At 72.8% G+C, this 112,447-nt stretch carries 103 protein-coding genes and 2 tRNA genes (1 of these 105 cut by a window edge); 44 read left to right on the top strand and 61 right to left on the bottom strand.

Annotated features, from left to right (window positions below):
- From tatC to ACZ51S_RS23650, 10 genes are all read right to left on the bottom strand, one after another.
- On the bottom strand, positions 1–773 hold the 5' portion of the coding sequence (gene tatC / locus ACZ51S_RS23695) for a twin-arginine translocase subunit TatC (protein WP_468479642.1). Its footprint begins 193 nt before the window's first position; only the first 773 of its 966 coding nucleotides appear in the window; it begins with the start codon at positions 771–773; its stop codon lies beyond the left edge, outside the window.
- A gap of 53 nt (positions 774–826) precedes the next feature.
- Positions 827–1,123: a Sec-independent protein translocase subunit TatA gene (gene tatA / locus ACZ51S_RS23690; RefSeq protein WP_388945284.1), complete on the bottom strand. Its 297-nt coding sequence runs from the start codon at positions 1,121–1,123 to the stop codon at positions 827–829.
- 209 nt (positions 1,124–1,332) lie between these two features.
- Positions 1,333–1,533, bottom strand: coding sequence for a hypothetical protein (locus ACZ51S_RS23685; protein WP_388945282.1), 201 nt, complete (start codon positions 1,531–1,533; stop codon positions 1,333–1,335).
- 23 nt (positions 1,534–1,556) lie between these two features.
- Positions 1,557–1,790: a CpXC domain-containing protein gene (locus tag ACZ51S_RS23680; protein WP_388945279.1), complete on the bottom strand. Its 234-nt coding sequence runs from the start codon at positions 1,788–1,790 to the stop codon at positions 1,557–1,559.
- A 15-nt stretch (positions 1,791–1,805) separates the two neighbouring features.
- On the bottom strand, positions 1,806–2,774 hold the full coding sequence (locus ACZ51S_RS23675; protein WP_468479644.1) for a helix-turn-helix transcriptional regulator: 969 nt from the start codon (positions 2,772–2,774) through the stop codon (positions 1,806–1,808).
- 47 nt (positions 2,775–2,821) lie between these two features.
- On the bottom strand, positions 2,822–3,778 hold the full coding sequence (locus ACZ51S_RS23670) for a helix-turn-helix transcriptional regulator (RefSeq protein ID WP_388945274.1): 957 nt from the start codon (positions 3,776–3,778) through the stop codon (positions 2,822–2,824).
- Positions 3,779–3,903: 125 nt separating this feature from the next.
- Positions 3,904–4,296 carry an FKBP-type peptidyl-prolyl cis-trans isomerase gene (locus tag ACZ51S_RS23665; RefSeq protein ID WP_388945271.1) on the bottom strand — a complete coding sequence of 131 codons (393 nt, stop codon included), beginning with the start codon at positions 4,294–4,296 and terminating at the stop codon, positions 3,904–3,906.
- 31 nt (positions 4,297–4,327) lie between these two features.
- Entirely contained in the window at positions 4,328–5,335 is a 1,008-nt protein-coding gene (locus ACZ51S_RS23660; protein ID WP_468479645.1) for an FKBP-type peptidyl-prolyl cis-trans isomerase, read from the bottom strand.
- A 128-nt stretch (positions 5,336–5,463) separates the two neighbouring features.
- Complete coding sequence (gene pafA / locus ACZ51S_RS23655; protein WP_388945265.1) at positions 5,464–6,825, bottom strand: Pup--protein ligase; 1,362 nt, start codon at positions 6,823–6,825, stop codon at positions 5,464–5,466.
- Between the two features lie 58 nt (positions 6,826–6,883).
- Entirely contained in the window at positions 6,884–8,134 is a 1,251-nt protein-coding gene (locus ACZ51S_RS23650; RefSeq protein ID WP_468961913.1) for an MFS transporter, read from the bottom strand.
- A 136-nt stretch (positions 8,135–8,270) separates the two neighbouring features.
- Here ACZ51S_RS23650 and ACZ51S_RS23645 point away from each other — a divergent pair, with 136 nt between their 5' ends.
- On the top strand, positions 8,271–9,272 hold the full coding sequence (locus ACZ51S_RS23645) for a LacI family DNA-binding transcriptional regulator (protein ID WP_468961911.1): 1,002 nt from the start codon (positions 8,271–8,273) through the stop codon (positions 9,270–9,272).
- 71 nt (positions 9,273–9,343) lie between these two features.
- Here ACZ51S_RS23645 and prcA read toward each other — a convergent pair whose 3' ends face one another.
- The 6 genes from prcA to arc form a co-directional block, all read right to left on the bottom strand.
- Complete coding sequence (gene prcA, locus ACZ51S_RS23640) at positions 9,344–10,108, bottom strand: proteasome subunit alpha (RefSeq protein WP_388945255.1); 765 nt, start codon at positions 10,106–10,108, stop codon at positions 9,344–9,346.
- Between the two features lie 43 nt (positions 10,109–10,151).
- Entirely contained in the window at positions 10,152–10,991 is an 840-nt protein-coding gene (prcB, locus tag ACZ51S_RS23635) for a proteasome subunit beta (RefSeq protein WP_388945252.1), read from the bottom strand.
- Complete coding sequence (locus ACZ51S_RS23630; RefSeq protein ID WP_468961972.1) at positions 10,943–11,224, bottom strand: endonuclease domain-containing protein; 282 nt, start codon at positions 11,222–11,224, stop codon at positions 10,943–10,945. Before ACZ51S_RS23630 ends, prcB begins: the two co-directional genes overlap by 49 nt.
- Positions 11,225–11,313: 89 nt before the next feature.
- On the bottom strand, positions 11,314–11,526 hold the full coding sequence (locus ACZ51S_RS23625) for a ubiquitin-like protein Pup (RefSeq protein WP_030016348.1): 213 nt from the start codon (positions 11,524–11,526) through the stop codon (positions 11,314–11,316).
- Positions 11,527–11,700: 174 nt separating this feature from the next.
- Positions 11,701–13,212 (bottom strand): depupylase/deamidase Dop, encoded by a 1,512-nt coding sequence (gene dop, locus ACZ51S_RS23620; RefSeq protein ID WP_388945246.1) that lies wholly within the window; start codon positions 13,210–13,212, stop codon positions 11,701–11,703.
- A 271-nt stretch (positions 13,213–13,483) separates the two neighbouring features.
- Complete coding sequence (arc, locus tag ACZ51S_RS23615; protein ID WP_388945243.1) at positions 13,484–15,250, bottom strand: proteasome ATPase; 1,767 nt, start codon at positions 15,248–15,250, stop codon at positions 13,484–13,486.
- A gap of 264 nt (positions 15,251–15,514) precedes the next feature.
- Here arc and ACZ51S_RS23610 point away from each other — a divergent pair, with 264 nt between their 5' ends.
- The gene (locus ACZ51S_RS23610) at positions 15,515–15,835 is read left to right on the top strand and encodes a ferredoxin (protein ID WP_388945240.1); all 321 of its coding nucleotides are present in this window, start codon (positions 15,515–15,517) and stop codon (positions 15,833–15,835) included.
- A gap of 4 nt (positions 15,836–15,839) precedes the next feature.
- Here the strand turns inward: ACZ51S_RS23610 and ACZ51S_RS23605 are convergent, their stop codons facing one another.
- The 3 genes from ACZ51S_RS23605 to ACZ51S_RS23595 form a co-directional block, all read right to left on the bottom strand.
- Positions 15,840–16,415, bottom strand: coding sequence for a hypothetical protein (locus ACZ51S_RS23605; protein ID WP_468479651.1), 576 nt, complete (start codon positions 16,413–16,415; stop codon positions 15,840–15,842).
- 216 nt (positions 16,416–16,631) lie between these two features.
- Positions 16,632–17,528, bottom strand: a complete 897-nt coding sequence (locus tag ACZ51S_RS23600) for a tRNA (adenine-N1)-methyltransferase (RefSeq protein ID WP_007263187.1) — start codon at positions 17,526–17,528, stop codon at positions 16,632–16,634.
- Positions 17,529–17,546: 18 nt separating this feature from the next.
- Positions 17,547–18,680 carry a site-2 protease family protein gene (locus tag ACZ51S_RS23595; RefSeq protein ID WP_468803364.1) on the bottom strand — a complete coding sequence of 378 codons (1,134 nt, stop codon included), beginning with the start codon at positions 18,678–18,680 and terminating at the stop codon, positions 17,547–17,549.
- Between the two features lie 221 nt (positions 18,681–18,901).
- Between ACZ51S_RS23595 and ACZ51S_RS23590 the strand changes: the two genes are divergently transcribed.
- Both ACZ51S_RS23590 and ACZ51S_RS23585 read left to right on the top strand, forming a co-directional pair.
- The gene (locus ACZ51S_RS23590) at positions 18,902–19,786 is read left to right on the top strand and encodes a RecB family exonuclease (RefSeq protein ID WP_388945236.1); all 885 of its coding nucleotides are present in this window, start codon (positions 18,902–18,904) and stop codon (positions 19,784–19,786) included.
- 59 nt (positions 19,787–19,845) lie between these two features.
- On the top strand, positions 19,846–20,517 hold the full coding sequence (locus tag ACZ51S_RS23585) for a response regulator (protein ID WP_388945234.1): 672 nt from the start codon (positions 19,846–19,848) through the stop codon (positions 20,515–20,517).
- A gap of 67 nt (positions 20,518–20,584) precedes the next feature.
- Here the strand turns inward: ACZ51S_RS23585 and ACZ51S_RS23580 are convergent, their stop codons facing one another.
- The 4 genes from ACZ51S_RS23580 to metH all read right to left on the bottom strand — a co-directional run bounded on the left by ACZ51S_RS23580 (position 20,585) and on the right by metH (position 28,650).
- Positions 20,585–22,168: an ABC transporter substrate-binding protein gene (locus tag ACZ51S_RS23580; RefSeq protein WP_468479652.1), complete on the bottom strand. Its 1,584-nt coding sequence runs from the start codon at positions 22,166–22,168 to the stop codon at positions 20,585–20,587.
- Between the two features lie 70 nt (positions 22,169–22,238).
- Complete coding sequence (locus ACZ51S_RS23575) at positions 22,239–23,843, bottom strand: ABC transporter substrate-binding protein (protein WP_468886693.1); 1,605 nt, start codon at positions 23,841–23,843, stop codon at positions 22,239–22,241.
- A gap of 481 nt (positions 23,844–24,324) precedes the next feature.
- A complete protein-coding gene (locus tag ACZ51S_RS23570) occupies positions 24,325–25,026 on the bottom strand; it encodes an HAD family hydrolase (protein WP_468479654.1) in 702 nt (233 codons plus the stop codon).
- Between the two features lie 111 nt (positions 25,027–25,137).
- Positions 25,138–28,650 carry a methionine synthase gene (gene metH, locus ACZ51S_RS23565; RefSeq protein ID WP_468961908.1) on the bottom strand — a complete coding sequence of 1,171 codons (3,513 nt, stop codon included), beginning with the start codon at positions 28,648–28,650 and terminating at the stop codon, positions 25,138–25,140.
- A 294-nt stretch (positions 28,651–28,944) separates the two neighbouring features.
- Here metH and ACZ51S_RS23560 point away from each other — a divergent pair, with 294 nt between their 5' ends.
- From ACZ51S_RS23560 to ACZ51S_RS23540, 5 genes are all read left to right on the top strand, one after another.
- Positions 28,945–29,712: an IclR family transcriptional regulator gene (locus ACZ51S_RS23560; RefSeq protein WP_388943588.1), complete on the top strand. Its 768-nt coding sequence runs from the start codon at positions 28,945–28,947 to the stop codon at positions 29,710–29,712.
- 323 nt (positions 29,713–30,035) lie between these two features.
- Entirely contained in the window at positions 30,036–30,818 is a 783-nt protein-coding gene (locus ACZ51S_RS23555; RefSeq protein WP_468476416.1) for an MIP/aquaporin family protein, read from the top strand.
- Positions 30,819–30,897: 79 nt separating this feature from the next.
- Entirely contained in the window at positions 30,898–32,424 is a 1,527-nt protein-coding gene (glpK, locus tag ACZ51S_RS23550; RefSeq protein ID WP_388943584.1) for a glycerol kinase GlpK, read from the top strand.
- 39 nt (positions 32,425–32,463) lie between these two features.
- Entirely contained in the window at positions 32,464–34,071 is a 1,608-nt protein-coding gene (locus ACZ51S_RS23545; RefSeq protein WP_388943581.1) for a glycerol-3-phosphate dehydrogenase/oxidase, read from the top strand.
- A gap of 126 nt (positions 34,072–34,197) precedes the next feature.
- The gene (locus ACZ51S_RS23540) at positions 34,198–35,193 is read left to right on the top strand and encodes a PAC2 family protein (RefSeq protein WP_468476417.1); all 996 of its coding nucleotides are present in this window, start codon (positions 34,198–34,200) and stop codon (positions 35,191–35,193) included.
- Between the two features lie 245 nt (positions 35,194–35,438).
- On the opposite strand, the gene mshC is transcribed toward ACZ51S_RS23540, so the two are convergent.
- The 4 genes from mshC to ACZ51S_RS23520 all read right to left on the bottom strand — a co-directional run bounded on the left by mshC (position 35,439) and on the right by ACZ51S_RS23520 (position 38,963).
- A complete protein-coding gene (mshC, locus tag ACZ51S_RS23535; protein WP_468476418.1) occupies positions 35,439–36,668 on the bottom strand; it encodes a cysteine--1-D-myo-inosityl 2-amino-2-deoxy-alpha-D-glucopyranoside ligase in 1,230 nt (409 codons plus the stop codon).
- 120 nt (positions 36,669–36,788) lie between these two features.
- Positions 36,789–37,625: an SCO1664 family protein gene (locus ACZ51S_RS23530; RefSeq protein ID WP_468476419.1), complete on the bottom strand. Its 837-nt coding sequence runs from the start codon at positions 37,623–37,625 to the stop codon at positions 36,789–36,791.
- A complete protein-coding gene (locus tag ACZ51S_RS23525; protein ID WP_388943568.1) occupies positions 37,589–38,179 on the bottom strand; it encodes a DUF3090 domain-containing protein in 591 nt (196 codons plus the stop codon). Before ACZ51S_RS23525 ends, ACZ51S_RS23530 begins: the two co-directional genes overlap by 37 nt.
- A 76-nt stretch (positions 38,180–38,255) precedes the next feature.
- Positions 38,256–38,963 carry a histidine phosphatase family protein gene (locus tag ACZ51S_RS23520; protein WP_468961905.1) on the bottom strand — a complete coding sequence of 236 codons (708 nt, stop codon included), beginning with the start codon at positions 38,961–38,963 and terminating at the stop codon, positions 38,256–38,258.
- A 54-nt stretch (positions 38,964–39,017) separates the two neighbouring features.
- Here ACZ51S_RS23520 and corA point away from each other — a divergent pair, with 54 nt between their 5' ends.
- Entirely contained in the window at positions 39,018–40,010 is a 993-nt protein-coding gene (gene corA, locus ACZ51S_RS23515; RefSeq protein WP_468476421.1) for a magnesium/cobalt transporter CorA, read from the top strand.
- A 14-nt stretch (positions 40,011–40,024) separates the two neighbouring features.
- Here corA and ACZ51S_RS23510 read toward each other — a convergent pair whose 3' ends face one another.
- A complete protein-coding gene (locus ACZ51S_RS23510; RefSeq protein WP_468476422.1) occupies positions 40,025–40,822 on the bottom strand; it encodes a ferritin-like domain-containing protein in 798 nt (265 codons plus the stop codon).
- 239 nt (positions 40,823–41,061) lie between these two features.
- Positions 41,062–42,111, bottom strand: a complete 1,050-nt coding sequence (locus ACZ51S_RS23505; protein ID WP_468803025.1) for an LLM class F420-dependent oxidoreductase — start codon at positions 42,109–42,111, stop codon at positions 41,062–41,064.
- Positions 42,112–42,220: 109 nt separating this feature from the next.
- On the opposite strand from ACZ51S_RS23505, the gene ACZ51S_RS23500 reads away from it, so the two are divergent.
- Together ACZ51S_RS23500 and ACZ51S_RS23495 are read left to right on the top strand one after the other, a co-directional pair.
- Positions 42,221–43,204, top strand: a complete 984-nt coding sequence (locus ACZ51S_RS23500; RefSeq protein ID WP_468476424.1) for an aldo/keto reductase — start codon at positions 42,221–42,223, stop codon at positions 43,202–43,204.
- A complete protein-coding gene (locus ACZ51S_RS23495) occupies positions 43,201–45,450 on the top strand; it encodes a helix-hairpin-helix domain-containing protein (protein WP_468961903.1) in 2,250 nt (749 codons plus the stop codon). The genes ACZ51S_RS23500 and ACZ51S_RS23495 overlap by 4 nt, the downstream gene beginning before the upstream one ends.
- A gap of 57 nt (positions 45,451–45,507) precedes the next feature.
- On the opposite strand, the gene ACZ51S_RS23490 is transcribed toward ACZ51S_RS23495, so the two are convergent.
- Positions 45,508–46,182 (bottom strand): hypothetical protein, encoded by a 675-nt coding sequence (locus ACZ51S_RS23490; RefSeq protein ID WP_468961901.1) that lies wholly within the window; start codon positions 46,180–46,182, stop codon positions 45,508–45,510.
- A gap of 47 nt (positions 46,183–46,229) precedes the next feature.
- On the opposite strand from ACZ51S_RS23490, the gene ACZ51S_RS23485 reads away from it, so the two are divergent.
- Positions 46,230–46,418 (top strand): DUF5703 family protein, encoded by a 189-nt coding sequence (locus tag ACZ51S_RS23485; protein WP_388943548.1) that lies wholly within the window; start codon positions 46,230–46,232, stop codon positions 46,416–46,418.
- 39 nt (positions 46,419–46,457) lie between these two features.
- On the opposite strand, the gene ACZ51S_RS23480 is transcribed toward ACZ51S_RS23485, so the two are convergent.
- The 3 genes from ACZ51S_RS23480 to ACZ51S_RS23470 all read right to left on the bottom strand — a co-directional run bounded on the left by ACZ51S_RS23480 (position 46,458) and on the right by ACZ51S_RS23470 (position 49,146).
- Positions 46,458–47,237, bottom strand: coding sequence for a chaplin (locus ACZ51S_RS23480; RefSeq protein ID WP_468961970.1), 780 nt, complete (start codon positions 47,235–47,237; stop codon positions 46,458–46,460).
- A gap of 193 nt (positions 47,238–47,430) precedes the next feature.
- Positions 47,431–47,664, bottom strand: a complete 234-nt coding sequence (gene chpH / locus ACZ51S_RS23475) for a chaplin ChpH (RefSeq protein WP_468173157.1) — start codon at positions 47,662–47,664, stop codon at positions 47,431–47,433.
- Positions 47,665–47,820: 156 nt separating this feature from the next.
- Positions 47,821–49,146 (bottom strand): M20/M25/M40 family metallo-hydrolase, encoded by a 1,326-nt coding sequence (locus ACZ51S_RS23470; protein ID WP_468476427.1) that lies wholly within the window; start codon positions 49,144–49,146, stop codon positions 47,821–47,823.
- Between the two features lie 168 nt (positions 49,147–49,314).
- Between ACZ51S_RS23470 and ACZ51S_RS23465 the strand changes: the two genes are divergently transcribed.
- Positions 49,315–49,399 (top strand) — tRNA-Leu (locus ACZ51S_RS23465).
- A gap of 171 nt (positions 49,400–49,570) precedes the next feature.
- Positions 49,571–49,655: transfer RNA gene (locus ACZ51S_RS23460), tRNA-Leu, on the top strand.
- Between the two features lie 132 nt (positions 49,656–49,787).
- Here the strand turns inward: ACZ51S_RS23460 and ACZ51S_RS23455 are convergent.
- The 3 genes from ACZ51S_RS23455 to ACZ51S_RS23445 form a co-directional block, all read right to left on the bottom strand.
- Positions 49,788–51,227, bottom strand: a complete 1,440-nt coding sequence (locus ACZ51S_RS23455) for an amino acid permease (RefSeq protein WP_468476428.1) — start codon at positions 51,225–51,227, stop codon at positions 49,788–49,790.
- Positions 51,228–51,445: 218 nt separating this feature from the next.
- Positions 51,446–52,996, bottom strand: a complete 1,551-nt coding sequence (locus tag ACZ51S_RS23450) for an APC family permease (protein ID WP_468961899.1) — start codon at positions 52,994–52,996, stop codon at positions 51,446–51,448.
- Between the two features lie 31 nt (positions 52,997–53,027).
- A complete protein-coding gene (locus tag ACZ51S_RS23445) occupies positions 53,028–53,978 on the bottom strand; it encodes a hypothetical protein (RefSeq protein ID WP_388943536.1) in 951 nt (316 codons plus the stop codon).
- 279 nt (positions 53,979–54,257) lie between these two features.
- Between ACZ51S_RS23445 and ACZ51S_RS23440 the strand changes: the two genes are divergently transcribed.
- A complete protein-coding gene (locus ACZ51S_RS23440; RefSeq protein WP_468961897.1) occupies positions 54,258–54,671 on the top strand; it encodes an ASCH domain-containing protein in 414 nt (137 codons plus the stop codon).
- A gap of 31 nt (positions 54,672–54,702) precedes the next feature.
- Here the strand turns inward: ACZ51S_RS23440 and ACZ51S_RS23435 are convergent, their stop codons facing one another.
- Positions 54,703–56,358: an FAD-binding dehydrogenase gene (locus ACZ51S_RS23435; RefSeq protein WP_468476432.1), complete on the bottom strand. Its 1,656-nt coding sequence runs from the start codon at positions 56,356–56,358 to the stop codon at positions 54,703–54,705.
- 87 nt (positions 56,359–56,445) lie between these two features.
- Between ACZ51S_RS23435 and ACZ51S_RS23430 the strand changes: the two genes are divergently transcribed.
- From ACZ51S_RS23430 to ACZ51S_RS23400, 7 genes are all read left to right on the top strand, one after another.
- On the top strand, positions 56,446–56,988 hold the full coding sequence (locus ACZ51S_RS23430) for an NUDIX domain-containing protein (RefSeq protein WP_468961895.1): 543 nt from the start codon (positions 56,446–56,448) through the stop codon (positions 56,986–56,988).
- A 20-nt stretch (positions 56,989–57,008) separates the two neighbouring features.
- Positions 57,009–57,407: a YidH family protein gene (locus ACZ51S_RS23425; protein WP_468476434.1), complete on the top strand. Its 399-nt coding sequence runs from the start codon at positions 57,009–57,011 to the stop codon at positions 57,405–57,407.
- Positions 57,404–57,724, top strand: a complete 321-nt coding sequence (locus ACZ51S_RS23420; RefSeq protein WP_468476435.1) for a DUF202 domain-containing protein — start codon at positions 57,404–57,406, stop codon at positions 57,722–57,724. Before ACZ51S_RS23425 ends, ACZ51S_RS23420 begins: the two co-directional genes overlap by 4 nt.
- A 273-nt stretch (positions 57,725–57,997) precedes the next feature.
- The gene (locus ACZ51S_RS23415) at positions 57,998–58,294 is read left to right on the top strand and encodes a hypothetical protein (RefSeq protein ID WP_468476436.1); all 297 of its coding nucleotides are present in this window, start codon (positions 57,998–58,000) and stop codon (positions 58,292–58,294) included.
- 109 nt (positions 58,295–58,403) lie between these two features.
- Complete coding sequence (locus ACZ51S_RS23410; protein ID WP_468476437.1) at positions 58,404–59,315, top strand: MBL fold metallo-hydrolase; 912 nt, start codon at positions 58,404–58,406, stop codon at positions 59,313–59,315.
- A 132-nt stretch (positions 59,316–59,447) separates the two neighbouring features.
- Complete coding sequence (locus ACZ51S_RS23405) at positions 59,448–60,473, top strand: phosphotransferase family protein (RefSeq protein WP_468476438.1); 1,026 nt, start codon at positions 59,448–59,450, stop codon at positions 60,471–60,473.
- A gap of 13 nt (positions 60,474–60,486) precedes the next feature.
- The gene (locus tag ACZ51S_RS23400) at positions 60,487–61,722 is read left to right on the top strand and encodes an acyl-CoA dehydrogenase family protein (RefSeq protein WP_468476439.1); all 1,236 of its coding nucleotides are present in this window, start codon (positions 60,487–60,489) and stop codon (positions 61,720–61,722) included.
- Here ACZ51S_RS23400 and ACZ51S_RS23395 read toward each other — a convergent pair.
- Complete coding sequence (locus ACZ51S_RS23395) at positions 61,710–62,090, bottom strand: MerR family transcriptional regulator (protein ID WP_388943510.1); 381 nt, start codon at positions 62,088–62,090, stop codon at positions 61,710–61,712. The genes ACZ51S_RS23400 and ACZ51S_RS23395 overlap by 13 nt on opposite strands.
- A gap of 74 nt (positions 62,091–62,164) precedes the next feature.
- Between ACZ51S_RS23395 and ACZ51S_RS23390 the strand changes: the two genes are divergently transcribed.
- A complete protein-coding gene (locus tag ACZ51S_RS23390; protein WP_468476441.1) occupies positions 62,165–63,304 on the top strand; it encodes an alkene reductase in 1,140 nt (379 codons plus the stop codon).
- On the opposite strand, the gene ACZ51S_RS23385 is transcribed toward ACZ51S_RS23390, so the two are convergent.
- The 3 genes from ACZ51S_RS23385 to ACZ51S_RS23375 all read right to left on the bottom strand — a co-directional run bounded on the left by ACZ51S_RS23385 (position 63,301) and on the right by ACZ51S_RS23375 (position 66,453).
- Entirely contained in the window at positions 63,301–63,912 is a 612-nt protein-coding gene (locus tag ACZ51S_RS23385) for a TetR/AcrR family transcriptional regulator (RefSeq protein WP_388943506.1), read from the bottom strand. The two genes, ACZ51S_RS23390 and ACZ51S_RS23385, sit on opposite strands and share 4 nt — an antisense overlap.
- 61 nt (positions 63,913–63,973) lie before the next feature.
- Positions 63,974–65,683, bottom strand: a complete 1,710-nt coding sequence (locus ACZ51S_RS23380; RefSeq protein WP_468961892.1) for a class I adenylate-forming enzyme family protein — start codon at positions 65,681–65,683, stop codon at positions 63,974–63,976.
- Positions 65,680–66,453 (bottom strand): SDR family oxidoreductase, encoded by a 774-nt coding sequence (locus tag ACZ51S_RS23375; protein ID WP_468476443.1) that lies wholly within the window; start codon positions 66,451–66,453, stop codon positions 65,680–65,682. Before ACZ51S_RS23375 ends, ACZ51S_RS23380 begins: the two co-directional genes overlap by 4 nt.
- 93 nt (positions 66,454–66,546) lie before the next feature.
- Here ACZ51S_RS23375 and ACZ51S_RS23370 point away from each other — a divergent pair, with 93 nt between their 5' ends.
- The 4 genes from ACZ51S_RS23370 to ACZ51S_RS23355 all read left to right on the top strand — a co-directional run bounded on the left by ACZ51S_RS23370 (position 66,547) and on the right by ACZ51S_RS23355 (position 70,715).
- Positions 66,547–67,794, top strand: coding sequence for an exo-beta-N-acetylmuramidase NamZ family protein (locus tag ACZ51S_RS23370; protein ID WP_468803035.1), 1,248 nt, complete (start codon positions 66,547–66,549; stop codon positions 67,792–67,794).
- Between the two features lie 108 nt (positions 67,795–67,902).
- The gene (locus ACZ51S_RS23365; protein WP_468961891.1) at positions 67,903–69,207 is read left to right on the top strand and encodes a serine-threonine protein kinase; all 1,305 of its coding nucleotides are present in this window, start codon (positions 67,903–67,905) and stop codon (positions 69,205–69,207) included.
- A 150-nt stretch (positions 69,208–69,357) separates the two neighbouring features.
- The gene (locus ACZ51S_RS23360; protein ID WP_388943492.1) at positions 69,358–69,954 is read left to right on the top strand and encodes a hypothetical protein; all 597 of its coding nucleotides are present in this window, start codon (positions 69,358–69,360) and stop codon (positions 69,952–69,954) included.
- On the top strand, positions 69,951–70,715 hold the full coding sequence (locus ACZ51S_RS23355; RefSeq protein WP_468476446.1) for a 3-keto-5-aminohexanoate cleavage protein: 765 nt from the start codon (positions 69,951–69,953) through the stop codon (positions 70,713–70,715). Before ACZ51S_RS23360 ends, ACZ51S_RS23355 begins: the two co-directional genes overlap by 4 nt.
- Here ACZ51S_RS23355 and soxR read toward each other — a convergent pair.
- Positions 70,690–71,139, bottom strand: a complete 450-nt coding sequence (gene soxR / locus ACZ51S_RS23350) for a redox-sensitive transcriptional activator SoxR (RefSeq protein WP_388943488.1) — start codon at positions 71,137–71,139, stop codon at positions 70,690–70,692. The two genes, ACZ51S_RS23355 and soxR, sit on opposite strands and share 26 nt — an antisense overlap.
- A 182-nt stretch (positions 71,140–71,321) precedes the next feature.
- Here soxR and ACZ51S_RS23345 point away from each other — a divergent pair, with 182 nt between their 5' ends.
- Complete coding sequence (locus tag ACZ51S_RS23345; protein WP_468961889.1) at positions 71,322–71,783, top strand: MaoC family dehydratase; 462 nt, start codon at positions 71,322–71,324, stop codon at positions 71,781–71,783.
- Here ACZ51S_RS23345 and ACZ51S_RS23340 read toward each other — a convergent pair.
- The 3 genes from ACZ51S_RS23340 to ACZ51S_RS23330 form a co-directional block, all read right to left on the bottom strand.
- Positions 71,774–72,418, bottom strand: a complete 645-nt coding sequence (locus ACZ51S_RS23340) for a TetR/AcrR family transcriptional regulator (RefSeq protein WP_468476448.1) — start codon at positions 72,416–72,418, stop codon at positions 71,774–71,776. The two genes, ACZ51S_RS23345 and ACZ51S_RS23340, sit on opposite strands and share 10 nt — an antisense overlap.
- Positions 72,419–72,548: 130 nt before the next feature.
- Entirely contained in the window at positions 72,549–72,836 is a 288-nt protein-coding gene (locus tag ACZ51S_RS23335; RefSeq protein ID WP_388943481.1) for a YiaA/YiaB family inner membrane protein, read from the bottom strand.
- A gap of 106 nt (positions 72,837–72,942) precedes the next feature.
- Positions 72,943–74,097, bottom strand: coding sequence for an acyl-CoA dehydrogenase family protein (locus tag ACZ51S_RS23330; protein ID WP_468476449.1), 1,155 nt, complete (start codon positions 74,095–74,097; stop codon positions 72,943–72,945).
- Between the two features lie 85 nt (positions 74,098–74,182).
- Between ACZ51S_RS23330 and ACZ51S_RS23325 the strand changes: the two genes are divergently transcribed.
- Positions 74,183–74,833 (top strand): TetR/AcrR family transcriptional regulator, encoded by a 651-nt coding sequence (locus ACZ51S_RS23325; RefSeq protein WP_468961887.1) that lies wholly within the window; start codon positions 74,183–74,185, stop codon positions 74,831–74,833.
- A gap of 81 nt (positions 74,834–74,914) precedes the next feature.
- Here ACZ51S_RS23325 and ACZ51S_RS23320 read toward each other — a convergent pair whose 3' ends face one another.
- The 8 genes from ACZ51S_RS23320 to ACZ51S_RS23285 all read right to left on the bottom strand — a co-directional run bounded on the left by ACZ51S_RS23320 (position 74,915) and on the right by ACZ51S_RS23285 (position 86,899).
- Entirely contained in the window at positions 74,915–75,994 is a 1,080-nt protein-coding gene (locus ACZ51S_RS23320; protein ID WP_468887588.1) for a Zn-dependent alcohol dehydrogenase, read from the bottom strand.
- Positions 75,995–76,062: 68 nt separating this feature from the next.
- Complete coding sequence (locus ACZ51S_RS23315) at positions 76,063–77,475, bottom strand: aldehyde dehydrogenase family protein (RefSeq protein WP_468961884.1); 1,413 nt, start codon at positions 77,473–77,475, stop codon at positions 76,063–76,065.
- A gap of 98 nt (positions 77,476–77,573) precedes the next feature.
- Positions 77,574–79,040: a CitMHS family transporter gene (locus ACZ51S_RS23310; RefSeq protein ID WP_468476453.1), complete on the bottom strand. Its 1,467-nt coding sequence runs from the start codon at positions 79,038–79,040 to the stop codon at positions 77,574–77,576.
- Positions 79,041–79,113: 73 nt separating this feature from the next.
- Complete coding sequence (locus tag ACZ51S_RS23305) at positions 79,114–81,405, bottom strand: molybdopterin oxidoreductase family protein (protein WP_468961882.1); 2,292 nt, start codon at positions 81,403–81,405, stop codon at positions 79,114–79,116.
- 224 nt (positions 81,406–81,629) lie between these two features.
- Entirely contained in the window at positions 81,630–82,250 is a 621-nt protein-coding gene (locus ACZ51S_RS23300) for a TetR/AcrR family transcriptional regulator (protein WP_468476455.1), read from the bottom strand.
- A gap of 44 nt (positions 82,251–82,294) precedes the next feature.
- Positions 82,295–83,599, bottom strand: coding sequence for a hypothetical protein (locus tag ACZ51S_RS23295; protein ID WP_468803122.1), 1,305 nt, complete (start codon positions 83,597–83,599; stop codon positions 82,295–82,297).
- Positions 83,600–83,781: 182 nt separating this feature from the next.
- Positions 83,782–84,600 (bottom strand): cupredoxin domain-containing protein, encoded by an 819-nt coding sequence (locus tag ACZ51S_RS23290; protein WP_468803124.1) that lies wholly within the window; start codon positions 84,598–84,600, stop codon positions 83,782–83,784.
- A gap of 145 nt (positions 84,601–84,745) precedes the next feature.
- Entirely contained in the window at positions 84,746–86,899 is a 2,154-nt protein-coding gene (locus tag ACZ51S_RS23285; protein ID WP_468961880.1) for a right-handed parallel beta-helix repeat-containing protein, read from the bottom strand.
- 182 nt (positions 86,900–87,081) lie between these two features.
- On the opposite strand from ACZ51S_RS23285, the gene hmgA reads away from it, so the two are divergent.
- The gene (gene hmgA / locus ACZ51S_RS23280; RefSeq protein ID WP_468961878.1) at positions 87,082–88,395 is read left to right on the top strand and encodes a homogentisate 1,2-dioxygenase; all 1,314 of its coding nucleotides are present in this window, start codon (positions 87,082–87,084) and stop codon (positions 88,393–88,395) included.
- 69 nt (positions 88,396–88,464) lie between these two features.
- Positions 88,465–89,214 carry a GntR family transcriptional regulator gene (locus ACZ51S_RS23275; protein ID WP_468173225.1) on the top strand — a complete coding sequence of 250 codons (750 nt, stop codon included), beginning with the start codon at positions 88,465–88,467 and terminating at the stop codon, positions 89,212–89,214.
- Between the two features lie 75 nt (positions 89,215–89,289).
- Here ACZ51S_RS23275 and ACZ51S_RS23270 read toward each other — a convergent pair whose 3' ends face one another.
- On the bottom strand, positions 89,290–89,454 hold the full coding sequence (locus ACZ51S_RS23270; RefSeq protein ID WP_468476459.1) for a hypothetical protein: 165 nt from the start codon (positions 89,452–89,454) through the stop codon (positions 89,290–89,292).
- Positions 89,455–89,647: 193 nt separating this feature from the next.
- On the opposite strand from ACZ51S_RS23270, the gene ACZ51S_RS23265 reads away from it, so the two are divergent.
- Positions 89,648–90,769, top strand: coding sequence for a type ISP restriction/modification enzyme (locus ACZ51S_RS23265; protein WP_468961967.1), 1,122 nt, complete (start codon positions 89,648–89,650; stop codon positions 90,767–90,769).
- Positions 90,770–91,020: 251 nt separating this feature from the next.
- The gene (locus ACZ51S_RS23260) at positions 91,021–91,260 is read left to right on the top strand and encodes a hypothetical protein (protein ID WP_468803042.1); all 240 of its coding nucleotides are present in this window, start codon (positions 91,021–91,023) and stop codon (positions 91,258–91,260) included.
- Positions 91,261–91,392: 132 nt separating this feature from the next.
- Here ACZ51S_RS23260 and ACZ51S_RS23255 read toward each other — a convergent pair whose 3' ends face one another.
- Complete coding sequence (locus ACZ51S_RS23255; RefSeq protein ID WP_468476461.1) at positions 91,393–92,121, bottom strand: TetR/AcrR family transcriptional regulator; 729 nt, start codon at positions 92,119–92,121, stop codon at positions 91,393–91,395.
- A 77-nt stretch (positions 92,122–92,198) separates the two neighbouring features.
- Between ACZ51S_RS23255 and ACZ51S_RS23250 the strand changes: the two genes are divergently transcribed.
- From ACZ51S_RS23250 to ACZ51S_RS23240, 3 genes are all read left to right on the top strand, one after another.
- A complete protein-coding gene (locus ACZ51S_RS23250; RefSeq protein WP_468803043.1) occupies positions 92,199–93,170 on the top strand; it encodes an ATP-binding cassette domain-containing protein in 972 nt (323 codons plus the stop codon).
- Positions 93,167–93,958, top strand: a complete 792-nt coding sequence (locus tag ACZ51S_RS23245) for an ABC transporter permease (RefSeq protein ID WP_468961875.1) — start codon at positions 93,167–93,169, stop codon at positions 93,956–93,958. The genes ACZ51S_RS23250 and ACZ51S_RS23245 overlap by 4 nt, the downstream gene beginning before the upstream one ends.
- A 148-nt stretch (positions 93,959–94,106) precedes the next feature.
- Positions 94,107–95,303 (top strand): CaiB/BaiF CoA transferase family protein, encoded by a 1,197-nt coding sequence (locus tag ACZ51S_RS23240; RefSeq protein ID WP_468476463.1) that lies wholly within the window; start codon positions 94,107–94,109, stop codon positions 95,301–95,303.
- A 105-nt stretch (positions 95,304–95,408) separates the two neighbouring features.
- On the opposite strand, the gene ACZ51S_RS23235 is transcribed toward ACZ51S_RS23240, so the two are convergent.
- Positions 95,409–95,678: a hypothetical protein gene (locus ACZ51S_RS23235; RefSeq protein ID WP_351885882.1), complete on the bottom strand. Its 270-nt coding sequence runs from the start codon at positions 95,676–95,678 to the stop codon at positions 95,409–95,411.
- A gap of 272 nt (positions 95,679–95,950) precedes the next feature.
- Here ACZ51S_RS23235 and ACZ51S_RS23230 point away from each other — a divergent pair, with 272 nt between their 5' ends.
- Positions 95,951–97,621: a serine/threonine-protein kinase gene (locus tag ACZ51S_RS23230; RefSeq protein WP_468803126.1), complete on the top strand. Its 1,671-nt coding sequence runs from the start codon at positions 95,951–95,953 to the stop codon at positions 97,619–97,621.
- Between the two features lie 74 nt (positions 97,622–97,695).
- Here ACZ51S_RS23230 and ACZ51S_RS23225 read toward each other — a convergent pair whose 3' ends face one another.
- The gene (locus tag ACZ51S_RS23225) at positions 97,696–98,505 is read right to left on the bottom strand and encodes an SGNH/GDSL hydrolase family protein (protein ID WP_468476464.1); all 810 of its coding nucleotides are present in this window, start codon (positions 98,503–98,505) and stop codon (positions 97,696–97,698) included.
- Positions 98,506–98,711: 206 nt separating this feature from the next.
- Between ACZ51S_RS23225 and ACZ51S_RS23220 the strand changes: the two genes are divergently transcribed.
- The gene (locus ACZ51S_RS23220) at positions 98,712–99,815 is read left to right on the top strand and encodes a DUF5925 domain-containing protein (RefSeq protein WP_388943430.1); all 1,104 of its coding nucleotides are present in this window, start codon (positions 98,712–98,714) and stop codon (positions 99,813–99,815) included.
- Between the two features lie 24 nt (positions 99,816–99,839).
- Here ACZ51S_RS23220 and ACZ51S_RS23215 read toward each other — a convergent pair whose 3' ends face one another.
- Positions 99,840–100,226, bottom strand: coding sequence for a GntR family transcriptional regulator (locus ACZ51S_RS23215; RefSeq protein WP_388943427.1), 387 nt, complete (start codon positions 100,224–100,226; stop codon positions 99,840–99,842).
- An 80-nt stretch (positions 100,227–100,306) separates the two neighbouring features.
- Between ACZ51S_RS23215 and ACZ51S_RS23210 the strand changes: the two genes are divergently transcribed.
- The 3 genes from ACZ51S_RS23210 to ACZ51S_RS23200 all read left to right on the top strand — a co-directional run bounded on the left by ACZ51S_RS23210 (position 100,307) and on the right by ACZ51S_RS23200 (position 103,063).
- Positions 100,307–101,251 (top strand): GNAT family N-acetyltransferase, encoded by a 945-nt coding sequence (locus ACZ51S_RS23210; protein ID WP_468961872.1) that lies wholly within the window; start codon positions 100,307–100,309, stop codon positions 101,249–101,251.
- Complete coding sequence (locus tag ACZ51S_RS23205; protein WP_468887567.1) at positions 101,248–101,730, top strand: ribonuclease FAU-1 family protein; 483 nt, start codon at positions 101,248–101,250, stop codon at positions 101,728–101,730. The genes ACZ51S_RS23210 and ACZ51S_RS23205 overlap by 4 nt, the downstream gene beginning before the upstream one ends.
- A gap of 232 nt (positions 101,731–101,962) precedes the next feature.
- Positions 101,963–103,063, top strand: a complete 1,101-nt coding sequence (locus ACZ51S_RS23200; RefSeq protein ID WP_468476469.1) for a lytic polysaccharide monooxygenase — start codon at positions 101,963–101,965, stop codon at positions 103,061–103,063.
- Positions 103,064–103,122: 59 nt separating this feature from the next.
- On the opposite strand, the gene ACZ51S_RS23195 is transcribed toward ACZ51S_RS23200, so the two are convergent.
- The 3 genes from ACZ51S_RS23195 to ACZ51S_RS23185 all read right to left on the bottom strand — a co-directional run bounded on the left by ACZ51S_RS23195 (position 103,123) and on the right by ACZ51S_RS23185 (position 109,961).
- Entirely contained in the window at positions 103,123–103,983 is an 861-nt protein-coding gene (locus tag ACZ51S_RS23195; protein WP_468803046.1) for an esterase/lipase family protein, read from the bottom strand.
- A 1,026-nt stretch (positions 103,984–105,009) separates the two neighbouring features.
- Entirely contained in the window at positions 105,010–106,314 is a 1,305-nt protein-coding gene (locus ACZ51S_RS23190; RefSeq protein WP_468476471.1) for a DNA polymerase Y family protein, read from the bottom strand.
- Positions 106,311–109,961, bottom strand: coding sequence for a DNA polymerase III subunit alpha (locus tag ACZ51S_RS23185; RefSeq protein ID WP_468961870.1), 3,651 nt, complete (start codon positions 109,959–109,961; stop codon positions 106,311–106,313). Before ACZ51S_RS23185 ends, ACZ51S_RS23190 begins: the two co-directional genes overlap by 4 nt.
- A gap of 144 nt (positions 109,962–110,105) precedes the next feature.
- On the opposite strand from ACZ51S_RS23185, the gene ACZ51S_RS23180 reads away from it, so the two are divergent.
- Complete coding sequence (locus ACZ51S_RS23180; protein ID WP_468961868.1) at positions 110,106–111,239, top strand: DUF3533 domain-containing protein; 1,134 nt, start codon at positions 110,106–110,108, stop codon at positions 111,237–111,239.
- A 192-nt stretch (positions 111,240–111,431) separates the two neighbouring features.
- Positions 111,432–112,283 (top strand): alpha/beta fold hydrolase, encoded by an 852-nt coding sequence (locus ACZ51S_RS23175; RefSeq protein WP_468476516.1) that lies wholly within the window; start codon positions 111,432–111,434, stop codon positions 112,281–112,283.
- The last annotated feature ends 164 nt before the right edge of the window (positions 112,284–112,447 follow it).

Below are 112,447 nucleotides of genomic sequence, written 5' to 3'. Positions count from 1 at the left end.
CCGAGGGCGATGAAGTACAGGGCGACGATCGGGGAGGCCAGCGTCAGCATGGTGATCGGGTCACCGGTGGGCGTGGCGAACGCCGCGAAGAGCGTGATGCCGAGGACCATGGCGCGCCACCAGCTGCCCAGCCGCTTCCCGCTGAGCACTCCGGTGAAGTTCAGCAGCACCAGCATCAGCGGCAGCTCGAAGGCGATGCCGAAGACCACGACCATGCGCGTGACCAGGTCGAGGTAGTCGTCGACCGGCAGCAGGTTCTTGACGTGGTCGGGGGTGAAGCCGAGGAGGATCTCCGCCGTCTGCGGCAGGATCTTGTACGCGAGCACCGCGCCGGCGAGGAAGAGGGGCGCGCCGACCGCGACGAAGCTCAGCGCGTACTTCTTCTCGTTCCGGTGCAGGCCGGGGGCGGCGAACGCCCACAGCTGGTACAGCCAGACCGGGGCGGAGAGCACGATGCCGGCGGACAGGCCGACCTTCAGCGCGATGGAGAAGGGCGCGGTCAGGCCGTTGGTGGTCATCTCGGCGCAGGGGGCGCCGTTGCGCTGGTGCGTCGCGCCGTTGGTGCAGCCCACGGACGACAGCATCGGCTCCAGCAGGAAGTCGATGATCGGCCGGTAGAAGTAGGCCGCGACGACCGTGACCACGATGATCGCCAGAACCGACTTCAGCAGCCGGTTCCTCAGCTCACGCAGGTGCTCGACCAGCGGCATCCGCCCTTCGGCGTCCTTCGCCTGCCGGTCCTGTTTCCCCTGCTTGCGGGCAGACTTGAGCAACCCACGTCCCTTGTCTCGTTGCAGATGACTGGCGTGACGGCGACCGCCGCGCGTCAGCCCTGGGTGGTGCGGTTCGGCTCGTTGACGGGCCGGGCGCTGGTGACGTCACCGGGCGCGGCCTGGATGGTACGGGGGGCGGCGGGCTGCTGTGCGGCCTGATCGGCGGCCGGGGCGGCGGTGGCGGCGTCCTCGGCCTCGCCGTCCTTCTTCATCGCCTTGGCCTCGCTCTTGAGGATGCGGGCCGACTTGCCGAGCGAGCGGGCCATCTCGGGGAGCTTCTTGGCGCCGAACAGCAGCACGATGACAGCGATGATCAGAAGGATCTCAAGGGGCTTCAGATTGCCGATCATGTGTGTCTTCCTTCTCACCGAAACGGCTGGTTGTGGTGGCCAGGCGATTCCGGACAAAGATCCGGTACCGCTCTGACATGGATCGTAACCCCCGACGGTTAACGCCCGGCAATCCCCGGGGGGCTGCGCGATTGCCTGCCGCACCCGACGGTACGGGTCCGGCTCCGCGGTTTCCATATCCAGAAGGCCGCGTGCTGGTCGCGCGACCGCTACGGAGCCGCCGCGCGCCCCGCCCGCGCGAGGTCGGAAGCGGCCCGTTCCAGGTCGCCCGAGGCCTCGGTGATCCGGCGGCTGGCCAGCGCGACCTGCCCGGACAGCCGCCGCACCTCCAGGAAGACCCGCAGGGCGAGGACGGACAGGACGGCGAGCCCGAGGAATCCCAGGGCGATCGCGAGCATCGGCCACAGCATGCCAAGAGCCTAGCGCCCCGCCCTCACACACTGCGCAGGGTGCTCACTCCCCCGCCCGTCAGCAGCTCCACGATGCGCTCACCTGCTGGTTTGCGGACCGCCGCCGCGCACTCGGGACAGGTGAAGGAGTAGAAGGTGGTGCGCCGGCTGCCCCCGATCGCCAGGCGCAGCGCGTCCGCCGCGAGCTCGAAACGCGCCCGGCACTCGGGACAGGCCGCCTTGAACGTGACCGGTACGAGACCTGCTGATCGCGACATCGCTCCCCGCTCCCCCTAGACCTGTTCCCCGTACCCCGCGAGTGCTTCTCCAGCGGCCTTCCGCGCGCTGTCCGCCAGCTCCGGCGGCGACACGATCCGCCCGTCACGCCCCAGACGCAGCGCGAGCCGGCGCAGCGAGGCCGGGTCGGGGCTGCGCAGCGTGATCCTCAGGCCCCCGCCGGGCAGCTCCTCGGCGCTGTCGTGGGGGTAGTACTCGGCGACCCAGCGCCCGCCGGGACCCACCTCGACGACCACCTCCGGGTCCTCGGCGGCCGGCTGCACGAGGCCGACGGACAGGTCGCGCGGCTCGATCGCGGGCGGCTCGGCCCGCTCGTCGAGCAGCCGGATCTCGGCGACCCGGTCGAGCCGGAAGGTGCGCCGGGCCTCCGAGAGGTGGCACCAGCCCTCCAGGTAGGTGTGGCCGACGGCGAAGAGCCGGATCGGGTCGACGGTGCGCTCGGTCAGCTCGTCGCGGGCCGGCGAGTAGTAGCGCAGCCACAGCCGGCGCCGCTCGGAGATGGCCCGGTCGACGTCCGCGAAGACCCCGCCCTCCGACTCGAAGGTCACCGACAGCCGGGCGCTGGCCCCGGCGGCCTCGCCCGCGGCGGCCTCCAGCTTGGCGGTGGCCCGCAGCAGCGCGTCCCGGTCGCTCTCGCGCAGCCCGGGCAGGGTCGCGACGGCGCGGGCGGCGACCAGCAGGGAGGTGGCCTCGTCGGCGGCGAGCCGCAGCGGCTCGGCGGTGGACTCCCCCGAGGCGTCGGCGTTGTGCCACCAGATGCGGTCGCCGTCGGTGTCGATGTCGAGCAGGTCACCGCCGCGGAAGCTGGTGCCGCACATGGGCAGCACGTCGAGGTCCGAGATCAGCTCGTCCTCGGTGATCCCGAAGGCGCGGGCGACGTCCGCGACGTGCGCGCCGGGGCGCTCGCGCAGGTAGGTCACCAGGGACAGCATCCGGCGGGTCTGGTCGATGGCGTTGGCGGCCATGCTGCTACGTCTCCCCCTCAGGGCGTTGCTGCTGTTGTTGTTCGGGTTCAGCCCTGGGCGACGGCGCGCAGCCGGTCCACCACGTCGGCCCGCAGGTCCGCCGGGCCCACCACGACGACGTCGGGGCCGAACTCCACGAGCCAGGCGTCCAGCCCGTGCCCGTACGGGATCTCCAGCTCGTCCCAGCCGTCACCGCCCTCGCGCACGGCGGTGGCCTTCGCCCGCAGCGGGTAGCCGGCCCCGGCGCGCAGCCGGATCAGGGCGGTGCGCTGGGCGCCCTCGCCGGCCCAGGCCGCCACGGTCTCGCGTACGGTCACCACGTCCGGCACCTCCGCGGTGTACTTCCCGGCCCGCGAGCGGACCTTGCCCGTGATCCGGGAGAGCCGGAAGACCCGCTCCGCCCCGCGGTCGCGGTCGTAGCCGGCCAGGTACCAGTGGCCCCGCCAGCACTCCAGGGCCCACGGCTCCACCTGGCGGGGCTCGGGCCGCGCCGCGTTGGACTTGCGGTACTCGAAGACCACCGGACGCCGGTCGCGGCAGGCCAGCATCAGCGGCTCGAAGGCCGCCTCGTGGACGGGGATCCGCGGCTCGATGGCGCTGTGCTGGCCCTCGTACGGATCACCGGCCTCCGGCATCCCGCCCGCGCGCAGCTTCTGCAGCGCGCCGCTGGCCGCGCCGGCGAGGCGGGCCTGCTGCCACACCTTGGCCGCCAGCCCGAGGGCGGCGGCCTCCTCCGCGTCGAGGGAGACGGGCGGCAGCCGGTTGCTGTCCCGGCGGGCCAGGTAGCCGGTCTCGCCTTCCAGGTTCTCCACCGTCTCGATCACCAGACCGAGCTCGCGCAGATCGTCCTTGTCCCGCTCGAACATCCGGTTGAACGACTCGTCGTTCCCGGCTTCGAGATAGGCCTCGATCGAACCGCGCAGCTCACGCTTGCTGAGGGGACGGCGCGTCCCCAGCAGACACAGCGCCAGGTTCATCAGCCGCTCGGCCTTGGCAATCGCCATCGACGCCCATCCCCCACTCCTCGGCACACACTCGTGACCGTTGACCGTACCGCCCCCGCGGTCCCCGGCAAAAGCGAGGGCCCCCGCCTCACGGCGGGGGCCCTCCATGATCACAACGCGTGAGATCAGACGCCCATCAGGTCACAGACGAAGATCAGCGTCTCGCCCGGCTTGATGGCGCCGCCGGCACCCCGGTCACCGTAGGCGAGGTGGGCGGGGATCGTCAGCTTGCGACGGCCGCCGACCTTCATGCCCTCGATGCCCTGGTCCCAGCCCGGGATGACCTGGCCGATGCCCAGGATGAACTGCAGCGGACCGCCGCGGTTCCAGGACGCGTCGAACTCCTCACCGGAGGAGAAGGCCACACCCACGTAGTGGACGGAGACCTTGTTGCCGGCCGTGGCCACGGCGCCGTCGCCCTCCCAGATGTCCTCGATGACCAGGTCGGTGGGGACCGGGCCCTCGGGGAAGTCGATCTCGGGCTTCTCGAGCTTGTCGCTCACGGAACTGCTCCTCATACCTACGAAACGGTGTCCAACCGGAACAGTCTTACACTGCTCCGACGATGTCCACGACGAAGACCAGCGTGGAGTTGGCCGGCAGGTCCTCACCCTTGGCCTGGTCCTTGTACGCCTGCTCCGGCGGGATCACCAGCAGCACGCGGCTGCCGACCTTCTTGCCCACCAGGCCCTTGTCCCAGCCCTCGATGACCTGACCCTGGCCGATCTTGGTCGAGAACGGGGCACCCGTCTTCCACGACGTGTCGAAGAGCTTCGCCGAGTCCTTGCCCTGGTTCGGCGCCCACGCCGCACCGCTGTACTGCATGTAGACGGTCTGGCCGTTCTTGACCTCGGCGCCCTTGCCCTCGATCAGGACCTTGTCGACCAGCTCCTTCGGAGGGTCGTTCTTCGGGACCGTGATCGTCGCGGCCTTCTCCTCGTCGGCCTTGACCTGCGGCAGCTCCGACGGGATCGGCGCCTGCGTACCCTCGGCCTTCTTCGGCAGCACCGAATCGACGTCGAGGACGAACACCAGGTTGTCCTTCGGGCCGACACCCAGCTGCGACTGGCCCTGCTCACCGAAGGCCGCCGCCGGCGGGGCGACGACCAGCACCCGGCTGCCGACCTTCTTGCCCAGCACCGACTCGCTGAACAGCGGAAGGATCTGCTGCGAACCGGCCGGGACGACCAGCGGCTGGCCGTCCGGGTCGTAGGAGCCGCTCAGCTCCTTGCCGCTCTTCCAGACCTTGCCCGTGTACTTCGTGACCACGAGATCGTCCTTCTTGATCTCCGGCCCGGAACCCTCCTTGAGGGTGTTCACCACGAACTTGCCGCTCGGCTCGCCCTTGGGAACCGTGATCTCCGCCTTCTTGCCGGCCTCGCCGGCCACCGTCGGCATCGGATCGGCCGACGCCACCGGCTTCGGCACCTCCGTCTTCGCGGCATCGGCCGACGGCGACGCGGAGGGCTCCTTCTTCCCGGAGTCCTCGCCCCCTCCGCAGGCCGCGGTGAGCATCAGAGCCGGCACGATGAGCGCGGCAGCAAGTCGGCGTCGCACAATGGTCCTCAGGGTCGCTGGAATGGTCCGTCGTAGCGGCCCACTCTACGGGCTGACCCCTCCGCGACAAGGCCGTGGCGTGCGAAGACCCCGTACGCCACAGCGCACGGGGCCCCGGCCGCACCACGTCACATGCCGGCGATCAGCTTCTCCACCCGGTCGTCCACCGACCGGAACGGGTCCTTGCACAGCACCGTGCGCTGCGCCTGGTCATTGAGCTTCAGGTGCACCCAGTCGACCGTGAAGTCCCGCCGCTGCTCCTGCGCCCGGCGGATGAAGTCGCCGCGCAGCCTGGCCCGGGTGGTCTGCGGGGGCACCGACTTGCCCTCGAAGATCTTCAGGTCGTTGCACACCCGCGCCGCCTGCCCCTTGCGCTCCAGCAGGTAGTAGAGACCCCGCCGGCGGTGGATGTCGTGGTACGCGAGGTCTATCTGGGCGACCCGCGGATTGGACATCGTCATGTTGTGCTTGGCCCGGTACCGCTCGATCAGCTGGTACTTCATGACCCAGTCGATCTCCGTACCGATCCGGTCCAGATCCTGCGCCTCGACGGCCTCCAGCGTGCGGCCCCACAGCTCCAGGACCTGCGCCACCACCCCCGTACGGATGCCCCGCCGGTCGGCGAAGTCCAGGGCCTTGTCGAAGTACTCCCGCTGGATCTCCAGCGCCGAGGCCTCCCGGCCACTGGCCAGTCGCACCTTGCGCTGGCCCGTGATGTCGTGGCTGACCTCCCGGATCGCCCGGATCGGGTTCTCCAGGGTCAGGTCCCGCATCACCGTCCCCGCCTCGATCATCCGCAGCACGAGGTCCGTGGCGCCCACCTTGAGCAGCATCGTCGTCTCGGACATGTTCGAGTCGCCCACGATGACGTGCAGCCTGCGGTAGCGCTCCGCGTCGGCGTGCGGCTCGTCGCGCGTGTTGATGATCGGCCGGGAGCGGGTCGTGGCGGAGCTGACGCCCTCCCAGATGTGCTCGGCCCGCTGGCTGACGCAGTAGACCGCGCCCCTGGGCGTCTGCAGCACCTTGCCCGCGCCACAGATCAGCTGACGCGTGACGAGGAACGGAATCAGGATGTCCGCGAGGCGGGAGAATTCTCCGTGCCGGGCCACGAGGTAGTTCTCATGACAGCCGTACGAATTGCCCGCCGAGTCGGTGTTGTTCTTGAACAGGTAGACGTCGCCCGCGATTCCCTCCTCGTGCAGGCGGCGTTCGGCGTCGACGAGCAGGCCCTCGAGAATGCGCTCGCCGGCCTTGTCGTGCGTGACCAGTTCGGTCAGGTTGTCGCATTCGGGAGTTGCATATTCCGGATGCGAACCCACATCGAGGTAGAGGCGGGCGCCGTTCCGCAGGAAGACATTGCTGCTGCGGCCCCATGACACAACACGGCGGAAGAGGTAGCGCGCCACTTCGTCAGGAGACAGTCGGCGCTGTCCCCTGAACGTGCACGTGACGCCGTACTCGTTCTCCAGCCCGAAAATGCGGCGGTCCATGACTGAACATTACGCCTTCCGCACTCTTCTGAAACCGGGTTGGAGAACGGCGTTCAGGTCAGTTTTTGATCAACGGCTCCGAAACCGCCCCGGCCGGCCCCTCCGCCGACCCCGCCACGGCCCTGCTGCGACCCGCACCCGCGAGCGCCCGTTGAGTCAGCATCAGCACCAGCAGCGCCGCCGCGCCACCACCACAGGCCACCGCGAAACCGGCCGCCGTACCCCCCAGTTCCAGCGCCGGGCCGGCCGCCGCCGTACCGATCGCCGCACCCACCCCGAAGAACGTCACCAGCCACGAGAACGCCTCCGTCACCGTCCCCGCCGGCGCGTGCCGGTCCACCACGATGAACGCACACGCCAGCGAAGGCGCCAGGAACACGCCCGCCAGCGCCGACAGCGCCGTCATCGCCACCGGACCCACCTCCAGCACCAGCGGCAGATAACACACCGCCAGCAGCGCCACCAGCACCCGCAGCCGCCGCTCCGGCGCCCCCGCCCACTGCCGCGCCCCGTAGAACACACCGCCCACCAGCGCACCCAGACCCAGCGCCGCCATCAGCCAGCCGTACACCGCCTGACCACCGTGCCCGTCCGCGTACGCCACCGCCGCCACCGCGATCGACCCCAGCGCCATGCCGACGAAGAAGAACGCGCCCAGCAGCGCCAGCAGGCCCCGCGAACGCAGCGCCCCCAGCCAGTGCGCCTCGCGCGGCGCGGAACGCCAGGTCCGCGACGGCTCCGACACCACCACCGACAGCACGCCCAGCACACCGACGCCGTTCAGCACCAGCAGCGCCACCGCCGGCGACCACAGCGACACGCACAGCGTCACCAGCAGCGGCCCCACCGTGTACATGACCTCCTGGGCCACGGCGTCCATCGCGTACGCCGCGTGCACCCGCTCCTCACGGCCGCCCAGCACCCCCGGCCACAGCGCCCGCAGACCGCCCTCCAGCGGCGGCGTGAACAGACCGGCCAGCACCATCGCCGCGTACGCGGCCGCCACCGACCCCGTACCGGCCACCGCCAGCCAGACCATGCCCAGCGCCGACACCAGCGCCGCGGGCAGCTGCACCCGCGGCTGCCCGTACAGGTCCACCGCCCGGCCCAGCAGCGGCTGCCCCACGGCGTTCGCCAGCCCGTACGCGGCCGCCAGCGCGCCCGCCAGGCTGTAGCTGCCCCCCTCGTCCCGGATGAAGAGGACGATCGCGATCGCCGCGGTGCCGTTCGGCAGCCGGCCTATCAGGGTGCCCACCAGCAGCCTCGCGGCGTACCTGGTCCTGAGCAGCTCCGCGTAACCCGCGGCCATGACCGCCCCCTTCTGCCCGGATCCACCCCGGGGTAATACGTATAACGAGACACGTCATACGTACCATGGCCACAGACCCCCGGTCCAGCCGCACACCGCCCGCACCCCGCCCCACCTCGCACTTCAGGAGCAACCTGTGACGAGACCCACCAGCCGCGACGTCGCCACCGCCGCCGGAGTCTCCCAGGCCACCGTCTCCCTCGTCCTCGGCGACAAATGGCGCGGCCGCGTCTCCGAACGCACCGCCACCCTCGTCCGTGAAACCGCCACCACCCTCGGCTACCGCCCCAACCTCGCCGCCCGCAACCTCCGCCTCGGCACCACCCGCACCGCCCTCCTCGTCGTCCCCGCCCTCACCAACGAATTCTTCGCCCGCGTCTACACCGGCGCCGCCCGCGTAGCCGCCGAACACGGCTTCGGCGTCGTCCTCTACCCCTCCCCCGAAGGCACCGGCCCCGCCCGCGACCCCTTCGCCTCCGCCCGCGCCGCCCTCGACGGCATCATCGCCTCCTCCATGGCCACCGGCGCCCTCGACGCCCTCGGCGGCGACGGCCTCCCCCTCGTCATGCTCGACAGCGACCCCACCTCCGGCCAAGCCGCCGCCCACGTCAACCTCGCCATCACCGACGGCATCCGCCAGGCCGCCGAACACCTCCTCGGCCTCGGCCACCACCGCTTCCTCCACTTCGCCGCCGACGTGGACTCCTGGACCTTCCACATCCGCGCCCAGGCCCTCGCCACCCTCCTCGCGGCACCCCACGACGAGCTGCGCACCGCACGGGCCGCCCTCACCGTCGACGCCGCCCGCGCCGCCGCCGAAACCGCCCTCGCCGACCCCCGCCACCGGCCCACCGCCGTCGTCTGCGACGACGACATCCTCGCCGCCGGCGTCTGCAAGGCCGCCCGACGCCTCGGCCTGCGCATCCCCGAGGACCTCTCCGTCACCGGCTTCGACGACCTCGCCCTCGCCACCGCCGTCGAACCGGAGCTCACCACCGTCCGCCTCCCCGCCGAACGCGTCGGCGAACAGGGCATGACCGCCCTCCTCGCCGTCCTCGACGGCACCCCCTGGACCGCCCCCGACATCCCCGTCGAGCTCACCGTCCGCGACTCCACCGGCCCCGCCCCCACGCCCTGAGACACCCCGGGACGCACGAAAGCCCCGGCCCGCCCCCACAGGGACGGACCGGGGCCCACGCCACCACAGCCCTACTCGGCGTCGTCCTCCGGCACCTCGTCGTTCGACACCGCATCCGCCTGAGCAGCCGCCGGAACATCCGCCTCCAGCAACCGCGCCAGCTGCCGGCCCCGGATCCGCTTGAACTTGCGCTGCTGCGCGCGCGTCCGGTCCAGCACCGCCACCTCCAGCCGCTCGGCCGGAATCGTCTTCTCCGCGCCGTTCGCCTGACTCGACAACGCCTGCACCGCCAGCTTCAACGCGTCGGGCAGGGTCATCCCGTCCCGGTGCCGCTGATCGAGGAACGTACTGATCTGCTCGGCGTTCCCGCCGACCGCGACCGAACCGTGCTCGTCCACGATCGACCCGTCGTGCGGCAGCCGGTAGATCTGGTCCCCCGCCGCCGTCGCACCCACCTCGGCCACCACCAGCTCCACCTCGTACGGCTTCTCACCGGCCGAGGAGAAAATGGTGCCGAGCGTCTGCGCGTACACGTTCGCCAGCCCGCGCGCCGTCACGTCGTCACGGTCATAGGTGTACCCGCGCAGATCGGCGTAGCGCACACCACCGATCCGCAGGTTCTCGTACTCGTTGTACTTCCCGGCGGCCGCGAAGCCGATCCGGTCATAGATCTCACTGAACTTGTGCAGCGCCCGGGACGGGTTCTCACCGACGAACACGATGCCGTCGGCGTACTGCAACACGACGAGGCTGCGGCCGCGGGCGATGCCCTTCCGGGCGTATTCCGCCCGGTCGGCCATGGCCTGCTGGGGTGACACATAGAACGGAGTCGACACCGGTTATCCGTCCCTTTCTTCTGGGCGACGAGACGAGGACTGGTCAGAGCAGAGCGGCACGCGGCCCGTCGGGCTCCTGGAGCCGACGGTCCGTCACCTTGCGGGCGAGTTCCTGCGACTCGTCGTCGTCCAGCCTGCGGAAGCCCTCGTCGGTGATGACGGTGACGATGGGGTAGATGTGGCGGTACAGGTCCGGCCCGCCGGTCGCCGAGTCGTCGTCGGCGGCGTCGTACAGCGCCTGAACGACCAGCGTGGTCGCCTGCTCCTCCGTCAGGTCGGGGCGGTACAGCTTCTTCATCGAACCCCGGGCGAAGATCGAACCAGAGCCCGTGGCGGCGTACCCGTGCTCCTCCGAGCGGCCACCGGTCACGTCGTACGAGAAGATCCGGCCCTTCTCCTTGGCCTCGTCGTACCCCGCGAAGAGCGGAACCACGGCCAGACCCTGCATGGCCATCCCCAGATTGCTCCGGATCATGGTCGAGAGCCGGTTCGCCTTGCCCTCCAGGGAGAGGGTCGCCCCCTCCACCTTCTCGAAGTGCTCCAGCTCCAGCTGGAACAGCTTGACCATCTCCACGGCCAGGCCGGCCGTACCGGCGATGCCGACCGCGGAGTACTCGTCGGCCGGGAACACCTTCTCGATGTCCCGCTGCGCGATCATGTTCCCCATGGTCGCCCGCCGGTCACCGGCGAGCACAACGCCGCCGGGGAAGGTCGCGGCGACGATGGTCGTCCCGTGCGGCGCCTCCACGATCCCCTCGGGCAGCTTCCGGTTCCCCGGCAGCATCTCGGGCGCGTGCGCGCCCAGGAAGTCCATGAAGGACGACGACCCCGGCGTCAGGAAGGCTGCCGGTAGACGCCCTGTGCCACGATTGTTGGCTTCCACGCGTGTCCCTCCAGGTATGAAACGACCCGACGAGCGGCGTCGGGATCGTCTCCCAACTTGCCGATGGCCGTGTTGCGGTTGAAGCAAGGTATGCCACGGACCCTACCCGCCGTGCGGCAATGATCCACATGTACGGCCGGGGCCCTCGAGCAGATGTGGGCGGCGGCCCGCCGACGCCCGTTCGGGGGCCCGGCCCCTTCGCAGCGCGGACACCGCTCGCGGCCGGACGGCACGTCCACTTTCACCGCACCATCCGGCCTCGGGCTCTGCCGTGCCTTGCAGGCAACGTCCCCCACACCTTCGATTCGAAGGTCAAAAGGCTCTACTGACCACCCTTTTGCACGAAGGAGCGCACGAAGTCCTCGGCATTCTCCTCGAGGACATCGTCAATCTCGTCAAGTACCGAGTCGACGTCGTCGGAGAGCTTCTCCTGCCGCTCCTTGAGGTCGGTCGATTCCTCGACCGCCGCCTCCTCGACCTCCTCGGTCGAGCGCGTCGCCTTCTGCTGTCCGCCGCCGGTGTCCTTGGTCGCCATGTCTACCTCACCCCGCTCGGTTCGCACGCTCACACGGAGAGACCCCGGGATTCGGGACCTCTCAAGATCAGACCCTACGTCGGACCCTACAAGGAGGGCCCGGCATTCGTCCCCGTACTTTCACAACGTCCGGGTGCCTTCATGATTCCCTCGGCGGAGGCCTTTCAGCCCCCTTCACTGCCCCGAAAGCACCCGGACCAGGTCCTCCGCCGTACGGCAGCGGTCCAGGAGCTCCTTGACGTGGTTCCGGGTCCCCCGCAGGGGTTCCAGGGTCGGGACCCGCTGGAGGGAGTCCCGGCCCGGGAGGTCGAAGATCACCGAGTCCCAGGAGGCCGCCGCGACGTCGTCCGCGTACTGCTCCAGGCACCGGCCCCGGAAGTAGGCCCGGGTGTCCTCGGGGGGCTTGCTCTCGGCCCGCTCGACGGCCGGCTCCTCCAGCAGCCGCTTCATCTTGCCGCGGGCCGCCAGGCGGTTGTACAGGCCCTTCTCGGGCCGTACGTCCGCGTACTGGAGGTCCACCAGGTGCAGCCGCGCCGCGTCCCAGCCGAGTCCGTCGCGCCTGCGGTAGCCCTCGAGGATCTCCCGTTTGGCGACCCAGTCCAGCTCCCCCGCCAGGCTCATCGGGTCGGTCTCCAGCCGGCCCAGTACGTCCTCCCAGCGGCCCAGGACGTCCTTGGTCTGCTCGTCGGCGTCCGTCCCGAACCGCTCGTCCACGTACTTCCTGGCCAGCTCGAAGTACTCCATCTGGAGCTGTACGGCGGTCAGGGTGCGCCCGCTGCGCAGTGTGATGAGGTGCTGGAGGTCCGGGTCGTGGGAGACCTGGTGGAGGGTGCGTACGGGCTGGTCCACGGCGAGGTCGACGTTGATGAAACCGTCTTCGATCATGGACAGGACCAGGGAGGTCGTGCCGAGCTTGAGGTAGGTGGAGATCTCGGAGAGGTTCGCGTCGCCGATGATCACGTGGAGGCGGCGGTACTTCTCGGCGTCCGAATGGGGCTCGTCGCGGGTGTTGATGATGGGGCGCTTGAGGGTGGTCTCGAGTCCGACTTCGACTTCGAAGTAGTCCGCGCGCTGGCTGATCTGGAAGCCGTGTTCGCGGCCGTCCTGGCCGATGCCGACGCGGCCGGCGCCGGTGACGACCTGGCGGGAGACGAAGAAGGGGGTGAGGTGGCGCACGATGTCCGAGAAGGGGGTTTCCCGCTTCATCAGGTAGTTCTCGTGCGTGCCGTAGGAGGCGCCCTTGTTGTCGGTGTTGTTCTTGTAGAGGTGGATGGGCTGGGCGCCCGGCAGCTGGGCGGCGCGCTCGGCGGCCTCGGCCATGATCCGCTCGCCGGCCTTGTCCCAGAGCACGGCGTCGAGGGGGTTGGTGACCTCGGGGGAGCTGTACTCGGGGTGTGCGTGGTCGACGTAGAGGCGTGCGCCGTTGGTCAGGATGACGTTGGCGAGGCCGATGTCCTCGTCGGTGAGCTGGCTGCTGTCGGCGGCCTCGCGGGCGAGGTCGAAGCCGCGGGCGTCCCGCAGCGGATTCTCCTCCTCGAAGTCCCAGCGGGCGCGTCGCGCCCGGTGCATCGCCGCCGCGTAGGCGTTGACGATCTGGGACGAGGTGAGCATGGCATTGGCGTTCGGGTGTCCCGGAACGGAGATCCCGTACTCCGTTTCGATCCCCATTACTCGCCGTACGGTCATGCGGCCCTCCTTGCCCGGCGGCGCTCCCGTTCGGGGCGGCGCTCAAGTACCGCTGGTGCTCCGGTGCGTCGTGTGCGGTGCCCGTCCCCGCACTGCGCGACCGGCGGTACGGAAGAGCCTAGAACCACTCCGCGCTGCTGGGGAGATCATTTCAGTCATTGACTTCGCCTTGTCACCGGCTGAAAAGGGCGGCGGTAAGGCTTGCGGTATTACGGGATGTAAAGCAGTCGGCCGCGGGTGCCGGTGAGGCTCCCGCGGCCGCCTCGCTTCGTCAGAGGTACTGACCCGTGTTCGCCACCGTGTCGATGGAGCGTCCGGTGTCCGCGCCCTGCTTTCCGGTGACGAGCGTGCGGATGAATACGATCCGTTCGCCCTTCTTTCCGGAGATGCGGGCCCAGTCGTCGGGGTTGGTGGTGTTGGGCAGGTCCTCGTTCTCCTTGAACTCGTCCACGCAGGCCTGGAGGAGGTGGGAGACGCGGAGGCCCTTCTGGTTGTGTTCGAGGAAGGCCTTGATGGCCATCTTCTTGGCCCGGTCCACGATGTTCTGGATCATGGCGCCGGAGTTGAAGTCCTTGAAGTAGAGGACTTCCTTGTCGCCGTTGGCGTACGTGACCTCGAGGAAGCGGTTCTCCTCGGTTTCGGCGTACATCTGCTCGACGACGGTCTGGATCATGCTGTGGACGGCCGCTTCGGGCGAGCCCGAGTGTTCGCCGAGGTCGTCCGTGTGGAGCGGGAGCGAGGCCTTGAGGTACTTGGCGAAGATGTCCTTCGCCGCCTCGGCGTCCGGGCGCTCGATCTTGATCTTCACGTCGAGTCGTCCGGGCCGCAGGATGGCCGGGTCGATCATGTCCTCGCGGTTGGAGGCGCCGATGACGATGACGTTCTCCAGGCCTTCCACGCCGTCGATCTCGGCGAGCAGCTGGGGGACGATGGTGTTCTCCACGTCCGAGCTGACTCCGGATCCGCGGGTGCGGAAGAGGGATTCCATCTCGTCGAAGAAGACGATGACGGGGGTGCCCTCGCTGGCCTTCTCCCGGGCGCGCTGGAAGACGAGGCGGATGTGCCGTTCGGTCTCGCCGACGTACTTGTTGAGGAGCTCGGGGCCCTTGATGTTCAGGAAGTACGACTTGCCGGCTGCCTGTCCGGTCACTTCGGCGACCTTCTTGGCAAGGGAGTTGGCGACGGCCTTGGCGATGAGCGTCTTGCCGCAGCCGGGCGGGCCGTAGAGCAGGATGCCCTTCGGGGGCCGCAGTTCGTGTTCCTTGAACAGGTCGGGGTAGAGGTAGGGGAGCTCGACGGCGTCGCGGATCAGCTCGATCTGGTCGCCCAGGCCGCCGATCTTCTCGTAGTCGATGTCCGGGACCTCTTCGAGGACCAGGTCCTCGACCTCGCTCTTGGGGACGACCTCGTAGACGTAGCCGGAGCGGGGTTCGAGCAGGAGGGCGTCGCCGGGGCGGATGGTGATGTCCAGGAGCGGCTCGGCGAGCCTCACCACCCTTTCCTCGTCGGTGTGCCCGACCACCAGGGCGCGCTCGCCGTCCTCGAGGATCTCCTTGAGGGTGACGATGTCCCCGGCCCGCTCGAATTGCATGGCCTCGACCACGTTGAGCGCTTCGTTGAGCATGACCTCCTGGCCGCGCCGGAGGTCTTCCGGGTCGACGCTGGGGCTCACGTTCACGCGGAGCTTGCGCCCGCCGGTGAAGATGTCGACGGTGCCGTCCTCGTTCGCCTGGAGGAAGACACCGAAGCCGGCCGGCGGCTGGGCGAGCCGGTCGACTTCTTCCTTGAGGGCCACGATCTGGTCGCGGGCCTCACGGAGCGTATTGGCCAGTCGTTCGTTCTGCGCGGAGACGCCTGCCAGATTGGTCTGGAGCTCGACGATCCGCTCTTCGAGAATCCTCGTGTGCCGCGGAGAGTCGGCGAGCTTGCGTCGCAGGACGGCGATTTCCTGCTCGAGATAGGCAACCTGGCCAGCGGGGTCCTCAGACCCTCGCCCGGGCCGGATGCCGCGGTTGATGTCGTCGTCGTGGGCTGCCACGGTCCTCACCTCCTCCAAGGGGAGCTGGACGCTTCCTGACCCTACCTGGGCTGGTGGTGATTGAAACCCCTAGATCACAAAGACGGTAGAGGTGTGTCCGATCTTCACCCTTGCGTACTCCCTCACGCCAGGGAAATACCCACCCTTCAACATCGGAAAGCAGCCGGTTGTAAGGTCGAAGCGTTCAACACCCGTCCGGGGTCGTGCGACTTGCCGCGAGTTCCGGCCGGGGCGGATCACTCAGAGCAGGAAACGGCAGGAGATATGACCGTGCAGCAGGAGGCCCCGACGGGTGGTTCCGAGGGGGCCGGGGAGCCGCTGGAGGTCTGGATCGACCAGGACCTGTGCACCGGGGACGGCATCTGCGTGCAGTACGCCCCGGAGGTGTTCGAGCTGGACATCGACGGTTTGGCGTATGTGAAGAGCGCCGATGACGAGCTGCTCCAGGAGGTGGGGGCGAGCACTCCGGTTCCTCTGGTGCTGCTGCGGGACGTGGTCGATTCGGCGAAGGAATGTCCGGGTGACTGCATCCACGTGAGGCGCGTTTCGGATGGTGTGGAGGTGTACGGCCCGGACGCGGAGTGACGGTTCAAACGCCTTCCGCGGTCGGATCCGTCAGCTCCTGGCGGAATTTCCCGCCGGTCCAGCGCCACTTGGTGAGCTGGTCGAGGTCGGGGCTGTAGCGGGGTACGGAGGGTGACGAGTAGCCGAGGAGCCGTGCCGTGATCGAGCCGTCGCGGACGGTGAGGCCGGTCGCGGTGCGGCGGCGTTCGGCGTCGAGGAGGGTGGCGACGACGCGGGGGGCGGAGCCCTTCTGCGGGTCCTGGGCCAGTACGTAGATCGCGTGGGGCGGGGTGCCGGAGCCGGCGTCGCAGCGGACGGCGGCCACGGTCTCGGGCCGTCCGTCGCCGTCGAGGTCGCCCTGGGCGGTTTCGGTGACGGTGTGCGGGGCGCCCTTGCAGTCCAGGGGGTACGTGGCCGCTTGCGCGTCGGGGGCGGTGGGCCGGGGGTCGTTCCCGGGTCCGGCCGCGGGGGTGGCTCCGGTGGCGCGGCCGGGCTGGAGGAGGCCGGCGCCGGCTATGACGGCGGCGAGGGCGGTGGCCGTGGCGAGCCAGTGGGCGGGCCTGGTGCGACGGTGCGCCAGGTCGGTGGGGCTGTGCAGCACGCCGGATGTCTCCTGTGCGAAGGGTGACGGGGAGCCAGCATCGTGCCATACCTCACACGCGGATGGAGCGGCCGGGTCCGCACCGGTTCGCGGCGGCTGCCCGCCGGCGGGGGCGTGGTGTCGTCGGGGTCCGCACAACGAAGAAGCGCTGTGGCGCAGTTCCCGGTCGGTGAGGGGAACTGCGCCACAGCGCTTTCGTGTTGGTGGGGCGACGGCCTAGGCGGAGCGGTCGCTGCCGGGGCCTTCGTAGTCCTCGCCGTAGGCGCCCTTGGAGGGGCGGCGGCGGCGCATCGGGGGCTCGACGCCGTCGGCGAGGCGGCGGGCGGTGACGAGGAAGCCGGTGTGGCCGATCATCCGGTGGTCGGGACGGACGGCGAGGCCTTCGACGTGCCAGTTGCGGATCATCGATTCCCAGGGCTGCGGTTCGGCGTAGCAGCCGAACTCGCGGATGGACTCGACGGTGCGCGAGAGCTGCGTGGTGGTGGCCACGTAGCAGCAGAGGATGCCGCCGGGGACGAGGGCCTTGGAGACGGCCTCGAGGCACTCCCAGGGGGCGAGCATGTCGAGGATGACGCGGTCGACGTCGGTGTCGGACAGGTTGTCCTGGAGGTCTCCGACGGTGAGCTGCCACGCGGGGTGGGGGCCGCCGAAGTAGCGTTCGACGTTGGCCGTGGCGATCTCGGCGAAGTCCGCGCGGCGCTCGTAGCTGTGGAGCATGCCCTGGTCGCCGATGGCGCGCAGCAGGAAGCTGCTGAGGGAGCCGGAGCCGACTCCCGCTTCCACGACGCGGGCGCCGGGGAAGATGTCGGCGAAGGCCAGGATCTGGCCCGCGTCCTTGGGGTAGACCACGGCGGCACCGCGGGGCATGGACAGGACATAGTCGGGGAGCAGGGGGCGCAGCGCGAGGTACGCGACGTTCCCCGTGGTACGGACAACACTGCCCTCGGGAGCACCGATCAGCTCGTCGTGGGGGAAGGAACCCTTGTGGGTGTGGAAATTCTTCCCGGCTTCGAGCGTGAACGTGTAGTGGCGGCCCTTGGGGTCGGTGAGCTGAACCTGGTCCCCGACCTCGAAGGGCCCGCGTCGGCGGGCGGCACCGGTCGGTTCGGACATGTGACCAGTGTATTGGCTTCAGGACTGGGGCCGCGCCATGGCCTTCACGAAGGCCTTTTCGACGTCGAGGGTGGAGAGGACGCCGTAGATCTCGCCGGTGGGTTCGAGGACGAGGTATTCGGTGGCGGGGGTGGTGCGGAGGTGGTCGAGGAGTGCTTCGCCGGTGAGCTCGGCGGAAACCTTCATGCCGTCGGTGAGGTCCTGGGCGAGGGTGCTGACGGCGACCCAGGGGCGGCGGTGTTCGGGGACGGAGGCGATGGCGCTCTCGCGGACGATGGCGGTGGGGTCGCCCTGGCCGTCGACGACGACGAGGGCGCGGGCTCCGGCTTCGTTGGCGCGGCGGAGGGCTTCGGAGAGGGGGGTGGCGGTCTGGACGGGGATGGCGCGGCGGGTGAGGGTGCGGGCGCGGAGTTCGGGGAGGTGCTCGCGCAGGCGTGCCATGCGCAGGCTGTTGCCGGCGCCGGTCCAGATGATGGCGGCGAGGATCGCGGCGAGGAGGGCGTCCATGACGGTGTCCATGCCGCCGATGTCGCGGCTGGGGTTGCCGAGGGTGCCGGTCTGGGTGAGGAGGGGCAGCCCGATGAGGACGGCGACGGCGAGGGCGCGGCCGACCCAGGCGGCGGCGACGGTGCCGGTCATGGGTTTGCCGGTGATGCCCCAGATGACGGCGCGGAGCATGCGGCCGCCGTCGAGGGGGAGGCCGGGCAGCAGGTTGAAGGCGGCGACGAGGAGGTTGGAGATCATGAGGCCGGCGAGGAGTACGCCGGGGACGGTGGCGGGGTGGACGGCCTTCATGCCGAGGTAGAAGGCTCCGGTGAGGGCGAGGGAGAGGAGGGGGCCGACGAAGGCGAGGACGAATTCGCGGCCGGGGGTCTCGGATTCCTTTTCGATCTCGGAGACTCCGCCGAAGAACTGGAGCTGGATGCGGCGCACGGGGAGCTTGAAGCGGAGTGCGGCGATGGTGTGTGCCAGTTCGTGGACGAGGACGGAGGCGTAGAAGGCGACGGCGAAGAAGAGGGAGACGAGGTAGCGGACGGGGCCGAGGTGGGGCAGGACCCGGTCGAGCTGGTCTCCGAAGACCCAGGTGATGAGTGCGGCGACGAGGAACCAGCTGGGCGAGACGTAGACGGGCACGCCGAAGGGGCGGCCCATGAGGATGCCGCCGCCCGGGTCGGAGCGCTTGGCCTTGCGCTCGCCGGTTTCGTCGGTGTCTGCCACGGTTTTCCTTCGTTCGTGCGGTGCTTCGGTGTGGTCCGTGTCGCGTCGGTGACGCGGGGGTCGTTGCGCGGTGTGATGCTCCGATCATGCAGGGCGAGGGGCCTGTAGTCGATGGTATGCGTGTGCCGTCCGTTCCGGGTCGTAGGGTTTTACGCATGACGACGACCCCCGGTGCCGGTTCCGCTGATGATTCTTCGGGTGCTTCCCGCCCGACCGCGCTGTCCCCTTCGCGGGCCGGTGACTTCATGCAGTGCCCGTTGCTGTACCGGTTCCGGGTGATCGACCGGCTTCCGGAGAAGCCGAGTGCGGCGGCGACGCGGGGGACCCTGGTGCACGCGGTGCTGGAGCGGCTCTTCGATCATCCGGCGCACGAGCGGACGGTGCCGAGGGCGAAGGCGTTGGTGCCGGGGCAGTGGGAGCGGCTGCTGGAGGCGAAGCCGGAGCTGGCGGAGCTGTTCCCGGAGGGGGACGAGGGGGCGGGGCTGGCGCGCTGGCTGTCGGAGGCGGAGGCGCTCGTGGAGCGCTGGTTCACGCTGGAGGATCCGACGCGGCTGGAGCCGGTGGAGCGGGAGTTCTTCGTGGAGACGGAGCTGGAGTCGGGGCTGCGGCTGCGCGGGATCATCGACCGGGTGGACGTGGCGGCGACGGGTGAGGTGCGGATCGTCGACTACAAGACGGGCAAGGCGCCGCGGCCGGAGTACGCGGAGGGCGCGCTGTTCCAGATGAAGTTCTACGCGCTGGTGGTGTGGCGGCTGCGGCAGGTGGTGCCGAGGCGGTTGCAGCTGGTGTACCTGGGCAGTGGGGACGTGCTGACGTACGACCCGGTGGTGGCGGATCTGGAGCGGGTGGAGCGGAAGCTGCACGCGCTGTGGGAGGCGATCCGGGAGGCGACGGAGACGGGTGAGTGGCGGCCGCGGCCGACGAAGCTGTGCGGGTGGTGTGATCACCGGGCGGTGTGTCCGGAGTTCGGGGGTACTCCCCCGGTGTATCCGCTGGTCGTCTCTCCGAGGAGCGGGGCGGATCGCCCGGCCGGTGGCTGATCGGCCGGTCAGGGCAGAATGGGCGGGTCCGCCGTTGACCGACGAATTCGAGGTACCCCGTGGCGATCCGCGTCCTGCTGGTCGATGACCAGCCACTGCTGCGCACCGGCTTCCGGATGATCCTGGAGGCGGAGCAGGATCTGGTGGTGGTGGGTGAGGCCGGGGACGGTCTGCAGGCGCTGGAGCAGGTCCGGGCGCTGCAGCCGGACGTGGTGCTGATGGACATCCGGATGCCGCGGATGGACGGGGTGGAGGCGACGCGGCAGATCACGGGTCCGGAGCGGAACGGGCCGGCGAAGGTGCTGGTGCTGACCACGTTCGATCTGGACGAGTACGTGGTGGAGGCGTTGCGGGCGGGGGCGAGCGGGTTCCTGCTGAAGGATGCTCCGGCGGTCGAGCTGGTGCAGGCGATCCGGGTGGTGGCCGCCGGGGAGGCGATGCTCGCGCCGAGCATCACGCGGCGGCTGCTGGACAAGTACGCGGGGCATCTGCCGTCGGGTGAGGAGAGCCTGCCGGACATGCTGGGGACGTTGACCGAGCGTGAGGTCGAGGTGCTGAAGCTGGTGGCCCGGGGGCTGTCGAACGCGGAGATCGCGGCGGATCTGTTCGTGAGCGAGACGACGGTGAAGACGCACGTGGGGCACGTGCTGACGAAGCTGGGTCTGCGGGACCGGGTGCAGGCGGCGGTGTACGCGTACGAGAGCGGTCTGGTCCGTCCGGGAGCGCAGTAGCGGGCCGGGACGCGCCTCCGCCCCGGTGCCCTTCTCGGGTGCCGGGGCGGAGGTGTGTCCGGGGGTGTCAGCCCTTGCTGATCTCCCAGAAGCGGAAGACCGTGGAGGCGTCAAGGGACCACTGGAGGCCGGTGACGTTCTGGCGGGCGACGGCGTACTGCTTGCCCTGCCAGAGCGGGAGGAGCGGGAGCTCGTCGGCGACGATGTCCTGGAGGCGGGTGTAGTCGGTGTTGGCCGCGGTGCGGTCGGACTTGGTGGAGGTCGCCGGGATGATGTTCCCGCTGATCTCCTTGTTGTCGTAGTTGTTGTGCAGGACGTTGTCCGGGCCGAAGAACGGCTGGGTGAAGTTGTCGGCGTCCGGGTAGTCGGGGACCCAGCCCTTGACGTAGATGCCGTACTTGCCGGCCTGGATGTCCTTCTCGTACTGCTCGAACTCGACGGACTTGACGTCGGCGTCGAAGAGGCCGCTCTCGTTGAGCTGCTTGGCGATGACCTGGAACTGGTGGTCGGTGGAGGGGCCGTAGCGGGCCGGGGTGGACCACAGGGTCAGCTTGATCTTGCCGGTGATGTTGGCGGCCTTGAGGACGGCCTTGGCCTTCTCCACCTGCGGGGAGCCGCCGTAGCGGTCGAAGTAGGGGGTGGTGTGTCCGGCGATGCCGGCCGGGACGATCGAGTAGAGCGGGGCGGCGGTGCCCGCGTACACGTCCTTGACGAGCGCTTCGCGGTCGATGAGGTAGGCGATCGCCTTGCGGACGGGGAGCTTGCCGACGACGGGGTCGCTGACGTTGAAGACCAGGTGCTGGACTTCGGCGCCGGTGCCCTGGACGACGTCGACCTTGTTGTCGCCGGTCTTGGTGGCGGCGAGGCCGGCGATGTCCTTGGCGGCGAGGCCGCGGAAGGCGAAGTCGACGTCGCCGCTGTCGAGGACGGTCTTGAGACCGGCCTGGTCGCCGTTGAAGAACTTCAGGGTGACGCCGGTGTTCTTGGCCTTGGCCTTGCCGCTGTACGAGTCGTTGACGGAGAAGTTGGCGCTCTTGTCGCTGAAGGCGTCCAGCTTGTAGACGCCGGAGCCGATCGCCTTGTTGTCGCCGCGGAGCTTGTCGGCCGGGTATTCGCGGTGGTCGACGATGGCGCCCGCACCCGATGCGATCTTGCTGGGGAAGGTCGCGTCGGACGACTTCAGCTTGAAGACGACGGTCTTCTCGTCGGGGGTGTCGATGCTCGAGATCGACGAGAGCATGACGGCGGGGCCGTTGACGTCGTTGATCTTCAGCGTGCGCTCGAAGGAGAACTTGACGTCCTTGGAGGTCAGGCTGTTGCCGTTGCTGAACTTCAGGCCGCCGCGCAGGGTGCACTTGTACACCTTGCTGTCACCGCCCTCGAAGTTGCAGGCCTGGGCGGCGTCGGGCTCGGGGGTGGTGCCGCCCTTGGGGAACGTCAGCAGGGACTGGAAGACGTTGTTGAAGAGCAGCCAGGAGCCCGGGTCGTAGCCCGACGCGGGGTCGGTGGACTTCACCTTGTCGGATATGCCCATGACCACGCCCTTGCCGTTGCCGGCGGCGGAGCCGTCCTGCGAACCGCAACCGCTGAGCAGCGCTGCGGCAGTGGCCGCGCCGAGCGGGGCTGCCAACCACTGGTTACGTGTCTTCACGCGAATGTCCTTCACAGTCTTGTCTGGTCGTTGCGCCGGCCTGCGACGTGCGCCGCCGGTTGTGCCGGTCTCAGCCGCTGACACCCCGGCCGAGTTCCCACAGCTGGAGGTCGGAGATGGCGTTGACCGACCATTCCACTCCGGTGATCCCGTCGCGTGCGGCGACGTACTGCTTGCCCTGCCACAGGGGCAGGACGGGTACGTCGTCGGCGACGATGTCCTGCATCTCCGTGATCGCGGGCACGGCGACGTTGCGGTCGGCCGCGCGGCGGGATTCGGGGATGAGCCTGGTGCGCACCGCGGTGTTGGCGTACGGCGTGCCCAGGAAGTTGTCCTGCTCCAGGAACGGGGCGAGGAAGTTGTCGGGGTCCGGGTAGTCGGGGAACCAGCCGAGCCCGTAGGCGGCGTAGTCGCCCTTCTTCTGGGCTGGGCGGAAGGTGCCCCACTCGTTGCCCTGGACGGTGATGTCGAAGAGCTGGGTGGAGTTCAGCTGGGTCTTGAGGGCCTCGAACTCGGCGGCGGTGCCGTCGCCGTAGTGGTCCGTGGTGTAGTTCAGGGTCAGTTTGACGGGGGTCTTGACCCCGGCGGTCTTGAGGAGCTCGGCGGCCTTGGCGGTGTTGGCCTCGCCGTACTTGTTGAAGAACGAGTTGACGTGGCCGGGCACGGCGGTGGGGACGAGCGAGTACAGGGGCTGCGCGGACTTCCCGTAGACCTTGGCGATCAGGTTGTTGCGGTCGACGGCGGCGGCGAGGGCCTGGCGCACGGCCTTGTTGTTGACGGTCGGGGCGTCGGTGTTGAAGCCGATGTAGCGGATCTCGAGGCCGGGCATCGGGGTGAGCTTGACGCCCTTGGGGGGCGTCTTCGCGAACTCGGTGATCTGGGTGGGCGACAGGGTGCGGGAGACCACGTGGATCTTTCCGTCGGTGAGTGCCTTGCCCATGGTGGCGGAGTCGGCGAAGGTGCGCAGTTCGACCTTGTCGTTGTGGAGCTTGATGTCGCCCTTGTAGTGGGGGTTCTTGGTGAAGACGGCGCGGACGAGGCGGTTGTCCTTCACCTCGGCCTTCATCGTGTAGGGGCCGGAGCCGTCGACGGCGAAGCCGGGGCGGAGCTTCTTGGCCTCGTAGTTCTTCTCGCTGATGATGCCGGCGGCGGGCGTGGCGAGCTTGTACGGGAAGGTCGCGTCGGCGGTCTTCAGGTGGAAGACGACGGTGTCGGTGCCCTTGGCCTCGACGGTGTCGAGGGTGGAGAGCAGGGAGGAGGGGCCGTTCTCGTCCTTGATCGCGAGGACGCGGTCGATGGAGAACTTGACGTCCTTGGCGGTGAGCGGGTCGCCGCTGGCGAACTTCAGGCCGGGCCGCAGGGTGCAGCGGTAGCTCTCGTTGCCGGTGTCGGTGAAGCGGCAGTCGGAGGCGGCTTCGGGGACGGGCTGGCCGCCGCCGCGGGGGGTGCGCACCAGCGTCTGGACGGTCTGGCGCAGGATGTTCCAGGCGCCGGCGTCGTAGGCGTAGGCGGGGTCGATGGGGGCGGGGGCGTAGTCGGCTGCCTCGAACCGGTCGGTGGTACCGACGACGATCGCTCCGGACGCTGCTCCTCCGCCGCTCGCGCTGCCGCATGCGGACAGCGCGGGGGTGAGCAGGCCGATCGCGGCCGTCAGCACCATGGTCTTGCGGTTCATGCTGGAAGTACTCCCTCACCCGGCACTTGCTCAAAGCGGCGTAGAGGGCACTTCGCGGCGGTCGCCCGTTCAGGGCGGAACGATCGGGCCGGTGTTTGACGATCGGTCCACGCGGTAGCGGCGCAGGGGTGTGCGTCCGGTACGGCAAGGGTGCGTGCGGAGTGCCCGCGTTGACATTAGTGGGCTGGGGCGGGATGGCTGGAACTGGCAGGAGTTGGGGTGTAATCGCACGGTGATGGGTGCGGACTTACCGCTTATGCCGGAGTCCTCGCAGATGCGGGCAGGAGATGATCAATCCGGACACAAAGGAAGCCCCTGGAGCCGGTGGCGGGGCTCGGCAGGGGCGTCCCGGGTGACCAAGCTCACCCGGCAGATCCTTGTCGGATGGGGGTGGAATTTCGGCCTCCGGGGTTAGGGGCGGAAGATCCTCTCGTCGGACCTGGGCGCCACCGTCGTTCCGTTCGGCACGGAGCGTGCGTGCTCAGTTCATGGGAGTGATGAGGGAGCGCAGGAACGGCAGGTTCACGTCCTCCAGCGAACGCACGACGGTGCGGCCGGGGGCGGGCTCGATGCCGCCGACGGAGGGAACGGCCACCACCCGGCAGCCGGCGGCTTCGGCCGCGGCGATCCCGGTGGCGGTGTCCTCGATCACGGCGCAGCGCGAGGGGTGCGCGCCGAGGCTGCCGGCGGCGATCAGGTACGGGTCCGGGTGGGGCTTGGTACGGGGGACCTCGTCCCCGGCGACCGTCAGCGTGAAGCGGTCGCGGCCGAGGGTGAGCAGGACCTGGTCGATGACGCGGCGGTGCGAGGCGGACACCAGGGCGGTGGGGACGTTGTGCCGGGCCAGCTCGCTCAGGAGGCGTTCGGCGCCGGGCATCAGGGGGACACGGTCGGCGATGCGGGCCTCGAACCGCTCGTTGAGCAGGACGCTCAGCTCGGCGAGGCCGATGTCGGCTCCCGTCCTCTCGATGAGGAAGGAGGCGCTGCGGCTCATGGGGCCGCCGACGACCACGTCCCGCCAGGACGCCTCCAGGCGGTGGCCCAGCTCGTGGAAGATCTGTTCCTCGACCTCCCACCAGAACCCCTCGGTGTCGACGAGGGTGCCGTCCATGTCCAGCAGCACCGCCTGCAGTGCATGCCCGTCGGCCGTGCGGGTGACGGGTGCGGGAATGGTGCTGGTCATGCGTACACCTCTCTGGGGACGACAAGGCCGGCCACCTCGACCCGCGGGAGCTTCTCCCCCGCGAACAGGTGACCGGCCTGTATGGGACCGACCAGTGTACGCCGGTCTGTGTCAGCGTGCGTTGAAATACTTCGCTTCGGGGTGGTGAATCACCAGGGCGTCGGTGGACTGCTCGGGGTGCAGCTGGAACTCCTCCGAGAGGTGGACGCCGATCCGCTCCGGCTGGAGGAGGTCGGCGATCTTCGCGCGGTCCTCCAGGTCGGGGCAGGCCCCGTAGCCGAGGGAGAAGCGCGCCCCCCGGTACTTGAGGTCGAACATGTCCTCGACCTTCTCGGGGTCCTCGCCGCCGAAGCCGAGCTCGGCGCGGACGCGGGCGTGCCAGTACTCGGCCAGGGCCTCGGCGAGCTGGACGGACAGGCCGTGCAGCTCCAGGTACTCGCGGTAGGAGTCGGACTCGAAGAGCTTGGCGGTGGCCTCGCCGATCCTCGACCCGACGGTGACGACCTGGAGGCCGATGACGTCGGTCTCGCCGGACTCCTCGGGGCGGAAGAAGTCGGCGAGGCACAGCCGGCGGCCGCGGCGCTGGCGCGGGAAGGTGAAGCGGGTCCGCTCGTTGCCCTGCTCGTCGAGGATGATCAGGTCCTCGCCCTTGGAGACGCAGGGGAAGTAGCCGTAGACCACGGCCGCCTCGAGCAGGTTCTCGGTGTGCAGCTTCTCCAGCAGGCCGCGCAGGCGCGGGCGGCCCTCGCTCTCGACCAGTTCCTCGTAGGTGGCCCCGCCGGCGCGGGCCTGCTTGAGGCCCCACTGGCCCTTGAACAGGGCGCCCTCGTCCAGCCAGGAGGCGTAGTCCTTGAGCGGGATGCCCTTGATGACGCGGGTCCCCCAGAAGGGCGGGGTGGGGACGGGGTTGTCGACGGCCACGTCGGAGCGGCCGCCGGTCTCCTCCGGCTCCTCCACCTGGAGGGCGGGGGTGTCCCGCTTGGCGACGCGGCGCTGCTTGAGCTCGGGCAGGGTCGCGCCGGGAACGCCGCGCTTGACCGCGATGAGGGCGTCCATCAGGCGCAGGCCTTCGAAGGCGTCGCGGGCGTAGCGGACTTCGCCTTCGTAGATTTCGTGGAGGTCTTGTTCGACGTAGGCGCGGGTGAGGGCGGCGCCGCCGAGGATGACGGGGTAGTCGGCCGCCAGCTTGCGCTGGTTGAGTTCCTCCAGGTTCTCCTTCATGATCACGGTCGATTTCACGAGGAGACCGGACATGCCGATCACGTCGGCCTTGTGTTCCTGCGCCGCTTCCAGGATCGCGGAGACGGGCTGCTTGATGCCGATGTTGACGACGTTGTAGCCGTTGTTGGTCAAGATGATGTCGACCAGGTTCTTGCCGATGTCGTGGACGTCACCGCGGACGGTGGCCAGCACGATCGTGCCCTTGCCCTCGTCGTCGGTCTTCTCCATGTGCGGCTCCAGATAGGCGACCGCCGTCTTCATCACCTCCGCCGACTGGAGCACGAACGGCAGCTGCATCTGACCGGAGCCGAACAGTTCACCGACGACCTTCATCCCCTCCAGCAGGGTGTCGTTGACGATGTCCAGCGCCGGACGCGTCCGCAGCGCCTCGTCCAGGTCGGCTTCCAGACCGTTCTTCTCGCCGTCGATGATCCGCCGCCGCAGGCGCTCGTCCAACGGCAGCGCCAACAGCTCCTCAGCCCGGCCGGCCTTCAGCGACTTGGTGTTCACACCCTCGAAGAGCGCCATCAGCTTCTGCAGCGGGTCGTAACCCTCGGTCCGCCGGTCGTAGATCAGGTCCAGCGCCGTGGTCACCTGCTCCTCGTCGAAGCGTGCGATCGGCAGGATCTTCGATGCGTGGACGATCGCCGAGTCCAGGCCGGCCTTGACGCACTCGTCCAGGAACACCGAGTTCAGCAGCACACGCGCGGCCGGGTTCAGACCGAAGGAAATGTTCGACAGACCCAGCGTCGTCTGCACGTCCGGGTGGCGGCGCTTGAGCTCACGGATCGACTCGATCGTCGCGATCCCGTCCTTACGGGACTCCTCCTGACCCGTGCAGATCGTGAACGTCAACGTGTCGATCAGGATGTCCGACTCACGGATCCCCCAGTTGGTGGTGAGATCGTCGATCAGACGCTCGGCGATCGCGACCTTGTGCTCGACGGTGCGGGCCTGGCCCTCCTCGTCGATCGTCAGCGCGATCAGCGCGGCACCGTGCTCCCGCGCCAGCGCTGTCACCTTCGCGAACCGCGACTGGGGCCCGTCACCGTCCTCGTAGTTCACCGAGTTGATCACCGCACGCCCGCCGAGCTTCTCCAGACCCGCCTGGATCACCGCGACCTCGGTCGAGTCCAAAACGATCGGCAGCGTCGAAGCCGTCGCGAACCGGCCCGCCAGCTCCTCCATGTCCGCCACACCATCACGGCCCACATAGTCCACACACAGATCCAGCATGTGCGCGCCCTCACGGATCTGGTCCCGGGCCATCTCCACACAGTCGTCCCAACGGCCCTCCAGCATGGCCTCACGGAACTTCTTCGACCCGTTCGCGTTCGTCCGCTCACCGATCGCCATATAGGAGGTGTCCTGCCGGAACGAAACCGTCTGGTACAGCGACGCCGCACCCGCCTCCGGCTGCGGACTGCGGGCGGTCACCGCGGTACCCCGCACCCGCTCCACCACCTGCCGCAGATGCTCCGGTGTGGTGCCGCAGCAGCCGCCCACCAGCGACAGCCCGTACTCCCGCACGAACGTCTCCTGCGCATCCGCCAGCTCCACCGCCGACAGCGGATAATGCGCACCGCCCTTCGTCAGGACCGGCAGCCCCGCGTTCGGCATGCACGACAGCGGAATCCGCGCGTTGCGCGCCAGATACCGCAGGTGCTCGCTCATCTCCGCCGGACCCGTCGCACAGTTCAGCCCGATCATGTCGATCCCCAGCGGCTCCAGCGCCGTCAGCGCCGCACCGATCTCCGAACCCAGCAGCATCGTGCCGGTGGTCTCGACGGTGACGGAGCAGATGAGCGGGACGGTGACGCCGAGGGCCTCCATGGCGCGGCGGGCGCCGATGATGGAGGACTTGGTCTGCAGGAGGTCCTGGGTGGTCTCGACGAGCAGCGCGTCCGCGCCGCCGGAGATCAGACCCTCCGCGTTGACCTGGTAGGCGTCTCGGATCTGCGCGTAGGTGATGTGGCCCAGCGTCGGCAGCTTGGTGCCCGGGCCCATGGAGCCCAGGACCCAGCGCTGCCGGCCGGTGGAGGCGGTGAACTCGTCCGCGACCTCGCGGGCGATGCGGGCGCCGGCCTCCGACAGCTCGAAGTTGCGCTCGGGGATGTCGTACTCGGCCAGGGCCGCGTAGTTCGCACCGAAGGTGTTCGTCTCGACGCAATCCACACCCACCGCGAAGTACGCCTCGTGGACCGAGCGGACGATGTCGGGGCGGGTGACGTTCAGGACCTCGTTGCAGCCCTCCAGCTGCTGGAAGTCCTCCAGCGTGGGGTCCTGCGCCTGGAGCATCGTTCCCATCGCTCCGTCGGCGACGACCACGCGGGTCGCGAGCGCCTCCCGGAGGGCATCGGCCCGGTTCTGGGTGTCTGCGGGCAGGTTCGGCAACGAGGCCATGGTTGTGCTCCCTGGGCTGCGACGGCTGTCGGCTTTGCACCCTCTGTGTCAAGGGTGCACGCGGTCAGGGTAACCGCGCGGCGGCGGACCCGGTGAGGGCGTCCCACGTGGCGGACTGCATTCTTTCGCTGGGGCGGCGCGGGAGCCTGCCGGGAGCCTCGTGCGCGCGGCGTGGGTGCCTCGTGGGAGGGTGCGTCGGGCGCGCCGCACCATGGAGCCACCCAAGCATGCACGAGGTCGGCATCGACCGATAGTGTTCAGCATTGTCGAACTACGTCAGCAGGAGGCTGCGCGATGGCACGGAACATCCAGTCGCTCGAACGAGCCGCTGCGATGCTGCGGCTCCTGGCCGGCGGGGAACGCCGGCTGGGTCTCTCGGACGTCGCGTCCTCCCTGGGGCTGGCCAAGGGCACGGCGCACGGCATCCTGCGCACGCTGCAGGCCGAGGGCTTCGTGGAGCAGGATCCGGCCTCCGGGCGCTACCAGCTGGGCGCGGAGCTGCTGCGGCTGGGCAACAGCTATCTGGACGTGCACGAGCTGCGGGCGCGTGCGCTGGTGTGGACGGACGACCTGGCGCGGGCGAGCGGCGAGAGCGTGTACGTGGGCGTGCTCCACCAGAGCGGGGTGCTGATCATGCACCACGTGTTCCGGCCGGACGACAGCCGGCAAGTGCTGGAAGTGGGGGCGATGCAGCCGCTGCACTCCACGGCGCTGGGCAAGGTCCTGTCGGCGTACGACCCGGTGGCGCACACCGAGGCCCTGGACGGGGAGCGCGAGGCCTTCACTCCGCGCACGGTGACCGACGCGGCGGGTTTCGAGGGGGTCCTGGACCTGACCCGGGCGCGCGGCTGGGCGGCGGACGTGGAGGAGACCTGGGAGGGGATCGCCTCGGTGGCGGCGCCCATCCACGACCGGCGGAGGATGCCGGTCGGGGCGGTGGCCGTGGCGGGCGCCGTGGAGCGGGTCTGCGGGGAGTCCGGGGAGCCGCACGCGGCTCTGGTGGCGTCCGTTCGGGACTGCGCGCGGTCGGTTTCCCGCGATCTCGGCGCGGGCCGGTTCTGAGCTTGACCTGATCCATTCGGTCCACCCGATGGCCGCTTCGCGTGCCGTCCGGGTGGACTTTGTCGTATTTCGATCATCCATTGGCCTGATTTGGGCGATCGTACCGAGTGGTAACGATCCGGTTCTTGACCTGGTCAGGCCTTGACGCGTTCTTCACCCAGGCGGAAAACTGCCGTTCATCGGTCGGCATTGTCGAACACCTACCGGCAATACGCGTTAGGGTATGGCGAGGCCATGGACCGGTGAAGCACTCACCGAGTGTGCGGACCACCGGAGGGACCCGGTGTCCACCCACCCCTGGACGTAAGACAAAGGAGTCGCGGGTGTCCAGCTCCGACATCTTCATCGGCGAGACCATCGGTACCGCCCTGCTCACACTGCTCGGCGGTGGCGTCTGCGCCGCCCTCACGCTCAAGAGCTCCAAGGCCCGCGGCGCGGGCTGGCTCGCGATCACCTTCGGCTGGGGCTTCGCGGTCCTGATCGCCGCCTACGTCTCGGCGCCGCTCTCCGGCGCGCACCTCAACCCGGCGGTCACCGTCGGCATCGCCGTCAAGACCGGCGAGTGGGGTGACGTCCCCGTCTACTTCGCGGGGCAGCTGCTCGGCGCCATGCTCGGCGCGGTCCTGATGTGGATCACCTACTACGGCCAGTTCCGGGCCCACCTGGCGGACCCGGAGCACATCCGCGACGCCAAGCTCGGTCCCGAGGACCCGCACCCGCACGACGTCGCCGGCCCGGTGCTCGGCATCTTCTCGACCGGCCCGGAGATCCGCAACGTCGCCCAGAACCTCGCGACGGAGATCATCGGCACCTTCGTCCTCATCCTGGCGATCCTGACCCAGGGCCTCCAGGACGGCGGCAAGGGCCTCGGCGTCATCGGCGTCCTGATCACCTCCTTCGTCGTCGTCGGCATCGGCCTCTCGCTGGGCGGTCCGACCGGATACGCCATCAACCCGGTCCGTGACCTCGGTCCCCGCATCGTCCACGCCCTGCTCCCGCTGCCCAACAAGGGCGGTTCGGACTGGGGGTACTCCTGGATCCCGGTCGTCGGCCCGCTCGTCGGTGCCGCGCTCGCCGGCGGTCTGTACAACATCGCGTTCGCCTGATCAGCTTCGGCCGCGCTCGTAAGATCCGCATCGCCCTCCTGATTCCGCCTACTCAACAGACCTGCCAGGAGCAGCCATCATGACCAGCAGCACCGGCCCCTTCATCGCCGCGATCGACCAGGGCACCACCTCCTCCCGCTGCATCGTCTTCGACCGCGACGGCCGGATCGTCGCCGTCGACCAGAAGGAACACGAGCAGATCTTCCCCAAGCCGGGCTGGGTGGAGCACGACGCCGTCGAGATCTGGACCAACGTCCAGGAGGTCGTCGCCGGCGCCATCGCCAAGGCGGAGATCACCGCCGCCGACGTCAAGGCCGTCGGCATCACCAACCAGCGCGAGACCACCGTCCTGTGGGACAAGAACACCGGCGAGCCGGTGCACAACGCGCTCGTCTGGCAGGACACCCGCACCGACTCCCTGTGCAAGGAGCTCGGCCGCAACGTCGGCCAGGACCGCTTCCGCCGCGAGACCGGCCTGCCGCTGGCGAGCTACTTCGCGGGCCCGAAGGTCCGCTGGCTGCTCGACAACGTCGAGGGCCTGCGCGAGCGCGCCGAGGCCGGCGACATCCTCTTCGGCACCATGGACTCCTGGGTCATCTGGAACCTCACCGGCGGGGCCCAGGGCGGTGCGCACGTCACCGACGTCACCAACGCCTCGCGCACCATGCTGATGAACCTGCACACCCTGGCCTGGGACGAGAAGATCGCGGAATCGATGGGCGTCCCGCTCAACGTGCTCCCCGAGATCAAGTCCTCCGCCGAGGTCTACGGCCACGTCAAGGAAGGCGTCCTCGCCGGCGTCCCGGTCGCCTCCGCGCTCGGTGACCAGCAGGCCGCGCTCTTCGGCCAGACCTGTTTCGCCGAGGGCGAGGCGAAGTCCACCTACGGCACCGGAACGTTCATGCTGATGAACACCGGCGACAAGATCATCAACTCCTACAGCGGCCTGCTGACCACGGTCGGCTACCAGATCGGCGACCAGAAGCCGGTCTACGCCCTGGAGGGCTCGATCGCCGTCACCGGCTCGCTCGTCCAGTGGATGCGCGACCAGATGGGCATGATCAAGACCGCGGCCGAGATCGAGACCCTCGCGCTCTCGGTCGAGGACAACGGCGGCGCCTACTTCGTGCCGGCCTTCTCCGGCCTGTTCGCCCCGTACTGGCGCTCCGACGCCCGCGGTGTGATCGCCGGCCTCACCCGGTACGTCACCAAGGCGCACATCGCCCGTGCCGTCCTGGAGGCCACCGCCTGGCAGACCCGCGAGATCACCGACGCCATGACCAAGGACTCCGGCGTCGAGCTGGCGGCCCTCAAGGTCGACGGCGGCATGACCTCCAACAACCTGCTGATGCAGACCCTCTCGGACTTCCTGGACGCCCCCGTGGTGCGCCCGATGGTCGCCGAGACCACCTGCCTCGGCGCCGCCTACGCCGCCGGCCTGGCCGTCGGCTTCTGGCCCGACACCGACGCCCTGCGCGCCAACTGGCGCCGCGCGGCGGAGTGGACCCCGCGGATGCCCGCCGACCAGCGGGACCGCGAGTACAAGAACTGGCTCAAGGCCGTCGAGCGGTCCATGGGCTGGATCGACGACGAAGACGCCAGCTGACGCACCAGCTGAGTCAATCGACGAGGAGCTGAAAGAAATATGAGCACCCTGCAGAGCGTCCCCACCCTGGGTACGCACCCGACTTCCGGTGCCAACGCGAGCCGCGCGGAGACCCGCGAGCAGCTCTCGAAGGCCACGTACGACCTGCTGGTCATCGGCGGTGGAATCCTGGGCACCTCGGTGGCCTGGCACGCCGCGCAGTCGGGTCTGCGGGTTGCCATGGTGGACGCCGGCGACTTCGCCGGCGCCACCTCCTCGGCCTCCTCGAAGCTCGTCCACGGCGGTCTGCGCTACCTGCAGACCGGTGCGGTCAAGCTGGTGGCGGAGAACCACCACGAGCGGCGGGTGCTGGCCAAGGACGTGGCCCCGCACCTGGTCAACCCGCTCACGTTCTACCTGCCGGTCTACAAGGGCGGTCCGGTGGGTGCGGCCAAGCTGGGCGCGGGCGTCTTCGCCTACTCCGCCCTCTCGGCCTTCGGTGACGGCATGGGCAAGGTGATATCCCCGGCCCGTGCCGTCGCCGACAACCCCGGACTCAAGACGGACAACCTGAAGGCCGTCGCGGTCTACTACGACCACCAGATGAACGACTCCCGCGTCGCCGTGATGACGGTCCGCGCGGCCGTCGAGTCCGGCGCGGTCGTCCTCAACCACGCCGAGGTCACCGGCCTGCGCATGACGCGCGGCCGGGTCTCGGGCGCCGAGCTCAAGGACCGCCTCGACGGTACGGAGTTCGGGGTCGACGCGCGCGTCGTGCTCAACGCCACCGGCCCGTGGGTGGACCACCTGCGGCGCATGGAAGACAAGCACGCGATGCCGTCGATCCGCCTCTCCAAGGGCGCGCACATCGTCATGAAGCGCAAGTCGCCGTGGAAGGCCGCCATGGCCACCCCGATCGACAAGTACCGCATCACCTTCGCCCTCCCGTGGGAGGACCAGCTGCTGCTCGGCACCACCGACGAGGTGTACGAGGGCGACCCGGCGGACGTGCGCGCCACCGAGAAGGACATCCAGCAGATCCTGGACGAGGCGGCGTTCTCCATCAAGGACGCCGACCTCGACCGCTCGCTGATGACGTACGCCTTCGCCGGTCTGCGCGTGCTGCCCGGAGGTCCCGGCGGCGTCGAGAAGGCCAAGCGCGAGACGGTGGTCTCCGAGGGCGCGGGCGGCATGCTGTCGGTGGCCGGCGGCAAGTGGACCACGTACCGCCACATCGGCCGCGTGGTCATGGACAAGCTCGCCAAGCTCCCCGGCAGCCCGCTGACCGAGGACATGGAGCCGGTGAAGTCGCTCGTGCGCCGCGTCCCCCTGCCCGGTGTCGCCAACCCCAACGCGGTCGCGCACCGCCTGCTGGTGGACCGCGAGCCCGGCACCCGCATGGACCCGCTCACCGCGCGCCACCTGGCCTCCCACTACGGCTCCCTGGCCTTCGACATCGCCCGCCTGGCGAACGAGGACCCGGCGCTGGCCGAGCGCATCCACCCGGACGGTCCGGAGATCTGGGCGCAGGTCGCCTACGCCCGTGACAACGAGTGGGCCGAGACGGTCGACGACGTGCTGCGCCGCCGTACGACGGTGACGGTCCGCGGCCTGGACGACGAGGCCGTACGGGCCCGTGTCGAGGAGATGCTGAACCGCAAGGCATAGCTCGTACGCAGGTGGGGAAGAGGGGCGGTTCCGAGGGGAACCGCCCCTCTGTCGTGGGCTGTGGCCGACGTCCCACAAAGGCTTAGGCTGGCCCACGTAGGCAAGGAACTTCGGAAGGAGACCTGGGTGATCGAGCTTGAGGGCGTGCCCGAGCTGATCGACCCGGTCATGGTGGCCGCGTTCGAGGGCTGGAACGACGCGGGTGACGCCGCCTCCGGTGCGGTGGCGCACCTGGACCGGGAGTGGAAGGGCGAGGTCTTCGCGGCGCTGGACGCCGAGGACTACTACGACTTCCAGGTCAACCGGCCGACGGTGTGGCTGGACAACGGGGTCAGGAAGATCACCTGGCCGACGACGCGGCTGTCGGTGGTCCGGATCGGCGGCGCGAAGCCGCGCGACCTGGTGCTGGTGCGGGGCATCGAACCGTCCATGCGGTGGCGGTCGTTCTGCAACGAGCTGCTCGGCTTCGCGCACGAGCTGGGCGTCGAGATGGTCGTCATCCTGGGCGCGCTGCTCGGCGACACCCCGCACACCCGGCCGGTGCCGGTGAGCGGGGTCACCTCGGACGCGGACCTCGCGCGGACGATGGACCTGGAGGAGACGAAGTACGAGGGCCCGACCGGGATCGTGGGCGTCCTCCAGGAGGCCTGTACGCACGCCGGGGTTCCGGCGGTCTCGCTGTGGGCCGCGGTGCCGCACTACGTGTCCCAGCCGCCGAACCCGAAGGCGACGCTGGCGCTGCTGAACCGGCTGGAGGACCTGATCGACATCCGGATCCCGCTGGGCGAACTGCCGGAGGACGCCCGGGCGTGGCAGCTGGGCGTGGACCAACTGGCCGCCGAGGACAGCGAGGTGGCGGAGTACGTCCAGACGCTGGAGGAGGCGCGGGACACCGCGGACCTGCCGGAGGCCTCGGGGGACGCGATCGCCCGGGAGTTCGAGCGGTACCTGCGCCGGCGGGACCCGTCCGCCGCCGGGGAGCAGCAGGGTGACGGCTCGTACCTGCGGGACACCTCCAGCGGGCTGACCCGGCCGCCGCGCCGCCGCCCGGACCCCTCCGGGGAGGAGCCCCCGGCCCCGCCGGAGGAACCGGGCGACTCCCCCGAGCCCCCGTCGGCATAGCGCCCCGGGGGCGGGGGGCCGCTGCGCGGACCGGTCCCCTGCCCGCCCTTCACCCGTTCTCGCCTCGAACGCCGGCGGGGCCGGAAAATCCGGCCCCGCCGGCGTTCGAGGCGCGGGGTCCGGGCGGAGGCCCGGGGAACGGGCGAAGGGCGGGCAGGGACCGGCGCCGCAGGCAAGGGTCCGCCCTGGCCGGGGCACGGCGATGCCCCCGGAACCGACGGAGTCCGGGGGCATCGGCGGCAGTGCTACAGCGCCACGCCCAGCAGGGCGTCCACCGTGCGGGAGACCAGGCCGGGGGCCGACTCGTCGTCGCCGTCGGAGGCGTTCTGCGCGTCCACCCAGGCGTCCACCGCCGCCAGCGCCAGCGGGGCGTTCAGGTCGTCGGCCAGGGCCGCCCGGACCTCCTCCACCAGCTCCTCGGCCGGCAGGCCGTCCGGGCGGGAGACCGCCGCGCGCCAGCGCGCGAGGCGGGCCTGCGCCTCGGTGAGGACGTCGTCGGTCCACTCCCAGTCGGCCCGGTAGTGGTGCGCGAGGAGGGCCAGGCGGATGGCCGCCGGGTCCACCCCGGCGCGCCGCAGCGCCGAGACGAAGACCAGGTTGCCCTTGGACTTCGACATCTTCTCGCCGTTCAGGGCGACCATGCCCGCGTGGACGTACGCCTTGGCCATCGGGAACTCGCCCGTCAGGGCCTGCGCGTGCGAGGCGCCCATCTCGTGGTGCGGGAACGCCAGGTCGGAGCCGCCGCCCTGGATGTCGAAGCCCATGCCCAGGTGGTCCAGGGCGATGGCCACGCACTCGATGTGCCAGCCGGGCCGGCCGGGGCCCAGGGAGGCGCCGTCCCAGCTCGGCTCGCCCGGCCGTGCGGCCATCCACAGCATCGGGTCGAGGGGGTTCTTCTTGCCCGGGCGGTCCGGGTCGCCGCCGCGCTCGGCGGACAGCGCCCGCATCGCCTGGGCGTCGAGGTGGGAGACCCCGCCGAAGTGCGGGTCGGACTCCACCGAGAAGTAGACGTCGCCTTCGAGCTCGTACGCGGCGCCCGCGTCACGGAGCCGCTCGACCAGCGGCACGATGCCGGGTATGGCCTCGACGGCGCCGATGTAGTGCTGCGGCGGCAGCATGCGCAGGGCGGTCATGTCCTCGCGGAAGAGGGCCGTCTCGCGTTCGGCGAGCTCGGTCCAGTCGTGCCCGTCGCGCAGCGCCCGCTCCAGCAGCGGATCGTCCACGTCCGTGACGTTCTGGACGTAGTGGACCTGCCGCTTGTTGTCGAGCCACACGCGCTGCACGAGGTCGAACGCGTTGTAGGTCGCCGCGTGACCGATGTGGGTCGCGTCGTACGGGGTGATCCCGCAGACGTAGAGGCGGGCGACGGGACCGGGGGCGAGGGTGATCGTCCCCTGGGTCGCGGTGTCGTGGATCTGGAGGTCGCGGCCCTTGCCGGGCAGGGCGGGGACCTCAGAAGCGGGCCAGGCATGCATGGTTCGAGCCTAACCGGACGAGTGTTCCGCGAACGAATGGGACCAGCACTGTTGGCTTGATCGGCACTCTTGCGGTCTGGCCGGTTCTATGCGTCCGGTCTCACCGGGCGCCGGACCTGCTCAGACGGGTGGCCAGGGGATCGCCGGCCACTGCCCGGACGGCTGCGGATGCCTGCCCTCGCGCAGCAACTGGGCCACGCGGGCCCGTACGGCGGCCAGCTCGACGGGGGTGATCAGCTCGGCCAGCCGGGTGGCGAGCCCCGCCCCGTCGGCGAGCTGGGTCTCCAGGGAGGACAGTACCGACCGGGCCTCCGGGGTCAGCGGCTCCCCCGCCCAGCCCCACAGCAGGGTGCGCAGCTTGTCCTCGGTGTGGAAGGTCACTCCGTGGTCGATCCCGTAGAGCCGTCCGTCCGGCGCGGGCAGCAGGTGGCCGCCCTTGCGGTCACCGTTGTTGATCACCGCGTCGAGGACGGCGAGGCGGCGCAGCCGGGGGTCGTCGGCGTGCACCAGGAGGGCGGTGCGGCCCTCCCCGACCTCGGCGAAGGCGACCGGCTTCCAGCCCTCCCCCGCCTCCTCCCCCTCGACGAGCGCGAGCAGCCCGGGCTCCGGCGGTTCTCCGGCGTCGATCCAGTGCTGGACCATACCCTCTCCGTACGGGCCGTCGCGCAGCACGGTGGTGGGCACCAGCCCCCACCCGGTGGCCTCGGAGACCAGGTAGGCGGCGCGCTCGCGCCGGGCGAGGTTCCCGTCGGGGAAGTCCCACAGGGGCCGCTCGCCCTTGACGGGCTTGTAGACGCACTCCACGCTGCGCCCCTCGTGGGCGACGGTGCACAGCAGGACCGCGTTGGAGGCCTCGGCGATGCGGCCGCGGACGGTGAGCTCGCCGCGGGTCAGCAGCTCCTCTATCGGGATCACCTCGCTCACACCTGGCGCCGGTACCCGTTCTGGCGGGGGCACACGTGGCCCTCGGGGTCGAGGGGCAGGCTGCACAGGGGGCACGGCGGGCGGCCCGCGTTGACCACGTCGAGCGCCCGCTTGGCGAAGGCGCGGGCCTGGGCGCCGGAGAGCCGGACCCGCAGCATCGGCGGGCCGTTCTCCTCGTCCTGGAGCAGGCGCTCCTCGGCCTCGGCGAGGTCCTCCTCGGAGTCGGCGTCGAGTTCGACGAGCGCCTGGGCCTCGACGATCATCCGCTGCTCCTCGCCGTCCCAGGCGAGCGCCATGGTGCCGACGCGGAACTCCTCCTCGACGGGGACGTCCAGCGGTGCGGTGTCGGACGCCTCGGGCGAGGCGACGGCCGGGACGGGCGCGTTGCCGCCGGTCCGCCGTACGACCTCGTCGAGCAGTTCGTCCATGCGCTCGGCCAGCGCCGCGACCTGGGTCTTCTCCAGGGAGACGCTGGTGACGCGGGCGCCCGCGGAGGCCTGGAGGAAGAAGGTGCGGCGTCCAGGCAGACCGACCGTGCCGGCCACGAAGCGGTCCGGGGGGTCGTAAAGGAACACCTGACGGGGCACGACCGGTCTCCAAGTCTGAGGCAGGGGCAGGGCTGCGCACGTGTTGCTGGCCCTGCCACCCTACTGCGCCGTTCGATCAGGCCGCGCCCGCGCCGCCGCCCACGACCGCGTCTGCGCCGCCCTCGGCGCCGGACCCGTCGGAGGCGGCCGGCTGCGGGACCAGCGCGGCGAGGTCGCCGGTGTCGCCGAGGCGCAGCAGGAAGGGCCGGGTGGCGGTGTAGCGGATGGCGGTGACCGAGCAGGGGTCGACGTGGATCCGCTGGAAGAGGTCGAGGTGCATGCCGAGGGCGTCGGCGACGAGGGACTTGATGATGTCGCCGTGGGAGCACATGAGGAAGACGGCGCCGGCGCCGTGCTCCTCCTCGATCCGCGTGTTCCATTCGCGTACGGCGTCCACGGCGCGGGCCTGCATGGCGCGCATGGACTCGCCGCCGGGGAAGGCGGCGGCCGAGGGGTGCTGCTGGACGATCTTCATGAGGGGTTCGTCGACGAGTTCGGAGAGCTTGCGGCCCGACCAGTCGCCGTAGTGGCACTCGCCGATCCGCTCGTCGGTGTGCAGGGGCAGCCCGGGGCGGGCGGCGAGCAGCGGGGCCAGGGTCTCCTGGCAGCGCTGGAGCGGGCTGGAGACGGCGGCCGCGAGCGGGATCCCGTCCAGCCGGCCGGGCAGTGCGGCGGCCTGCCCGGCGCCGTGTTCGTCGAGGGCCACTCCCGGGGTCCATCCGGCGAGCAGTCCAGCGGTGTTGGCGGTGGACCGCCCGTGTCGTACGAGGATCAGCGTGGCCATGCATGCAGGGTATGCGGTGACGTCGGCGTGCGGGCGGGCGCGGGTGGGGGCAGAATGCCCGGCGTGATTGTCGACTGCGCGTTGTACCGGGACGGCCGCCGCTCGGAGGCGGCCGGGGACTTCTCCGAGGCACTGGAGGAGGCCCGGGCGCACGGTGACGCCTTCGTGTGGGTCGGCGTGCACGAGCCGACGCCGGAGGAGTTCGACCGGGTGAGCCGGGAGTTCGGCCTGCACCCGCTGGCGGTGGAGGACGCGCTTTCGGCGCACCAGCGTCCGAAGCTGGAGGTGTACGACGACTCGCTGTTCGTGGTCCTCAAGCCGGTGATCTACGACGACGACGCGGACACGGTGACCACCGGCGAGTTGATGGTGTTCATCGGCGACGCCTTCGTGGTCACGGTCCGGCACGGCGAGGGGGCCGCGCTGGCGGCCGTGCGGCACCGGCTGGAGCAGGAGCCGGACGTGCTGCGGCACGGTCCGACGGCGGTGCTGTACGCGGTGTCGGACGCGGTGGTGGACCACTACATCGAGGTGGCGGCGGAACTCCAGGCGGACCTGGAGGAGCTGGAGGCGGAGGTGTTCGCCCCGAACCCCAAGGCCTTCAAGAACACGGCCGCCCGGATCTACGGCTTCAAGCGGCAGGTGCTGGAGTTCCGCCGGGCGACGAGCCCGCTGCTCCAGCCGATGGACCGGCTCGCCTTCGGGGACGTGCCCTTCGTGCACGGTCACGCCCAGCCCTTCTTCCGGGACGTCGCCGACCACCTGACGAAGGCCAGCGAGTACATCGAGGGGCTCGACCGGCTGCTGTCGGACGCGCTGGCCGCGCACCTGGCGCAGATGGGCGTCCGGCAGAACGACGACATGCGCAAGATCTCGGCGTGGGCGGCCATGGCGGCCGTTCCGACGATGGTGGCGGGCGTCTACGGGATGAACTTCGAGCACATGCCGGAGCTCAGGCAGTCCTGGGGCTATCCGGCGGTGGTGGTGCTGATGGTGGGCGTGTGCCTGGCCCTGCACCGGATGTTCAAACGGCGCGGCTGGCTCTGAGACGGCCCGGGCGGCTAGGCGCCGGCGAAGCCGTGGGAGGCCGTGCCCGGTACGCCGCCCAGCGGGTTCGTGCGCTCCGGGGGGCGGAGGCCGACCATGCGGTGCCAGCCGCAGAAGCGCTCGTACCCGTACACCGCGCGGATTCCGGCGGCGAGCGCGGCGGCCTTGGGCGCGGGCCAGCGCAGCAGCCGGCCCATGTGCTCCATGACGGCCAGGCTCACGTCGCGGTAGACGGCGATCTCGGCGAGGGCGCTCTCGCGCAGGACCCGCTGGATGGTCCGGCCGTGCCCTTCGCGGGCGAGGCGCAGCAGTTCCTCGTGGCAGTAGGCGAGGTGGTTGTCCTCGTCGTGGCTGATGACGCGGACGGCCTTGCCGACCTCGGGGTGGTCGCCGAAGTGGCGCAGCAGCATGGCCATCTGGTCGGCGGCCCGCTGCTCGGTGACCCGGCTGTGGGCGAGGTAGACGACGATGTCCTCCTCGCGCAGGGCTTCGTCGCGGCGCAGTTTGTCGTGGGCCAGGCCGATGCCGCGGCGCTCCAGCAGCATCGTGTAGTCGGTTTCGGGGGGTACGGGGACGGCGGGCAGGCCACGCTTGCGCAGCAGGGCCTGGAAGATCCGGCCGTGCTTGTCCTCGTCGGCGCCGTGCCGGGCGATCTTGGGGGCGAGGTCGCGCATGCCCTCGGGTGCGAGGGCGGCGATCCGGGCGTTCTCCCAGCCGCCCTGGGACTCCCCGCCGGCGGCGATGGAGCAGAACAGCTGGAAGGAGTCGTCGTGGTCGACGATCTCCTGGAACAGGCTGCGGACGGAGAGCATGCGACGAGTCAAATGCGGATCGATCGGGCGGGCAACCGAGGGGGCGCCGCAGTCGGCCGAATGAACGAAACCGACGGACCCCCGGCGGGGCGTAACCCCGGGGGCGGGCCGGGCGTTGTTCGCTGTGTCGGCCGTGGCGGGGAAGACCCCCCGAGCCCCCACCACGGCCGCTGACCTTCTCCACCCGCCGTCCGCACCACGCCCGCCGGGCTCCGTCCGGCGGCGCCGGAGCCCGTGCGTCAGGCGAGACCGGCGATCTCCAGGGCCTCGGTACCGGCGCGCAGGGCGGCGATCCGCTCGTCGAGGGTGAAGCCGGCCGGGGCCAGCGTGAGCGTGGTGACCCCGGCCTCGGCGTAGGCGCGCATCCCGTCCGCGATCCGCTCCACGGAGCCGAGCAGCGTGGTCGAGTCGATCAGCGAGTGCGGGACCGCGGCGGCCGCCCCGTCCTTGTCGCCGCCCAGGTACTTGGCCTGGATCTCGGCGGCCTCCTTCTCGTAGCCCATGCGCTGGGCGAGCTGGTTGTAGAAGTTCTGCTTGGCGCTGCCCATGCCGCCGACGTACAGGGCGGTGTAGGGGCGGAACACGTCGGCGAGGGCGTGGACGTCCTCGCCCAGGGCCAGCGGCACGGTCGGGCAGACGTCGAAGCCGTCCATCGTCAGACCGGCCTTCTCGCGGCCCGCGCGGACGTGCCGCAGGGCCGTCTCCTCCAGGTGCTCGGCGGCCGGGAAGATCAGCAGGGCGCCGTCGGCGATCTCGCCGGTCTGCTCCAGGTTCTTCGGCCCGATGGCGGCGATGTAGAGCGGGATGTGCGGGCGCTCGGGGTGCACGGTCAGCTTGAGCGGCTTGCCGGGACCGTCGGGCAGCGGGAGGGTCCAGTGCTCGCCGTCGTGGCTCAGCCGTTCGCGGGACATGGCCTTGCGGACGATCTCCACGTACTCGCGGGTCCGGGCGAGCGGCTTGTCGAACTTCACGCCGTACCAGCCCTCGGAGACCTGCGGGCCGGACACGCCGAGGCCGAGGCGGAAGCGGCCCTTGGTGAGCGAGTCCAGGGTGGCGGCGGTCATCGCCGTCATCGCCGGCTGGCGGGCGGGGATCTGGAAGATGGCCGAGCCGACGTCGATCCGCTCCGTCTGGGCGGCCACCCAGGCCAGTACGGTCGCCGCGTCGGAGCCGTAGGCCTCGGCGGCCCAGCAGACGTCGTAGCCGAGGCGGTCGGCCTCCTGCGCGACGGCGAGGTTGTCGGCGTCCATGCCCGCGCCCCAGTAGCCGAGATTGATGCCGAGCCGCATGTGTCGTCCCCTTACGAAGGTGCCGGTTTACCGATCAGTAACGTGGGTCTGCGGGGGACTGTAGCGCGCCCCACGGCCCCGCGTCAGCGCCCCAGTAGTCTCAGCGCTCATGGAGCAGAGGCATCTCGGCCGCACCGGACTGCGCGTCTCCCGGATCGGCCTCGGCACCCTGACCTGGGGCCGTGACACCGGCGAGGAAGCCGCCGCCGAGCAGTTGAAGACGTTCTGGGAGGCGGGCGGCACGCTCGTCGACACGGCCGACGTGTACGGCGACGGGGAGGCGGAGTACCTCCTCGGGCAGCTGGTGGGCTCCCTCGTACCGCGCCGGGACCTGGTCATCGCGACCAAGTCGGGCAGCGTCCCCGACCCCGACCGGCGGTTCGACGGCTCGCGCGGGCACCTGCTGAGCGCCCTGGACGACTCCCTGGAACGGCTGGGCACCGATTACGTGGACCTGTGGCAGGTGCACGCCTTCGATCCGCGGACCCCGCTCGAGGAGACCCTCCAGGCGCTGGACCTGGCCGTGGCCAGCGGCCGGGCCCGGTACGCGGGGGTGTCCAACTTCAGCGGCTGGCAGCTGGCGAAGGCCGCCACGTGGCAGCTCGCCGCGCCGGGGACGCGGACCCGGCTGGCCTCCACCCAGATGGAGTACTCGCTGCTCCAGCGGGGCGTCGAGCGCGAGGTGCTGCCGGCGGCCCGGGACCTGGACGTCGGCCTGCTCCCCTCCTCGCCGCTGGGCCGGGGGGTGCTGACGGGCAAGTACCGCGACGGCACCCCGGCCGACTCCCGGGGCGCGTCGCCGTCGCTGGCCGCGCTCGTGGAGCCGTACCTGGACGAGGCGGCGGGCCGCATCGTGGACGCCGTCGTCACGGCCGCGCAGGGCCTCGCGGTCACCCCGCTCCAGGTGGCGCTGGCCTGGATCCGCGACCGGCCGGGGGTCACCGCCCCCATCGTGGGCGCGCGGACGTCGGCGCAGCTGGGGGCGGCACTGTCGGTGGAGGCCCTTACTCTTCCGGAGGAGATCCGCCGGGCGCTGGACGACGTGTCGGCGCCCGTGCACCGCTACCCGGATCAGGACTGGAGCACGCTGTGAGTACGGCCCCCGACCCCGCCACCCCCGCTGCCGCGGAGGACCCGTACGAAGCCGCCCCCGCCCACCCCCGGGACGGGGCCCCCGACACCGTGGACGCACCGGACGGGGCGGACGCCGAAACGCCGGAGGGCGCGGAGGCCGCCGAGGGGCCGGACGCGCCGGAGGGCGCGGACGGGCCCGACGCGCCGGGTGGGGGGCCGGGGGCGGAGCCCGCGGACGCCGGGGGCGACGCGGCGGCGGAAGACCCCGCCGGGACCGCCTCGGAGCTCGCGACGGAGCCCGCCGCGGGCCAGGACGCCGACGCAACCGCGCCCGCCGCGCCGGAGCTCACCGAGGCCCAGGCCGAGCTCGCCGCGCAGAAGGTCGAACGCGAGCGCATCGCCCGCCGCAAGGCCGAGCGCGAGGGCCCCGTCGACGCCGGCGGCAAGCTCAGCGGCAAGGCCGCCGACCTGCTGGCCGCCGTACGGGCCGTGGAGAGCGGCGCCCAGGCGGCCCCCGTCTACTTCGACGAGGCCCCCGCCGCGCCCCGCAAGGCCGCCCCCGCTCCCCCGCGGCCCCGCCCGGCGGCCCCCGCGCCCGCGCCCTCCCCCACCGCCGGGGACATCGGCGCCGTCCGGGCCGTGCTCGCCCGCGGCGGCGCCCCCGAAACCCTGGCCGGGCAGGCCGCCGAGGCCCTCGGCGAGGGCGCCGCCGAGCAGCTCGCCGAGGACCCCTGGCGGCTCCTCGCCGTCCCCGGGGTCCGCCCGACGCAGGCCGACGGCTTCGCGCAGGCCCTGCTCGGGCCCGCGGCGGGCCCCGCCGACGAACGACGCGGCGCCGCCCTCCTGAACTGGCTGCTGGACCAGGCCGCCCTCAAGGGGCACACCGCCCTGGAGGCCCCGGTCCTGGAGAAGGCCCTGGCCCAGTACGGGGTGCCGGCCCCCGCGGACACCCTGGAGGCAGCCATCGGCGAGGGCGCGGTGCTGGTGTTCCACGAGCCGCTGGGCCCGCCCGCCGGTGAGGACGAGGAGCAGCCCGTAAGGATCCTCGTGGGCCTGGAGGAGTACGCCCTGGCCGAGGAGGCGCTCGCCGACGGCCTGGCCCGTCTCGCGGGCACCTTCGGCGGCCCCGCGGACTGGCCGGCGGCGGCCGGCGCCGGCGCCGAGCTGGTCAGGGCCGTCGCGGGCCACGGTCTGGTCACCCACACCGGCGGGGAGGCCTCCCGCGCCGAGCCGGCGGCCCTGCTCGCGGCCGCCCGGCAGCTGGGCCTGCGGGCCGTGCTGGCCGCGCACGCCCCCGCGCCCGGAACCGTCACGGTGGCCGGGCTGCTCGCGGGGACGGAGGGCCCGGGGCGGGACGCCGACGGCCGCTTCGACCTGGACCTGCTGATCGTCCTGGACGCGCCCCAGCTGGACGTGGAGACGGCGGCCGCGCTGGTGGAGTCCGTGCCGGACGGGGCCCGGCTGGTGCTCTCCGGGGACCCGGGGGTCCTCGGATCCGCCGGACCCGGGCGGGTGTTCGCCGATGTGCTGGCGGCCCGCGCCTTCCCTCAGGTGGTGTCGCGCACCCCGGACCCGGGCCCGGTCGGCGAGCTGGTGTCGGGGATCGGCATCGGGGAGCTGAACCGGGTCGACGCCCCCGGCAAGGAGGTCGTCATCGTCCCGGTGCGGGACGCCGGCGAGGCCGTGCACCGCACCGTCCAGCTGGTCGCCGAGTCGGTGCCGCGGGCCTTCGGGATCCCGGCGGAGGCCGTGCAGGTCATCACCCCGGGCCACGGCGGTCCCGCCGGGACCCGGGCACTGAACGCGGCCCTCAAGGAGCGGCTGAACCCCGGCCCCGGCCGGTTCGCCGGCTTCGACCCCGACGACCGGGTGGTCCACGTGCCCTCCCCGGGGCGGGCGCTGCCGGCCCGGGTGGTGTCGGCCGACGCGCAGGGGCTGCACCTGGAGACGCCGGGCGGGCGGGTCGTCGTACCGCAGGAGCGGGTGGAGGCGCAGGTCCGGCACGGCTGGGCGGTGACGGCGCACCAGGCGGTCGGGACGCGCTGGCCCGCGGTGGTCGTCGTACTGCCCGGGGACGCGGCGCAGGACCTGACCCGGGACTGGGTGTACACGGCGTTCGGGCGTGCCGAGCGGCACCTGTCGGTGGTCCACGGGGTGGAGGAGGCGCTGCCGCGGGCGGTGGCGCAGGGGCTGCCGAAGCCGCGTACGACCCGGCTGACGGGCCTGCTGCGGGCCCTCACGGCCGCGCAGGAGGAGCAGCCGTAGGGGGCCCGTCCGAGCCCCGCCCGGCCGGAGGGCGGACGGGGCACGGACGGCGGTGACTCAGGCCGGGGCGAGCCCGGACGCGGCGGCGCTCTCCTCGTCGGCGACGTCCTCGTCGCCCTCGCCGGCGTCGTCGGGATCCTCGTCGAAGACCGAGCTCACGTCGAAGCGGTGCAGTACGTCCTGCGGATCGGTCGATCCGAAGGGGGAGTTGAGCCAGTCCCCCGGTTCCGCGACCTCCTCCAGGGCGGCGATCCAGAGGGTGGAGTCGCCCTCCTCGAGACCGAACTCCTTGTAGCGGGAGGCGATCTCGTCGGGCTCGTACTCCCCGAAGAGGACGCCCAGCGCTCCGGCGGTACCGCCGTCGTCGAGGAGTTCGGCGTCACGGTCATGGGCGGCGACCCGTTCGGCCTGGGCGACCAGCCGGGCCGGTTCGACGACGGCGTAGTCGCGGCGGATGAGCACGCTGAAGGCGGCGGGCTCGGCGGGGCCGGTGTACGGGACACCGGTCTCGGGCGCGGGGATCTCGAAGGGGGTGACCTCGTCGTAGCGGTCGTAGAGGAGTTCGTCGTACTCCTCGGCCGCGGCGGCGAGTTCGTTGAAGGCGGCGTAGACGGCCGGGTCCTCGTCCCCGATCCTGCTCTCGACCGCGGCGAGGTGACGGTCGAGAGCGGCCTTGACCGCCTCGGCGGCGGCGCGTACCTCGGCAACAGTGGGCAGAGCGGCATCAGACATAGTGCAGACGCTATCCGTAGCGGGCCGGTGCCCGCACAATAGATGCGATGCCGGAATACGAATTCGTCGACGTGTACGTGCCTCGCGGGACCCCCCGCAAGGAGGCCACCCGACTGCTGACCGATCATGCGGAATACGGAAACTGGGAGCTGGACCGCCTGACCCTGTACCGGGACGGCAGCCGCCGCGCGCGGTTGCGCCGCCGGATCATCCGCCAGGTCCGCGCGACCTGGTGACGCGGGCCCCGGGAGCGGGGCCCGCGCCGTGAGGGGCCGTCAGGCGGCCTGGCGGGCGCGCCGGTAGAGCACGGCGCCGGCCAACAGCAGGCCGCCCGCGAGCGGCACGCCGGCCGTCATGGCGTCACCCGCGCCCGTGGCGGCGAGGACGGGTTCCGTCCCCTGGCCGGGTCGGGTGGCCGGGGCGCCGGGCTTGCCCGGGGCGACCGGGCCGGCGCCGGGGTTGCCGGGGGTGTGCCCGCCCGGGGTGCCGGAGTTGCCCGGGGACTGGCCGCCGGGGTTGCCCGGGATGTGACCGCCCGGAGTGCCGGGGTTCCCCGGCCGGCCGGGCTCGTCGTCGTCGCACGGCTCCTCGTGCCCACCGCCCGGGTGTCCGGGGTGGCCGGGGTGTCCCGGCTGACCGGGGTGGCCGGGCTGTCCGGGGTTCCCGGGATTGCCGGGGTTCCCAGGGTTCCCGGGGTTCCCAGGGTTGCCGGGGTTCCCGGGATTGCCGGGGTTCCCAGGGTTCCCGGGGTTCCCAGGGTTGCCGGGGTTCCCGGGATTGCCGGGGTTCCCCGGCTGACCGGGATTACCCGGCTGGCCCGGGTTGCCCGGGTGCTGCGGCTTGCCCGACTGGTTGGCGCAGCGGTTCCCGAAGGCCGGGTTCAGTCCCCCCACCACCGTCACCGTGTTGCCGCACACGTTCACCGGCGCGTCCACCGGCGCCTGCACGTTGTTCCCGGACAGCAGGCCCGGAGAGTTCGAGGCGTGCCCCGACGCACCCGAGTCCGCCTGGGCCTGGCCACCGGCGAACGCGAGGACACCGCCCGCGGCCGCCATCGTGATCAACGTCTTCCTCGTGACCTGAACCGGTCGTCGCATCTGTACTCGTCCCCTGGTGTGTACGTTCCGTTCGACGCGCAGGCCATAAAGGTTCCCCCGCCTGCCGCGCCGTACAAGTGGGCTTCCGGGCCGGAAAAGCCCGGCGGCCCCGGAGCGCTGGATGCACTCCGGGGCCAGAACTTCAGAAGCGTCAGGCGTTGACGCAGGTGTTGCCGAAGGCCGGGTTCAGCAGGCCGATGATGTTCACGGTGTTGCCGCAGACGTTCACCGGGATGTGAACCGGAACCTGGACGACGTTGCCGGACAGGACACCGGGGGAGCCGATGGCCGCACCCTGGGCACCCGCGTCGGCGGCAGCCACGCCCGCACCCGCGAGAACCAGACCACCGGTGGCAGCCGCAGCGGCGACAACCTTCTTGAGCATTGTTCCTCCTAGTAGGCAAGTGCGGTCCCAGCCGCGGACCGCACCACCTGTAACGAGGAGGGATCACCGGGGCTACGAGCGTATGAGCGCATTCACTCTTCTCAGTGGAATCCGCACACCTTCCCGAATCTCCGGCGTTATCAGGGGCTCCGCCCGTCAGGCGTTGTCGATGAACCGGTCCAGGACCCGGACGCCGAACTTCAGCCCGTCCACCGGGACCCGCTCGTCCACGCCGTGGAACATGCCGGCGAAGTCCAGCTCCGGCGGCAGCTGGAGCGGAGCGAAGCCGAAGCAGCGGATGCCGAGGTCGTCGAAGGACTTGGCGTCCGTCCCGCCGGACAGCATGTACGGGACCGCCCGCGCGATCGGGTCCTCGGCCTTCAGGGCGCCCTGCATGGCGTCCACGAGCCGCCCGTCGAAGTCCGTCTCCAGGGCCTTGTCCCCGTGGACGTCCTCGCGCTTCACGCGCGGGCCGAGGATCCGGTCGAGGTCGGCGAAGAACTCGTCCTCGTAGCCCGGCAGGAAGCGGCCGTCCACGTGCGCCGTGGCCTGCCCGGGGATGACGTTGACCTTGTAGCCGGCGCCGAGCATCGTCGGGGCCGCGGAGTTGCGCAGCGTCGCGCCGACCATCTTGGCGATCCCGCCGAGCTTGGCGAGCGTCGCGTCCATGTCGTCGGGATCGAGCGGGGTTCCGAGCGCGTCCGAGAGTTCGTCGAGGAAGTGCCGGACGGTCTTCGTGACCCGCACCGGCCACTGGTGGCGGCCGAGGCGTCCGACGGCCTCGCACAGCTCCGTGATCGCGTTGTCGTTGTTGGTCATGGAGCCGTGGCCCGCGGTGCCCTCGACCGTGAGCCGCATCCAGTGCATGCCCTTCTGGGCCGTCTCCACGAGGTACAGCCGCAGGTTCTCGTTCACGGTGAAGGAGAAGCCGCCGACCTCGCCGATGGCCTCGGTGACGCCCTCGAAGAGGCCAGGGTGCTTGTCGACGAGGTGCCGGGCCCCGTACGTGCCGCCCGCCTCCTCGTCCGCCAGGAAGGCCAGCACGATGTCGCGGGGCGGCTTGCGCCCGCTGCGCATGCGGTCGCGTACGACGGCCAGCGTCATCGCGTCCATGTCCTTCATGTCGACCGCCCCGCGGCCCCACACGCAGCCGTCGGCGATCTCGCCCGAGAACGGGTCGTAGGTCCAGTCGGCCGCGTTGGCCGGGACCACGTCGGTGTGCCCGTGGATCAGCAGGGCCGGCCGCGAGGGGTCCTCACCCTCGATCCGGGCCACGGTCGACGCCCGCCCCTTGTGCGACTCGAAGATCTGCGGCTCCAGCCCGACCTCGGCCAGCTTCTCGGCGACCCACTCGGCCGCCTTGCGCTCACCGGGGCCCGAGTGGTCCCCGTAGTTGCTCGTGTCGATCCGGATGAGGTCCCGGCAGAGGTCGACGACCTCGTCCTGTCCGGAGACGGCCTTGCCCGCGCCCGATGCGCTCACGCTGTTCCTCCCACTGATCAGTACCGGATGCCGCCCCCATCCTCCCGCCCCGGGCCCGTCCGCCCAAGGGCGTTCCCCGCCCACCGGGGGTGTGATCGAGGACCCCCAGCCGTTTGGTAGTGTTTTCCACGTCGCAACGGCCCGTGAGGGACGTGAGGCGCACACCCGGTCCGGGTGGCGGAATGGCAGACGCGCTAGCTTGAGGTGCTAGTGCCCTTTATCGGGCGTGGGGGTTCAAGTCCCCCCTCGGACACACACGGAAGGACCCCGCTGCGGCGGGGTCCTTCTTCGTTCCCCCGGCATGGCCGGAAACCGGCGTGCCGGGGGGATGGAGGGTGCGGGAGGGCGGGGACGAGCCACCCCGGAATGTTTGGTAATGTTTTCCACGTCGCAACGGCCGCGAGGAACGTACGGCGCACACCCGGTCCGGGTGGCGGAATGGCAGACGCGCTAGCTTGAGGTGCTAGTGCCCTTTATCGGGCGTGGGGGTTCAAGTCCCCCCTCGGACACACACGGAAGGACCCCGCTGCGGCGGGGTCCTTCTTCGTTCCCCCGGCATGGCCGGAAACCGGCAGCACGGAAGAGGCCCCCGGGCCGGGATCCCTGATCCCGGCCCGGGGGCCTCTCGTACGCCGTGGGGGTCAGTCGTTGGCGGCGGCGAGCTCCGCCACGCGGCGGCGGACCAGGAACCAGCCGCCGACGAGGGCGGCGGCGATGGCCGGGAGGAACATGACCGTGGTGCGGCCGACGCCTCCGTCGCTCCACATCAGGACCAGGACCGCGACCAGGAAGACCAGGGTCACGATCTGGGTGTAGGGGGCCCAGGGGAGGCGGTAGGACGGGCGCTCGACCAGGCCGTTCTTCGAGCGGTGCCAGAAGAAGAGGGAACAGATCATGACCATGGCCCAGGTGCCGAGGATGCCGATGGACGCGAGGTTGAGGACGATCTCGAAGGCCTCGCCGGGCATCCAGTAGTTCAGGCCCACGCCGGCGACGCCGAAGGCGGCGGTGAAGAGCACGCCGCCGTAGGGGACCTTGCCCTTGTTCATGACGCCGGTGAACTTGGGGGCGGAGCCGGACATGGCCATCGAGCGCAGGATCCGGCCGGTGGAGTAGAGGCCGGAGTTCAGGCTGGACAGGGCGGCGGTCAGGACGACCAGGTTCATGACGCCGGCGGCGCCGGGGACGCCGAGCTTGTCGAAGACGGTGACGAAGGGGCTCTGGTCGGCCGAGTAGGCGGTGTACGGGAGCAGCAGGGCCAGCAGGACCACGGAGCCGACGTAGAAGATGCCCACGCGCCACATGATCGAGTTGATCGCCTTCGGCATGATCTTCTCGGGGTTCTCGGTCTCACCGGCGGCGACGCCGCACAGCTCGACGGAGGCGTACGCGAAGACCACGCCCTGGACCACCAGGAGCATCGGCAGGACGCCCGAGGGGAAGAGGCCGCCGTTGTCGGTGATGTTCGCCAGACCCGGGGTGGTACCGCCGATGTCGTGGCTGGTGGCGACGAGGTAGATGCCGACGATCAGGAAGATCACCAGGGCGGCGACCTTGACCAGGGAGAACCAGAACTCCATCTCGCCGAAGTACTTCACCGAGATCAGGTTCGCGGTCAGGACGACGGCCAGGGCGATGAAGGCGAGCACCCACTGGGGGACGTCGGTGAACATCGACCAGAAGTGGGCGTAGGTCGCGGCGGCGGTGATGTCGGCCACAGTGGTCGTGGACCAGTTGAGGAAGTACAGCCAGCCGGCCGTGTAGGCGCCCTTCTCCCCCATGAACTCGCGCGCGTACGAGACGAACGCGCCGGAGGAGGGGCGGTAGAGGACGAGCTCGCCGAGCGCCCGGACCACGAAGAAGGCGAAGACACCGCACACCGCGTACGCGATGGCCAGGGAGGGGCCCGCGCCGGCGAGGCGGCCTCCGGCGCCGAGGAAGAGGCCGGTGCCTATCGCGCCGCCGATGGCGATCATGTTGATGTGGCGGGACTTGAGGTCCTTGCTGTAGCCCTCGTCACCGGCGTCGACAGGGCGTGGGGACGCCTTGGCGGGGGGCTCGGTCAAGGTGCGATCGCTCATGCGGAAGGTCGCCTTCGTGGGGTCGGACAGGAAGGCCGGGCCGTGTGCGGGGGAGCTGGGTGGTATCCCCCGTGCAGCGGTTCCGGTGATTTGCCGACCCAGGAGACCATGAGCTTCGGCCCCCCGCCAAAATCGGCCTCCTGCGCCCGTGAGCCCCCGGGGACCATGGAAACCGTCTCCGGGGGCTGCCCAGGGGTACGAATGCGAGGCGGGGGCCCTCAGGCGCCCGGGGCGGCCTCCGCGGCCTGGTCGAGGCGGAAGGCCTCGTTCCCCAGGCCGATCCGGGCGTGGACCTCGGGCCGGCGGGACTTCAGCAGCAGCCCGTGGACCAGTCCGCCCAGGGCGGCGACGGCGATGACCGCGGGCAGGGCCCAGCTGAGCGCGGAGCCCTGCTTGGCGCCGACCAGGAGGGCGAAGTCCTTGACGGTGTAGAGCGCGATGCCGACCAGGGCGAGGCCGGCCAGGCCCGCGGCGACCAGCCGCCAGACCTGGGCGCCGGCGGTGCCCCGGCGGACGAAGAAGGCGATGACGGCGAAGGAGGCCGCCGCCATCAGGACGGTCACGCCGAGGGCGCCGACGCTGCCCATCCAGGTGAACAGGTGCAGGACGGGCGCGGTCGGGTCGCCGGCGGGCATGGAGTCCGTGACGGCGAAGAGGAGGACGACCACGGCGGCGACGACGGTCTGCAGCAGGGAGCCGGTGGCGGGAGCGCCCGTGCCCGGGTTGGTGCGACCGAAGCGGGCGGGCAGCAGGCCCTCGCGTCCCATCGCGAAGGCGTAGCGGGCGACGACGTTGTGGAAGCTGAGCATGGCCGCGAACATGCCGGTCACGAAGAGCACGTGCAGGACGTCGGTGAAGGCGCCGCCGAGGCGGCTGCTGGTGAGCTCGAAGAGCAGGCCGGGCCCGGCCTCGGCGGAGGCCTTGACGATCCCGGCGGGACCGGCGGCCACCGTGAGGGCCCAGGCGCTGAGGGCGAAGAAGACGGCGGCGAAGCCGATGGCGAGGAACATCACGCGGGAGACCACGATGTGCGGCTTGCTGGTCTCCTCGGCGTACACCGGGGACTGCTCGAAGCCGACGAAGGCGGCGATGCAGAAGCACAGCGCGGTGCCGAGGCCCGCTCCGCCGAGGGCGGCCGGGTCGAAGGCCTGCAGGGAGAGGCCCTCGGGGCCGGGCTCACCGAGGGCGGCGACGTCGAAGACGACGACGAGGGCGCACTCGATGAGGAGCAGGACGCCGAGCACCCTGGCGTTGAGGTCGATCTTGAGCCAGCCGAGCGCGCCGGTGGCGGCGACCGCGAGCAGGGCCGGGATCCACCAGGCGACCCGGGTGTCGAGGTAGGTGGCGAAGAGGCCGGACATCTCGAAGCCGAGGATGCCGTAGACGCCGACCTGCATGGCGCTGTAGGCGACGAGGGCGACGAGGGAGGCGGCGGCGCCGGCGGTGGGCCCGAGGCCCCGGGCGATGTAGGCGTAGAAGGCGCCGGCGTTGTGGACGTGGCGGCTCATCTCGGCGTACCCGACGCCGAACAGGGCGAGGACGACGCCGAGGATGACGAAGAGCAGCGGCTGGCCGACGATGCCCATGACCCCGAAGATCGTGGGCATGACACCTGCGACGACCATCAGGGGCGCGCTGGCGGCGAGGACGGAGAGCAGCAGTCCGGCCGTGCCGAGCCGGTCGGCACGCAGGGCGCGGTCCTGGCCCTTGTACGTGCGGATCTCGGCCGCGGAGTCGGCTGGGAGCGTGGTGGATCTGCCCGTCGGCATGGCAGGGTCCTTTCGGGGGTGGACTGGCTGGTCAGGCGGTGCCGAGCGCGGCACTGCGCGCGGCGAGGAAGGCCTTCTGCGGATCACGGTCCGGGTAGGACCAGGGGGCGCGGGTGGCGTGGCTGCCGATGCGGTGGAAGAGGGCGGCCGCCTCCGCGGGGCGGCCCTCGCAGAGCTTGGCGTGGGCGAGGAAGTTGAGGTCGACCCGGTTGCGGGGGTGGTCCTCGCGTTCCCACTCCAGCCACCAGTCGAAGGCGGAGCGCAGTACCTGGCGGGCCCGGCGGCCGGTCCAGTGCTCGGCGGCCGCCTCGCCGGCGGCGCCGCCCCGGGCGGCGGCGAGGACGCGGAAGCGCTCGGCGTGGGCGATCACGGGCAGCACGGCGAGCGGGGAGTCGGCCGGGGACTCCTCGGCGGCCCAGGCGGCGAAGTCGTACACCTCGTGGAGCGGGTCGAGGCCGGCGGCGGGGGTGCGTTCGGCGAGCTTGGCGACCATGAGGTGGTGGGCGTGGTGGTGCTCGCGGTGGCGGGCCCGCACCTGGTCGAAGTGGCGGCTGAACTCCTCTTCGGTGCCGAAGGCGCGGGCGAGCATGAGGAGGCCGAGCCAGGGGGTGGGGTCGGCGGGGAGCAGTGCGGCGGCGCGGCGGCAGGCCTCGTCGGCGGCCTCGGGGCTGCTCTTGCCGCGCAGGGCGGTGAACACGGAGGCGCAGGCGAGGAGGGTGGCGGCGTCGGCGCTGTCGGGTTCGGCGAGCAGCCACTCGCCGGCCCAGGCGGTGGCGGCCGGGGTCTGGGCGAGGACGACGAGGCGGTGGCCGCGGCGGTCCCAGTCGTCGCCGGTGGCGACGAGGAGGGTACGGGCCTTGGCCCAGCGGCCCTGGGTGAACTGACTGCGGACGCCCACGAGTTCGGAATCGCACAGCGCCGGGTCGAAGAGCTGGGCGTCCCGCTTGCGGGCGCGGCCGAGGGGCGGCGGAGGCGGGGACATCCGCGGTTTCCCTCCAGGACGCGGGCGCGGGTGGACTGCGTACACGGGTGCACGCACGGGGTATGGGTGGTGCGCATGGGATGCCGACGGGGCGGCTCGATCATGCCGGTGGTCAATCCGGATGATCACGCACAGCAAACCGGTAGGCACAGCTCCGAGTCAAGGTCCGGTCCACTGGGTGGCGCGTTTCAACTGGTGCGCAAAAGGGGCGGGTTGGGACGCGGCGGACGGTTCGGAATCCGGGTGTGACCTGCGACGTCCGTCCGTAGGGTGGGGCGCATGACGAACTTCGGCGATCTTCCCCCCTTCCAGCTGGGCTTCCCCGGCGAACAGCGCGACCGGCTCGTGGCCGCCGTGCTGAGCGGCGCGAAGACCACGACAACGGGCCTGATGGGGCAGTACGAGACCGCGGACGAGCCGCTGCCCCGGCCGGGGGAACGCATGGCGCTGGTGGACTCCGCGGAGCAGCCGCTGGCCGCCCTGGAGGTGACGGACGTACGGGTGCTGCGGCTGGCCGAGGTCGGCCTGCGGCACGCGCTGGACGAGGGCGAGGGCTTCGCCTCGGTGGCCGAATGGCGCTCCGCGCACGAGGGGTTCTGGCACAGCGAGCCGCTGCGGGCGGAGATGGGCGACCCGGCTTTCACGGTGGACGACGACACCCTGGTCGTGGCCGAACGCTTCCGCCTCCTGTGACGCCCCGCCCCGGCGTCCGCGCGGCCCCGGGTCAGCCGACGGCGCGGGCGGCCGCGCGGCCCGCGGCGCGGCCCGAGAAGACGCACCCGCCCAGGAAGCTGCCCTCCAGGGCGCGGTAGCCGTGGACGCCCCCGCCGCCGAAGCCGGCGGCCTCGCCGGCCGCGTAGACGCCGGGCAGCGGCTCCCCGGAGGGGGTCAGGACGCGGGAGGACAGGTCGGTCTCCAGGCCGCCGAGGGACTTGCGGGTGAGGATCGAGAGCCGGACGGCGATCAGCGGGCCCGCCGCGGGGTCCAGGACGCGGTGGGGGGCGGCGGTGCGGATCAGCCGGTCGCCGAGGTACCTGCGCGCCCCGTGGATGGCCGTCACCTGGAGGTCCTTGGTGAAGGGGTTGGCGATCTCCCGGTCCCGGGCGGTGATCTCGCGCCGGACGGTGTCCTCGTCGAGCAGGTCCTCCTCGGTGAGCTCGTTCATCCGGCGGACCATCACCGACAGGTCCCGCTCCACGATGAAGTCCGCGCCGCGGTCCATGAAGGCCTTGACCGGTCCGGGCACCGCCTGGCGGGCCCGGTTGATCACGTCGCGCACGGACTTCCCCGTCAGATCGGGGTTCTGCTCGGAGCCGGAGAGGCCGAACTCCTTGCCGATGATGCGCTGGTTGAGCACGAACCAGGTGTGGTCGTGGCCGGTGCGCATGATGTGGTCGAGGGTGCCGAGGGTGTCGAAGCCCGGGAAGAGCGGTACGGGCAGCCGCTTGCCCGTGGCGTCCAGCCACAGGGAGGAGGGGCCGGGCAGGATGCGGATGCCGTGCCGGGCCCAGACGGGGTCCCAGTTCTCGATGCCCTCGGTGTAGTGCCACATCCGGTCCTTGTTGATGTGGCTGGCCCCGGCGGCCTCTGCCACACCCAGCATCAGGCCGTCCACGTGCGCGGGGACACCGGAGAGCAGCCGCGCGGGCGGGGTGCCGAGGCGCTCGGGCCACTGCGCGCGCACGAGGTCGTGGTTGCCGCCGATGCCGCCGCTGGTCACGATCACCGCCTGGGCCCGCAGGCTGAACGCGCCGGCGGTCTCGCGGCCGCTGGCGGTGCCCCGTACGGCGTCCGAGGGTGCCAGGACCTCGCCGGTGACGGTGTCCACGGCGCCGGCCGTGGCCGACAGCCCGGTGACCCGGTGGCGGAAGGCGAACCGGACCAGCCCGCGGGCGGACCCCGCGCGGACCCGCCGCACGAAGGGCTCCAGCAGGCCGGGGCCGGTGCCCCAGGTGATGTGGAAGCGGGGCACGGAGTTGCCGTGGCCGTTGGCGTCGTAGCCGCCGCGTTCGGCCCAGCCGACCACCGGGAAGAAGCGCACCCCCCGGGAGTGCAGCCAGGAACGCTTCTCGCCAGCCGCGAAGTCCACGTACGCCTCGGCCCAGCGGCGCGGCCAGGCGTCCTCCTCCCGGTCGAACCCGGCGGTGCCGAGCCAGTCCTGGAGGGCGAGCTCGCGGCTGTCCTTGATGCGCATCCGGCGCTGCTCGGGGGAGTCCACGAAGAACAGACCGCCGAAGGACCAGTGCGCCTGCCCGCCGATCGACTGCTCGGGCTCCTGGTCGAGGAGGATCACCCTGCGGCCCGCGTCGACGAGCTCGGCGGTGGCCACGAGACCCGCGAGGCCCGCTCCGATCACGATCACGTCAGCGTCGTACGTCATGCCTGCCGGTCCTCCGGTCGCTCGGTGGTGGGGCAGATCCTTTGCTACGGAGCGGTAACCAGTCAACAGCGGTGGTTGGATGGATCCATGGATCCCGCTGACGAGGTACTGGACGTGGTGGACCGGGACGACAGGGTCGTCGGGCAGGCACCCCGGGGCGAGGTGTACGGCCGGGGACTGCTCCACCGGTGCGTGTTCGTCCTGGCCACGGACGCGCGGGGGCAGGTGTTCGTGCACCGCCGGACCGCCTCGAAGCTGGTCTTCCCCTCGCACTACGACATGTTCGTGGGCGGGGTGCTGGGCGCCGGGGAGGAGTACGCGGAGGCGGCCCTGCGGGAGGCCCGGGAGGAGCTGGGGGTGAGCGGGCTGCCGCGTCCGGAGCCGCTGTTCAAGTTCCTGTACCAGGGGCCGGGCGGGGGGTGGTGGTCGTACGTGCACGAGGTGCGGTGCACCCTGCCGGTGGCTCCGCAGGCCTCCGAGGTGGACTGGTACGCCTGGCTGCCGCGGGAGGAACTGGACCGCAGGATCGTCGGCGGGGAGTGGGCGTGGGTGCCGGACGGGCTGGAGGCGTACCGGCGGCTGCGGGCGTTCCGGGAGGAGGGCGGGACCCAGGGCGCGCCGGGTTCGTGACGGGGACGTAAATTGGCCACGTGATCGACTTCGTCAAGGACGTGCGGCTCTGGTTCGCACCGCAGCGGCTGCGGGACGAGGGCGATACCCCGGACTACCGCTTCTCCCTCGCCAACGAGCGGACCTTCCTCGCCTGGATCCGGACCGCGCTGGCGCTGGTGGGCGGCGGGTTCGCGGTGGACCAGTTCCTGCCGGACCTGCGGTGGGGCGTGCGGGTGGGGATGGCCTTCGCGCTGCTGGCGGTGGGGGCGGCGTGCGCGCTGCGGGCGGTGAACCACTGGATGCGGTGCGAGCGGGCCATGCGGCGGGGCGAGGACCTGCCGGTGTCGCGGTTCCCCGTGGTGCTGGGCCTGGGGGTGGGGCTGGTGGCCGTGGTGATGGTCCTGGTCGTGCTGCTGGGCTGGACGGACGGGCGGTGAGCGTTCCCGGTGCGGCCCCGCGCGACGCGGGGCTCCAGCCGGAGCGGACGCGGCTCGCGTGGCGGCGTACGACGCTGGCCTGCTCGGTCACGGCGGTGCTGGCGGTGCGGCAGGCCCTGCACGGCACCGGTTCGCGGACGGAGGTGGCCGGGGCGGCGGTGATCGCGCTGATCTGGGTGGCCTTCCTGGCCGTGGCGCACCGGCGGGTGCGGGAGCTGGCCGGGGCCCGGCCGCCGGGGCTCGCTCCCCGGGTGGCGCTGGGGGCGGTGCTGTGTTCCGTGGGCCTGGCGGTGTTCGCGATGGCGCTCATCGTCTGAGCCGCTCGTCCGACGGTCCGGTCGTCCGACGGTCCGGACAGTGGCGCGCCACGATGACACCCGGGGGCATAACGGGTGATCCGGGCCGTAGAGGACTAGGCCGTCTCTTTCGGATCTTGTCGGTTAAGCCCGCGTCGTCCGGTGCCGTGCATCGCAAGGCGGAGCGGCTCCCGATTACTGGACGTCCTCGGGTGCCGCGACAACACGGCGAGGTGCGGTACCGGGCGGCGCGGGTCAGGCAAGATCCGGAAGAGACGGGCTAGCCTCTGCGCCATGACGACCCTGCACCACGAACACCCCACGCACGTCCACGAGCACGGCCCCGGCTGCGGGCACACGGCGGTCGAGCACGGCGACCACCTCGACTATGCGCACGACGGACACCTGCACCGGCAGCACTCCGGGCACTGGGACGAATGCGAGCCCTCCGGGCACGCCCCGCACGAGGGCCACTCCCACGAGCACGGCGAGGCCTGCGGGCACGACGCGGTCCCGCACGGCGACCACCTGGACTACCTGCACGACGGGCACCGGCACGCCGCGCACGACGGCCACTACGACGACCACTGACGCACCGGCGGAGGGCGGCCCGCGCCGCGGACCGCCCCCGCTCCGCCCGGCGCGGATCCCGGCTGACAGGATGCTGACCGCCTGTCACAGCGACCCGGGGAGAGCGTCCATGACCGTCGAAGAGCCGTACGTCGTCCAGCCCGCGGCCGGGGTGTACGCCTACGTCCAGCCCGACGGGGGCTGGTGCCTGAACAACGCCGGCTGGATCAGCGACGGCGGGAGCACCCTGCTCGTCGACACCGCCGCCACCGAGCGGCGGGCGCTGGCCCTACGCGCGGCCGTCGCGGCGGCCGGGGTCCCGCGGCCCCGGACGGTCGTCAACACCCACCACCACGGCGACCACACCTACGGCAACGCCGCCTTCACCCCCGGCGCCCTGATCGTCGGGCACGACAACGCACGCGCGGAGCAGCTCGCCGCCGGGCACCAGCTGGAGCTGATCTGGCCCGCGACCGACTTCGGCGCGATACGGATCACCGCGCCCGACCTCACGTACAGCGACCGGCTGACCCTGTACGTCGGGGACACCGAGGTCCGGGTCATCCATCCGGGCGTGGCCCACACCACCGGGGACTCGGTCGTGTGGCTGCCCCGGCAGCGGGTGGTGTTCACCGGGGACCTGGTCTTCGCCGGGGGCACCCCCTTCCTCGCGATGGGCTCCCTCGCCGGCTCGCTGCGGGCGCTGGAGCTGCTGCGCACGCTGGGCGCGGAGACCGTCGTACCCGGACACGGGCCGCTGACCGACGCCTCGGCGTACGACGCGACCGCGCGCTACCTGCGCTACGTGGCCGAACTGGCCCGGGACGGACGGGAGAAGGGGCTGACCCCGCTGGAGGTGGCGCGCGGGGCCGACCTGGGCGAGTTCGCGGCCTGGCGGGAGAGCGAGCGGCTGGTGGCGAACCTGCACCGGGCGTACGCGGAGCTGGCCGGGGAGCCGGAGGGGGCGCCACTGGACATCATGGCGGTGCTGCGGGACATGACGGTGATGAACGGCGGAACGCCCATCCTGTGTCACGCGTGACCTCGCCCGCACCCTGAGGGCGCCGGGCCGGGAGGGAGTTCTTCCGGCCACCCTATGGACGGCATACCGACTGGTCGGCATGATGGCCTCGGACCGAGAACCCCGTCGTCGACCCGTACGGAGGCGCGCCCCATGACCCCAGCCGATCCCCGAGGCCTCGATCTGCGACGGCTGCGCGGCCACCTCGAGGCCGCGCTGCCCGGGCTCACGGCGGGGCCGCTGAGCGGCCGGCTGATCGAGGGCGGCCGGTCGAACCTGACGTACGAGGTGACCGACGGTGCGGCCCGCTGGGTGGTGCGGCGGCCTCCGCTGGGGCACGTCCTGGCCACCGCACACGACATGCGGCGCGAGCACCGGGTGATCTCCGCCCTGCACGGGACGGCCGTACCGGTGCCGGGGCCGCTGCTGCTGTGCGAGGACGAGGAGGTGCTGGGGGCGCCGTTCTACGTCATGGAGTACGTGGACGGGGTCCCGTACCGGACCGCCGGGCAGCTCGCGGGGATCGGGCCCGAGCGCACCCGGCGGGCGGTCCTGGGGCTGGTGGACACCCTGGTCGAGCTGCACGCGGTGGACCCGGGGGCGGTGGGCCTGGGCGACTTCGGCCGGCCCGAGGGGTTCCTCGACCGGCAGCTGCGCCGCTGGGGGAAGCAGCTCGCGGCCTCCAGGGGCAGGGAGCTGCCCGGGATCGACGAACTGCACGGGGCCCTGGGGCGGGCGCTGCCCCGCTCCCCCGCCCCGACCGTGGTGCACGGGGACTTCCGGCTGGACAACGTCCTGATCGGCGGTCCGGACGACACGATCCGGGCAGTGCTGGACTGGGAGATGTCCACCCTGGGCGACCCGCTGACGGACCTCGGCCTGCTGGTGATGTACAGCTCCGACCTGGGCCTGGCCGAGTCCCCGGTCAGCACGACGAGCGGGGCGCCCGGCCATCCGGCGCCCGCCGAGCTGGTCGAGCGGTACGCCGCCCGCTCGGGGCGCGACACCGGGGCGATCGCCTGGTACACGGCCTTCGCCTGGTTCAAGCTCGCGGTGATCCTCGAGGGCATCCACTACCGGTACACGCTCGGGCAGACGGTCGGCACGGGCTTCGACCGGATCGGCGAGCTGGTCCCGGTCTTCATCGCACACGGACTGACCACCCTTCAGGAAGGCTGAGGAGCCGAGCCGCATGGACTTCGCATTCGACACCCGGACCGAGGAACTCCGCGAGCGGCTGCTCGCGTTCATGGAGGAGTACGTCTACCCGGCGGAACCGGTCGCCGCCGAGCAGCGCGCGCGGCTGGCCTCGCCCTGGGACACCCCGGCCGTCTTCGGTGAACTGAAGGCCGAGGCGCGCCGGCAGGGGCTGTGGAACCTCTTCTTCGTGAAGGAGCACGGCCGCGCGGACGGGGAGCACGGCGCCGGCCTGACCAACCTCCAGTACGCCCCGCTGGCCGAGATCACCGGCCGCAGCCCGCACCTGGCGCCGATGGCGACCAACTGCGCGGCCCCGGACACCGGGAACATGGAACTGCTCGCGCAGTTCGGCGACGCCGGGCAGAAGAAGCAGTGGCTGGAGCCGCTGCTGGCCGGGGAGATCCGCTCCGCGTTCGCGATGACCGAGCCCGAGGTGGCCTCCTCGGACGCGACGAACATCGAGACCCGCATCGAGCGGGACGGCGACGAGTACGTGGTCACCGGGCGCAAGTGGTACATCTCGGGGGCGATGAACCCGGACTGCAAGGTCTTCATCGTGATGGGCAAGACGGACCCGGGCGGCCCCGACCCGCGCCGCCAGCAGTCGATGGTGCTGGTCCCGCGCGACACCCCGGGCGTGGAGGTGCGCCGGGCGATGACGGTGTACGGGTACGCGGACCACGACCACGGCGGCCACGCCGAGGTGGTCTTCGACGGGGCCCGGGTGCCGGCGGGGAACCTGATCGGCGAGGAGGGCTCCGGCTTCGCCATCGCCCAGGCCCGGCTCGGCCCGGGCCGGATCCACCACTGCATGCGGCTGATCGGGATGGCGGAGCGGGCGGTCGAGCTGATGTGCCGGCGCGCGGTGGGGCGTACCGCCTTCGGGAAGGAACTGGCCGCGCAGGGAGTCGTACAGAACTGGATCGCGGACGCCCGGGTCACCATCGAGCAGCTGCGGCTGCTGGTGCTGAAGACGGCCTGGCTGATGGACACGGTCGGCAACCGGGGGGCGCACACCGAGATCCAGGCCATCAAGATCGCCACCCCGCGCGCGGTCGTGGGGATCCTGGACCAGGCGGTGCAGCTGCACGGTGCGGGCGGGGTCAGCCAGGACCTGCCGCTGGCCGAACTGTGGGCGGCCGCGCGGACGCTGCGGCTGGCGGACGGGCCGGACGAGGTGCACCAGCGCTCGCTGGCCCACCGCGAGCTCGGGCGCTACCGGGCGTAGGGCGCCGGGGAGCGGCCCGAGGCCGCCTCGATGACCTCGTCCAGCACCTCGCGGGAGCGGACGAGGTCGCCGATCATCCGGTCGATCCGGTCCCGCTCGGTGGCCAGTTCGGCCACCAGGGCGGGGGTGGCGCGCAGCGACGGGCCGCCGTCCTCGTCGCGCATGCAGGGCAGGATCTGCGCGATCTTGGAGCTGTGCAGTCCGGCCGCGTAGAGCTCCTGGATGCGGATGACGCGGTCGACGGCCCGCTCGGGGAAGTCCCGGTGGCCGCCGGGCGTCCGGTCGGAGACCAGCAGGCCCTGCTGTTCGTAGTAGCGCAGCGAGCGCTCACCGACTCCGGTGCGCCTCGCCAGTTCACCGATCCGCATGGTCGTCCCCGGGGGTAGTCGGGCGGGCCTTCCGCCTTGAACCTGACACTGGTGTCAGGTTCTACGGTACCGGCATGACGCAGACACGACAGACCCCCGCCGCTTCCCGCCTCTTCACCTCCACCCGCCTCGGCGGCCTGGAACTCCCCAACCGCCTGGTGATGGCCCCGCTGACCCGCAACCGCGCCGGCGCCGACGGGGTGCCCGGGGACCTCATGGCCGCCTACTACGCACAGCGCGCCTCGGCCGGCCTGATCATCGCCGAGGCCACGACGCCGAACGCCGTCGGACAGACCTATCCGCACATCCCGGGGATCCACACCCCGGCGCAGGCCGCCGGGTGGCGGCGGGTCACCGACGCGGTGCGCGCCGCCGGCGGGCGGATGTTCCTCCAGCTCCAGCACGGCGGGCGGATCGGCCACCCCGACACCAGCGGCCACCTCCCGCTCGCGCCGTCCGAGGTCCCGCTCCCGGAGCCGCTGCACACCCCCACCGGGCTCCAGGACCCCGTCACACCGCGTGCGATGACGGAGGAGGACATCCGCTCCACCATCGCCGACTTCGCGAGCGCCGCCCGCAACGCAGTGGAGGCGGGTTTCGCCGGGGTGGAGGTGCACGCCGCCAACGGCCTCCTGCTCCACCAGTTCCTCGCGCCCAACACCAACCTGCGCACCGACGCGTGGGGCGGGCCGGTCGAGGGGCGGATCCGGTTCACCGTCGAGGTGGTCCGGGCCGTCGTCGAGGCCGTCGGGCCCGGGCGGGTCGGCGTACGCGTCTCCCCCGGGGTGGAGGTCAACGGCGTCGAGGAGAGCGACACCGAGGTGCTCTACCCGGCGCTCCTGGCCGCGCTGGCGGAACTGGAGCCCGTCTACCTGCACGTGGAGTACGCCGACCCGGACGGGCCCGGCTTCGCGGAACTGCGCGGGGCCTGGCCCGGCGTCCTGATCGCCAACCCCCGGACCTCCCGCGAGGAACTCGCCGCCGACGCCGGCGGGCGGCGGGGAGAGCGGCTGCTGGCGCGGGGCGCCGACCTCGTCGCCCTGGGGCGCGGCTTCCTGGCCAACCCCGACCTGGTGGAACGGCTGCGCACGGGCGCTCCGCTGAACCCGCTCCGCCCGGAGTTCCTGATGCACGTACACGGGCCGGAGGGCTACACCGACTACCCGGCGCTCACGGATGCGGCAGAAGCCGCCGATGCGGCCCGTGCGGCTTAGGGGCGCAGGGAGCGCAGCAGGAGGTCGGCGAGGTGGTCGGCGACCTGGTGCGGGGTGAGCGGGCCGTCCGTGCGGTACCAGGTGGACAGGTGGTGTACGGAGCCGAAGTAGTAGTCCACCACCAGGTCGGCCGGCGTGGCCGTGGAGAACACCCCGGTGCGCTGGCCCTCCTCGACCAGCGCGCGGAAGCGTTCGTGGTAGCGCCGGCGCTCCGCCCGTACCTGCTTGTACTTCTCCGGGCTGAGCTGGTGCATCGACCGGAAGAAGATCATCGCGTCGTCGAGGTTCTCGATCGTGGTGACCACGACATCGGCGGCGGCGGCCCGCAGCCGCTCGCCGACGGGGGCGTCGGATCCGGCCACGGCGTCGAGCCGCTGCTGCTGGAGGCGCAGCATGCGCGCGTACACCTCGTGCAGCAGGTCGTCCTTGGAACCGAAGTAGTGGTACAGCGCCCCCTTGGTCACCCCGGCCGCCTCGACGATCTCCTGCACGGAGGTGCGGTCGTAGCCGCGTTCGGCGAAGAGCCTGGTGGCGACGGCCAGCAGCCGCTGCGGCACCGGGGTCTCCCGGTTTCCGTCCTCGGGGCCCTCGGTGGTCCTGGCGGCCATGGTGCTCGCCTTCCTCTCCTGATCCTGACCTGTCCCGCGCTGTACGACCGTCCGACGATTTTCAGCCGCGCTCGCGCAGTTCTCGTCGCAGGATCTTGCCACTGGTGGTCTGGGGAAGAACAGGCAGGACCTCGACCTCGCGCGGGTACTTGTACGCGGCCAGGCGCTCGGCGCAGTACGCGGCGAGTTCCGCCGGCCCGGCCGAGGCCCCCGGGCGCAGGGTCACGTAGGCCTTGACGCTCTCCCCCCGGTAGGCGTCGGGGACGCCGACCACGGCCGCCTCCCGTACGGCGGGGTGGGTGTGCAGGACGTCCTCCACCTCCCTCGGCCAGACCTTGAACCCGGAGGCGATGATCACGTCCTTCTTGCGGTCGACCACGTAGAGCCAGCCGTCGGGGTCCATGAAGCCGACGTCCCCGGTGCGCAGTTCGCCGTCCGGGAAGGTTTCGGCGGTGGCCCCGGGCAGGCCCCAGTAGCCGGGCACGACCTGCGGTCCCCGTACGGCGATCTCGCCCGTCCGGCCGAGGGGCACCTCGCGGCCCTGCTCGTCGAGGATCCGTACGAGGGTCTGCGCGCCAGGGACCCCGACGGAGAGGGTGCCGGTGGCGGGGTCGACGGGCGCTTCGAGGTGCGCGGGGACCGAGGCGCAGGGGGCGGTGCACTCGGTGAGGCCGTAGCCGTTGCGCAGGTAGAACCCGAAGGAGGCGCGGAGGCGCTCGACGAGCGCGGGCGGGAGCGGGGCGCCGCCGGAGGAGACCACCTGGAAGGAGGCGAAGTGGTCCGGGGTGGCGTCGGGGTGGGCGGCGAGGGCCGTGAAGGCGGTGGCCGGGCCGATGGTGTAGGCGGGCCGGTGTTCGAGGAAGGCGTCGAGGACGGCCCCGGGGTGGAAGCGGTGCGCGAGGACGAGGGTGCCGGCGTTGACGAAGCAGGCGGCGAGCTCGCAGACCATGCCGGTGATGTGGAAGAGCGGGGCGAGGGCGAAGTACCCGGCGCCCTCGGCGAGGGGGTGGCCGGTGACCTGCCGGGTGGCGTTGTAGGTGACCGCGCCGTGCGGGTTGACGGCGCCCTTGGGGGTGCCGGAGGTGCCGGAGGTGTAGCTGATGAGGGCGGCGTCGGCGGCGCCGAGCCCCGGATCGGCCGGCGCGGGGCGGCTCTGCCGGGCGACGGCGAGCAGATCGGCGGGAGCGGCGGGGCCGGCGGGGTCGGCGGCGGGAGCGCCGGCGGCGGGAGCGTCGGCGGCGGAGTCGGACGGCGGGAAGACCCAGGGGTCGTCGCGGGTCTGGAAGTCCGTGTCCCGCGCGGTCAGGACGACCCGCACCCGGCTCCCCCGCACCGCCGCGCGCAGGTGCGCCCGCCACGTCCCGCCCTCGCACACCAGCGCCGCGGCACCGGAGTCGCGCAGGACGTGCCCGGCCTCCGCGGACTTGTACATCGGGTTGAGCGGGACGACCACCGCCCCGGCCTTCCAGGCGGCCAGCACCGCGAGCACGAAGTGCGGGGTGTTCTGCAGCATGACCGCGACCCGGTCGCCCCGCCCGATCCCCCGCCCGGCCAGGTACCCGGCGAGGGAGTCGGACAGCGCGTCGGCCTCGGCGTAGGAGATCCGGCCGTCGAAGTACGCGAGTGCCGTGCGCCCGGGGGCGCGGGCCGCGGCCGCGCGGAACGCGTGCAGGACGCTCGGCGGCGGTGCCACGGGGGCCAGCTGGGCGGGACTGAGCCGGCGCAGCCAGGGCCGGGCGGCGTACGGAGACCCGGTTGCGGGGGGCGTCACGAGCCCTCCCACTTCTGCTGGAGGCGGTTCATGGAGTGCAGCCACCGGTCGGGGCCGGTCGCGCGGGCGGCGTAGAAGTCCGCCACCTCGGGGTGCGGGAGGATCAAGAACCGGCCCTTCTCCATGCCGTCGAACAGTGCTTCGGCGACCGTTTCCGGCTCGATCGCGGTCGGCGCCAGGACGAGCTCCCCCGCCGAACCGGACGCGGTCAGCATGTCGGTGCGCACCCCCTGCGGGCAGATGGCGTGGACCTGGACGCCCCGGTGGCGGTAGGTCAGCGAGAGCCATTCCGCGAAGGCGAGGGCACCGTGTTTGGTGACACTGTACGGGGCCGCTCCGATCATGGTCAGCAGTCCGGCGGCGGAGACCGTGGACACGAAGCGGCCGCCGCCCCGCTCCAGCCAGTCGGGCAGCAGGGTCCGGACGGCGCGCACGTGCGCCATGACGTTGGTGTCCCAGGCCGCCTCCCAGACGGCTTCGTCGGCGAAGGCGTCGCCGCCGGAGGCGAGTCCGGCGTTGGCGCAGTACACGTCCACCGTGCCGCCGAGGGCCTCGCGGGCCCGCTCGGCGACCGTGGAGGCGTCGCCGGGGACGGCGACCGCCCGGGGGCCGATGGCGTCCGCCACGGCGGCGGCCTTGACGGGGTCGAGGTCGTTGACGGCCACGGTGGCCCCTTCGGCGGCGAAGCGGTGGGCGAGGGCCGCGCCGATGCCGCCGCCCGCGCCGGTGACGACGACTCGCTGGTCCTGGTACGCGCTCACGGGGGTCACCTTTCGTCACTGCCTGCCGGACCGGCCGGATCCCGGGCAGACTAACCAGTCGGTATGTGACGGCGGAAGGGGTGCGGGGCCTAGCGTGGCGGGATGACTCTGTCGCGACGCGGGGTGCTGGGACTGGCGGGAGCCATGGGGGCGGCGGGTGCGGTCGTCCCCGCGGGCGCGGCGGCGGGGGCCGCGGCCGGGCGGGTGCGTACCGGTTTCGAGCGGCTCGCCGCCGGCGGGTACGCGGAACTCGCCGGGCAGCGGATCGGGGTGGTCACCAACCCCACCGGGATCACCGCCGACGCCCGCCACCTCGTCGACGTACTGCACGCCGACGAGCGGGTGGACCTGGTGGCGGTGTTCGGGCCGGAGCACGGCTTCCGGGGGACGGCGCAGGCGGGCGGGTCCGAGGCGGCCACCCGGGACCCGGCCACCGGGCTGCCGGTGTACGACACGTACGGCAAGAGCGGGCAGGGGCTCGCGGACGTGTTCACGGCGGCGGGGATCGACACGGTCGTCTTCGACATCCAGGACGTGGGGGCGCGTTTCTACACCTACATCTGGACCCTGTACGACTGCATGCGCGCGGCCGCGCTGGCGGGCAAGGCGGTGGTGGTGCTGGACCGGCCCAATCCGGTGGGCGGGCGGCGGGCGGCCGGGCCGGTGCTGGAGCGGGCGTACGCGAGCTTCGTGGGCCGGGAGCCGATCGCGCTGGCGCACGGGATGACGGCGGCGGAGCTGGCCCTGCTCTTCAACGGCGAGTTCCCGGGAGCCGGACGGGTACGGCTGCGGACGGTGCCGATGTCGGGGTGGCGCCGGGAGTCGTTCTTCGGGGCGACGGGGCTGCCGTGGGTGCCGCCGAGCCCGAACATGCCGACCCCGGACACGGCGCTCGCGTACGCGGGGACCTGCCTCTTCGAGGGCACCAGCCTGTCCGAGGGCCGGGGTACGACCACGCCCTTCGAGGTGGTCGGCGCGGAGGGCGTGGACCGGCGGTGGGCGGAGGCCGCGAACGGGCTGGGGCTGCCCGGGGTGTGGTTCCGGGAGACCTGGTTCACGCCCGCGTTCTCGAAGCACGCCGGAAGGCTCTGCGGCGGGGTCCGGCTGGTGGTGCACGACCGGGAGGCCTTCGACCCGGTGCGTGCGGGGATCGGGCTGCTGGTGACGGCGCGGCGGGTGTGGAGCGGGTTCGGCTGGCGGGCGGACCACTGGATCGACCGGCTGACCGGCTCGGACCGGGTGCGGACGATGGTGGACGCGGGCGCCGGGGTGGAGGAGATCGCGGGCGCCTGGGAGGCGGGGCTGGCGCGGTTCTCGGCCGTGCGGGAGCGGTACCTGCTGTACCCGTGACGCGGGCGGGGGCTTCCGCACGGACCGGTGACGTCACGGGTCTGGCCGACGCGGCCCCGCGGCGGGATGCTGCGAGCACCGGAGGCTGCGCGGGTGAAGGGGGAGGCCATGGCGGACAGCGGCGGTGCGGCCGGAACGGGGATCGGGGTGGGCCCGTACCGGGAGCTGACCTTCGACGCCCAGGGCGACGTGGATCCGGCCGCCAGGGCGGCGGTGGCCCGGATCGAGGCGACTGACCTGCTGGTCTTCGCCCACGGCTGGAACAGCGACCGGTCCACCTCGACCAGGCTCTTCGACCGCTTCTTCGCCCCCTTCCCGGGGCTGGTGGGAACAGGGGTGCGGCTGGGGTACGTGGGGGTGGTGTGGCCCTCGATCCGCTTCCCTGACGAGCCGATACCGGACTTCGAACCGCACGGCGCGCTGCCGGGGGCGGAGTCCGGTACGGCGCTGGACGCCGCCGCGCGCGCGGCCCTCGCGGTGTTCTGGCCGGGACGGGAAGCGGAGCTGGACCGGGTTGCCGCGCTGCTCGCGGAGCGGCCGCAGTCGCCGGCGGCGTTCGCCGAATTCGGGTCGCTGGTACGGCAGCTGGTGCACGCCGAGCCGGCGGGCCCGGCTGCCGCGGCGGGGGTGCCGGCCGTCGCGCCGGGGGTTCCGGCCGTTTTCGTACTGGACACCCTGGAGGTGTGCGGGAAGCTGACCGAGGCCCTGGCCGAGGCGGAATCCGTACCCGGAGCCGCCCTCGGCGGCGGGCCGCGCTCCCTGTGGCGCGGGGCCAAGGAGCTGCTGCGCCAGGCCACGTACTACGAGATGAAGAAGCGGTCCGGGGTGGTCGGCGAGCACGGGCTCGGCCCCGTCCTCACCGACCTCGCGGGACGCCGGCCGGCCCTGCGCGTCCATCTGATCGGCCACAGCTTCGGCGCCCGGGTGGTGTCCTTCTCCTTGCGGGCCGTACCGGACGGCGCCCGGCACGTGAAGTCGCTGACGCTGCTCCAGGGGGCCTTCTCCCACTACGCGTTCAGCGACCGCCTGCCCCACGACCGGGGGCGCGGCGGCGCACTGGGCGGACTCCAGCGCAGGGTGGACGGGCCGGTGGTGGCCTGCCACTCCGTCCACGACTCGGCGCTGCGGGTGTTCTATCCGCTGGCCTCCCGGATGGCGGGCGATTCGGCCGGTCTGCTCGGTCTCGACGAGCGGTGGGGCGCGGTCGGGCACGACGGGGTGCGGGCGGTGTCCGGCGCGCGGCGGCTGAGCCTGGAGGCCGCCCTGCGGGACGGGCTGCCGGAGGCCGGTTGCGTCAGTGTGGACGCGGGCTCCGTGGTCCGGCGGGGCGGCGCTCCGTCGGGGGCGCACAGCGACATCTGCCATGCGGAACTCGCCCGGATCGTGGTGGCCGCGGGACGCATGGGGCGCTGATTTCCGGCCATGTGCCACCCGTACGCCTCGACCGCCCCCGCATGCGCCCACAGCCCGCCGGGCATGTTGGGCACGTCGCGGGGGGTCGCTTCGTTCGACGGAGTGACGCGGTCACGGGTATGGGCAGGGCACGGCGGAGGTGAAGGTACGTTGGCAGGTTTTCGGAGTCTGGCCTATCAGGTGCGCGACGCGCGCAACGACCGGGCCCTGCGGCGCCACTCGCTGCGGCGCTGCCTGGAGCGCTTCGCGCCCTACGGGCACCGGGCGACGTGGTGGCACCTGTGCGACCGGCACGGGATAGCCCCGGAGGACCGTGGCGCGGATCCCCTGCGGCTCGTCGCGGCACTGGAGGAGCTGGAGGACGCGCGGGCGGTCTGGCTGGAGTACGAGCGGCAGTTCGCGGAGCGGCGCAGACGCGAGAAGCACGACGGGGTGCGGCGGCCGGAGTGGGCCTGGGGCGGCAGCGGGGACGCCGTGGTGCGGTGCGCCGATCCGGGGGTGCGCCCGGAGGGGACGCTGGGCGAGGTGCTGCGGCGGCTGGTCTCGGCGCTGGAGTCGGAGCCGGGGACGGGGTGCCCGGTCTGCGGCGAGGAGGAGCTGTTCTGGCCCGCCGGGCTGGCGGGGCCGGGGTCGTGGGCCGGGGCGTGGTCGTGGGACGGGCCGGTCTGCGGGGGCTGCGGCATCGTGGTGCCCCGGCCGGCGCTGGCGGGCTCGGCGGTGGTGCACCAGGCGGCGGGCGCGGCGTGAGCGGGCCGCGCGGCGCCGGTGCGGCAGTGCTCCAGGCCGCGTTGAACGGCTCGCGGGACGCGGCCGACGGGGCGGCGGTGCCGCTGTCCCCGGCGGATCTGGCCCGGGCTGCGCTGGAGGCGGTGGCCGCCGGGGCCGGCGAGGTGCTGGTGCACCCGAGGACCCCCTGCGGGCGGGAGAGCCTCTCGCCCCGCGTGGTCGGGCCCCTGCTGGAGGAAGTGCGCGGCGCGGGGGTCCGCGTACCTCTGACGGTTCCGGCGGGTGTCGCGGCCGAGCCGGACGCGGCGGGGCGGCTGGAACGGGTGCGGTCCTGGACGGTGTTGCCGGACCGGGCGGCGGTGCCGTTCGCGGAGCCCGGTGCGCGGGAGCTGGCGCACGCCCTGCTGGAGCGGGGGGTGGCGGTGGACGCGGTGGTGCCGCTCGGGGGCGGGGCCGGGCCGGAGCCGCTGGCCCGGTTCCTGGAGTGGGCCGCTCCGGCGCCGGGGCGGGTCCGGCTGGTGGTGGAGCTGGCGGAGGCCGACCCGGCGCTGGTGGCGGGCCTGCGCTGGCTGCCGCCGGTGCCGGTGGTGCTGTACGGGCGGGAGGCCGCCGCCTGGCCGGTGCTGCGGCTGGCCGCGCGGTGCGGTGCGGGCGCGCGGATCGGCGTGGCGCAGGTGCTGCACCTGCCGGACGGGCGGCCGGCGCGCTCGAACGCCGAACTGGTGGCGGCCGCACTGGAGTTGCGGGACCGGACCGCTACTGGGACAGCCGGGAGCCGGTGAGGCGCCCGCCGAAGACGTCGTCCGGGTTGGACAGGGCGCAGTTCTTCAGCGAGAGGCAGCCGCAGCCGATGCAGTCGGACAAGTGGTCGCGCAGACGGCTGAGTTGCTCGATCCGCTGGTCCAGTTCCGTGCGCCAGTTCTCGGACAGGCGCGCCCAGTCCGCCGGTGTGGGGGTGCGCTCCTCCGGCAGTTCGGCCAGGGCCTCGCGGATGCTGGCGAGCGGTATGCCGACGCGCTGGGCGGCGCGTACGAAGGCGACCCGGCGCAGCGCCTCACGGCTGTAGCGGCGCTGGTTGCCGGCGGTGCGGCGGCTGCTGATCAGGCCCTTGGTCTCGTAGAAGTGCAGGGCGGAGACGGCCGCCCCGCTGCGCGCGGACAGCTGGCCGACGGTCAGTTCGTGGACTTTCTCGGGAATCTGCGGCACACGCCCGAGCCTAGCCGGAGGTCCGTTGACAGACGCACCAGGCCCCAGCATGCTGAGCAAGCGCTTATTCGCCTGAGCGCCGGAACCGGGGCCGGAAAGGAGGAACCGGCATCGGTATCGGCACCGGAACCGGCGGCGGACTGCGGAAGCCGGCAGTGGACAGCGGAAGACAGGGGCAGGGCATGGCCGAACCGAGGATCTTCACATCCGCCGAGGAGCTGCGCGCCAGCATCGGCGAGACGCTCGGCCCGAGCGGATGGCTGGAGGTGGACCAGAAGCGGATCGACCTCTTCGCGGACGCGACCGGGGACCACCAGTGGATCCACGTGGACCCGGAGCGCGCCGCCACCGGCCCCTTCGGGTCCACCATCGCGCACGGCTACCTGACGCTGTCGCTGCTGCCGAGCCTGGTGCCGCAGGTCATGCGGGTCGAGGGCATGCGGATGGGCATCAACTACGGCACGGACAAGGTGCGTTTCCCGGCCCCGGTCCCGGTCGGCTCGCGGCTGCGCGCCGCGGCCGTCATCACGGCGGTCACCGAGGCGGGCGAGGGCGTACAGGTCGCGGCGACCGTGACCGTCGAGCGCGAGGGCGGCGAGAAGCCGGTGTGCGTCGCGGAGTCGGTGTCCCGCTACTACTTCTGAGCCGTCCCGGGGGCCGGGCGCGCGCCCACCATCCGGAGCACGAGGTCGGCGTACAGCGCTCCGACCTCGTCGGGCGTGCGCGGTCCGGCGGTGCTGAACCAGCGGGCCACGTCGATGCACAGCGACAGCACGGCCAGCGTGGTGCCCGGGACGTCGGGGACGTCGAACTCCCCCGCCCGCACGCCCTCGGCCAGGATCCGGCGCACGGCCGCGTCGCTCAGCCGGCGCAGGGCGACGATCTCGGAACGGTGCTCCGGGGCGAGCGCGTCGAGCTCGTACTGGACCACGCGGGCGGTGGTGTGGTGCGCGGCGTGCCAGCGCACGAAGGACCGTACGGCCGCGTCCAGCCGGTCGGCGGCCGCCCCCGGCCCGGAGGCGGCGGTCTCCAGGATCTCCAGGGCCTTGTCGTGGCCTATCCGGCTGATCCGGTGGAGCAGCTCTTCCTTGGTCTTGTAGTGGATGTAGAGGGCGGCGGGGCTCATGCCGGCGCGGCCGGCGATGTCGCGGGTGGTCGTCGCGTGGTACCCGCGCTCCGCGAAGGCTTCGACGGCGGCCACGAGCAGCCGCCGCGCGGCGTCGGGGGTGACCTCCGACCACGGCTGGTAGCCGCCGGTCGTCTCCGCCGCGCTGTCCATCGCTCGCCCACCCTCTTCGTCCACTGGGAAGACGCCAGCTTACCGGAGGGTGAGCAAGCGCTTAGGGCAGTGACCGCTCCCGGGTCGCGACGCGGGCCGCTCCGGGGCCGCGTCGCGGGCCTGCTCCGGGCTACTTCGGCGAGAAGGGGTCGTACTCCGCCATGATCTTCTCCATCCGGGCCTGGTCGACCCGGCTGACGATCTGCGTCGCCTCCTGGCGGTCGCGGACGACCTTGGCGAGGGTGAAGGCCGAGGTGGTCAGGTAGAGGACGGCGATGCCGAGGAAGGCCCGGACCCAGCCGTCGACGTCCATGGTGTAGATCCCGATGGCCACGGCTGCGAGGGCGATGCCGAAGGAGGCGACGGCCTGGCCGTAGTACGCCCCCGTGTGCTGCTGCTTGACCGGTGTCTCGTTCATGGGCCCAGGATCGGACGCCGTGACCCGGGACACATCCGCACGGGTACTCAGACGGGTACTCAGACCGTCCCCCGCCCTCGCGGCGGTTTCCCTCCAGGACCGGGGTTCAGAAGGCGGAAACCCCGGTGCGGGCGCGGCCGATGAGCAGCTTCTGGATCTGGCTGGTGCCCTCGTAGAGGGTCATGACACGGGCGTCGCGCAGCAGCTTCCCCGCCGGGTACTCGTCGACGTAGCCGTAGCCGCCGTGCACCTGGAGGGCGTTCCCCGCGGCCCGCACGGCGGCTTCGGAGGCGAAGAGCTTCGCGGTGGAGGCCTCGGTGGCGAAGGGCTGCCCGCGGTCGATCAGGTCGGCGACCCGCCAGGTCAGCAGCCGGGCCGCGTCCACGTCGACCGAGATGTCGGCGATCAGCTCCTGGACCAGCTGGTGCCGGGCGATCGGCTTGCCGAACTGCTCGCGCCGGCCCGCGTACGAGACCGCCGCGTCCAGCGCTGCCTGGGCGATGCCGACGCAGCCGGCGGCCACCGACATCCGGCCCTTGGCCAGCGCCGACATGGCCACGGAGAAGCCCTTGCCCTCGGGTCCGAGCATCGCGGAGGCGGGCACGCGGACACCGTCGAGGGTGAGTTCGGCGGTGGCCTGGCCGCGCAGGCCGAGCTTGCCGTGGACCTCGCGGCGGGTGAGTCCGGGGCTGTCGGCGGGGACGAGGAAGGCGGAGATCCCCCGGTGGCCGGGCGTGCCGGCGTCGGTCCGGGCGAAGAGGAGGACGACGTCGGCCCAGGTGCCGTTGGTGATGAACATCTTGCTGCCGGTGATGACGTACGCGTCCCCCTCGCGCACGGCGCGGGTGGTGAGGGCGGCCGCGTCGGAGCCGGTGCCGGGCTCGGTCAGGCCGAAGCAGCCGAGCGCGTCGCCGGAGCACAGCCGCGGCAGCCAGGCCCGCTTCTGCTCCTCGGTGCCCCAGGCGGCGAGGGTCTTGGCGACGAGGCCGAGGGAGACGGAGACAATGCCGCGCACGGCGGAGTCCCCGCGGCCGAGCTCCTCGGTGACCAGCACGTAGGAGAGGTGGTCACCGCCGGAGCCGCCGTACTCCTCGGGGACGGTGAGGCCGAGGAAGCCGAGGTCCCCGAGTTTCCTCACGATCGAGCGGTCCACGCTCTCCGCGCGGTCCCACTCGGCGGCGTACGGGACGATCTCGCGGTCGGTGAAGGCGCGGGCGAGGCGGCGCACGGCCTCCTGCTCCTCGCTGAGCTCCAGGTTCACGGGTCCCTCCGGGGCCTGCCGGCCGCTCGCGGCTCTTAAACTAGCAGCGGTAGTTTATGTCGGGGCAGGGCCTACTATGTGGCGCATGGCCAGACCGCGCAACCCCCTCCTGAGCAGAGACCGCATCGTCGAGGCGGCGGGCGCGCTCGTGGACGCGGAGGGGCTGGACGCGGTCTCGACGCGCCGGCTGGCCGCCGCCCTCGGGGTGAGCGGACCCTCGCTCTACAACCACTTCCGCACCAAGGACGCGATCCTGGACGCGGTCGCGGACGCGGTGAGCGCGAAGGTCGACCTGTCGATGTTCGACGGCGGCGAGGACTGGCGGGGCGCGCTGTACGACTGGGCGCATTCGTACCGGGAGGCCCTGGCGGACCATCCGAACATCGTGCCGGTGCTGGCGCGCGGGCCGGGCCGGCGCCCGGCGGGGCTGCGGCTGGCGGACGCGGTGTTCGGCGCCATGACGGCGGCGGGATGGCCTCCGGCCCACGCGACCCGCATCGGCGCGCTGATGCGGTACTTCATCCTGGGCTCGGCGATGGCCTCCTTCGCCCGGGGTTTCGTGGACGACGAGGCGGCGTACGACCCGGCGGACTACCCGCACCTGGGCCAGGCCCACCTGCTGGCGGAACGGCAGCGGGAGGTGGACGAGGGTGCCTTCGAAACGGGCCTGACGGCCCTGCTGGACGGCCTGACCGTCCAGTACGAGGGGCTGCGGGCGGGGTCGCCGCGGGTGTAGGGGGCGGCGGCCGGGGGTGGCCGCCCCCCGGGCGGGCCTGCCCGGGGGCCGGGCGCTCGGCGCGGCCCCCGGGGCGGGCGGCTAGAACACCACCAGCGAGCGGCCGCCCTTGCCCTCGGTCATCGCGTCGAAGGCGGCCGGGATGCCGTCGAGGGTGATGCGGTCGGTGACCATGGAGCCCAGGTCGAGGCGGCCGGCGCGGACGTGTTCGGCGATGACCGGCAGGTCGCGGGCCGGGTCGCTGTTGCCGTACACGCAGCCGCTGAGGGTGCGCGCGAAGTGGAAGATCTCCAGCGCGTGGAAACTCACCTGCTGGTCCTTGCCGCCGATGCCGACGACGGTGGTGCGGCCGCCCCGGCGGGTGGACTCCCAGGCGGCGCGGATGGTCCGGGCCCGGCCCACGCACTCGACGGCGACGTCCGCGCCCTGCCCGCCGGTGAGAGCGCGGATCTGCTTGGCGGTGGTGTCCGAGGCGAGCACGAAGTCGGTGGCCCCGGCCGCGCGGGCCAGTTCCTCCTTCGCCGGGGAGACGTCGACGGCCACGATCGGCCCGGCCTGGGCGATCCGGGCGGCCTGGAGGGCCGCGAGGCCGACCCCGCCGACGCCGAACACCGCCACCGACTCGCCCGGGCGGACCTGGGCGCTGTGGTGCACGGCGCCGTAGCCGGTCAGGACGGCACAGCCGAGCAGGGCGGCCTCGGCGAGCGGGATCCCGGCGGGCGCGGGCAGCACGCAGTTCGCCGCGACGACGGTCTCCTCGGCGAAGGCGGCGACGTTGAGCCCGGGGTGCAGCTCGGTGCCCTCGGCGTCATGGGCGTACACCGCGCCGACCCCGGCCAGGGCCTTGGCGCAGAGCCAGACCTCGCCGATCCGGCAGTGGTGGCACTCCCCGCAGGAGGGAGCCCAGTTGAGCACCACCCCGTCGCCCGGGGAGACGTGGGTGACCCCGTCGCCGACGGCGAGGACCGTCCCCGCGCCCTCGTGGCCGAGGACGGCGGGAACGGGCACCCGCATGGTGCCGTCGGTGAGGGAGAGGTCGGAGTGACAGACTCCGGCGGCGGCGAGCCGCACCCGGACCTGACCGGGTCCGGGATCGGGCAGCACGATCTCCCGTATCTCCAGCGGGGCTCCGACAGCGGGCAGGATGGCGGCGCGGACCATGGTCGTCGTCTCCGTGTGGTGAGGCTGCTGGGGGTGGTGGGGCTGCTGGGACCTGGGGGCCGGGGGTGTCAGAACTGGAGGGACTTGGTCTGGAGGTACTCCCCCAGGCCGTGCGCGCCCAGCTCGCGGCCGATGCCCGACTGCTTGTAGCCGCCGAAGGGCGCGAGCACGTTGAAGCGGCCGCCGTTGATGTCCACCTGGCCGGTGTCCATCCGGCGGGCGAACGCCACGGCCGTCTCCTCGTCCGCCGCCCACACCGCGCCGCCCAGGCCGTAGACCGTCCCGTTGGCGATGCGCAGGGCGTCGTCGTGGTCCTCGTAGGGGAGGATCGCCAGCACCGGGCCGAAGATCTCCTCCTGGGCGATGGCCATGTCGGGGGTGACGTCCGCGAAGACGGTCGGCGCGACGAAGTACCCGCGCCCGTGGGGCGCGTCGAGTCCGCCCGCGACGAGACGCGCGCCTTCCGCGACGCCCTTGGCGATGTAGGAGCGGACGCGGTCGCGCTGAGCGGCGTTGACGACCGGCCCGAGGCGGGTGCCCCGGTCGCGGGGGTCGCCCGGGGGGTAGGAGGCGACGGCGGCGGCCGCGAGGGCGACGGCCTCCTCGTACTGGTCCCGGTGGACGAGCATGCGGGTGAGGGCGTTGCAGCTCTGGCCGGAGTTGTTCATGACGTGCCCGACGCCGGCCTTGACCGCCTTGGCCAGATCGGCCCCGGGCAGGATGACGTTCGCCGACTTGCCGCCCAGCTCGAGGGCGACGCGCTTGACGGCCGCGCCGGCGATGGCGCCGATCTTCCTGCCGACGGCGGTCGAGCCGGTGAAGGAGACGAGGTCGACTCCGTCGTGCTCGGCCAGCGCCTGGCCGGCGACCGGGCCGGTGCCGGTGACCAGGTTGAAGACTCCGGCCGGGATGCCCGCCTCGTGCACGGCTTCGGCGAAGAGCTGTGCGGTCAGCGGGGTGTCCTCGGCCGGCTTGAGGACGATGGTGCAGCCGGCGGCGAGAGCGGGTGCCACCTTGGCAACGACCTGGTGCAGGGGATAGTTCCACGGCGTGATGGCCCCGACCACGCCGACCGGCTCGAGGAACACGGCGGAGTTCCCGACGCGCTCCTCGAAGTCGTGGGAGGCGGCCAGTTCGGCGTACGAGGAGGCCACCGCGATCGGCGCGCCGACGTGGACGGCCTCCGCGAAGCCGAGCGGGGAGCCGAGCTCGGCGGTGATGGTCTCGGCGAACTCGTCCTTGCGGGCGACCAGCACGTCGCGCAGGGCGCCTATCAGGGCGGCCCGCTCGGCCGGAGCCGTGGCCGCCCAGCCGGGGAACGCCGCGCGGGCCGCGCGTACGGCCGCGTCCACGTCCTCGGCGGTACCGGCCGGGACGGCGGCGATGACCTGCTCGTCGGCCGGGTTGACCACCTCGATCCGGCCGGCTCCGGCGGCGGGCCGCCATTCCCCGCCGATGTACATCCCGTCATGGGCCTTCATGGCATTCCTCCCGAGCACGTCCGAACGCATGGACCGACTTCGCCAGCCCACCCTACAAACTAGCGCCGGTAGTTTTCGGTCGGCCGGGGGCCCGGAGGTCAGATGATGCCGAAAAGCATCCCCGCGCCCAGGACCACGAGGGAGGTGAGGGCAGCCCATTTCACCGTGAACCGGGTGTGGTCGCCGAACTCGACCCTGGCCATGCCGACGAGGACGTAGACCGCCGGAACCAGCGGACTGGACATGTGCAGGGCCTGGCCGACCAGGGAGGCCCGGGCGATCTCGAGCGGGGAGACCCCGTGGGCGGCGCCCGCCTCGGCCAGCACCGGCAGGACGCCGAAGTAGAAGCCGTCGTTCGACATGAAGTAGGTGAGGGGCAGGCTCAGCAGACCGGTGACCAGGGCCATGTGCGGGCCCATGCCCTCGGGGATGGCGCCGACGAGCCAGTCGGCCATGTGCTTGACCATGCCGGTTCCGGTGAGGACGCCGGTGAAGACGGCGGCGGCGAAGACCATGCCGGCGACGTTGAGGACGTTGTCCGCGTGGGCGGCGATCCGGGCCTTCTGGTCCGGCATGTGGGGGAAGTTCACCGTGAGGGCGAGGGCCGCGCCGAGCAGGAAGAGGACCGGGATGGGCAGCAGCTCCATGATCATCGCGGTGAGCAGGGCGACGGTGAGGCCCGCGTTGAACCAGTAGAGGCGGGGGCGCAGGGTCGGGCGCTCGGGGTCCAGGCCCTGGAAGCCGTCGCCGTCGGGCAGGGCGGCGCCCGCTCCGGGGCCCGCGGCGGCGGCCACCGGACCGGACTCGGAGCCCGCAGCGCCGGAGGTACGGGGGCTCGCGGCGGAGGCCGGGGCGGAGCCGGCGGTACGGATGCCCGCGGCGGGCTCCCCGGCGCCGGGACCGGCCGTCACCAGGTCCTCCTCCACGGTCTCCGTGCCCGGCATCACCAGGGTGCCGATCCGGCGGCGCTCCCTGACGCCGAGGACGTAGGACAGGACGAAGACGAACAGCAGGCCGACGGCGAGCGCCGGGATCATCGGGACGAAGACGTCCGCCGCGTCGAGCTTGAGCGCGGTGGCCGCGCGGGCGGTGGGACCGCCCCAGGGCAGGGTGTTCATCACGCCGTTGGCGGTCGCGGCGACGCCGGTCATGACGACCAGGCTCAGGCCGAGCCGCTTGTAGAGCGGGTACATGGCCGAAACCGTGATCATGAAGGTGGTCGATCCGTCGCCGTCGAGGGAGACGATCGCGGCGAGTACGGCCGTACCGACCACCACCCGCACGGGGTCGGCCTTGCAGAAGCGCAGGATGCCCCGGACGATCGGGTCGAAGAGGCCGACGTCGATCATCACGCCGAAGTAGACGATGGCGAACATCAGCATGGCGGCGGTGGGGGCGAGCTTGCCGACGCCGTCGATGACGTAGTCCCCCAGGTGCGCGCCCTTTCCGGCGAACACGCAGAAGAGCGCGGGGATGAGGACGAGCGCCGCGATGGGCGACATTTTCTTCAGCATGATCAGGACCAGGAAGGTCGCGATCATGGCGAAGCCGAGGAAGGTCAGCATGCAGGGAAGGTAGGTGCCGCCTCCTTGCGCCAACAAGACGTCCGCGCGTGAGCAATACGAGCAAAACCCCAGCTCAGGGCAGGGGTGCCAGGGTGACCGGGAAGCCGTTGAGCACCGCGGTGCCCGACAGCGGGTCGAGGCGGGTGCCGTCGAGCAGCTGGTTCACGTTGACCCCCGGGTCGGCCCCGGCCACCGTGAGCCGGGTGCCCGGCCGGTCGTGGCCCCAGCCGTGCGGGAGGCTGACCACACCCGGGCGGACTGCGTCGGTGACCTCCACCGGCACCTCCAGGCCGCCTCCGTCCGCGGTGATCCGGGCCCGGCCGCCGTCGGACAGGCCGAGCCGGTCCGCGTCCAGCGGATGGACGTGGAGGGTGCAGCGGTTGGAACCTCCGACCAGGGCCGGGACGTTGTGCAGCCAGCTGTTGTTGGACCGCAGGTGGCGGCGGCCCACGAGCACCAGGGCGGCGGGGCGGGCGGCGAGCGCCCCGCGCAGCCTGGGGAGCTCGGCCGCGATCGGCTCCGGGAGCAGCTCGATCCTGCCGCTGCGGGTCCGGAGCAGGCCCGGGAGCCGGGGGCGCAGCGGGCCCAGGTCGATGCCGTGCGGGTGGGCCAGGAGCCGCTCCAGGGTGAGCCCGGCCGTCTCCTCGGGCGTGCCCGCGCGGGGCCGCGCACCGTCGTCGGCGCCGCTGCCACCGGGGCGGACGGCGGCGCCGAACAGGTCTCCGTACGGGCCCAGCCGGAGCATCAGGTCGAGTCGGCGCTCCGGGCCGGTTTCGCCGGTGAGGAGAACGGCCAGGCGCTGCGGGTCCTCGCCGTACAGGGGGGAGCGTCGGTCGGCGGTCTCCTTGGCGAGGGCGCCCTGGATCGCCATGTCGTCGACGGCGGACGGCTGGGCGGAGCCGTGCATGCCCGAGACGGCCAGGACGAGGCGGGCGTGGATCTCGCACTCGTCGAGCCGGTCCGCTTCGAGGGGGACGGCGGGCCGGGTGTAGCGGACCTGGTTGCGGACGGCGAACCCGTTGAAGGCGAAGTCGTGGTGCGCGCTCTGCGAGGGCGGCGGCGGGGGCAGGACGACGTCGGCGTGGCGCGAGGTCTCGTTGAGGTACGGGTCGACGCTGACCATGAAGTCGAGCCCCGCGAGGGCGGCGTCGAGCCGCCGGCCGTCGGGGGCGGACAGCACCGGATTGGCCGCGATGGCGATCAGGGCGCGGATGCGCCCCTCCCCCGGGGTGTCGATCTCCTCGGCCAGGGCGGCGGTGGGCAGTTCGCTCTTGGCCTCGGGGTGCCCGCTGACCCGGCTGCGCCAGCGGCCGAGGGCGAACCCCCTGCCGGGCCCGGCGGGACGGGGCCGGGGACCGGCCGCAGGGAGGGGGAAGAGGGCTCCGCCCGGGCGGTCGAGGTTGCCGGTGAGGATGTTCAGTACGTCCACCAGCCAGCTGGCGAGCGTCCCGTACTCGACGGTGCAGCTGCCGATCCGCCCGTAGACGGCGGCGGTCGGCGCGGCCGCCAGATCCCGGGCGAGGGCGCGGATCGTGTCGGCCGGCAGGTCGCAGGCGGGGGCGACCGCCTCAGGAGTGAAACTCCCGAGGGCGTCGGTGAGTTCCCGTAGCCCTTCGATGTGTTCCGTCAGCGCTCCGGGATTGGTGAGCTTCTCGGTGAGCAGGGTGTGGGCGAGCGCGGCGAGGAGCAGCGCGTCGCTGCCCGGGCGGGGTGCGAGGTGGCGGTCGGCGAGCCGGGCGGTGCGGGTCCGGCGCGGGTCGACGACGACGAGCGTGCCGCCGCGGGCCCGCAGTGCCTTGAGCCTGCCGGGGAAGTCGGGGGCGGTGCACAGGGAGCCGTTGGACTCGACCGGGTTGGCGCCGATCAGCAGGAGGAAGTCGGTGCGGTCGAGGTCGGGCACGGGGATGGCGAAGGGGTCGCCGAACAGCAGCCCGCTGGAGACGTGCTTGGGCATCTGGTCGAGGGTGCTGGCGGTGAAGAGGTTGCGGGTGCCGACGGCGTTGACGAGGAGCGGCGGGTAGAGGGCGCCGGCCATGGTGTGGACGTTGGGGTTGCCGAGCACGATGCCGACGGCCTGGGCGCCGTGCTCGCGGACGAGGGCGGGGACGGCGGCGGCGATGGTCTCGTAGGCCTCTTCCCAGGTGGCCTCCCGCAGCTGCCCGTCGCGGCGGACGAGGGGGGTGCGCAGCCGGTCGGGGTCGGCGTCGAGGGCTCCGAAGGCGGCGCCCTTGGGGCAGACGAAGCCGCGGCTGAAGACGTCGTCGCGGTCGCCGCGGGCTCCGGTGACGGTGGTGCCCTCGATGGTGAGGGTGAGGCCGCAGGTGGCTTCGCAGAGGGGGCAGATGCGCGGGGCGGTGCGGGGCATGGGCCCTCCTCGGGGCGGCAGGCTGCGGCGCGGGCGCGGACCGGTGGCCCGCCGTGCGCCACGGACGCGGCAGGCGTGGAGCGGCGGTACGCGCGTCGGACGGGGGTGGGGCGGGCGGCGCACCGAGCATACCGACCGGTAGGCACGCTGGGGAGGGGGTCGGGGCCGCGCGTTCACGCCCGCCGCCGCCGGCCCTGCGCCTCGGGGAGCTCGTACGCGGGGGGTCAGTCCAGGACCCGGGCCAGGTAGGCGTGCATCATGGCGCGGGTCTCGGCGACGATGCCGGCGTCCCCGGCCGGATCGGCCCGGAAGGCCAGCTGGACCAGTGCGTCCGTCGCCTCGACGGCCACCAGGACCGCCCGGGACAGTTCCGGGCCGGGGGCGAGCCCGAGGTGGGCGCACAGGAGCCCGGTCAGACGGGCGGCGACCAGGTCGTTGGGGTCGGAGGCGGGGCCTTCGGCGGGCGGGGCGGGCACCCCGAAGTCGACGAGGGCGAAGCCGGGGACGCTCCGCTTCATGGCGAGGTACTCGTCCAGCACGGCGTCGACGACGGGCCGCCAATGAGTGGCCGGGAGCAGGGCGAGCCGCCGCTCGATGCCCTCGGCGTACTGCTCGAGGTTGCGCTGGGCGAGGGCGACGGCCATGGCCCTCTTGTTCCCGAAGAAGCGGTAGACCGAGCCGATGGGCACGCCGGCGCGCAGGGCGACGGCGCGGGTGCTGAGGTTCTCGTAGCCGGTCTCGTCGAGGAGTTCCGCGCAGGCGTCGAGGATCCGGGCGAGGCGGTCGGCGCTGCGCTGCTGGACCGGGGTCCTGCGCAGGGGGTGGGCGGGAGGCACGGGGTCCATCATGCCGCTCCTGGCTCGTGGGTCCAGCGGTGCGGGCGCGGTCCTCAGTTCAGCAGGAGGGTCAGCCCGCCGATCGTGTACGTGATCATCAGCGCCAGCAGCGGCAGTTGTCCCGCCACCGCCCTGTCCGGCGGGAAGAGGCGTACGGACCGGTCGTGGGCGGCGATCACACCGAGTACGTGGCCAACGACGACGGCGATCACCTGGAGGGCGGCGAGGCCGCCCGGACCCAAGGGGGGACTGGGATCGGGGGCGTTGTCAGTGCCGAGTGCCATGCTTACCGTGCGTGGTCCTTCGGTGACGAGGAGGGAGAAGTAATGGGCGGTGAGATAGCCGAGGGCGATCGGCACGAGTGAGTGCGCGAAGGCGGTCAGCGGTCGCGGGTGAGGACCGCTGACGAGGCGGGTGGCCGCGGCGCACAGGCAGTACAGGGTGGCGACGAGGGCGATGGAGGCGAGCAGCCCGAGCGTGGCCGTGGGGGTGCGGCCGAGAGGGGAGGTCTGAAGGGTGTCGATCCAGGAGGGGTTGTCGGAGTAGCCGTCGTAGGCGGTGGAGCCGAGCAGGACGCAGACGGTGGCGACGAGTCCGGGCCGCTCGGGTGTCGCGTCGAGTCCGTGGAAGGGGTTGCGCAGGACCAGGCGGCCGTCGTTGCGTCGGCCGAGGGGTGAGAGCCGGGCCAGGAGGCCGGAGTAGACCTCGAAGGCGTCGGCCTCGGCGAACCAGCTCTCGCCGAAGCGGGCGGCGAGCAGCAGGTGGGTGGCGGTGTAGGCGGTGAGGGCGCACAGGAGGGTGGTGGTGGACGCGGGATCGGGAGCGACGAGTTCGAGCCAGGTGAAGCCGAACAGTCCGGCGGCGGCCGGCCATTGGCCGACCCGGGGCGGCAGGGGACGGCCGGCCCCGGGCGGCCGGCGCCGGGCCCGGGAGAGCAGGAGGTGCAGGGTGCGCAGCGGGTTGAGGAGGCGCCAGACGGGGCCGAGGAGAAGGGAGGCGGGCACGATCCCGACCCACAGCAGGACGTAGACGGCGCCGGGAGCGGGGTTGCGGCCGGGGTCGTCGGGACCGAGGAGGAGGTGGAGGAGCACGGCGAGGGCCGCGGCGAGACCGAGCCCGCGCAGGGCGGTGCGGGTGACCGGCGCGTCGGCCACCCGCTGGAGCCCGGCGGGCAGGGCGAGGCCGGAGCGGTCGCCGCGGAAGCGGGAGGCGGACCACAGGAGGCCGAGTGCGAGGAAGGAGACGAAGAGCGCCGCGAAGGCTCCGGCGAAGGCGTAGAAGGGGGAGATCGGCAGATCGTGCTGGGATCCGATCCCGTGCGCGAGCAGGGTCGACGGGTCGGCCGGGTGAAGGACCACGCCCTGGGCCGGCCCGGGGCCCGGCTGCGCGGCGGGCCATCCGGGGGGCGCGGCGGGCCATACCGGCTGCACGGCGGGCCATCCGGGGGCTGCCGCGGCGCGGGCCGGGAGGGCGGCGGCGGTGAGTGCCGGTCCGGCTCCGGCGGTGGCCGCGCCGAGCGGGACCAGGGCGGCCAGGGGACTCATCGGACGAGGAGCTGGGTCAGGACGAGCCGGGACTCGTGGGTCTCGACCTCGAAGAGGCCCGTGCGGTCGGCCGTCAGGACCAGGGTGGCCTCCTGGCCGGCGGGCAGGGCGAGTTCCTCGTCGTAGCCGTGGACGTGCAGGGTGTCGGCGCGGTCGCTGGTGACGCGCAGGGCGAGGCGCTCGCCTCGTTTCAGCTCGGTGCGGCCGGTGGCGGGTACCACCTTCCCGTCCCGGACGGCGAGGGTGACGGTCCGGTCGGCCGCCGGGGCCGGCCGGGTCGCCGGTGCGCCGGCCGGCGGGGATGCGGGGTGGCTGTGGGTTCCCCCGCCCGGGGGGCCCGCGGTCAGCGTCACCGCCGCCTCGACCGGCTTGCCGGCCACGGCCCAGACGGTGTGGTCGTCGGCGTACAGGCGGACGGTCAGGGTGTGCGCGCCCTCGGGCACCTGGGCCGCGGGCAGGTGGAACCAGGGGCCGTACACCCGGGCCAGCTTGCGGCCGTCGAGCTCCAGGTGGGCGTGGCCGGCGCCGGTGAGCGCGGCGCCGCCGACGCTGTCGGGGGTGAAGCGGAAGCGGGCGACGGCCAGTTGGAGGTTCCAGCCGTCCTCCGGGTCGGGGCGGGCCGTGAGCTTGACCTCGGGTGCGCCCTGGGCCGGGACCTCGCGCAGGCGGTGGCCGCCGCCGTCCTGGGTGTCGAGCAGGGTGCCGGCGCTGCCGGAGGCCTGTTCGTGGGTGGTGCCGGGTTTGTGGTGGGTGGTGGCCCGGCCTCCGCAGCCCGTCGCCGCACCGCCCGCGACCAGCAGGAGCAGGGCCGCCAGCGCCGCCGTGCGGGCGGAGCGCCGCTGCGGGGGGGTGCGGGGGGCGGGCGTCGGGCACGCGTCGCACCGGATGCGGGTCTGTGCGGGGACGGTCACTGCGGCACTCCGGTCATGGGGCGGGCCGGCCTGGGCGGGAGCGGGGTGGTCATGCGGTGCTGCCGTCGGGGCGGGGGGCGGGGGCGGGGAGGTCGGCGGTGGTGCTCAGTGCCGGTGCGGGGCCCGCCGGGACCGGGGCACGGTCGCCTGCCGGGCCGTCACCGGGGCCGGCGGGACGGGCCGGTGCGCTCGGGCCCGGGCGGGCCGACGCGACGACCGCCCACAGCACCCACACCACCGCGACCAGGGCCCGTACCCAGGCGGGGCTCAGCGGGATCCACGGGATCATCAGCACGGCCTTGTCGAAGGCGTCCAGCAGGGTCAGGGCGCCCAGGAGCAGGGTGAGGCGCGCCAGCCAGGGGCGTTCGGGGCGCAGCGCCAGGCCGGCACCGGTCCACCACAGGCCGAGCAGGAGCAGGGCCAGCGCCGGGACGGGGGTGTCCACCAGGGGCATCGTGGAGCCGGCCACGTCCAGGGCCAGGCCGGCCAGCCCCAGCAGCGAGGCCACCGTGCCCGTCCGGGAGCCGCGCAGCCTGCGCCACCACAGGGTGCCGCCGACCAGCAGCAGCACCGCCGCCACCGCCACGGCGATCTGGGTCTCGACCCGTTCCAGGCCCCGGGCGCCGTACCAGTCGCAGCCCGCCGGGAGCTTGCGGGCCTGGACGTTGTAGTCGGCGCAGACCATCAGCTGGGTGAGCTTCACCGGTTCGCCCACCAGCCGGGCCGCGGATCCGCTGACCTGTCCGCGCTCCTTGCCGCACTGCGGGAGCGTGCCGGGCGTGGAGCCGTCCGGGCCGTCCTGCCAGCAGTTCCCCCGGCCCTGGCCGTCCCACCACACGTCGGTGCCGTTGGGACGGGATGCCCCGGACCTGTCCTTGCCGAGGACGTTGCCCGCGTACCGGTTGTGGTGGGAGGTGTCGGTCTGCTTGGACCACCGCTCCTCGCCGCGGATGAAGGCCGGTACGGCGCTGAGGAAGAAGCCCGCGCGCCGGTGCCCGTACACCCAGTTGCCCTCGTAGAGGTTCCAGTTGCCCCCGGCGGTGATGATGCCGGTGCCGGGCGGCATGGAGATCTGCGGGCAGACCACGCCCTGCTCGTAGCCGCGTTCGGCGGGCGGTTTGGCGCAGGTGCCGTCGGCGACGTAGTGGTAGTAGTCGGCGTTGTTGTCGTGGATCAGGTTGCGTTCGAAGCGGGCGTGGTTCTGGGGGAGCCCGGGGTGTCCGGGGAAGGCGCTGTCCATCGATGCGCCGCCCATGTTCTGGTCGAACTCGTTGTCGTGGACCCACACCGAGTCCCCGGCGGTGCCGGAGTAGCCGACCATGTTGTGGTGGCTGCGGCAGCCGGTGATCTCGATGGAGTAGCGGGGCACGTCGTAGCCGCGGCCCTCGTTGATGTCGGAGGCGCTGCCGGGGTAGATGCCCGAGTCCCCGTTGCCGTAGGACTCGCAGTTCTTGTAGAGGCCGTGGTCGCTGGCGAAGGTCAGGAAGCCGTACTCGTCGTTCCAGCGGGTCAGGACGTCGTCGATGACGAAGCCGTCGCCGGCGAGTACGTACAGGGCGTTGAAGGTGGTGCGCTGTGCGGTGAAGTTGCGGAAGTAGATCCCGTTGGACCGGTCGGCGCGGATGGCGTTCAGCTTCTGATACTTGGCGTCGATGACGACGTCCGTGCGGGTGGCGCCCGTGCCCTCGATCTGGAGGTTCGTCTTGCCGAGGATGGCGACGAGGTTCTGGTTGTGCCGGCACTTCTCCTGCTGCTCGTACGACAGGATCTGGTAGCCGAGGGCGGAGTTGGGGGCCTTGAGCCGCGCGCACTCCCCCGTCGGCCCGGGCAGTGAGGGCTCCTCCTCGTAGAGGCCGGGCAGGACCGCGATGTTCATGCCCGGCCGGTCGACGGCGTCGACGGCCTCCTGGAGGTGGCGGTAGCCGCTCTTCTCGCAGCGTTCGTAGAGGTCGAGGTTGCGCTGCCGGAGTTCCTGCGGGAAGCCGGCCACGCGGCGTTCGAAGTCGGGCCGGCCGGTCTTGCAGACCAGCAGGTCGGGCTCGGCGGCACGGTACGCGGGGACGGATCCGGTGCCGTCGGGGAAGGCGACGGGGCGCTCCTCGTGCGCGCGGGCGGCGGGCGCGGCGGCGAGGAGTGACAGGAGGGCGAGGAGGGCGGCGAGGAGCGCCGCCGGCACGGCAGGGAACCTGCGGGTCCACGACATGCGCGAGAGAGTAGAGCAATGTTCATCTTTTGGGATCCCCCCGCGCACGATCCCGTGGCGCCGGTCCCGCGCGCCCCGGCCCGGAGGGGATTCCGGCCGGTGGCGGCAACACGGCGTTGACGTGGGGCGCCGCGAATCCTACTGTCAGCCATAGGATTCCTTCGACGGAGCGGGAGCAGCCCATGAGTGAGCAGGCCAGGAAGACGGCGGAGGCGCTGGAGTACCTCACCGGCTTCGGCAACGAGCACAGCTCGGAGGCCGTCCCCGGCGCACTCCCGCTCGGCCGGAACTCCCCCCAGCGCGCGGCCCTCGGCCTCTACGCCGAGCAGCTGAGCGGCAGCGCCTTCACCGAGCCGCGCCGCCGCAACCGCCGTTCGTGGCTCTACCGGATCCGCCCCTCCGCCGCGCACCCGGCGTTCACCCGCGTGGACAACGGCGCCGTGCGCACCGCGCCCTTCACCGACGCCGTCCCGGACCCCAACCGGCTGCGCTGGAACCCGCTGCCCGACCCGGCCCCCGGCACCGACTTCGTGGCCGGCCTGTGGACCCTGGGCGGCAACGGCGACGCCACCCAGCGCACCGGCATGGCCGTGCACCTGTACTCCGCCAACGCCTCCATGACCGACCGGGTCTTCAGCGACTCGGACGGCGAGCTGCTGATCGTCCCCGAGCGCGGCGGCCTGCTGCTGTGGACCGAGTTCGGCCTGCTGAGCGCCGGTCCCGGCGAGGTGGCACTGATCCCGCGCGGCGTCCGCTTCCGCGTCGAGCTGCTGGACGGCGACGCCCGCGGCTACGTGTGCGAGAACTACGGGCAGCCCTTCGAGCTCCCGGACCTGGGGCCGATCGGCGCCAACGGCCTGGCCGCCGCCCGGGACTTCCGGGCCCCGGTCGCCGCGTACGAGGACAGCGAGCGCCCGACCGAGGTCGTCAACAAGTTCTGCGGCAACCTCTGGGCCGCGACGTACGACCACTCCCCGCTCGACGTGGTGGCCTGGCACGGCACGCACGTCCCGTACGTCTACGACCTGCGCCGCTTCAACGTGATCGGGTCCATCAGCTACGACCACCCCGACCCGTCGATCTTCACCGTGCTGACCTCGCCCTCCGACACGCCGGGCCTGGCGGGCGTGGACTTCGTGGTGTTCGCCCCGCGCTGGCTGGTCGGCGAGGACACCTTCCGCCCGCCGTACTTCCACCGCAACGTGATGAGCGAGTACATGGGCCTGATCGAGGGCGCCTACGACGCCAAGGCCGAAGGGTTCGTGCCGGGCGGCGGCTCGCTGCACAACATGATGTCCGCGCACGGCCCGGACCGGGAGACGTTCGACAAGGCCAGCGCCGCCGAGCTGAAGCCGCAGAAGATCGACGACGGCCTGGCCTTCATGTTCGAGACCCGCTGGCCGATCACCGCCACCCCGCAGGCCGCGGGGGCGGAGCACCTCCAGCGCGGATACGACGGCGTATGGGAGGGTCTCCAGCGGCACTTCCGTGCCTAACATGCACCTGCCCCGCCCTCCGCACCGCCCCGGCGGCCGAGGACAGCCAGCCCCTACGGAGAACCACCCGTGACCGCCTTCGCCCCCGACTCCCTGGTGCTGAACCGGAAGCTGCCGCTCTGGTACCAGGTGTCCCAGTCCCTGCGCGCGTCGATACTGGGGCGCACGCCGGACGCCTCGCTGCGGCTGCCGACCGAGGAGCGGCTCGCCGAGCACTACGGGGTGAGCGTGCTGACCATGCGCCAGGCGCTCAAGGAGCTGGAGGGCGAGGGCCTCATCAGCCGGCACCGGCGGCGCGGCACCTTCATCGAGCCGGGTGCGACGCGCGGCGCCCCGGTGCGGCTGCTCGGCTCGGTGGACGCGATCGTGGCCCAGCAGTCGGGGGGCCGGACGACGGTGCTCGGCCACGAGCGCACGCCGGTGTCCGGGGAGCTGCTGGAGCACTTCCCGGACACGCCGGAGGTGGTCACGTACCGCAGGCTCCGGCGTGACGGCGAGAGCGGGGAGCCCACGAACTGGGTGGAGAACGCGGTGCGCCCCGAGCTGGCCGGGGCCGTGGACCTGGCGGACCTGGAGCGCTGGCCGATGACCAAGGTGCTGCGCGACGTGGTCGGCGTACGCATCAGCCGGATCACGGACACCGTCGAGGCGCGGCTCGCCGACCCGGTGACGGCCGAGCTGCTGGAGGTCCCGCTGCTGAGCCCGATCCTGCACTGCACGGGCGTGAGCTACGACGAGGACGGGCGGGTCGTCGACGTGGCCCGGATCCGGTACCGGGGCGACCGGTTCTCCTTCACGGTGACGGTCGAGGCGCCCTGACGGACGGCGTGCCGGCGCCGCCGGCCCCGGGATTCCGGGCCCGGCGCCCCCGGAGCCGGCGGCGCGGCACGGCCGTCACTTCTCGTCCTGCTCGTCCGCGGTGCGCTCGCCCTCCGCCTGGGAGGGCGTGGTGCGCGTCGTCTGCGGGTGCCGCTGGGTCTTCTCCCGCTCGTCCATGTCCTCGTCGAGCCGCTCGCCCTCGGCCTGCGAGGGCGTCGAGTACTCGTCGTACATGCTCATGGCCGACTCCTCCGTGCCGCCGCGCCCACGGCCCGTGCCGTGCCCGGGCCGCCAGGTGCGAGCCGCATATCACATACGTGGGCGGATGCGTACACAAGGAGCGTAACGCTTCGGCCGGGACACGGCCCGGGCCCCGCTGCCCGTCGCTACCATCTGCCGGGTGAGCGCTGACGTACCGCTGCTGGACGATCTGATGCCCTGGGCCGTGGGGGGCCTGCGCCTGGGCCGGGACTGGGTGGCGGCACCCGATCCCGGCACGCTCCGCGCCCGCTGGACGGCCCTGACCGGCGCCGAAGGGGCGGAGCGGGAGCGCCTCTTCCGCCCGAGCCGGACCCGTACGCCGTCCGCCGGGGCGGCCGCCCTGCCCGGGCAGCGCTCGGCCACCGCCCGCTTCGCCGAGGCGCCCGGCCCCTTCCCCGATCCGGTACGGGTGCTCCGCGCGCCCTTCGACGAGCAGTGGCTGCTGCCCGACCAGCGGCTCATCGACTCCGCGCGCCCCGAGCTGTGGCGGGTCCGGGACGCCCGCCAGGTGTTCCTGCTGGAGGCCCCCGGCCTGCTGGCCACCGCGCACCTCCCGGCGGGCCGGCTCGGCCGGATCCGCCCGCTGCACCGGCGCCCGGGCGGGGCCGAGCCGAACCTCGCGCCGGGTCTGCTGCCCCTGCTGGGCGGGCGCCTCGGCGGCCGGGTCACGGCGGAGGACGTGCTGTGCTGGATCCTGGCCGCGGGCCGGCCGGGCCCCCGGGGGTACGAGGTCCCGCTCGCGGCCGACCCGGAGCACTGGCGGGCCGGCCTGGAGCTGGGCCGGCGGCTGCTGTCCGTCCAGCTGCGCGGGGCGCGCGGCGGGGAGCCGCCCCGGCTGCCCGGCGGGCGGCGGCCCTATGTCCGGGCGGCGGTCACGGGCTGGCCGGCGGGGCTCGGCCACGACCCGGAGACCGAGGCGCTGACGCTGGGCGACGGGGTCGTCTCCCCCGTCCCGGCGGGGGCCTGGGAGTACGAGGTCCAGGGCGTCCGGGTGCTCGAGGCGTGGTTCGCCGCCCGCTGCGCGCACCGGGATCCGCAGGCGCGGGGGCTGGAGGGGCTGGGGCCGGCCGAGTGGCCGCGGGCCTGGACCTCCGAGCTGCTCGCCCAGGTGACGACCCTGGCGCTGCTGGCGGATCTGGCGCCGGAGCGGGAAGCGTTCAGGCCCGGGCCGCCACTGCCGGCCGCGGAGCTGGAGGCCGCCGGGGTCCTGCCGCCGCCGCGCTGGGCCCGGCGGCCGGCTTCGGTGCTGGACCACCAGGAGGAGGGGCCGGGCGGGCAGTTCGCGCTGCTGTGACCGGGCGGGCACGGTGCCGGCCGGGGCGGGGCGTCCGCCCGGCCGGGGCGGGGCGTCCGCTCGGCCGGGGCCGGACGGGCGTCCGCTAGCCGGGGCCGGGGAAACATGACGGGCGTCGTGGGCGGCCGGCACCGCGGCGCCCACCTGCGAGTGCCCCCGGAGCAGCCCGCCGCACGACAGGCGCCCGCCGCACGGCGACTCTCCCGCACCCCTACGAGTGTCCTGATGGCGCCAGTGTTGTTGCACCCGGCATGAAGAAGATCATCACCATCGCCGCCCTCGCAGTGGCCGCGTCCGCCGGGGCCGCGCCCGCTCACGCCGACAACGACTCCGACTTCGGCGGCGGCGTCCACGCCGCCGACAGCCGGAACTTCACCGCTGCCGCCGTCTGTCTCCAGGAAGTGGCCGTCGCGCCCGCGCTGGGCGACTGGACCGGCGACCACACCGACAACTGCTCCAACGGCAACGTCATCGACCACTCCGGCCGTTAGCCGTCACATCTACGGGTGGTCGCCCGTTCGCGGCCGCCGCGCTCCGGAAGACAGCGAGGCGGGGAGCGCGGCGGCCCGCCGGGCGCCGCCCGCCCTCAGCCGGTCGGGGCAGGGAACGGAAAGCCCGGGCCGTCAGGGCGTGCCCCATGCCGTCAGGAGCCGCGACACCGTGCGGTCGAACACCTCCGTCATGTCCGTCCCGGCGGCGGTCACCGGCGTGCCCTCGGTGAGGGCCGCCGCCAGCCGCGGGTACTCCCCCGTCGCCAGCCGCGAGCCGAGCCAGGCCGCGCGTACGCCCGCCTCGGCGGCCTCGCTCCAGGGCAGCGAGCGGGCCCGTTCGGCCATGGCCAGCTCCCCCGCCACGAAGGTGGCCACCGAGCCGTTGATGGCCGCGATCAGCTCCAGCTTCTCGCTCCCGGGCACCTCCAGCGGCTCCAGGCAGGCCATGCTGTGCTCCAGGTACCGCAGGGCGTTGGGGCTGAAGCCGTAGACCGGGCTCAGCAGCCGGGGCACCCAGGGATGGCGGCGCATCACGCCCCGGGTCTGACGGGCCAGGGCGAGCAGGTCGGTCCGCCAGTCTCCGCTCGGCGGGGTGAGGTCGTACTCCGCGCTGACCGCGTCGACCATCAGCTCGTACAGGTCCTCCTTGCGGGGGACGTAGTTGTACAGGGACATCGTCCCGGCGCCGATCCCGGCCGCCACCCGCCGCATGGACACGGCCTCGATCCCCTCCGCGTCGGCGATCCGCACGGCTTCGGCCGCGATCGAGTCGCGGCTGTGCGCGGGCCGGGGTCCGCGGCCGGCCCGTTGCGGGCGGGCCCAGATCACTTCGGGTTCAGCGGGGCTCCGGCCGGCTGTCATCGGTCACATCACCTCGTCGTCGTCTCGGCCACCATCTTAGTTACGTACGGCGTACGTAGTGCGGTAGGGTGCGCCGCATGACAACTACGTACGCTGTACTGAGTGAGGGCCTGGAGAAGCACTACGGCGAAGTGCGCGCCCTGCGCGGCCTGGACCTGGCCGTGCCGGAGGGCACCGTCTGCGGAGTGCTGGGCCCCAACGGCGCGGGCAAGACCACCGCCGTGCGGATCCTCACCACCCTCACCGCGCCCACCGCCGGCCGCGCCCTGGTCGCGGGCCACGACGTCGCCGCCGACCCGGCCGCCGTACGCCGCGCCATCGGGGCCACCGGCCAGTACGCCTCGGTCGACGGGGACCTGACCGGCCGTGAGAACCTCCGGCTCTTCGCCCGCCTCGCCGGACTGCGGGGGCGGACCGCGCGGGAGCGCGCCGACGAGCTGCTGGAGCGCTTCTCCCTGGGCGAGGCCGCCGACCGGGTGGCCTCGACCTGGTCGGGCGGCATGAGGCGGCGCCTGGACCTGGCCGCCGGACTGGTCACCCACCCCCGGGTGCTGTTCCTCGACGAGCCCACCACCGGCCTGGACCCGGCCGCCCGCGAACAGATCTGGACGGCGGTACGCGACCTCGCCAACGGCGGCACCACCGTGCTGCTGACCACCCAGTACCTGGAGGAGGCCGACCGGCTCGCCGACGGCATCGTCGTCGTGGACCGGGGCCGCGCCGTCGCCACCGGCACCCCGGCCGCCCTCAAGGCCCGGATCGGCGCCTACGCCGAGGTCACCGTCGCCGCGCCTCCCGCCCTCGCGGGCGCGGCCGTGGTCCTCGACCAGCTCACCGGCGGCCGGCCCGCCCTGGACGGGGAGCGGCTCACCGTCGGGGTGACCGTGCTGGACGGCGGCCTCACCCTCCCCCGGATCATCCGGGAGCTCGACGCCGCCGGGATCCCGGTGACCGACGCGAGCCTGCGCCCGCCCACCCTCGACGAGGTGTTCCTGCGCCTCACCCGGACACCCCTCGCCCCCGCGGACGACAAGGAGCGCGCGGCATGACCACCCTGCTCCACGACGGCGGCGCCGTCCTCACCCGCCAGCTCCAGAAGGCCCGGCACGCCCCGGCCCTGCTGATCCTGACCCAGACCATGCCGATCATGATGCTGCTGTTCTTCGGCTACGTGTTCGGCAGCGCACTCGCCCTGCCCGGCGCGGACTACCGGGAGTTCCTGGTGCCCGGGATGCTCGCCGCGACCGCCGCGAACGGCCTGATGACCGGCATGTTCACCGCCGCGCAGGACGCCCACCGGGGGGTCATGGACCGTTTCCGGACCCTGCCGATGAGCCGGACCGCGGTCCCGCTGGGGCAGACCGCCGCCGACCTGCTGACCACGGCGGTGTCGATGGTGCCGCTGATGCTGGTGGGGCTGGCGATGGGCTGGCGGGTGGAGACGGGGTTGCCGGGCGCGCTGGGGGCGCTCGGGGTGCTGCTGCTGTTCCGCTTCGCCACCGCCTGGGTGGGCACGTACCTCGGGCTGGCGAGCCGCAGCGAGGAGGCCGCGGGCCAGCTGGGCAGCGCCACCTTCGTCCTGCCGATGCTGTCCAGCGCCTACCTGCCGACCGGCGGACTGCCCGGCTGGCTGCGGGCGGTCGCGGAGTGGAACCCGATCAGCGCCGTCGCCACCGCCGTCCGGGAGCTGTGCGGGAACACGGGCGGCGCGGCCGCCGCACCGGACGCCGCCTGGCCGGCCGCGCATCCGGTGGCGGTCGCGGTGCTGTGGTCGCTGCTGCTGCTGGTCCTCTTCGTACCGCCGGCCACGCGCCGGTTCGCGCGCGGCCGCGACTGACGGCCGGCGGGGCCGGGGCCCGGGGAGGGCGTCTCGGGGGCGGCACGGCGGCAGCCGCCCCGGGCATTGCGCACGCAACCGGGCATCGCGCCGCCCTCCCGGTCGGGGCACGGTGACAGACCCGGCATCCACCCGGTAGGCAGACCCCATGACTACCGAACCCCTCCCCCTGGCGGGTCTCACCGTCGTCGCCGTCGAACAGGCCGTCTCGGCCCCCTTCGCCACCCGCCAGCTCGCCGACCTCGGAGCCCGGGTGATCAAGGTCGAGCGGCCCGACGGCGGTGACTTCGCCCGCGCCTACGACACCGCCGCACAGGGCCTGGCCTCCCACTTCGTATGGGCCAACCGCGGCAAGGAGTCCCTCACGCTGGACCTGAAGGACCCGCGGGGGCTGGAGGTGCTGCACGCCCTGCTCGGCGGCGCGGACGTGTTCGTGCAGAACCTCGCCCACGGGGCCGCCGCCCGGCTGGGGATCGACGCGGCCGCGCTGTGCGCCCGCTACCCGCGCCTGGTCGCCGTGGACATCTCCGGCTACGGCGCGCAGGGCCCGTACGCCCACAAGCGCGCCTACGACATGCTGGTGCAGTGCGAGGCCGGGCTGGTCTCGGTGACCGGCACCCCGGAGCGGCCGGTGAAGGCGGGGATCCCGGCGGCGGACATCGCGGCCGCCATGTACGCCTTCTCGGGGGTGCTCGCCGCCCTGCTGCGCCGTGGGACCACCGGGCGCGGCGGACCCGTGGAGGTGTCGATGCTGGACGCGCTGGCGGAGTGGATGGGGCATCCGCTGCACCACACGATGCACGGCGGGGAGCAGCCCGTACGGACGGGCCTCGCGCACGCGGTGATCGCGCCGTACGACGCCTACGCGACGGCCGACGGGGACCGGGTTTTGCTGTCCGTGCAGAACGACCGGGAGTGGCGGCGCCTCGCCGTTCAGGTGCTGGACCGGCCGGACCTGGCCGAGGACCCGGCGTACGCGACGAACGCGGCCCGCACCCGGGGACGGGAGAAGACCGACGCGGTGGTGGCCGGGGCACTCGCCGCGCTCGGGGCGGACGAGGCCGTCGCACGGCTGGAGGCGGCCGGGATCGCCTGCGCGCGGCTCAACTCGGTGGAGCGGCTCGCCGCGCACCCGCAGCTCGCGGCACGCGACCGCTGGCGGGAGGTGGGTTCGCCGGCGGGCCCGCTGCGGGCACTGCTGCCGCCGATCGGGCTGCCGGGTGGTGGGGAACCGCGGATGGGGGCGGTTCCCGCGCTCGGCGAACACACCGACGCCTTGCTGCGCGCCCTGGGGATGACGGACGCGCAGATCACGGCACTGCGCCGGGACGGTGTGATCGCCTGAGGCCGGGGTGGCGCCGGGGGTTCCCGGAAAGCACCGGACGCGGGGACGGGGCCGGGGTGCAGCCGGTCGGGGTGCAGCCGGACGGGGGGCCGGCCGCACGGACGGTCAGGAGCGGCGGCTGCCGAAGAGCGTGCGCCGCAGCCTGCGCAGCGGTGCGAAGAGCGCGACGCGCGCACTCCTGCTCCGCTGGACGTGGGTGTGGTCCCGCGAGGTCAGCTCGCGCATCAGCAGGGTCGCCTCGGCGACCTCGTGGTGCGGGGCGGCGGGTCCGCCCAGCACGGCGAGGTGGCGGTCGAGGCGCGAGCTGACCGCGCTGCTGCCGCAGGTGATGGCAGGCACGCGGGGCGGCCTGCTGCGCATTGCTATCTGTTCCATGTCTCTCCCCACCCGTACGAGGGCACCCGGCCCGGGCAGGGTAACCCTATCGCCCCCGTAAGGCCCGCGGGTATCCCGGTGGTGTGAATTACCCCTGTAATTACGGGTAGTTGACGATTACTCAGCGGAGTCACCGGTCACTCTCCGTGCTAATGGGGCGACTTGCGGGGCGGTGCTCGGCGAACGGTGACAGTGCCGTCACGAGGGGCGCCGCCCGGCGGGTCCTGCGCTAACTTGGAGTGATCACCCGGTGACGCAGGGGGGTTCGCGTGGTGGAGAACGAAAGCGGGGACGCCGGGCGTGTCATCGCCGGGCGGTACCGTCTGCTCGGCGTGCTGGGGCGCGGCGGCATGGGCGTGGTGTGGCGGGCCCGTGACGAGGTGCTGGGCCGCGAGGTCGCCGTCAAGGAGGTGCGCGCTCCCGCCGGGCTGGACGGGGCCGAGGTCGAGCGCATGTACCGGCGGCTGGAGCGGGAGGCCTGGGCCGCCGCCCGCGTCTCGCACCGCGGGGTGGTCATGGTCTACGACGTCGCGAACGAGGAGGGCCGCCCGTGGATCGTGATGGAGCTGGTGCGCGGGCTCTCGCTGGCGGAGGTGCTGGAGGGCGAGGGCCCGATGAGCCCGCAGCGGGCCGCGCACATCGGCGAGCAGGTGCTGGCCGCGCTGCGTTCCGCCCACGACGCCGGGGTGCTGCACCGGGACGTGAAGCCCGCCAACGTCCTGGTCGCCAATGACGGACGGGTGGTGCTGACCGACTTCGGCATCGCCCGGCTGGAGGGCTCCGCATCGCTCACGATGACCGGCGAAGTGGTCGGGTCCCCCGAATTCCTGGCGCCGGAGCGGGCGTTGGGGAACGAGCCGGGCCCGGAGTCGGACCTGTGGTCGCTCGGGGTGATGCTCTACGCGGCCGTGGAGGGGGTGTCGCCCTTCCGGAAGGACACCCCGCTGTCCACGCTGCGGGCGGTGGTGGACTCGGAGTTGCCCCCGGCGCGCCGGGCCGGGCCTCTGGAGCCGGTACTGGAGGGGCTGCTGCGCAAGGACCCGGCCGCGCGGCTGCCCGCCGCGGAGGCCGCCCGGATGCTGCGGATCGTCGGCGCGGGCGGGGCCGTACGGGACTCCGGCGGCCCGGCGTCGGGGCCGGGCGCGCCGACGGCCACCGCGCGGGCCGGCCACGGCGCGGGGTACGGGCCGACCCCGCCGATGCCGCTGCCGATGCCGGTGCCGGTGAGCGGTCCGCGGGAACGGGAGCCGGAACGGGCGCAGGGGCGCGCCGGGGTGGTGCTGACCCTCGGGATCGTGGTGCTGCTGGCGGTGCTGGTCCTGCTGGGGTGGCTGCTGCTGCGGAACACCGGGAGCGGGAAGGGCTCCGGCGCCACCCCCTCGCCCTCGGCCTCGCCCCCGGCGTCCCCCTCGGTCTCCGCCTCCGCGTCGGCCTCCGCGTCCCCGTCCGCCACTGCCGCGCAGGGCGTCACCCTGTACGTCCACACCGTGCGCCCCTCGTACAGCGGGAGCTGCCCGCCGTCCGAGGTGGTCGCGCCCGCCTTCACCGGGACCATCGAGGTGGCCCGGACCCCGGCGGTGGTGGAGTACCGCTGGGTCAGGCGCGAGGGGGGCGGGGCGCCGGCCGACGGCTGGCAGGGCATCACGTACGAGGAAGGCGGAGCGCGCACCCGCCAGCTGAACCACACCGAGCCGGGCGACCCGGCCGGCGCGAGCGTCCACGACGCGGTCCGGCTGGAGGTGCGGGCACCGGCCCTGGCGGTGTCGGCCTGGCAGGAGTACGCCCTGACCTGCGAGGAGGAGACCCCGACGGGCGGGGCCTCCTCCCCCGGCTCGCCGGGGCCTTCCGGTTCGCCGGCCGTGACGCCCGGCCCGACGCCGACGCCCACGCCGACGCCTGCTCAGACGCCGGCTCCCGCACCGGGTACGGACGCCGGCCCGTAGGCCGCGGCCCCTCGGACCCACGGCCTACGGCCTATGAGCCGCGCCCTGCGGACCGGCCGTCAGGGCGTCGGTCCTCAGACGTTGCCCGAGAAGACGGGCAGGTAGCCGCCGGACTGCCCGGCGGCGGTCGGGTGGTACGACTCGCCGATGTTGGCCCAGTTGACGCTGTGCAGCCAGGGACTGCCGGAGCAGATCTCGTGCCCGGTGAAGGCTCCGACGACCGAGGCGAAGGTGTAGCCGTGGTCGGCGGCGCGTTTGGCGATGGCGGCGTTGAGGTGGTCCGCCGCGCCGTTGATGGCGGTGCGTTCCCCCTCGGTGAGACCCGCGACGCAGGTGCCGTTCAGCTTGTAGAAGCGGGGGTAGCCGAGGACGACGACCCTGGCGGCGGGGGCGCGGCCGCTGATGGCGTTGTAGACCTGGTCGAGCTGGCCGGGGAGGGTGGTGTCGACGTACCGCTTGGCCTCGTTGACCCGGCTGACGCAGGTGGACTCGGATTGCAGGACACAGGTCGTCATCACGTCGGAGAACCCGGCGTCGTTGCCGCCGACGGTGATGCTGACCAGGTCGGTGCCGGAGTTGAGCGGGGCGAGCTGGTTGGCGAGGACGTCACCGGTGCGGGCGCCTGAGCACGCGGTGAAGGAGAAGGTCTGCGGGGAATGGGCGGCGGCCCACAGGGCCGGGTAGGCGCGGGTGGTGCGTTTGCAGCTGCCGCTGGAGCTGTCGTAGTTGCCGGCGCCGACGCCGGAGGAGTACGAGTCGCCGAGGGCGACGTAGCCGAAGTCGGCCTCGGCGGCTGCCGCCTGGCCGGCGCCGAACAGGGCGGCGCCCGCGGCGAGTAACAGGGAGGAGGTCAGGGCAGCGAAACGCGACATTCTCTTGCTCATGTGGGTGCGGCTCCTTGTGGGGGGTTACTCCTGAGTCCGTGGTACTAGGAGCCGGCGCTGTCTGGAAGTGTCCATGCCAAGAATGTTCGGAGTGGGATTCGGGTGGGCGCGTGGCCGGAATCTTCACGCGCGAACGGGTTTGAAAAGGGAACCCGAGCACCCGATCCGGCGAAACACGGGTGCACGGGGACAGTTCGTGCCGGATCATGGGCGCCATGCCAGCAGACCCGCATGACGCGCTGCCGATCCGGCTCCATGTCGACGACAGCGACTCGCCGTCGGACGTCGTCGACGCACTGTTCCTCGGCCGGTTCGCGACCGGCGAGCAGCCGTACGCGCAGAGCGTGACGATCGAGCGGGTGAAGGCGGAAGCCACCCTGCTGCCCCCGCGCGCCACCGTGCTCCGCGCGGCGCGCGACACCGACCGCAGCGCCACCCTCGCCGAGGGCGAGGGCTGGACCGTACTGGTCTCCCGCTGGAGCCGGGGTGCCGACGTGACCGTGACGGCGGTCAGCGACGAGCTCGCGCAGAAGGTGCTCGGCGAGGCCACGGAGGGGGCGCGGGACGAGCCCGAACCCCAGCCGGAGAACGTCACGATGGGCTTCTGGTACGTCTCCCCGCGCCGCGGCCCGTACCGCACGACCCGGCAGATCTCCGCGGGCACCTGGGCGGAGGTGCGGCCGAACTACACGGCGCCGGTGGCCACGGCGATGGACCGGCTGATGAAGGTCACCCCGGACGACATCGCGGGCCGGCTGCTCCTGCTCCACGGCCCGCCGGGCACCGGCAAGACCTCGGCGCTGCGCACGCTGGCGCGGTCGTGGCGGGACTGGTGCCAGGTCGACTGCGTACTGGACCCGGAACGGCTGTTCAACGACGTCGGCTACCTCATGGACATCGCCATCGGCGAGGACGAGGGCACGGCCAAGGGCCGGTGGCGGCTGCTGCTGCTGGAGGACTGCGACGAGCTGATCCGCGGCGAGGCCCGGCACACGGCGGGGCAGGCGCTGTCCCGGCTGCTGAACCTGACGGACGGTCTGCTGGGGCAGGGCCGCAACGTCCTGGTCGGCGTCACGACCAACGAGGACCTCGAACGCCTGCACCCGGCCGTGGTCCGCCCGGGGCGGTGCCTGGCCCGCATCGAGGTCGGCCGGCTGACCCACGGGGAGGCGGTCGACTGGCTCGGTACGGACGAGGGCGTCTCCCGCGAGGGCGCCACCCTGGCCGAACTCTTCGCCCTGCGGCGGGGAACGGGCCCCGCCGCCGTACTGCCGGCGCAGCCTTCGTCGGAGGCCGGCCTCTACCTCTGATCCCGCGTACTGCGGCGGAGCGGGTCAGGAAGCGCCGTAGCGGGCGCGGAGGGCTTCGGTGGCGGCGGCGAGGGCCTCGGCCTCCGTGAGGCCCAGGCGGTGGGCGCGGTCCGCGAAGGCCTGCGCGGCGGCGGCCGCCTCCCGGGAGGAGCCCTCCGCCGCCGCGACGAACGTCCCGTTGCGGCCCCGCGTCTCGATCACCCCGTCGGACTCCAGCGCCCGGTAGGCCTTCGCGACGGTGTTCGCGGCCAGCCCCAGCTCCTCCGCCAGCCCCCGCACCGTCGGCAGTTTGTAGCCCGCCGGCAGTTCCCCCGACCGGGCCCGGTCGGCGATCTGCGCGCGCAGCTGTTCGTACGGGGCGGCCGAACCGGCCGAGCCGTCGATCCTGATCCTGAGGTTGGTCGAGGTCACATCGCCGATTGTCCCCCACGCCCGGCGTCCGCCGGATAATTGGCGGGCGTCGCGGGCGCTCCGCCCGTAACGTCCGCCCCATGACCATCCACGTCCGTGACATCCGCCCCGACGACGTGCGGGACGCCGAGGCCGTCGTACGGCTCCGCCGCGCGGCCCTGCCCTACCTGATCACCACTGCGGCCGGCGTGGCCCATGAACTGGCGTCCGCCCTCCCGGGGAAGCACTGCCGCCTGCTGCTCGCCGAGACCCCGGACGGCCGTCCCGTCGGCACGGCCGAGACCGGCCTCGCGTACGACGGACCGGGCCCAGGGCCGTCGTACGCGAACGTCTACGTCGACCCCGCGCACCAGGGCCTCGGCGCCGGGTCCGCGCTGCTGCGCACGGCCGAGAAGCACCTCGCGGCGCGGGGCGCGGCGGACGTGTACGCCTGGGTGCTGGACGAGCCCGCCCACCGGGGTTTCGCCGAGCGCCGCGGCTACCGCCCCAGCCGCTCCGCGCACTTCCTGCGCCTCGACCTGGCGGCCGGCTCCCTTCCCCCGCTGCCCCGGGAGCTGCCCGCCGGGGTGGAGCTGCGCCCCGGTTCGGCCTTCGCCGCCGACCCCCGCCCGCTGTACGAGGCCGACGTCGAGGCCAGCGCCGACGAGCCGGGCGACGTACCGGCGGACCTGGACGACTACGGGGACTGGCTGGACGGCGTCTGGCGCCAGCCGACCCTCGACCACGAGCTGACGACGGTCGTCCTCGTCGACGGAGCGGTGGCGGCCTTCACCGCCGCGCGGACGGACGGCGCGACCCGCTACTCCTCGGCGATGACCGGCACCCTGCGGGCCTTCCGCGGCCGCGGGCTGGCCAAGCTCGCCAAGACCGACTCGCTGCACCGGGCCAGGGCGGCCGGGTACACCGAGGCCTTCACCGGCAACGACGCCGGGAACGGCCCGATGCTCGCGGTCAACTCCTGGTTCGGGTACGAGATCTGCGCGACCGAGACGCGCCACGCGAAGAAGCTGGGAGCACCTCAGTGACCACGTCCTGGACCGTGACCCTCACCAAGGCCGGCCGCACCAAGATCAGCTATCCGGCGGAGCAGGTGGCCGACGACGGGGACCGGATCTCGGTGCGCGCCCCCTGGGCGGCCGAGGGGGTGAAGGACTTCGGGTTCGTCCGCTTCGAGCCCGGTGACGTGTTCGTGGAGCACTTCTGGCGGACGCGGTGGTACGCCGTCAAGGAGGTGCGGACCGGGCAGGGCGTCCTCAAGGGCTGGTACTGCGACGTGACGCGCCCGGCCCTGATCCGCGGGGGCGAGATCGTGGTCGAGGACCTGGACCTGGACCTGTGGGTGCCGGCGGACCGGTCGGAGGTGCTGCGCCTGGACGAGGACGAGTTCGCGGACAGCGGGCTCACCAGGAGCGACCCGGAGGCGGCGGCCCGGGCCGTGCGGGCGCTGGACGCCCTGGAGGAGCAGGCCCGGACCCCGGAGGGTCTGCCGGGGCTCCTCGCCTGACCGCGGCGCGGTCCTCGACCGCCGTTTCCTGAGGGGCTTCTTACCCCTGCCTTAAGCGGATCCTAAGGATCCCTCCCAGCGGCCCGAACCGGGCGGAACCCGTAGTCGGGAGGGCTAGCTTGGCCGGGCCAGGACAGGAAGGGCCGCTGTGCGCCGCCGGGGGGCGGCGCACAGAAGCCCGATTCCGGTTCCTCCTGCGCTCCCCCGCCTCGCGCCCGAAGGAGATCCGCCCATGCCCGCACGCCCTGCCCGCAGCACCGCCCGCACCGCCGCCCGTACCGCCGCCCGTACGGCCGTCCGTACCGCCGCCGCCGGCCTGGTCCCGCTCGCGGTGGCCGCGTACGCCGCCGTGCCCGCGGCGGCGCACGGTTCGATGACGGACCCGGTCAGCCGGGTGGCGGCGTGCTACGCGGAGGGTCCGGAGGCCCCGAAGTCGGCGGCGTGCAGGGCGGCCGTGGCGGCGGCCGGGCCGCAGGCGTTCTACGACTGGAACGGGGTGAACATCGCCGACGCGGGCGGCCGGAGCAGGTCGCTGATCCCGGACGGGCAGCTGTGCTCGGCGGGCAACGCCAAGTACAAGGGGCTGGACCTGGCGCGGGCGGACTGGCCGGCCACCCCGATGGCGTCCGGCGCGCACACCTTCCGCTACAAGGGGACCGCCCCCCACAGGGGCTCCTTCGAGCTGTACGTGACGAAGGACGGCTACGACCCGTCCAAGCCCCTGAAGTGGTCCGACCTGGAGCCCGCGCCGTTCGCGAAGGCCACCGATCCCGGGATGCAGAACGGCGACTACGTCTTCAGCGGCACGGTCCCGAAGAAGACCGGCCGCCACCTGATCTACAGCGTCTGGCAGCGTTCGGACAGCCCGGAGGCCTTCTACACCTGCTCGGACGTGGTCTTCGGCAAGGACGGCGGCGGCAAGCAAGACCCCGCCCCCGGCACCCGGCCCGGCACCGCCCAGCCCAGCACCCGGCCCAGCGGTTCAGCCGGCACCGGCACCGCCGCCAAGCCGGCCGAGCCGGTCGAGCCGCCCAAGGCGCCGACGGACCGGCAGATCTCCGACGGCGCGGGGAAGTCCACGATCGAGCACCACGGCCACGGCGACAACGACCCGACGACGAACGGCCGGAGCGCCCCGTCCCCGATCGCCGCCTCCCCGGCCGCCGCGGCGCCCGCACCGGCCGGCGGCCCCGGCGGGGGCCTCGCCGAGACCGGTGGCAGCGCCGCGACCCCGGTGATCGCGATCGCCGGGGCCGGGGTGCTGGCCGTCGGTGCGGCCGTGCTGTTCGGTCTGGCCCGCCGCCGGGCGGCCGGGGGCGCCTCCCGGCGGTAGCCGCGAGAGGGCCGGCACGGCCGCCGGCGGGTGCCGGGCGGACCGCCGGCGCCTCGGACTCAGTCGAAGACCGAGGCGCAGGTGGTCCGTTCGGCGTGGGCGGGGTCGAGGGCGTTGAGCACCTCGTGCCAGGCGATCCGGTCGGTGAGGCCGATGGTCACGTGCTCCGAGAGGTCCAGTGCGCACAGGTCCTGGAGTACGACGTTGCGTACGTCCGGCCCGTCGAGGAAGGCGCTCCGGTACGGGGTGACCACCTGGTCGTACCGGGTGGCGATGACGGTGTACTTCACACCGGGGACGGTGTCGCCGCCCTCGTTCAGCTTCTGCTGGAAGGCGGAGCCGGCGATCTGGTCGGCGAGCCCGGGGGTGGCGGTGCTGATCAGGTGCTCGGCCCCGGGGAAGTACGGCAGGAGCTGGGTGAGCCCGGACAGGGTGGTGCCGTGGTTGTCCGGGGCGAGACCGACGAGGGCGTTGACCTTGGCGGCGCCGCCGAGGAACTTGAGGTAGTAGCGGGGCATCATGCCGCCCTGGGAGTGGCCGACGAGGTCGGCCTCGGCCGCGCCGGTGGAGGCGAGGACCTTGTCGACGAAGGCGTCGAGCTGGCCGGCGGACTTCTCGATGGGGCCGAGCCCGTTGAAGAAGGGCACGCCGGGCAGCTGGCCGTAGTCGAGGGAGTAGACGCAGTAGCCGCGGTGGACCAGGTAGGGGGCGAAGCCGAGCCAGTTGTCGACGGAGTTCCCGAAGGTGCCGTGGACGAGGACGACGGGGCGGGGATGGGCCGCGGACGGCTTGCAGGACCAGTTGTTCCAGCCGCTGCTGGGGGCGGAAGCGGCCTGGGCCGCGCCGGTGGGGGCGATCAGGGCGGCGGCGGTGAGGGCGAGGACGGCCAGCGGGCGGAGCAGGCGTCTCCAGGGCAGCATCGTGTGACCTCCATGGGGGGACCGCCCAGCGGTGGCGGGGGGCGGGTCAAGGGGAAAGACGTGGGGATTCGTCCCGTGATCCGGATCACAAGGGGCTGCTGTGGCCAAATTACGTTCCAGTAGCGGGACTTGGAAGTTACGCGTCGGTAAAAACTGGTGTGTCGAGCCCTCCTCCAGTACCGCTCAGGAACAATGGACGCCCCTGACAACGGACTTGAGGTGATCGCGGCCATGCCGAAGACCCCCGGCGCCGGTACCGCCCTGGCCACCCCGCCCGGCCTGGCGGCCGACCCCCTGGTCGCCGCCGTCACGGAGGCCGCCGTACGCGTCCTGGCCCCGGAGGCCGAGCGGACCGCCGTGAGCGGGGTGCCGCGCACGCATCTGGACGCGCTCGCCTCCGCCGGCGCGTACGGGCTGGTCGGATACGAACCGGATGCCGCGGCCGGGCCCACCGCCCGTCAGGTGGTCCGGGAGGTGCACGAGGTGCTGGCGGCGGTGGACCCGTCGACCTGGTTCGTGTGGACCCAGCACGTCCCGCTGGCCAAGGCCCTGCACCAGGCGGCCGGTCCGGCGGGGGCCGCCCTGCGCGAGAGCCAGCTGCCGGACCTCGCGCGCGGAAGGGTGCGCGCCACCGCGGGCTTCGCCTTCCTGCGCCATCCGGACCCGCCCGTGACGGCCCGGCGGGTCCCGGGCGGGTGGCGGCTCGACGGACGGATGCCGTGGGTGACGGGGTGGGACCTGGCCGACACCGTGTTCACCGGCGCCGCCGGCCCGTCCGGCGAGGCGGTGCTCGCCCTGGTCGACCGCACCGACGGCGGTCTGAGCGCCGTCGCGGGAGCCCCGCTGTGGGCGATGGACGGCACCCACACCGCCACCGTCGAGCTGCGCGACGTGCGCGTACCCGACGACCGGGTGGTCGGCCTGCTGCCGAGGGCCGACTGGATCCGGGCCTACGACCTGGAGAACGCCGACGCGCAGCCGGCCGTCTTCGGCCACCTGCGCGCCACCGCCGACTTCCTCCTCCGGTCACCCTCGTACGAGGGGCTGGGCCTGCGCCTCGCCGAGCGCGCCGCCCGGCTGCGCGCCGAGGCCTACGCCCTGCGCGACGAGGTCCCGCGCGGCGAGCGCACCGGGGACCGCCTCACCCTCCGGGCCGCCGTCCTGGACCTGGCCGTACGGGCGGCGGCGACCTGTGTGGCGGTGGCGGGCGGCCGGGCGATCCAGTACGGGCACACCGCCGGCCGGCTCTCCCGCGAGGCCCAGTTCCACCTGATCCAGGCCCAGACCACCCCGCTGCGCGCGGAGACGGCCCGGCTGATGCTGGACGGCGTCTGACGGGGCGCGGGACGCGACCGAGGCGGGGCGGACCGTGCCCGGGCCGAAGCGGGCGTTGGCGCGGTCGATGGCGGCCTCCACCGTGAGGCGGGACTCGCGGACCGGGTCCAGCGTGAGCTGGCGGGTCACGCCCTCGGCGCCCGTGAGGTCCTCCGCGCGCAGCACCATGCCGGTCAGCCGGGCCCGTTGCAGGCCGGCCGCGTCCATCAGGCGGTAGGCGAGGGTGCGCAGGTCCTCGTCGTGGGCGGAGGGCTCCGCCAGCCGCCGGGACTTCTCCCACCGGGTGCCGCCCGCGAACTGCAGGGTCAGGGAAAGGGACCGGGCCGCCTGGCGGCGTCCGCGCAGGGTGGCGCCGAGCCGGACCACGAGGCCGAGCAGCGCGGCCCGGGCGTGCGGGCCGTCCAGCTCCTGGCGGGTGAAGCCGGTCCGGACGGCGGCCGAGGAGGGCAGGTCGCGCGGGGTGACCGGGCGCGGGTCGATGCCGCGGGCGCGCTCGGCGGCGAGCCGGCCGGCCCGTTTGCCGAGGATGCGCTCGACGACCCCGGGCGGGACGTGGGTGAGCGCCCCGACGGTGTGCAGCCCGTACCGGCGCAGCGCCTCGGCCTGCCGGGGGCCGAGCCCGTGCAGCGCCTCCACCGGGAGGGGGTCCAGGAAGCCGGCCACCGCCTCCTCGGGCACGGCCAGGATCCCGCCCGGTCCCGGGACGCGGGCGGAGGCCATGGCCGCCACCGCCCAGGTGGCGGCGACCCCGATCCGGACGTCCGTGCCCAGCCGGGCCACCGCGCGCAGCCGGATCACCTCGGCGATGCGGGCGGAGTCGGCGCCGAAGTACCGCTGCGCGCCCCGGACCTGGACCAGCGCGGCCCGCGGCGGCAGGGCCTGGACCAGCGGGGAGAACTCGCGCAGCAGCTCCAGCACCTCGCGGTAGCCCTCCCCGGACAGGGCGGGGGCGCAGCGGACGTGGAGGACGCCGGCGGTGGCGCCCGCGCCGGTCATCCCGCGCTCCCCGGGCTGGAGTGCCACAGCTTGCGGCCCGTCGCGGCGCGGTCGCCGGGCGGCTGGAGGTCGGCCCAGGGGTTCATCTCGTAGCCGGTCGGGAGGTGGATGCGGCGGGTGGTTCCCCCAGTGCCCGCGGCGCCCGCGCCGCCCCCCGCGGCCAGGGGTTCGGCGAGCCGGGCGGTGACCGCCTCCAGGCCGCTGCGGCCGCGCAGTTCCACCAGCTCGGCGAGGTCCCACGCGGCGGCGCCGACCACGCTCAGGCTCTGCGGGCCGCGCCGCTGCACGACTCCCCGTACGAGCAGCAGGAAGGAGTGGAAGACGGTGTGCGCGCAGGCCTCCTGGCTGTCGTCGAAGAAGGCCAGGTCGACCAGGCCGGTGCCGTCGTCGAGGGTGGTGAAGATGACGCGGCGGCCGGAGCGGACCGGCGGCGTCTGGGTGGCCGCCTTGGCGCCCGCGACCAGTACGGTCCGCCCGTGCCCGGTGTCCCTCAGCCGGGCGGCCGGGGTCACGCCCAGCTCGGCGAGGAAGGCGTGGTGGTCGCCCATCAGGTGGCGGGAGGTGTCCATGCCGAGGACGCCCAGCTCGGCGCTGAGCCGCTCGGCGTCGGTCAGGTCGGGCAGCCCGACGGAGGCGGTGGACCGGCCGCCGCCGAGGGGCAGTTGGGCCGCGCCGCGGATTCCGCCCCGGGCTCCCGCCGCACGCTGGGCGCCGTGCAGTTCCGTCAGGTGCAGCAACAGGTCACGGCGGTTGCTGCCGAACGCGTCCAACGCCCCGACCTGCGCCAGCCGTTCGGCGACCGGGCGGCTGGGGTGGGCGCGGTCCCAGAAGTCGCGCAGGGAGGCGTACGGCTGTCCGGCCTCGATCCGGCGGGCCTCGGCCTCGCTGATGCCGTGGACGTCGGCCAGGGCGAGCCGCAGCCCCCACCGTTCCCGCTCCGGCCGGCCCGGGTCATCGGACACCAGTTCGATGCGGTGGGCGACCGCCGAGCGGTTCACGTCCAGCGGCAGCACCGGCACGCCCCGCCGCCGGGCGTCCGCCAGCAGCAGCCGCTTCGGGTACATCCCGGGGTCGTGGGTGAGCAGCCCGGCGTAGAAGGCCGCCGGGTGGTGGGCCTTCAGCCAGGCCGACTGGTAGGTGGGCACGGCGAAGGCCACGGCGTGCGCCTTGCAGAAGCCGTAACTGCCGAAGGCCTCGACGATCTCCCAGGTCCGGGCGATCACCTCGGGCGGGTAGCCCCGCCCGGCGGCCGCCGCCGCGAACCAGGCCTTGATCCGGCCCTGGGAGTCCGGGTCGGAGAGTCCGCGCCGCACCCGGTCGGCCTCGTCCCGCCCGCAGCCGGTCATGACGTGCACGATCTCGATGACCTGCTCGTGGAAGACCACCACCCCGTACGTCTCGCGCAGCGCGTCGGCCAGGTCCGGGTGCGGGAAGCGGACCGGGGCCCGCCCGTGCCGGGCCTCGATGAAGGGCCGCACCATGTCGGCGGCGACCGGGCCGGGCCGGAAGAGGGAGATGTCGACGACCAGGTCGTGGAAGGCGGCCGGCTGGAGCCGGCCCACCAGGTCGCGCTGTCCGGGGGACTCGATCTGGAAGCAGCCCAGCGTCTCGGCGGAGCGGATCAGTTCGTACGTCGGCCCGTCGCCCGGGGGCACCTGCGCGGGGTCGTCGAGGTCGAGGTCGAGGCCCGTCGCCCGCCGCAGCTCCGTGACCGCGTGCGCCATCGCGGACTGCATGCGCACGCCCAGCACGTCGAGTTTGAGCAGCCCGAGGTCTTCCACGTCGTCCTTGTCGAACGGGGACATGGGGAAGCCCTCGCCGCTGGTGGGCACCACCGGGGTACGGGCGAGCAGCGAGGCGTCGGAGAGCAGCACCCCGCACGGGTGCATGGCGATCCCGCGCGGCAGCGCGTCCAGCGCCTCGACCAGGTCCCACAGCCGCCCGTGCTCCTCCTCCCGCACCTCGCGCAGTTCGGGCAGTTCGGCCAGGGCGGCCCGGGCGTCGCGGGCCCGGATGTGCGGGAAGGCCTTGGCGAGCCGGTCGACGGCGGCCGGGTCCATGGACAGGGCGGCGCCGACGTCGCGGATGGCGTGGCGGACCCGGTAGGTCTCGGGCATGGCGACGGTGGCGACGCGCTCGGCGCCGAAGCGGCCGATGATCCGGCGGTAGACCTCCAGCCGGCGGGCGGACTCCACGTCGATGTCGATGTCGGGCAGCACCCGCCGGCGCTTGGACAGGAAGCGCTCCATCAGCAGCCCGTGCTCGACGGGGTCGGCGTGCGCGATGCCGAGGAGGTGGTTGACGAGGGAGCCCGCGCCGGAGCCGCGGGCGGCCACCCGGATGCCCATGTCGCGCACGTCGTCCACGACCTGGGCGACCGTCAGGAAGTACGAGGCGTAGCCGTGGTGGGCGATGACGTCGAGCTCCTCCTCCATCCGGTCCCAGTACTCCCGCCGGCCGGCGTAGCCGCGCAGCACCATGCCGGCCGAGGCGCGGGAGGCGAGCACCCGCTGGGCGGTGCGGTGGGCGGCGCCGACGAGGCGGGCCTCGGGGAAGTGCACGGAGCCGATGCCGAGGTCGTCCTCGGGGTCCACGGAGCAGGACTCGGCGGTCTCCCGGGTCCGGGCGAGCAGCCGGCGGGCGTCGGCGGGGCGCAGCCCGGCCGCCTCGGCGATCCGTTCGGCGGTCACGGCCATGGCGGCGGGATCCTTGAGCCACCGCTCGCCGGCGTCGAGGGTGGTGCGGGGGCCGATGGGGACGAGCCGGCGGGCCGCGTCGAGGACGTCCGCGACGGGGCCCTGGCCCGGGTCGGCGTACCGGACGGCGTTGGTCAGTACGGCCGTGACGCCCTGCTCGGCGGCGAAGCCGACGGTACGGGCGGCCAGGCGCAGCGAGCCGGGGCCGGTGCCGGTGCGGCCGTGGTGGACGGCCTCCAGGCGCAGGGCGTCGCCGTAGACCTCCCGCCACGGCGCGAGCAGCCGCGCGGCCCGGTCGGGGCGTCCGGCGGCGAGCGCCCGGCCCACCTCGGAGCCGGGCCCGAGCAGTGCGAACACCCCGTCGCCGCGCAGGGCCTCCCAGGGCAGCAGGGGCTGCGCCCGCCCGGCCGGGGCGGGCAGGGCCAGGCCGGAGGCACCCGCGGCGGCGTCCGGGCCGACGAGCCCGCCCGCCCCGGAGACGGCGGCGTCCGCGCCGGAACCGGGGCCCGGGCCGACGCCCCCGGCCCCGGCCCCCTCCTCCCGTCCGACCGGGACGGCGGCATGGGCGGCGGTGACCATCCGGCACAGCTCCGCCCATCCGGCGGCCCCGTCCCGGGCCAGGAAGACCGCGCGCGGGGCGGACTCGTCCACGAAGGCCCCGCCCCTGACGGGCGTACGCCTGCGGTACGAGACCTCCCCGGCGGCGCCGTCCGGCGGCCCGCCGGGCGCCCCCGCGGGGGACACGGCCAGGTCCACCCCGAACAGCGGGCGGATCCCCGCCCCGGCGGCCGCCTTCGCGAACCGCACCGCGCCCGCGAGGGTGTCGCGGTCGGTGAGGGCGAGGGCGTCCATGCCGCGCTCGACGGCGCGTTCCGCCAACTGCTCCGGGTGCGAAGCTCCGTACCGCATGGAGAACCCCGAAACGGTGTGCAGATGCGTGAACCCGGGCACCCGCGGCCTCCTGCTTCGCTCGACCTTCGACCTCCCCCTTCTCCACCATAGAGCAATTCGAATATCCGTGCGAAACAGTTGTTCGATCATCCATTCGGGCCGCCCCTGCTGCGCGGGACCCCGCGCGCGCCCAGCGTGGGAGCCATGACCCAGCCCGCCATGAGCAGCCCCGAAGAACCGTCCGCCGGTTTCCTCGCCGAGATCAAGGACGCCGTGAGCGTCCGGGCAGCCCTGCTGGTCGTGGGGGTGCTGGCCCTCCAGCTGGCCTTCATCACCTCGTACATCGGGGCCTTCCACCACCCGCGGCCCAGCCGGATCCCGATCGCGGTGGCCGCCCCCGCCGGACCGGTCGCCGAACAGACCGCGAAGCGGCTCGACGCCCTGCCCGGCGGACCGCTCGACCCCCGCGCCGTCAAGGACGAGGCGACGGCGCTCGCCCAGATCCGCAACCGGGACGTGGACGGCGCGCTGGTCGTCGACCCGTCCGGCACCACCGACCGGCTGCTGGTCGCGAGCGGCTCCGGGGCCTCGCTCTCCCAGGCCTTGGAGGAGATCGTCGGCCGGGCCGAGAAGGCCCGGGGCCGTACCCTCCGGGTCGTCGACGTGGCCCCCGCCGACCGGGGCGACAGCCGCGGCCTGAGCTCCTTCTACCTCGTCGTCGGCTGGTGCGTGGGCGGCTACCTGTGCGCCGCGATCCTCGCGATCAGCGCCGGCGCCCGGCCCGCCAACCTCCACCGCGCGGTCATCCGGCTCGGGGCGCTGCTCCTGTACTCGGTCACCGCCGGGCTGCTCGGCGCGGTGATCGCGGGCCCGGTGCTGGGCGCCCTGCCCGGCTCGGTCCCGGCCCTGTGGGGGCTGGGCACCCTGGTCGTCCTCGCGGTCGGCGCGCTCACCCTGGCCTTCCAGGGGGTGGCGGGCGTGGTCGGCATCGGCCTGGCCATCCTGGTGGTCGTGGTCCTCGGCAACCCGAGCGCGGGCGGCGCCTACCCGTATCCGCTGCTGCCGCCGTTCTGGCGGGACATCGGCCCGGCCCTGCCGCCGGGTGCCGGTACGTACGCCGCGCGCTCCATCGCGTACTTCAAGGGCAACGGCGCGGCCGCCCCCATGCTGGTGCTGGCCGCGTGGGCGGTGGCCGGCTCCGTGATCACCATGGCCTGCGCGGTCACGCGCCGCGGCCGCCCGGGAGCGGCGGTGGGCAGCGGCCTCCCCGACGACGCCCCGTCCGTCCCCCGCTTCGCGGGCGGGGCGGCGGAGCCCGCCGAGCGCCCCCGGCCGTGACCGCCTCCCCCTCACCGCTGACGCCGCCGCGCCGCCGCGAGCCCTCCCCGACGGCTCGCACGGGAATTCCCCTCCGAGTGCGCCCTACCGCACTCCCCCACCGGGGAGCACAATCGGCCTGACCACCCGCGTCGGACGTGAGGGAGGGAGCGCGTGCGCAAAGTGGTGCGCACCGCGGACGGCCGCGCCCTGATGGCGGAACGCTGGGGCGACCCGGACGGCAAGCCCGTCCTCCTGCTCCACGGGATGCCCGGCAGCAGGCTCGGCCCGGCGCCCCGCGGCATGGTGCTCTACCAGCGGCGGATGCAGCTCATCGCCTACGACCGGCCCGGCTACGGCGGCTCCGAACGACACCCGGGCCGCAGCGTCGCCGACGTGGCCGAGGACGTGGCCGCCATCGCCGACGCCTTCGGGCTGGACACCTTCGCCGTGGCCGGCCGCTCGGGCGGCGCCCCCGGCGCCCTGGCCTGCGCCGCCCTGCTGCCGGATCGGGTCACGCGGACCGCCGCCCTGGTCCCGATCGCCCCCAGGGACGCGGAGGACCTGGACTGGTTCGCCGGAATGGCCGCCTCGAACGTACGCGAGTACACCACCGCCACCGACGACCCCGAGGAGCTGGCGGCCCGGCTGATCCCGCGCGCCGCCGGTATCGCCAGGGACCCCGGCCGGCTCCTGGACGAACTGCGCCGGGAGCTGACCGCCAGCGACCGCATGATCGTCTCGGACGCCGGTCTGCGGTCGATGCTGCTGCGCAACTACCGTGAAGGAGTGCGCACTTCGGCGTACGGCTGGATCGACGACATCCTCGCCTTCAGCAGCCCCTGGGGCTTCGACCCCGCCGACATCCGCTGCCCCGTACTGCTCTGGCACGGGGAGCTCGACGTCTTCTCCCCCGTGGGCCACTCCCGCTGGCTGGCCCGCCGCATCCCCGGCGCCACCACCGCCATCGATCCCTCCGCCGCCCACTTCGCGGCCCTGCGCGCGCTGCCCGGCGTACTCAACTGGCTGCTGCGCGAGCCCCTGGGAGAACAGCAGCCCGCCTAGGCCCTGTCGCCAAAGTAGCGCCGGTCAGGCCCGCGGCGGCCGGTGCCGTGCATCGCAAGGCGGAGGGGCGCCCGAGTACTGGACGTACTCGGGCGCCCCGACAACGCGGCGAGGTGCGGTGCCGGGGGCCGCGGGCCAGGCGGGACTTTGACGACAGGGCCTAG

This window comes from Streptomyces sp. NPDC034043 (assembly GCF_055575675.1).
This window is presented reverse-complemented; position numbering and strand designations above follow the sequence as displayed.

Excerpts from the sequence above, each read along its gene's own strand:
- ACZ51S_RS23575 (WP_468886693.1), bottom strand. The coding sequence starts at position 23,843 with ATGAACCGCAAGACCATGGTGCTGACGGCCGCGATCGGCCTGCTCACC.
- ACZ51S_RS23505 (WP_468803025.1), bottom strand. The coding sequence starts at position 42,111 with ATGCGGCTCGGCATCAATCTCGGCTACTGGGGCGCGGGCATGGACGCC.
- ACZ51S_RS23480 (WP_468961970.1), bottom strand. The coding sequence starts at position 47,237 with ATGGCGGCCGCGGGCGGTGTCCTCGCGTTCGCCGGTGGCCAGGCCCAG.
- ACZ51S_RS23490 (WP_468961901.1), bottom strand. The coding sequence starts at position 46,182 with ATGTCTGATGCCGCTCTGCCCACTGTTGCCGAGGTACGCGCCGCCGCC.
- ACZ51S_RS23340 (WP_468476448.1), bottom strand. The coding sequence starts at position 72,418 with ATGGACAGCGCGGCGGAGACGACCGGCGGCTACCAGCCGTGGTCGGAG.
- ACZ51S_RS23345 (WP_468961889.1), top strand. The coding sequence starts at position 71,322 with ATGGCCGAACCGAGGATCTTCACATCCGCCGAGGAGCTGCGCGCCAGC.
- ACZ51S_RS23520 (WP_468961905.1), bottom strand. The coding sequence starts at position 38,963 with ATGGCCACGCTGATCCTCGTACGACACGGGCGGTCCACCGCCAACACC.
- ACZ51S_RS23500 (WP_468476424.1), top strand. The coding sequence starts at position 42,221 with ATGGAGCAGAGGCATCTCGGCCGCACCGGACTGCGCGTCTCCCGGATC.
- ACZ51S_RS23370 (WP_468803035.1), top strand. The coding sequence starts at position 66,547 with ATGACTCTGTCGCGACGCGGGGTGCTGGGACTGGCGGGAGCCATGGGG.
- ACZ51S_RS23665 (WP_388945271.1), bottom strand. The coding sequence starts at position 4,296 with ATGAGGAGCAGTTCCGTGAGCGACAAGCTCGAGAAGCCCGAGATCGAC.
- tatA (WP_388945284.1), bottom strand. The coding sequence starts at position 1,123 with ATGATCGGCAATCTGAAGCCCCTTGAGATCCTTCTGATCATCGCTGTC.
- ACZ51S_RS23305 (WP_468961882.1), bottom strand. The coding sequence starts at position 81,405 with ATGCCCCGCACCGCCCCGCGCATCTGCCCCCTCTGCGAAGCCACCTGC.
- ACZ51S_RS23195 (WP_468803046.1), bottom strand. The coding sequence starts at position 103,983 with ATGCTGCCCTGGAGACGCCTGCTCCGCCCGCTGGCCGTCCTCGCCCTC.
- glpK (WP_388943584.1), top strand. The coding sequence starts at position 30,898 with ATGACCAGCAGCACCGGCCCCTTCATCGCCGCGATCGACCAGGGCACC.
- ACZ51S_RS23260 (WP_468803042.1), top strand. The coding sequence starts at position 91,021 with ATGAAGAAGATCATCACCATCGCCGCCCTCGCAGTGGCCGCGTCCGCC.
- ACZ51S_RS23595 (WP_468803364.1), bottom strand. The coding sequence starts at position 18,680 with ATGGGCCGCCCCTTCGGCGTGCCCGTCTACGTCTCGCCCAGCTGGTTC.
- ACZ51S_RS23395 (WP_388943510.1), bottom strand. The coding sequence starts at position 62,090 with ATGCGGATCGGTGAACTGGCGAGGCGCACCGGAGTCGGTGAGCGCTCG.
- ACZ51S_RS23445 (WP_388943536.1), bottom strand. The coding sequence starts at position 53,978 with ATGTCCCCGCCTCCGCCGCCCCTCGGCCGCGCCCGCAAGCGGGACGCC.
- ACZ51S_RS23680 (WP_388945279.1), bottom strand. The coding sequence starts at position 1,790 with ATGTCGCGATCAGCAGGTCTCGTACCGGTCACGTTCAAGGCGGCCTGT.
- ACZ51S_RS23245 (WP_468961875.1), top strand. The coding sequence starts at position 93,167 with ATGACCACCCTGCTCCACGACGGCGGCGCCGTCCTCACCCGCCAGCTC.
- ACZ51S_RS23450 (WP_468961899.1), bottom strand. The coding sequence starts at position 52,996 with ATGCCGACGGGCAGATCCACCACGCTCCCAGCCGACTCCGCGGCCGAG.
- ACZ51S_RS23310 (WP_468476453.1), bottom strand. The coding sequence starts at position 79,040 with ATGCTGACCTTCCTCGGCTTCGCCATGATCGCGACCTTCCTGGTCCTG.
- ACZ51S_RS23265 (WP_468961967.1), top strand. The coding sequence starts at position 89,648 with ATGCCCTGGGCCGTGGGGGGCCTGCGCCTGGGCCGGGACTGGGTGGCG.
- ACZ51S_RS23320 (WP_468887588.1), bottom strand. The coding sequence starts at position 75,994 with ATGGTCCGCGCCGCCATCCTGCCCGCTGTCGGAGCCCCGCTGGAGATA.
- ACZ51S_RS23590 (WP_388945236.1), top strand. The coding sequence starts at position 18,902 with ATGACGACGACCCCCGGTGCCGGTTCCGCTGATGATTCTTCGGGTGCT.
- ACZ51S_RS23455 (WP_468476428.1), bottom strand. The coding sequence starts at position 51,227 with ATGAGCGATCGCACCTTGACCGAGCCCCCCGCCAAGGCGTCCCCACGC.
- ACZ51S_RS23190 (WP_468476471.1), bottom strand. The coding sequence starts at position 106,314 with ATGACCGGCGCGGGCGCCACCGCCGGCGTCCTCCACGTCCGCTGCGCC.
- chpH (WP_468173157.1), bottom strand. The coding sequence starts at position 47,664 with ATGCTCAAGAAGGTTGTCGCCGCTGCGGCTGCCACCGGTGGTCTGGTT.
- ACZ51S_RS23560 (WP_388943588.1), top strand. The coding sequence starts at position 28,945 with ATGGCACGGAACATCCAGTCGCTCGAACGAGCCGCTGCGATGCTGCGG.
- ACZ51S_RS23570 (WP_468479654.1), bottom strand. The coding sequence starts at position 25,026 with ATGACCAGCACCATTCCCGCACCCGTCACCCGCACGGCCGACGGGCAT.
- ACZ51S_RS23335 (WP_388943481.1), bottom strand. The coding sequence starts at position 72,836 with ATGAACGAGACACCGGTCAAGCAGCAGCACACGGGGGCGTACTACGGC.
- ACZ51S_RS23650 (WP_468961913.1), bottom strand. The coding sequence starts at position 8,134 with ATGGCCGCGGGTTACGCGGAGCTGCTCAGGACCAGGTACGCCGCGAGG.
- ACZ51S_RS23235 (WP_351885882.1), bottom strand. The coding sequence starts at position 95,678 with ATGGAACAGATAGCAATGCGCAGCAGGCCGCCCCGCGTGCCTGCCATC.
- ACZ51S_RS23685 (WP_388945282.1), bottom strand. The coding sequence starts at position 1,533 with ATGCTGTGGCCGATGCTCGCGATCGCCCTGGGATTCCTCGGGCTCGCC.
- ACZ51S_RS23430 (WP_468961895.1), top strand. The coding sequence starts at position 56,446 with ATGGATCCCGCTGACGAGGTACTGGACGTGGTGGACCGGGACGACAGG.
- dop (WP_388945246.1), bottom strand. The coding sequence starts at position 13,212 with ATGACCGTACGGCGAGTAATGGGGATCGAAACGGAGTACGGGATCTCC.
- ACZ51S_RS23485 (WP_388943548.1), top strand. The coding sequence starts at position 46,230 with ATGCCGGAATACGAATTCGTCGACGTGTACGTGCCTCGCGGGACCCCC.
- ACZ51S_RS23250 (WP_468803043.1), top strand. The coding sequence starts at position 92,199 with ATGACAACTACGTACGCTGTACTGAGTGAGGGCCTGGAGAAGCACTAC.
- ACZ51S_RS23365 (WP_468961891.1), top strand. The coding sequence starts at position 67,903 with ATGGCGGACAGCGGCGGTGCGGCCGGAACGGGGATCGGGGTGGGCCCG.
- ACZ51S_RS23400 (WP_468476439.1), top strand. The coding sequence starts at position 60,487 with ATGGACTTCGCATTCGACACCCGGACCGAGGAACTCCGCGAGCGGCTG.
- ACZ51S_RS23175 (WP_468476516.1), top strand. The coding sequence starts at position 111,432 with ATGGCGGAACGCTGGGGCGACCCGGACGGCAAGCCCGTCCTCCTGCTC.
- ACZ51S_RS23255 (WP_468476461.1), bottom strand. The coding sequence starts at position 92,121 with ATGACAGCCGGCCGGAGCCCCGCTGAACCCGAAGTGATCTGGGCCCGC.
- ACZ51S_RS23325 (WP_468961887.1), top strand. The coding sequence starts at position 74,183 with ATGGCCAGACCGCGCAACCCCCTCCTGAGCAGAGACCGCATCGTCGAG.
- ACZ51S_RS23390 (WP_468476441.1), top strand. The coding sequence starts at position 62,165 with ATGACGCAGACACGACAGACCCCCGCCGCTTCCCGCCTCTTCACCTCC.
- ACZ51S_RS23600 (WP_007263187.1), bottom strand. The coding sequence starts at position 17,528 with ATGTCCGAACCGACCGGTGCCGCCCGCCGACGCGGGCCCTTCGAGGTC.
- ACZ51S_RS23385 (WP_388943506.1), bottom strand. The coding sequence starts at position 63,912 with ATGGCCGCCAGGACCACCGAGGGCCCCGAGGACGGAAACCGGGAGACC.
- ACZ51S_RS23315 (WP_468961884.1), bottom strand. The coding sequence starts at position 77,475 with ATGAAGGCCCATGACGGGATGTACATCGGCGGGGAATGGCGGCCCGCC.
- ACZ51S_RS23225 (WP_468476464.1), bottom strand. The coding sequence starts at position 98,505 with ATGAGCAAGAGAATGTCGCGTTTCGCTGCCCTGACCTCCTCCCTGTTA.
- ACZ51S_RS23180 (WP_468961868.1), top strand. The coding sequence starts at position 110,106 with ATGACCCAGCCCGCCATGAGCAGCCCCGAAGAACCGTCCGCCGGTTTC.
- hmgA (WP_468961878.1), top strand. The coding sequence starts at position 87,082 with ATGAGTGAGCAGGCCAGGAAGACGGCGGAGGCGCTGGAGTACCTCACC.
- ACZ51S_RS23510 (WP_468476422.1), bottom strand. The coding sequence starts at position 40,822 with ATGCTCTCCGTCCGCAGCCTGTTCCAGGAGATCGTCGACCACGACGAC.
- metH (WP_468961908.1), bottom strand. The coding sequence starts at position 28,650 with ATGGCCTCGTTGCCGAACCTGCCCGCAGACACCCAGAACCGGGCCGAT.
- ACZ51S_RS23270 (WP_468476459.1), bottom strand. The coding sequence starts at position 89,454 with ATGAGCATGTACGACGAGTACTCGACGCCCTCGCAGGCCGAGGGCGAG.
- ACZ51S_RS23670 (WP_388945274.1), bottom strand. The coding sequence starts at position 3,778 with ATGGCGATTGCCAAGGCCGAGCGGCTGATGAACCTGGCGCTGTGTCTG.
- ACZ51S_RS23625 (WP_030016348.1), bottom strand. The coding sequence starts at position 11,526 with ATGGCGACCAAGGACACCGGCGGCGGACAGCAGAAGGCGACGCGCTCG.
- corA (WP_468476421.1), top strand. The coding sequence starts at position 39,018 with ATGCCCGGCGTGATTGTCGACTGCGCGTTGTACCGGGACGGCCGCCGC.
- ACZ51S_RS23285 (WP_468961880.1), bottom strand. The coding sequence starts at position 86,899 with ATGTCGTGGACCCGCAGGTTCCCTGCCGTGCCGGCGGCGCTCCTCGCC.
- ACZ51S_RS23545 (WP_388943581.1), top strand. The coding sequence starts at position 32,464 with ATGAGCACCCTGCAGAGCGTCCCCACCCTGGGTACGCACCCGACTTCC.
- ACZ51S_RS23220 (WP_388943430.1), top strand. The coding sequence starts at position 98,712 with ATGGGCGCCATGCCAGCAGACCCGCATGACGCGCTGCCGATCCGGCTC.
- ACZ51S_RS23410 (WP_468476437.1), top strand. The coding sequence starts at position 58,404 with ATGACCGTCGAAGAGCCGTACGTCGTCCAGCCCGCGGCCGGGGTGTAC.
- ACZ51S_RS23240 (WP_468476463.1), top strand. The coding sequence starts at position 94,107 with ATGACTACCGAACCCCTCCCCCTGGCGGGTCTCACCGTCGTCGCCGTC.
- ACZ51S_RS23210 (WP_468961872.1), top strand. The coding sequence starts at position 100,307 with ATGACCATCCACGTCCGTGACATCCGCCCCGACGACGTGCGGGACGCC.
- pafA (WP_388945265.1), bottom strand. The coding sequence starts at position 6,825 with ATGGACCGCCGCATTTTCGGGCTGGAGAACGAGTACGGCGTCACGTGC.
- ACZ51S_RS23435 (WP_468476432.1), bottom strand. The coding sequence starts at position 56,358 with ATGACGTACGACGCTGACGTGATCGTGATCGGAGCGGGCCTCGCGGGT.
- ACZ51S_RS23415 (WP_468476436.1), top strand. The coding sequence starts at position 57,998 with ATGACGACCCTGCACCACGAACACCCCACGCACGTCCACGAGCACGGC.
- ACZ51S_RS23200 (WP_468476469.1), top strand. The coding sequence starts at position 101,963 with ATGCCCGCACGCCCTGCCCGCAGCACCGCCCGCACCGCCGCCCGTACC.
- mshC (WP_468476418.1), bottom strand. The coding sequence starts at position 36,668 with ATGCATGCCTGGCCCGCTTCTGAGGTCCCCGCCCTGCCCGGCAAGGGC.
- ACZ51S_RS23405 (WP_468476438.1), top strand. The coding sequence starts at position 59,448 with ATGACCCCAGCCGATCCCCGAGGCCTCGATCTGCGACGGCTGCGCGGC.
- ACZ51S_RS23610 (WP_388945240.1), top strand. The coding sequence starts at position 15,515 with ATGACCGTGCAGCAGGAGGCCCCGACGGGTGGTTCCGAGGGGGCCGGG.
- ACZ51S_RS23675 (WP_468479644.1), bottom strand. The coding sequence starts at position 2,774 with ATGGCCGCCAACGCCATCGACCAGACCCGCCGGATGCTGTCCCTGGTG.
- ACZ51S_RS23440 (WP_468961897.1), top strand. The coding sequence starts at position 54,258 with ATGACGAACTTCGGCGATCTTCCCCCCTTCCAGCTGGGCTTCCCCGGC.
- ACZ51S_RS23300 (WP_468476455.1), bottom strand. The coding sequence starts at position 82,250 with ATGGACCCCGTGCCTCCCGCCCACCCCCTGCGCAGGACCCCGGTCCAG.